Genomic DNA, 115343 nt, shown 5'->3' with positions numbered 1-115343 from the left:
TTGAACCTTGCAAATTTGAAACCATTACTATTGTTGAAGAAAAAAAAGAAAATGGAAAAACAACAAAAGAAAAAACTTTACTTTTTGATAATGGAGATAAAGTAAAAGGACAAAGCCTAAAAAAAGAACCGCTTAATAAAACTATTCTTTTTGAGTTTGATAAATATGAGATAACGTCTGAAGCTAAGACGACACTTGATAATACTTTACAATTTTTACTGGAACACCAATTTTCGAGTATCAAAATTGATGGACATGCCTGCGTAATTGGTAAAGAAGATTATAACCAAACATTATCACAACAACGAAGTGATGCTGTTAAAAAAATATTTGTAGATGGTGGTTTAGATGTAAAACGCATCACCTCTATTGGTCGTGGAGAAGTAAACCCAACAGACAACAAGCAAGGTCGCGACAACATAAAATACAGAGACGAAAAAGAATATGTGGAAAATCGTTGCGTAAATATTTCATTTGATTATTATGGTCATGATGCAAACACAATTGTGTATAAAACTATTACCTCAAGTCATAATAAAAATATTACAATAGATGTTACGGGATATGAAAATAAAGCTTGTTTTAGAGAAAAAGGAAAGCATCAAAAAAACATCAAAATTAACTCTCCGGAATATAGCAAAGCAATAGATCAGGTTACCAATAAATTAGATTTTCCAATAAAATCTAATTTAGCATCATTGAATCCTGCACCTATACAATATATTTGGCCAGCAAGTTCGGCACCAAGCTTATATGATATAAATATTCATTCTTGTCGCTATTTTTCAAATAATAACACCACTACAGTTCAGGTAATGGCTTATCCTGATATAAAGTGGAAATTCAATTTTTATGTCAATTTGAGTAACGCTTTAAGCATAAAATGGCAAAAACTTCACGAGAGTAAACATGCCGAACTTAGAGAAAAAGCGTTAAAACTAGCTAATGAAGAAAAAGGGAAATATACTGAAGTTGATTGTGGTTTTAGTTTAGAAGCAAATTTCGACAAAGATGAAAATGGGAAATATCAAAAAACTCCTGATTTAACTTTTAAATATACTGATAAAATTAAATCTCTTTTTTCTGTGATATCTTCTATAAAAAAGGTATCTCAAGGAATAACGACGACTACAAAAGGAAAATTATCATCAGGAATAGGAAGAAAATTGCCTTTCGATATTACATTAAATGCTCCAGCAGTATTTTTTGGCTCAGAATGGGAAGCTGATTTAAATAATAATCATAGTGAAATAGGTACAAAACTTAAATTTTTCTTAGAAGCTAAACCATTAGTAGAGTTGACTTTAGTTGTTGATCTTTTGAGTTTAGCTGTCCAAGCTGGAGTTGCAGTTGTAACAGCAGGAAGTGGTAACGCATTAGCTCTAGAGGTATTCAATATGGTTAGAAGTTGGGCCAAAAAGGTTATGAAACTGAAAACGTTATCGTGACTTTTAAAATGTACATAGATCTAGAAATTAAAGGCTCTGTATCTGGACTTATAGATACTACATACAGTACTATAAATGATGGTAGTGAAGCAAATTTTAATTTAGATTCCAATATTTCTATTGAATTAAAATCTGGTTTAGAATTAAAAGGAATGATTGTGGTAATAGGAACGGTAAAAAAACCAGAATTAGAAGGTCATGCTGAAGGAACCTTTAAAGCAAGTGCAAAGATGGGACTAACATCTGGTCATTCATTAAAATACAATTCACAAGTTGGAATTTTTTATACTCCGAATTTAAAGGTTGATCCATGTATAGGTCAAGTTATACTTATGATAAAAGTAGGATTTACTTATAAAAAAGTTAGTTCTGACTGGAAACCAGTTAATTATAATAGAACGAGAACTTTTTATGAAGAATTTGATATTATGGAAAACTTAGCAAATCTTACAGGGCATAAAAATCAAATACTTTTGTGGGAAAAGAAAAATTAAAATAAAACATAATGAAGAAAATAACAATTTTAGCGGCCTTAAGCCTTCTCTCGTGTAATGGTCAACAAGAAAAAAAAGAAATAGGGCTCCAAAAGATACAAATGGAAACAAAAAAAAATAGCTCTATGGAAATACTTAATTTAACCGATTTTAAATTTAAAACTAATATAAATGATGTTTTAAAAGGAATCGGTCTAACATTGGATGATAATGTTTTAAATGAATACAATATTTCAGGAGATTATGAGGAATTTAAATTCGCGCCTCAGCAAATAAGTTTATTTGGCAAGAATATTGACGCAAAAAAAAATGAAATTTCATTTTTTTACACCAAAAAAGATAAACTCATTTGGTGTTATGAAATTAATATTTTGAACAATGATGATGCTCTTAAAATAATTAAGGGGTTTGAAAATAAATACAGTCCAAAACCTGCATTTTCAAAAATTTCCTTATCAACAAAAGAACATCCTCTTTTTCTGGATGAAAATGGAGAATTTAAAAAAGATAAAATGGAAGAACGTATTTTAGTGTGGGAATATGATAAAGAAAAAATTACGTTTTTTGTTATATATAAGGTTAATTATGATAAAAATCCGATCGATGGAACTTTGCAAATAATTGCTATAGATAAAGATAGTACAAAATATAAAGATTGGGTTTCATTCAGATCTTTAGATCTTTATTATAAAAATTAGATCTAATTAATGAAAAATTCCATTTTACTTATACTTGTCTGCATCTTACTACAAAGCTGCAACCCGCCAAAAAAAGATTTGGCAAAAATTACTTTTACTGAAAAGTACAATACTTTTTTTGGTGATATTCCTAATGAATTTGATTTGTCTATCTCAGCAAAAACATATACAGGCTATTATGAATCAGAATCTAGCGAAATCCTGAATTTTAATGGAGTCGATTTAAGTGATTATAGAAATGAAAAAGGTGGTTTTGGAACTAATAATGTTCGTTTTGCCTTTACTAAAGATAACCATGTTTTATGCGAGTATGTCATAAATTTAAATACTGAAAAATCAATACAAAAATTAATAAATGCATTAAAATCTAAATTTGGAAAAGCAAAATTTGCTGATAAATTGGATTTATTGGATGACTTTCCCGACGCCTATATTTGGCAAGATAAAGACATCATTTATTTACTATCTGGCACAACTCAAAGTTCAGCTTGGTTGATGGTTTTTAATATTAATTATAAAGAATTGTATGACAATAGAATTTCTGGTCCGTTTATGTATTATTATGATTATTTAGAATATTTGAAAGAAAATAAAAAAACAGACAAACAGATTTCTTACTATCAATATGCAAAAATTCTGGAAAAAGAGGGATCAAATTATAAAATAGACAATTATGTCAAACCATAGATAATTAAAAAACTATTCATTAAAAAAAACGAAATGAAATATACTGTATTAAAACTTACCGCATTTAGCTTACTCATTTTATTAATGATTAGCTGTCAGGAAAAATTTAACGGTAGATCTGAAAAAGAGTTTAACCTTTCACGTAAGAATGTCGAAAAAGAATTAAACGCAAAGGAAAAAATTAATCTGGAAAAAGCTTTTAGAGTAATTGTATTAAAAGCTATGGTTTTAAAATGGGACGAACCAAATAGATACAAAGGCAAATCATTTAATGAAATCTCATTAGAACTTATTGACGGGCAAACATATTCATCAATAACCGATTTAGCTGAAGATTTTTTACAAGAACGTAATAAAAAAGATGTTGAAAGAATAACAACCGAAATTGAAAAATTAGAAAAGAAGAAAACCAAAATATTAGAAATTGAGAGAAAACTAAATCTATTTAAAATTGAATCTCTAGAATTTAATGAAACTAGGTGGTTTGGAGAAACGGTTCCGCAATTAGAAATCAAATATAAATATATTGGAAAAACTGATTTAAAAGCTCCTTTCGAAATATTTCTTGAACTAACGGAGGCAAAAACAAAACACGCAATATCATTACAAGGAAGTGGTTATGAAAAAGAGGACTATATTTTAAAAAATGGAGAATCGATATATCCCACTGTTAACCTTGAAGAAGCTAAAGAGAGAAATCCTGATATCTGGAATAATTTAAAATATCCAATTAAAAACCCTAAACTTTTAGATTACAATTTAGAGTTAAAAATATATGTATCCAGTTTATATTTAAACGGAGAAAAAATTATTAAGCCAAAAATTACAACCCAAGAAATTGATCTTGAGATCGCAGAACAAAATAAAGAGCTCAAACAAATTTTAAGTTCTAAAGGAAGCTTAGATGAACTTGAATTAACGGAGAAATAAATTCTTTCACCAAACCATCCATTTTTACTAATGATGAATATTATAACCCAACCATATTATACACTAGACTTTTCTGTTGCTGCTTGCAATTTTGAAATTTTGGTAAACGACATTCCTGTCATAACGATGGAAAGTGAAGGCCAAATCTCAACCAACATTCCTATTAACTATGCGATTTATAAATCTGGAGAACAGTTTATAACAGCAAATATAAAACCATTAGCTGGCACAGAGAATCTTCATCCTGATGCTTCTTTAAAATTTAATGTAAGATTGTATGACGTTGCAAACAATGATTTTAAACGTATAAATGATTATGAGGAAGTAAAACTTCCTCAAGTTGAAGAAAATCAAAAAGTGCCTTTTCTTACTCAAGAAACAGAATTTGTAGCCGAAATCCCATATTCTCTGATCAATTGGAATAATGGCGAAAACTTAAAAGATGTAGACGATATAAAAGAAAAAGTAATTCAAGCTTATAATAATCTTGCTAATCTTTTGAAAGAAGAAAAATATGCAGAATTTGCAGAAAAAATAAGTGTCCGAGAAAAAAACATGGCAACCTCAATGTATTTAACCAGTTCAGAATCTAAAGCCCGAATTAACAGTTTAATTGACGACGCCAAAAATGGTTTTGATGTAATGCCACTACCAAAATCGATATTTAAATTTTACGGTTATGGCAAATTGGTAACGTTGAAAAAATTAAATGGAGAACCAGCCTTTTATCTATACAACAAAGAAACGAAAGAAGAACTCATGATTGACCAAATGTTATACATGCCAAAGGGCAAAACAGAGCTTGAGATTATTTAATTTTAGAAATAGATTAAGAATGACATGAAGAAAATCAAACTAATTTTATTATTAGCACCTATCTTTTTTTGTTGTAAAGATGAAGAATTAAATAAGTTTTCATCTAAAGAAAAAGCAGAAATCTTAGATACACTAAAATCAAGAATAAAAATTGACATAGATGATTATACATTATTTAAAAAACAGCCTACCAATATCCTGTTTATAAATTCAGGATTTTTATTAGATAAAAAAACTGTCGATATTTATAAAAAGCAAGGTTGGGTAAAAAACAGAGATGAGGATCTAGAAGATTTTGTTAAAGTAATAGTTTTAAAATATAATTTTAAAAGAGAGGATGGTAAAACACTAAAAATAAAAGATGTAAATCAAATTGAAGTCGGGAATTCACCATATTTTGAGGAAAATAAAAAATTATATAGTAATTTCAACATAAGCATTCCATTAGATAATAATTACACAAGACTAAATGGATATATTACACTTGAATTAAAAATAGATAATCAAAACAAGAGGGAATTAACCTTACCTATCAAAATAAATTTAATAGATTTTTTTGAGAAATAATGAACTTAATCATAGCTAAAAACAAATTATAATTACTTTAAAAATTATAATTTTATTCATAAAAAAAGCCCTGAATAATCAGGGCTTTGTTCTTTTTGCATATTCAGTAAACTATCTTCCTTTCAATAATTTTTCCAAATATTCTACTTTATCTTTTTCAGCTTGTACCAATCTTTCATACAACTCAACAACTTTATCAAGCGGATTAAATGTTGGCTGATACTGAATATTTGAATTCATAGATGCATTATCATTATTATTTATTGTATTTCCAATAATATTAAATATAGCTTCTTCCGAAAAATTCTTAATAGCTTCCACACTTACACCAAGTGCTTTTGCAACTTGAATTAATTTTTCTTCATCAACATTTTCACTATTCTCCATAGCTGAGATTGCCTGTTGATTTGTTCCCAAAGCTTGTGCAAGGGCTTCTTGTTTCATGTCTTTTAATTCACGAATACGGCTTATTTTTCGCCCGATATGATTTGGTTTTAGTAATGTACTCATAGCTCAAAGATAATAATTAAGAATAAAAAAATAGAAAATGTATCCTACATTTTGGTGCTGTAAAATACCAAATCACCTTTTTGTCTGACTTAACAAAAATACAATTTTTCAGACAGAAAAAAAGCCCTGATTATTCAGGTCTTTATTCATTTTGCATATTCAGTAAATTATTTTCCTTTTAAAAATTTTTCTAAATATTCTATTTTCTTACGCGAGGGAGGGGAAGCAGATGAAATCTCTGAAACGGTTAAAAAGTGGAAAGAAAATAACGAACTGCAATTGCCTAAGTTTGATCCAAAACGGGTCGAAGAATTAAAGGATAGTATTAAATATCCAGATAAAGGAAGTTTTGATATATTTTGATAAAAAAAACGAGCTTCAATTCTTTTGAAGCTCGTTTTTTTTGCGCAGTATGCTATCATTTGGACTAAGATTATTTTTCTAATACAATAGTCTTGCCTGTAAATTTGATTCTTCCAGTTTGAATGTCAGTAGAACCGTCAGGCTGTTTTCCGCCAACAAAAATAGTAAACCAGCCTGGTTCTACAACGAGTTGTTTTTTCTTGTCGATCATAGAAAGCTGTCTTGGCGTAATAGTAAAAGTAACAGTCTTTGTTTCGCCTTTTTTAAGATGAAGTCGCTCAAAACCTTCTAGTTGAAAGATTGGGCGAGGAGTAGAAGCTTTTTCATCTTTGATATACAATTCGGCTACTTCATCTCCGTCACGATCTCCTGTATTGGTTATATCAACAGAAACTTTAAAATCGGATTCAGAGTTTAAATCTTTTGGAAGCTGTAGATTAGAATATTTGAAATGGGTGTAGCTCAAACCAAATCCGAAAGGATACAAAGGTGTTTTATGAAAATAACGGTAGGTTTTGCCTTCCATGTCATAATTCTCAAATGCAGGAAGCTGATCTACAGATTTATAATACGTAACAGGAAGTCTTCCTGCTGGATTATAATCTCCAAACAAAACATCTGCTATAGCATTTCCACCTTGCTGTCCCGGATATCCTGCTGTTAAAATTGCTGGCAGATTATCATTTGCCCAATTAATAGAAAGCGCACTTCCGTTAATTAAAACCAATATTACAGGTTTTCCTGTAGCTTGAACCGCTTTCATAAGTTCTTCTTGATTGGCAGGAAGATTCAGACTTGTTCGATCACCGCCATTGAAACCATCAGCTTCTACTTTCATTTCTTCGCCTTCTAAGCGTTCATTTAATCCCAAAACTAGAATTACAGCATCGGCTTGATTGGCAGTTTGTACCGCTTCTTGAACTAAGTTTTCTTGCGGTTCTGCCCATAATAGTTGCGCAATAGCATCACCATAATAATTTTGGTATTTAATTTCTATTTTATATTTCTTTCCTGCTTCTAAATCAATCTTCTGAGGACGAAAACGTGGATGATGCGTATTTTTGCCGCCTGAAGTTTCTCCGCCTTCAATTTGAACCGTCATATATGGTTTCGACCATTCCGAAATGTTATAAGTTCCCGATTTAGATACTGTAAGATAACCGGTCCATTTTACACTATAATTTCCCATTTTTAAGCGAGGATCTGGCGTATTAACATCCCAATGAAAATCAACATTGTCATCTATGCGAGTAAAAAGAGGTTTTCCATTCCATTCACGATTATCATAATATTCTCCAATTAAGCCTTGTGTTCCGTTTTCATTTTGAAAATAAATGGATGGGATAATTTTCATAGCAGGAACTCCTTTGGCTAAATCGGTTCCTCTTGCATATAAAACTTTTGCATTGGGTTCCAATTTATTTTGAATTCCCTTTAAAACAGTAATAGGATTGCTTGGAAAACCGTTGTAATTCCCCAACAACGATTGAACATCATTAGCGTTTGGGCCAATTACAGCAACGGTTTTAATATTCTTAGAAAGTGGCAGTGTATTATTTTGGTTTTTCAAAAGAACAATACTTTTCTGCGAAGCTGTTCGAGCAAGATAATCGTGTGCTGCATTATTGTTATTAGAATAAGGAATTTGCGCATAAGGAACCATATCGTCTGGATCAAACATTCCTAGTTTAAATCTTGCAGTAAATAAACGTTTTACAGCGGTTTCAATATCGGCTTCTGTAATTAATTTTCGATCTACAGCTTCTTTTAGGGATTGAAAACTGCTTCCGCATTCTAAATCCAAACCGTTTTTGACCGCTAATGCAGAAGCACTTGCAGCATCTTTGGTTATTTTATGATATTGCCAGATATCAGTCACTGCGCCACAATCAGATACAATATAGCCATTAAATCCCCATACATTTCGAAGAATATTAAAAAGAAACGGACTCGCACTTGCCGATTCCCCTCTAAAACGATTGTAAGCACCCATAACCGAGTAAACGTGGCCTTCTTTGACTAAAGTTCTAAATGCAGGAAGATATGTTTCGTATAAATCAACATCGCTTGTATTAGCATCAAAATAGTGACGGGACGGTTCTGGACCAGAATGAACTGCATAATGTTTGGCAGTTGCAACAACTTTTAAGTATTTGTCATTGGTGCCTTGAAGTCCTTTTACATAATTGAGTCCTAATTGACCCGTAAGAAACGGATCTTCACCATACGTTTCATGTCCGCGACCCCAGCGAGGATCACGAAAGATATTGATATTGGGTGACCAAAATGTCAATCCTTGATAGATGCCATGCTGTCCTCTTCTTAAATATTCATGATGTTTGGCACGAGCTTCATCAGAGATTACATTGGCAACATCCAATACCAGCTGGCGATCCCAAGAAGAAGCAATTGAAATGGATTGCGGAAAAACAGTAGCATATCCTGCACGGGCAACTCCGTGTAGCGATTCGTTCCACCAATTGTATTCAGGAACTCCCAAGCGATCAATTGCGGGAGCAGAATCCATCAATTGATTGATTTTCTCTTCTAATGACATTCTAGCTACCAAGTCATTAACACGCTGTTCGGTTGGTAAATTAGGGTTTTTGTACGGAAAATTTTCTTGCGCAAAGGTGGCTAAAGCAAAAAAATGTAACGCAATAACTATGGATTTTCTTTTCATAGGTTTGGGGTGGTTTGATTTATTTTTATATACTGTTAAATTAAAAAACAGCAATAACAGTTTGGTTTAGTTAGTCTTAAATAAATATACTTAATTCTATTTTAGAAGAAAGCAGAAAAGTCAAAATAAGTTTCACAGACTTTTTCAAAAATATTTTGCAAGTATAGTTTTTAATGATCTAAAACTTATAAGTGTTTAATTATGAAACAAAAAAAGAATCTAATTTAATGGATTTGTTTAAATTAGATTCTTTGAGTTTTAAAATAATTAAGATTCTTTATGAACCTTCAGTATAAGATTCGTTCCATAGCGAATTTGGCTTCAGGTAAACTTTATTTTCCTGAAAATCCAAAATGGTATTAAATCTTTTTAAAATTTCGCTACCAAGAATATGGGTTTTAAATCGTGCCGGATTGTTTGCTGTTAGTAATTGTACGGGAACATCATTTAGACATAAATTGCCTAAGTAAAGTTTTTCGTTTTTCACGGTCAGAACTGGAACTTCTTCGCCTTGACCATTTTTTAAAATTACTTTTTTAAGAACAGGTAAACTTTCTGTTGGATATCGCTGTTCTTTTACCATTTCCTGATCGAGCATTACGGTGCGCTGATAGCCATTGTCAAAAAGAAAACGACCTTTATAAGCTGTATTTTTTATTTGAAGTTGTCCTTGAACGCAAAACAAAGTATGTGTAAATTCCATATCCAATTTTGTGTACTCTTTGTTTCGTTTGGATAGCTTAGAATGAATTATAAAAAGCTTTTTATCATAATCGATTTCTACAATTTTACCATCAAATAGATTCCAGCCAAAGCGCCCTACAGTTCCTTGTCCAGAAAGTTCTACAGGATAAATCTGCTGATCTTTCCAGATTTGATTTCCAAGTTGGAAACGATGCCCTTTTAAACTGCTTAATTTTAGCTGACTGATCATATCATTGGTTAAAAGAAAATCACTAGTTCCCGAATCAAATTTTAAATCGAGTGTTTCTTTGTCGTTTAATTTAACTTTGAAAATGATGTTGTTAAATTCTGAAAGCACAAAAGGAATTGTATCATGTATTTCAGGTTTGAGTTTTGAAAAGTTTTGTAAAGGCGGACATTCAATACGTGTATAACAGCTGTCGGTATTATTTAAAATAACGGCAAAATCAAACTTTTTTCCAGGTTTTAGTTTTATGACGATGGAATCTTCATTGGTGTAAAAAGTTACCGTTTTCTCTTTGGGAGTTTTATTGGTTACGTATAAATCTGGTTTTGCTTTTGAATCTAAATACCATTTCGTTTTTTCTTCATTATCTTCTTTTATATAACAGATTTTAGAAGAAGCTTTTATTACAGGATTTTTTACTTGGGCTTGACAAACCGTTGCGGCAGCCATCATTAAAATAAGATAAATCTTCATTGGTTATAATTTCTATTTTTTGGATTAAAGTTTTGGCGGAACCAAATTGTCTAAATCTGAAAGTTTATAGAATTTAAGATCATTCAGTTTCATGTATTTACAGATAAATTCTAAAGTTTCTATTTTTACCTGATAATTTTCTGTGACCTCTTTTACTGGTTTATGACCGCATAAAAGTAGAATTTTATTGTTCTTTTTGGCATAATCTAATAACTCCAATACATACGGAATGCTAAAATGAATATGGCTGTTATCGATATCAAAGGCAAATACAATTTTAGAATTATTAAAATAACTGTCTTGCTTTTCTGGAATTTCGCCTCCAAATGCTCTTCCTCTAATAATTTTGAAAAGAGGAGATAGTGCTTTGTCCAGCGAATCTGATCTTTCGCCATAAGGATAAGCAAATGAAGTAACGTTGAAGGACTTTTTTTTCATAGAAATAATCATCGGATCGATTTCCTGTTTTAGATATTCTTTGACGCTATATTTTTGAGTGAACTTAACGGCATTGTAATGATGATAGCCATGTCCGGCAATCTCATGACCGTATTTTTGCATTTCGAGCAGTTTTTTAATTTCAGGAGCTCCAATCGAATCAATTCTGCAGACGTTAAAAGTTGCTTTCCAAGAATATTTTCGCAAAACTTGATCGGCTTCTGACCATTCGTCGACATAAGCATCATCAAAAGATAAAATTACACCTGCTTTATAGGCAGGTTTTGCAACTGGTTTTGGTTTTTTATTTTCGCAAGAAAATAAGGTTAAGAAAAGTAAAAGCAATACTGTTTTTGTAAAAAGTATTTTCATAGATTTTTGCTTTCTGGTGAATATGAATTGAACATATAAAGAATCAAATATAAAGAATATTCTGAGCAACTAAAACCTGATTTGTTTGGAATGAAACCACTAGGTGTTTGATAAATTAATTTTGTATCATAATCCTCTTTTCAAAACGCCCATGATGACTAATTGAAATATCTTGAAGCGCATTGGAAGAAATTTTGAAATACGGAATACCGTTTTCGTCTTTTACAATTTCTTTATTTTCAACTTCAATCACATTATTTAGATCTTTAAAATTGGTAACAGCAACCGTATGAATGCTTTCTAGTGATAAAATAGTTTTGGTGTAATAAATATTTTTATCGCAAACTACTTTCCCGCATGAATTATTTATGTCTAATGATTCTATAAAACAAACAAGCTTTTTGGGACTAAACTCACGAATTTTGGTCTGACGATTATAGATTTTATACGCAGCTTCTTTCATGCTCCATAAAAGCCAAACCATGATTTCTGGTTCATCATACTTTTTTATAAGCTGTTGCTCATCGGCCGTGAAAAGCTTTTCTACAAAGCCTTTCCGTTGCCAATTGCTTTCTTTACGTGACTGCGCGAGATCTATAACATCATTGCCAATCATTTTGCAGCGAGTTTGGTTTCGATGATTTCCAAAGCAGTTTTAACATCAAGCATTCGCTCCATATCGGCATTGTCAATTACGATGTCGAAGTCTTCTTCAATATCAAGCACGATATCCACCAAATTAGCCGAGTTTATATTGAGATCTTTAATGAAGTCTGTTTCTTCAGTTAAATTGTCATAAGCTTCTGTATTGGTTGCAAAAGGCTTTATAATTACTTTTAATCTTTCGGTAAGTTCTTGTCTGTCCATTTTAATTTTCGAATTTTTTAAATATTACGCATGCGTTTACATCGCCAAAACCAAAACTGGCTTTTGCAATTATTTTTGGGTTATTTTTAATAGTTTCTAAAAGTGCTTTTGAAGGATCAATCAATGCAGCGATTTCGGGATGAAGATCAGAGCAGTTTTTATTTCCAAATAAAAAACCTTCATGAAGTTGTAATACCGCGGCAACACTTTCAATACTTCCAGAAGCACTTAAACAATGTCCGGTTAAGCTTTTCAGCGAATTAATATACGGAAAATCAAAACCGTTTCGTTCCAAGGCTTTTGTCCAGTTTTCAATCTCCAGACTGTCTTTTGTTGTTGCTGTTAAATGTCCGTTTATGGCGTCAATTTCATTGGGATGGATTCCGGCATTTGCAATAGCAGTTTTAATACATCTTTGCACGGCTATACTGTTTGGAGCAGTCATGCTTCCGCCATCGAGCTGTCCGCCCGAATTAACATTTCCGCCCAAAATTTCGGCATAAATAATGGCGTTGCGTTCTAAAGCGCTTTCCAAATCTTCAACAACAAAAGCACCTGCACCGCTTCCTGGAACAAATCCGGCAGCCGAAGCGCTCATTGGTCTTGAACCTTCTTCGGGATTGTCATTATACTTAGAAGAACAGACACGAAGCGCGTCAAATCCTCCCCAAATATACCGAACCGCTGTCAGAAGTGCTTCCCGCTAATATTCGTTTTGCTTGTCCAGATTGTATGCGGTCGTAAGCCATTAATATGGATTCCGTTCCTGTTGTGCAAGCCGATGAATTGGTCGTTACCTGATTTCCCAATCCGATTTTACCTCCAAGATAAGCGCTAATACCGCTGTTCATCGTTTGTGCAACAACTGTACTTCCTAATCTTCGGACTTGCAGTTCGTCAATTTTATAAATGCTTTCGCGAAATTTATCAATTCCAGAAGTTCCAGCTCCAAAGATGGCACCGCTATCCCAATCTGGATTTTCGTTAATAGGTAATCCTGCGTTGTTCCAAGCTTCCATACCCGCAATAACACCGTATAAAATTCCCGTGCTGTTAAATCCGCGAAGTTCGAGTTCTGTAAAATACTGTGCTTTTAACTCGTCAGATATTTGCGGCTGACCTACAATTTGACAAGAAAATTGCAATTCTTCTAGCTGAGAATCATGACGAATGCCCGAAATGCCATTTTGTAGCGCATGCGTAAACGCAGGAATTCCAACACCATTTGGCGCTGCAATTCCAAGACCTGTTATAACGACTCGTTTTTTCATAATCTCTTTGTTATCATTCCTGCCAGAACACCTCTGCAAACTTCTTGTCCAGCTTCGTTTTTCATGACCGCATTGCATTTTAATTTTCCAAAACGAAAGAACAATTTCTCTGAAGTTACCGTTACTTTTTCATTTGGATAAACGGGTTTCAAAAACTCCATATCGGCAGATGTAAAGGCAATCACGGTATTTTCTCCCAATTCATTTCCCAACAGAAATATTCCTAAGCAAACCATTCCAATCTGAGCCATTGTTTCAGTTAGAATAACGCCTGGAGTAACAGGATTGTCTTTGAAATGGCCTTTGTAAAAATCAAGATTTTCTTTGAAAGTATAAGTTCCAGTTACGCCATTTTCATCTGCGTGAAGCAATTCATCTACAAACAAAAAAGGTTCGCTGTACGGTAGCTGTTTTATAATATCATTTAATTCCATAAGCTTTTAAATTACCATTGCAATAAAACTCTTTGTGCGGAAAATCCTGGGCCAAAACTAAGCATTAAACCTCTTTCTCCCTTTTTCGGATTCCGATTCATAATGTTCTCTAAAACATACAAAACGGTTGCGCTCGACATATTGCCGTATTGTTTGAGAATCTCTTTAGTGTCATCAATATTTTTTTCCAATCCGGCAAAAAGTGATTCAACCGTTGTTACGATTTTTTTTCCGCCAGGATGAAAAATCATGTGGTCAATATCTTTAATTTCAAGATTATTCTGTTTTAGAAAAGGATGAATAATGTCATCAAAATGAGAAGAAATGGTATCTGGAACTTCAATATCGAGAACCATTTGCAGTCCGCCGTTGGTTAATTTGAAGCCCATCATATGTTCTGCATCATAAAAATGATACATCTGTTCGTCGAGAATTTCAGGGCCAGCATCTTCTTCTTTTGAAGACAATAAACAGCAAGCCGCGCCATCTCCAAAAATAGCGGCGCTTACAATATTCGGCATGGAGAAATCATCGAGCTGAAAAGTGGCAGTTGGCGATTCTACTGCTATCACTGCAGCACGTTTTCCAGGATTCGATTTTAGAAAATTCTTAGCGTAAATAATTCCAGAAATTCCTGCTGCGCAGCCCATTTCGGTTACAGGAAGACGAACAATATCTTGTCTTAATTTCATTTTATTAATCAGATAAGCGTCAAGCGAAGGAATCATAATTCCGGTACAGCTTACCGTAATAATATAGTCTAAACTCTGCGGATCCCAGCCTGTTTTTTCTAATGCTTTTTCTAGAACTTGATGTCCTAGAACAATCATTTCGCGGCTATAAATATCATTTTTTTCTTCAAATGAAGTAGCTTTAAAAACTTCCGAAGGTTCCATGATAGAATAGCGCTTGTCTACAGAAGCGCCTTCGAATATCTTTTTTACTTTTTTGATAAAGCGCTCTTCCTGACCTTCAAGCCATACATCTACAAGCGGAAGTATTTCTTCGGTCGTTCGAGAATATTGCGGAAGCTGTTTAACAGCTGTGATTATCTTTACACTCATATTTTAGTAATTATCCACTGGTAGCGAAAGGCCCATTTCCAGTTTATGGAATAGTTTTTTAGATTTAGTTTTTTGGAGAAATGCTCCAATTCGTTTTTTTTGAATCCTTTTAAAATAGAAATCAAACCATCGTTGCGCGACATTGTATTGAGATTGAAAACAACGCTTATGAGCTCAAACAATCGATACGCAATTTTACTTCTATGAAGATCGTTTACCACAATTCCAATCGAAGCATTTTGGTTTAAAGTATCCATTACTTCATCAATTTGACTGGTGGTAAAATGATGCAACGTTAGCGTGCACAAAACAATATCGTATTTTAGCCGATTGAAATCTTCGCTAAAAATATCCATACAGCTATATGCTATGTTCGGGAAATCTTTTGAAAGTTTCGTGGCATACTCAATGGTAAAAGCATTGGCGTCGATTCCAATTAATTGAAACTTTAGATTTCGCTTTTTCCCATATTTGGCAAGCATTCTCAGCATATCTCCATTTCCGCATCCAATATCGGCAATGGTAATGGTTTGAGAAGTATCTGTTTTTTTTAAAAGTTCTTTTATGCCATGAAGCGTGAGTTTATTTCCGCCAAGCAATTGATTAATAGAAGCAATTTGATCTAACGCGCCAATAAGCTCTTCGCTTTGAAGCGAAAAATCATCCATTATTTCAATTTCTTCTGTTCTATATTTTGTATTTAAACCCATTTATTCAATTGTTATTGGTCGGCCGTGCGTTTGTTTTATAATTAACGAAAGTAAAGCAGGAATTGATGCTGCTACGGTTGTCATGATATGAGTCAGGTTTTTGTGTGTCAGCGCTTTGGCTAAAACTCTACCAAAGAATAATCTTTTGCTAAATTTTTTTTTCCATTCTTTAATGTATTTTTTTTCAAATTCGCTTCTCGATTCTATTTTTCCATAATAAAAATCAAGCACAAGCTCAGAAGCTATTTTAGCGCTATGAATTGCCATTGCCATTCCGTTGCCACACATGGGATGAATTAATCCTGCGGTGTCTCCAATCATTAAAATGTGATTTTCTACAGGTTCTTTTTTATCGAATGAAATCTGACTGATTGTTAAGGGTTTTTCGAATAGGGAAGTGCTGTTTTCAAAAATCCCTTTCAATTTTTTATTTTTATAAAGCACCGATTTTTGGTACTCTTCGATGTTTTTGTATTTTTTGAAAGTATCAAAATCGGCTAAATAGCAAATATTGATAACGTCGTTTTCGACTTTTGAAACGCCGCAATAGCCGCCTTGAAAATTGTACAAAGCCACAAGACTTTCGTCAAAATTTCCTTTGTAATGTCCTTTTACGGCTAGCCAAGGTGATTTTTTAGCAATAAAATCTCTTGACAAAATCTGATCTATATTCGATCTTTTGCCGTAAGCGCCTAAAACTATTTTTGATGAAAGAATTTCTTCAGAAGTAGTTACAGTAAAAATGTCATTTTCAAAAGAAATATGAGAGACGTGATCGGTTATAATGGTACAGCCATTTTCGGTTGCTTTTTCAAACAAGAAATTATCCAATGCATAACGGCTGATTCCGAAACCGCCCAGTGGAAGTTTAGTTTTTGCCGTTGTTCCGTTTTGGGCTGTAAATTCAAAATTAGAAATACTGGTTGGGTGAAGTTCCCTAACATCTAATTCTAACCAAAATAAATATGGCAGGATTTCATTTGAGATATATTCTCCGCAGACTTTATGTTTTGGATAGGTGTTTTTTTCGATAAGAATGACCTTCAATCCTTTTTTGGATAAGTGTAAAGCACTTGCCAGGCCAGCAAGACCGCCTCCAATAATAAGTACGTCAGGATTTGTTCTCATACAACCAATTTAATCATAAAAACTTAATTGATCTTACTTAATTCCATAAGAAATTAACAAAATTTCAACTTTTATTTTAAAAGCTTAGAATATGTTTTTATTAGAAAAAAATGAGAGAAAATTGATTTAAAAGATAATTTTTACTTTTGCAAAAAAATAGCGCATTAAATAAATGACAATACAAGATTTAGTAGGCACATATTCCATTTCTGGAAGCAATCAGGACGAAAGTAATGAGATAACATACAAAGGTGTTTTGACACTGACGTTAGATCAAAACAATCGCATAAAGGCAGATTGGATTATCAATTCGCACAAACAAAAAGGAACGGGTTTCTTTAAAGATAATATTCTGGTAATTAATTTCAGTTATAAAGGAGATGACCATAAAACCTATAAAGGAGTTGCGGTTTATAGATGCATCACAAAAGATGTTTTAGACGGATTTTGGTCTGAGAAACATGGAGATCCTTTGTATTTAGGAAGTGAACATTGCTTGAGAATGGAAACTACAGAACGATTAAATTAGAATCTTTTTTACTGGGAATATTTTTTTAAACACATAGAAACATAGATTTTTGTTTGTGAATAAAGAAATTAGAAAGAAACTAGTTTCTAACACATAGAGCTATGTGAATTTATGGAAGTGAAACGCCTTTTTTAAGTTTCTAATAAACTATGTTTCTATGTGTTAAAATAAAAAAACAAAAACTGCGCAAAGCTCAAAGCAATTGCACAGTTTTTTTATATAAACTATTTAAAACTTATTGATTAAGCTGGGTTTACTACAGTTTTATATTTTCTGTTATAAAGAATAATAAAACCAACCCATATTACTAATAAAATTACGATTAAAGTAAGTTCTGTTTCATGCAAGCCATTACGGAAGAAATTGTTTAGCGAATGTACTCCTGCAACTGCCAATAACGATCCTGTAGAAGTATATACTTTTCCGATTCCCCAACTTCCGAAGAAAATGATTCCGAAGAAAATCATATTGCTTGGCGTTATTTCGAAGTTTAAATGCCATGCAAACCATAGAACAGCAATAATCAAGATTGAAGTAAATTTAGGAAGCGATTTTAATTGTTCTTGTAAAAATCCGCGCCAACCGATTTCTTCTAAAAGTCCATAAGCCAAGACCGTAAACATTAATAAAATTGGGAATTTGCCAATTGTAAAGTAATAAACACTTGCAATTAAAACCGCTGGAAGAATCCAATAAACGGCAAACGGAACGAGAGCATTTTTATAAATTCCTTTTAATGACATTGGATTATGAAGCGAGAATATTTTTATTGCAGCCCAAGCTCCTAAAGCAAGCCAACACCGCGCAACAAAATGGCTAAGTACGGATTTTCTATTCCAGATAATAAATTGGTTTTAACAGCTGCATATCTGCAGATTACAGCAATTACATAATAAACTATAATAGCGCCAAAGTTGATTTTATTTTTCATCGTTTTGAATTTGTTTGGTTTATTGAAGCAAACTTAGGGCGTGAAAATGAAAATAAAATTGACTTTGGGTAAGAAATCATTTTTCCATAACTCTTTTTCGAATTCGGCTTAAACTTTCGGCCGTCAATCCCAAATAGGAAGCAATGATTTTAAGTGGCGTTCTTTGAAAAATTTCTGGACGTCCTTCTATAAGTTTTAAATAACGTTCTTGTGGCGAAAGCGTCAATAGATTAATTTGTTCTTGCTGTTTACGCACGTAAAGCATTTCAGAAATAGCTTTTCCGATTCGCAAACCCGTTTCCGATCTTTGGTACAATTCATTTAAATCTTGATGAGAAATCGACCAGAGCGTTACATCTTCTAAAGCTTCGGTCTTAATAACAGACGGCTGCTGATTTAAGAAAGACATATAATCGCTAATAAAACTATTTTCGTAAAGAAGATTAATGCAAATATCTCTTTTGCCATCCCAAACAAATAGTCCAGCCGATCCTTTAATGATGATGTTAAGATATTTTTCGACACCGTGATAATCTTTTATAATTTCAGATTTGTCAAATTCACGGACTCTAATTTTTTCCGAAAATCCCGTCCAAATATTCATATCGGCAGTAAAATAATTTTCGAAAATTCTCTTTACATCTTCTGGAGAAGGACTAGGTGGCATTTTTTAGAATTATCAGTTTGGAATGCCAATATAGGTTTTATCTTTCAAAACAAAAACAGCTTTATTATCCTGTTTACTTATATTTTTTGAGAAGACTGGTAAGACAACTTTGTCAAAGTTCTAAACTTTGACAAAGTTTAAGACGGCAAAAATCTACTTTAAACAAGGCAATTGTAACACATTTGCATTCAATGGCTGTTCTATTTTTCTTTCTAGTTTTTCCGGATTCACTGTGATATAAATTTCCATTGAACCCGTTCCAACTTTCAGTCCAAGAATATGACCTCCGTAAGCATCAAATTTATCATCGGTTGCAACTCCGTGCATGTGTATCGAAGGTTTGTCGCCGCTCCAGGCAATAGATCCCGTAAGGCTCCCCATTTCTACTTTATTGAAAGTTTTGGGATGAAATTTCTTTTGGTTGAAATCATAAAAACCAAAAGTGGCATCCTGCGCAAAACCAATTCCAGTAAAATTTGCTGACGGAATATTTTGCTCTTTGGCTAATTTTTCAATTAGTTCTAAAACATTATCGCCTTCGCGAAGAACCATCAGATAACCTTGAGGCGTTTTGGTATAACGGCATTTTTCAGCATCTTTCTGTTGGGCATTAGCAAAATTAAGACACATTAAAAGCACCAATGCCATGCCGATTTTAAGGAATTGCATATTCATAAGTATTTATATTAGAGAATTGGGTTGTAATTCATTATCATATTTTTCAGGATCAGAAGCTGCGTATTCGTTTTCTGGTTCTGGAATAACGTGAATTTTAGAATTGCTTATTGAAATTACAGCCGAACAAACATAGATTCCCACTTTTCCTTCGTTGTATTTAAAATCCAATAAAGTCAGTTTTACAATGTCATTTATCGAAAGTTCATAGTAATTTCCGTAGCGGATAATTTTGAAGGAAATTTGTTTTTCGTCACTAATTTCAAACTGATTGGTTTGGATGTTTTCAAAGATAAAATTATTCTTCACATCCTTTTCATTGAATCCCCACGCTCTAAACTGCACGAAACCATTCATAAAATCAATCGAAATATAATATCCCGTTCCTTCTTTATCACATTCAATGACAAAGCCTGTTTTTCCCATTCCTTCAACAGACAATGTACCTTCCCAAACAAAATCATTTGATGGCTTTTCAAAACCATAAATTTCATAACCGCTTCGGCATCCAAATCGCCATTTGTTTTCGTTTTCCAAAACAAATTCTGCTGTTGGATTTCCTAAAATAGGCAAGGGAAGAGGCAGGTCTTTTTGAAGTATGGTTTTCTGATACAGTTTTTGCCAATAATAATAGCTTTTCAAAAGAAGTCTTCCGCTTTTATCGACATCCAATTCTTTTGGTGGCGGAATCACACGATGTGTATTGACATTTCCGTCTGCGAAATAGAAATTGTAAACCAAGAAATGTTTTCCATCTTTAACCACTCTTGCAGCATAGTTTCCTTGTGGCATCAGCACATTATTGTGAAATGCAGAATATTCTGCTCTAAATTCTGGCGAAGACCAATAACGGATTTTAATATCTTCTCTGATGGATCCCAAAAGATAATGCGTTCCTTTAATTTCAAACACACACGGGCATTCTACATCATCATACACATACGGAATATGAAGCGGTTTTTGCAGCACATAACCTTCTTTTTCTCTTTTGGCTACACCAATACAGCCTCTGCGATATGTTGGTTCAGAGGCGCTTCGGGCACAGATTAACAAATAATCTTCTCCTTTGTATTGGTATTTAAATGGGTCACGAAAGCTTATCCATTGACGCGGATTATTATTCTTGCCCTCATAATGTGGCGCTTCACTTTTAAAAGGAAGTCCGTATAGATTTTCTTTTTTCCAATTAAGCAAATCGGTAGAAATTGCTCTTCCTACTTTTTGTTCGATTCCTTTATCTTGGCGTTTAAGGCCTGTATAATACATTTCATAACCTTCGCCATCCGATTTTTTGCTAATGTGCATCGTCCACAACATATCGTCGTCCCATTCTCCGGGATCGCCAACAAATAATGCGTTTTTTACTCGTTTCCACGAAAGACCATCTTTTGAAATGGCATGAGCGATATAATCGTGATTGGGAATGATTAAATGAAATAAATGATGGATTCCTTTTTCATCTATAAATACATCAACATCTCCAATTTCCCAGTTGCTAAATCCTGAACCTGAATACATTTTATTATTTATTTTAAACTGTTAGTATATTTTTAATTTTTTAAAACACATAGAAGCATAGCTTTACTTTGAGTAAAAAAGGCATTTTATTTAGTTAAAATGAACATAGATCTTTTAACCGTTAAACTTTGTCAAAGTTTTGAAAGCAAAAGTGTAAGGAACTTTAGTATTGCACAAAGTAACCACAATCTTTGTCATTTCGACCGAAGGAAGACTCGAGCGATAGCGAATTGGCGAAGCAAATCTCCACAAGTAACTCGACAAAGATTGGATTCTCGTAAAACTTTGTCAAAGTTTTGAACTTTGACAAAGTTACTGCTGACTTTATTCTATGTCTTTAAATTTTCATTCTTATAAACTTTAAAAAAGTTGAATTCTAACTTACTATGTGTTAGAAACTAGTTTCTTTTAATACTCTTTTTTAATTCAAAATATAAAACCTATATTTCTATGTGTTTAGAATTTTAAACTCAACAAAGCTTATTTTATAACTTTATAATGTTTTAAACCTTCCAAAATTCCCTCTGAAGCTGAATTTTTAGCAACATAAATATTTTTGGTTGTTTCGTAATCGGCAAGTTCAGAACTTCGATTTCCGACAATAATTCCTTTCACTGCAACCTCTAAACATATCAACATCGTTTCCAGAATCTCCTGCAGCAATTACGTTTCCTAAAGGAATCGACCATTTTCGGCATAAAAATTTAATAGCATTTCCTTTAGAAGCCCTTTTCGGAATAAAATCTAAAAACTGACCGTGACTCGGAATAATATTGACTTTGTACCATCCAGTCCCTAAAATTTGAATTAACTCATCATGATCGTAATGTTCTTTATCATAATAATAAGAGATTTTAAAAGGGTTTTGCGCTTCTTCTTCCTGAAGTTTAATCCATTTGATGCCTTTCAGTTTATTGACAATTTCGTCTCTTTTCCATCTTCCAGAGAGAAACTTAGCCCAACCTTTATCTAGAATATAATCCTTTCCGTTTGTATAATAGATTTCAGTTCCAACCGAACAGATAATAAAATCGGGTAGAGGGAATTCTTCTTCGTCAATTACTTTCTTTACGAGTTCCAAATTGCGTCCAGAAGCCATTGCAAAAGCCATTTTATCGGTACGATTGGTTAAATGAGCTTTTAATTCTTTTAAACCTGGATTTGCTAGTTTGGGTTCTATTAAAGTACCGTCAATATCTGATACCAATAGGTGATCGATTTTTCTTTTCAATCGGTCGATATTGATATTTGGATAATGCTGTTTTTTAATTCCAGTTGAGGAAACAGAAAGGTTTTCATTAATTATCTCGACATAATGATTGACGTGGCTAACCCAGCTGTAATGTTTCTGAATATTGATCGCTCCATTATTCGAATAGTATTTCCATTTATTTTCATCGGTTAGAATATTGCGGAGCGCTTTTTTAATTTGGCTTTCTTCTTGTGGATTTACCAATTCTCCGTTTTGACAAACCGGAATAATTTCTGAAGGCTCACCATTTTTGGTTACCACAACAGGAAGCCCAGAACTAGCCGATTCTATTACGGTCAAGCCGAAGTTTTCATGCAAAGCTAAATTCACAAAAACACCCCTTTTTTCTGCGGCATAACGGTAGATAATTGAAACTTCATTTTCAACATCATGTTTCTTCGGAATGGCCATTTTTCCGTACAAATCGTATTTATCCATTAAAAGAAGCAGATCTGTTAAAACGTTCTTTTCAGATTCTGGCATTTTGGCAATGTCTTTTCGAATACCAGCAAAAATGACCAGATTGGCCATGCTTTGGAGTTCTTTGTCTTTTCCGTAAACTTCAATTAAAGTGTTCAAGTTTTTATGACGGTCAGGTCTTGAAAGTGCCAGAATGATAGGCTTGTGCGGATTGGTTAAAAATTTAGAAATACTTTCGGCAACCCAATATTTTCGTTGCGCTTCTTCCATATGTTTGTCCGAATCGTTTTCTTGATAATAATAAGGAACAAATTTTCGGGTATCAATTCCAGGAGAAATGGCATGGTATTTTCCTAATTCGAAGTTTTTGTATGCTTTGTAGGTTTCAATTTCCTGTTCGGTAGAAGTAACAATAAATTCTGCAAGTTCTAATGTTCTTTCTTCGGCGGCGATTCTGGCTTTAAACTTGTACTTTTTTTCCAGTTCTTCTTCCGTTTCTCCGCTTTCAATTAGTTTTTTCTTTTTGTAGAATCCTAAAGAATGTCCTGTGTGTGCGAAAGGAATGTTTAAAACGGCTGATAATTCGGCTGCGGCATATCCAGCGTCAGCGTAGTGGGAGTGAATCCAATCTGGGAAAATATTGTGTTGTTTGATGTGTTGCATCGCGCCGTTCACAAAAGTATCAAGACCTTCCCAAAGCTGTTCTTTTGCTTTATACTTTTTCCCCAAAAACGGAATTCGCCTTATGTCTAGTTTATCATTTATAATTTCTATAGGTACGGCGTATTCTGGTGAAAGAGCGGGATCATCTATTAATCTGGTAAAAAGATGAACGTGTTCTACATCTTCATGTTGCGATAAAAATTCTGCTAGTTCGTATATGTATTTGGTCTGACCTCCGTTGTCAGCATCTCGACCGATTTCGAGACCAGAACCTTTCAAAAGTCCGTGTATATTGATAAGAGAAATTCGTAATTTTTTCATCATTCTTCATTAATTATTTTAAAAATGCAAGTTACAGCGCTTCTATCGATTAGGAAGAAATAATTACATTTTAAATTTATATATTTCCCATGTTTTTATAAGGATACGAATGTTTTAAGTATAAAAAAAGCCTGATTTTTTTGAATCAGGCTGTAGTTTTTTATTTTAGTTTTTATTGATCAGATTTTCAATGTCAAAAATTGAAATTTCGGGATTTCCACCTGCAGATCCGGCGACTAAAGCACCCGTGGCACAAGCAAAGTTTAAGGCCGCTTGCGGTTCTTTTCCATTTAAAAGTGAAGTGACCAAAGCTCCTAAAAAGGAATCACCTGCGCCAACGGTATCTTCAACTTTTACGGTATAACCTTCGTTTTCGTAAAGGTGTTTATCCCATAAAAGTAAAGCTCCATCTTTTCCTCTTGTCACGCAGATTGCTGTAGCATTGGTTAAAGAACAGATGAAGTTCATGTTTTCTTCTAAAGTATTGTAAGGAGAATCTAAGGCAGCGCTTATTTCCATTAGCTCTTCATCATTAAATTTGATGAAATTTGCTGCCTGCATTAAGTGCTGTAGAGTTTCGTAATCATAATGTGGTTTTCGAAGATTGACATCAAAAACCTTATAAGTATGTGTGTGGAGCAATTCTTCTAATGCTTTTCTAGAAACTTCATCTCTGCAGACCAAACTTCCATAAATTAAAACATCTGAGTTTACGACTAATTCTCTCGTCTCTTCGTTTAGAATAATTTTGTCCCAAGCCGAAGGATAAAGAATCTCATAAGTAGCCGATTTGCTTTCGTCTAAAGTTACATTTACCAATCCTGTCGGGAAATCATCAGATCTCAAAATAGTATTTGTTTCCAGGCCTAGTTTGCTGACCTCGTTTATAATTGCCTCTCCATCTGCATCATTCCCTACGCAGCTAATCATATTAGAATCAACGCCTAGGGCTTTCATGCGAAGCGCTACATTTAATGGCGCTCCACCAATTTTTTTTTCATTGCCAAAAATATCCCAAAGTACTTCTCCGAAAGCGACAGCTTTTAGTTTTTTGTCGTTGCTCATTTTAATTTTCTCTTATTTGTAAATATTAAATCGAGTGATTAGAGTTTCACGCGATTTCATAAAAATAAAAAAGAATAACGGTTTCTGCAACCCAATTCTAAAAATCATAACAATCTGTTCATTTTGAAAATCATAAGGTTTTGATTTCTATTTGTTTACGATATAGTCCTGTTTTGTAAAATTATAATTTAATTGAAGATGAAAAGAATCTGGGGTTTCCTAGATTAGAAATCCCATTAAACTAATAGGCAGATTTTATTTCACTACAAATTTTTCCCAACTCATTACAGAATGTAATTTTTCGTATTTATTTTATAAAAAAAATAAATTTCAATAACCTAAATTTGGTCATAATGCAAAAATCAAGACCATGGAAATCAATTTAATTTCAGATTCATTTTGGGGAAATAAGAAGAAAATCTCTCTCTGGGATCGATTATTCAGAAGAAATAAAACGGTAAGTAAAGCGTTGACTACGCCAGAGATTATTGGCCAAAATTGTCAAGGTTTGTTGCTAAAAAACGAAAATTTAAAATCTTTCCTTTTTTCGACAGATATGGCGCTTATTGAAAATAATGATGCCGATGCTATTTTGGCGGTTTATCCTTTTCCACCATCACCTAAAATAATCAAAACGCTGATAGATTTCTCTGGAAAACCTGTTGTCTGTGGTGTTGGAGGCGGAACAACTAAAGGGAAGAAGTCGGTAGAAATGGCAATTTATGCGGAAGAAGCAGGTGCATCGGGAATTATTGTAAATATTCCGTTTGAAAATAAGGACATCAAAAAAATAAGAGAAAAAATTGCAATACCGATTGTAGCAACTGTTGCTTCATCTGATTATGATTTTTTAAAAGGAAAAATCGATGCAGGAGTAAATATTTTCCATGTTTCTGGAGGATCACATACTGCTAAAATTGTAAAAGAAATTACGACTAAATTTCCCGATTTTCCTGTAATGGCAACTGGAGGGAAAAGTCTAAACAATATTGAAGAATCTATTCATTCGGGCTCAAAAGCAATTGTGCTTTCGCCACCATCCAATAAGGATTTGTTCAAAACCGTGATGGATAAATATCGAAATACGTTTGGCAATTTTTGATTTGATGATAAAGCAGATAAAATAAGAAAGGCAATCTCATACGATTGCCTTTCTTATTTTAAATTGGAAATTAATTAACCATGAGCTTCAACTGAAACGTCATTCCATTTTTCCCAGTTTTCTAATCTCTGCTCATAGCTTTGTTTTACGAATGGTAACGCTACTTTTCCTAGCAACAATCGTAATGGCGGATTTTCTGATTCGACCAAATTCACAACTGCTGGAGCTGTTGCTTGCACTTTACCGAATATGTTTTCTCTTTCAGCTAGAGCTTTTTTGATTTCGTCATAATAAGGTAAACTTTCGCTGGTAATTCCAGTATGCCAGATATTTGATTCGTATCCGTTTGGTTCTAATAAAGTTACGTTGATTCCGAATTGTTTTACTTCAGATGCTAACGTTTCACTTAAACCTTCTACAGCAAATTTAGAAGCGCTGTAAAGTCCCATTGCAGTTGGTAAAGTTGCCAATCCTAAAATTGATGAAACTTGAATAATATGACCGCTTTTTTGCTCTCTCATAATAGGAAGCACGGCTTGGGTTAACCATAATGTCCCAAAGAAATTCGTTTCAAATTGTTCTCTAGCTTCGCTTTCGCTTGCTTCTTCAACTGCGCCTGTAAGTGCGTAACCTGCATTATTGATCAAAACATCGATAGTTCCGAAATGCTGTTTTACTTTTTGAACCACTTCTAGTGATTCTTGACGGTTATTTACATCCAATTTTAAAGGTAAAATTGCATTTCCGTATTTTTCTTTTAAATCGTTTAAGGTTTCAAGGTTTCTAGCAGTTCCTGCTACATTGTATCCTTTAGCTAAAAAAGCTTCTGCCCAAGCTCTTCCAAATCCTTTTGAAGCTCCTGTAATTAAAATTGTTTTTGACATGGTATTTGTTTTTATAATTAATTAATTTTAAAAAAATGACCAATCGGTCATTTTTAGAGTAAAAAAAATTATATCAATTTTTCAGATATAATTTTTTTAAGCGTTTTTTCTATTGTTTTCATATTATCGTTATTGCCTGACACACGAGACATTAAATGGCCTCCTTCAAGCATAGCAAAAAGCGCAATGGCAAATTCTGATGCATTCCATTCAGGATCAAATTCTTTATTAGCGATTCCTTTTTCTATAATCGAAGTTAAAAGTTGCTGTCCACGTTTGATAGCGGTGTTTACTTTTTCTTTCACAATTGGGTTGGTATCGTCGGCTTCGGTTCCAAAGTTTAGCAAAGGACATCCACCAATTACTGGTGGATTGATCGGATTACTAAAAAACTCGATATAGGCAAAAAGCTGGTCTTTGGCGCTTTTTCCTTCTCTAAGTGCCATTTCCAGTTTAGAGCTTAGTATTTTCATATTATGATCTACGGCGGCACAAGCTAAAACATCTTTGTTTTCAAAATGAACATACATACTACCTTTAGACAGTTTGGTTGCCTCCATAATATCGCTCATAGAAGTTGCTGCAATTCCTTTTGTGTTAAAAATAGGAGCGGCTTTTTCTATAATAAATTGTCTGGTTTCTTCACCTTTTGTCATGATAGGTTGTATTTAACGATGTAAATATGTGACCGATTGGTCATATATGCAAATAAATTTTGCTTTTTTTGTTTATCTAGCTGTTTTTAAAATAGATAAAACAGCTTCGTATACTATTAAATAGTAATGTTTAAAGCTGTTTATCATCATTAAAATGATTGAGAAAAATTAATTCGCTCGATTCCTTTCCTCTTCATTTCCAAAATTTCTCTCTTTAGATTTTACACTTTGGTTTCCGAATTTGTAGCTTAAAGCAATTCTAAAAGCTCTTGTATCTCCATAATTTTTCATCGTATTTTTAACTCCGTTTGAATAATAGGAAATTAAAGGCTTTTGTGCATTCAATAAATCTTCTCCCGTTAAAGTAATCGAAAGATTATTTTTTAAAGCTAGAAATTTCACCGAAACATCTAAAACATTTAAAGTCGAAATATTAAAAACCTGATAGCGTCCTGGCAATTGCAAACCATAATTTAACCCCAGAAAAAGAGTTTTAGATGGATTTACCGTAAAATCATTATTGGTGTAAATATAACCATTGTAACCATCTACAGAAGCAATTAAATTGGTTCTCGATTTTACATTTTGATAATTTAGATTGAATCCCATAAAGCTGTTCCACCATGTATATTTATTGAAATTGTAATACGTTGAAAGACCGATTTGGTAAGTGTCGGCGTAATTAACTGGCGTGCTTTTCGTAATGTTGGTTTCAGGATCGATAATTGCTAATTCTTGCCCGAAATTAGAAACTTGAGAGAAATAAACATTATTTACCCATTTTTGATTGCGAATATAAGAGAATTGTAAATTGTCTATAATAGAAGGCTTCAAAAACGGATTTCCTTCAGAATAGTAAAATGGACTGGTTCTAATCACAAACGGATTCAAATAATCAAAATCAGGTCTGCGGATTCTTCGGCTGTAATTGAAAGAATACGAATTGTTATCATTCGCATTGTAAGTTACATAAGCAGTTGGAAACAATTTGATATAGTTGTTTTTGTTAGTTTGATCTAGGTTTTCAGAATAGCCTTCTGTTTGTGTCGCTTCGGTTCTTAAACCAATTTGCGTTTCCCATTTTTCGCTTATTTTTTTATTTGCAGAAAAATAGATTGCCTCGTTGTATTCTTTGTACGTGAATATATTAGAATAATTGGTGTCCAGAATTGGAGTTCCAGTTTCGTTGTCAAAAACCGTTAAATTATTTTTAGTATTCGTATAAAATCCTTTTCCGCCAAAGCTAATATTCGCCCAAGAATAAGGCAGGAAAACATCCATTTTTGCCGAATAATTTTTCAATTGATTCAAGTTAGAATTAATTGCCGCAAAATAAGTTCCAGGAATATTTTCTTTCTGATTATTCATTTCATTTCCCGAAAACACACGTGAATCGTCTTTTTGGTAGTCAAAATAATCCAAATCTACTGTAATGTTTTTGCCTTCATTATTTAAATTAAAAACATTATTCCAGTTAACCGAATTCATTTGCGGTTTGTTCTGTGCATTTACTTGAGACAATAAATAAGAATTGATTTCTCCCGCAGTATTGTAACGACTTGTGAGCGGATTATTTGCTGATGTTCTGTCATTAAAACTTCCTAAATATTTTACTCCAGAAGTCCAGTTTTCAGTCATCTTATAATCGGCACCAAAACCAATGCTTAATAAATTTGTTTTTGATTTGGTTGCAATATCTTGCTTCCAAACTTCATTAGGATAATAAATTCGGCTATCTGAAGTGGTGCGAAATTGCTCTGTTCCTTTATTAATTGAAGCTTGAAGCGAAAGTTTATTGTAATTGTATATAAATAACCCGTTTATGTTTCCGCTTGCATAACTTCTTTGTGTATAAGTAGTTCCAAGATTTGCGGTCCAAGAATTCGCTTTAGCAGTCTTCAGTTTAATATTGATCAAGCCGCTATTTCCTTCCGCTTCATATTTTGCTGGAGGCGTTGTAATTACTTCAATACTTTTAATGTTATCTGCGGGAATCGATCTTAGAAATGCAACAAGATCTTCCTGAGTCATTTTATTCAAACGATCATCAATCATAACCAGAACTTCTCCTTTTCCAACAATAGAAATTGTTTCGTTCTGAACTCTCACTGTTGGGGTAGATTTTAAAGCATCCAAAGCAGTTCCACCAGTTGCAACAACAGAGTTTTCGACATTAAAAACCAAACGATCTACTTTTTGCTCTACCAATTTTTTTCTTGATTTTACAGTTACAGCGTCTAATTGTACCAATTCTTTCACCTCGATTGTTCCGAAATCAAGATCTTGATTTACGATTATTTCTTTATTGCTGAATTCGCTTCCAAATTGTTCTATAATTAATCTATAGTTTCCTTTTTCAGTATTTAAAGTAAAGTTACCTAAACTATCAGTTGAAGTTTGTTTGTACAGGATTTTATCTGATTTTAATAAAGTTGCCGTTGCAAATTCAAGCGGTGTTTTGTTCTGATTGATGATTTTTCCTTTTACTAAATATTGTTGGGCAAATACGTTAATTTGAAATAGAAATAAGACTGATGCTAAAATAATTCTGTTCATGGTTTGGATTTTAATTACAGGGCAAAACTGTTAGAAGTAAAACCCAAAAACCACTTTTATCGACAAACCCCTTCGATTAATCTGCAAACCCGTAAAAATGCTTTTTGTTGAATGTATATCTTTGTTTTAAAAATATACCGAATGTATAAAGGAACCGTTACCAAAAAACTAGAATGTATAATTCATCTTATTTATTGGATTTTAATTTTTTATTTCACTTTCGTGAAAAATCCGATTGGAAGACAATTTTCTTTACCTGACCTTTTTCTTTGTACTTACTTTATCGTTTTTATTATTACATTCTATTTTAATTATTTGATTGTAATGAAAACGGTTTTTAAGACTTTTAAATGGAAAAGGCTTTTTGGTGGAGTTTTTGTTTCGTATCTCGTTTTTACTTTTCTGAGATTCTTTTTTGAGCAAATTGTAACCAAACTTTTATTTGATAAAGTAAATTATACCGATGTTAATTTTCTGAACTATATGCTCGACAATTTGCATTACAGCAGTATGGCGATTATTTTGAGTTCGTTTCTTTGGTTTGTTATTTATTCGATTCGTCTTTTGGAATATAATAAGCTTATTCTAGAAGAAAATAAGAATACCGAGATTAAATTTTTGAAAGCGCAGATTAATCCGCACTTTGTATTTAATACTTTAAATAACATTTACTCCATGGTTTATTTTCAGTCAGATAAGTCATTGGTCGCGATTGATAAATTGAGCAAGATTATGCGTTTTACAACGTATGAATCTCAGAAAGAAAAGATTAAACTTTCAGATGAAGTTGATTATATAAAAGCGTATATTGAACTCGAACAATTGAGACATCAGGACAATGTTCGAGTTGATTTCAATGTTGAAATCAAGAATGAATTTGAAGAAATTCCGCCATATATTTTGTCACCTTTGGTAGAAAACGCTTTAAAGCACGGAGAAGTTTCAGACTCAGAACCCATAGAAATTCAGCTAAAAGTTTCATCTGAAAAATTGATTTTTAAAGTGAAAAATAAAATCGGAACACAGAAAAAAGATAGTTTGGGCGGAATCGGATTGGATAATTTGCAAAAGCGTTTAGAGATTCATTATCCCGAAAAGAACAAAATTAAAATCACCAAAGAGGAAAAACATTTTACGGCTGAATTAGAAATAGATTTAAAATGACTAAAAAAATAAACTGCATTATTCTGGATGACGAGCCGTTTGCTGTCAAATTAATTGCCGATTACGCATCTAAAATTTCAAGATTAAATGTTTTATACGCCGACAGTGATGTCTTTAAAGCGATTGAAGTTTTAAATACAGAATCGGTCGATTTGATTTTTATTGATATCCAGATGCCGCAATTGACTGGAATTGAATTGATGCAGATGTTCAATCAGAAATATAATTTTATCATTATGTCTGCTTATCCGCAATATGCGCTTGAAGCTTTTCAATTTCATGTGATAGATTATTTGCTGAAACCCATTACATTCAATCGTTTTTATCAAAGTGTAGAAAAGTTTATTCGCTGGCAGGAAACTTTTCAAACTACTGAAAAAGCGGGAGATGATTTTCTATTTGTAAAAGCTGACCGAAAGCATTATAAAATTGCTTTAAATGATATTTTATATATTGAAGGATTACGAGATTATATCCGCATCCATACCAATGACGAAAAAATTATGGCATTGGAGAATATGAAAGATATTTTGGAGAAACTTCCGAATCAGTTTATTCGAATTCATCGTTCGTATATTATTCCAAAGGATAAAATTAAGGTTATTGATGGAAATCAGATTCTAATGAAAAGCGGGAATGCTTTGCCAATAGGAGAGACGTATAGGAAGTTGGTTAGTGAGTGGTTGGTGTAAGTTTGGAATGTTTTATAAATAGAGAATTAAACTAAAGTAAAAAGAAATGAAGAAATTCGAATTGTATTGGAGAGACCTTAACATCGGATTGATTGTTGAAGCCAACTGGGATATGAGGAGTTCAGGAGATATTTCGTTTAAATTTGATTATTTGGCTGAACCATCTGAAAATGAACATTTAGCAGACTATATAAAATTCTCTATAAAAGATAGCATTTTATTGGGAGAAGGAGTTGAGGATGATGATTTGGTTTTGGCTCAATCAGAAGAGGAAAAAAAATATCTTGATTTAATAGTTGATACTACTACAGATTGGTACATTATCAATGAGAAAGGAGATAAAAGTATAATTCTTTGTCCCATATTTCATGAAGATAATCAAATAACCTGGATGAAAGATTCGGACTATTTTTAATTTTGTTTTGCTCGTTCGAATCAGAGAATGCTTTTTCGTGGTTAAAAAATTTCGATATATTTACAAAAGAAAAATTCTGTTACTAATTTTAGAAAATAGCTTCTAACTTATTTATTTTTAATACTACCAATGCATATTATTTATCAAAGCCCTAGAATAATTATCCGCGAATTTTTGCCTGAAGAAAAACAGACATTCTTTGATCTTTTTGTAGATAAACAGGTGACGCAATATCTTCCTGATACTTCACCAGAAAGATGTGCCGAAATGTTTAACGAACTTCAAGAAAATTATAAAAACAAAAATCTCAGCCGTTGGGCGATATTTGATACTTTCGATAATAGTTTTATCGGAATGTGTGTTGCCCGTATTTTTGTACACAATACAGATCAGATAGAGATCGGGTATGTACTTAGCAGAGCATATTGGGGAAAAGGTATTGCCACAGAAGTATGCAGGGCTATGACTCAATATAGTTTTGAAAATACAAAGACAAATGAAGTTGTAGCCATAACAGATCTCGAGAACACCGGATTGCAAAATGTGCTGCAAAAAGTTGGGTTTAAAAGATTAAACAATCTGATAAGAAACGAGGAGGAGCTTGCTTATTTTAAGATAGAGAGATTGTAGTTTCATTTATGATTGGTATTGTAAAATTGTCTATTTTGATTTTGGCCGTTGATAGAGTCGAAGAAGGGGATTTAAAAAGTCTCTTTTTTAAAACTTTAGCGGATAGTCTTTTAGCATTTAAGCAAAATATTTTTAAAATTTGGATAAAATCATCCCTACTTTTTTAGACTTTCCCATTTAAATTTTAAATTGCGCCTAAGTTAAAAAACGATGGACAGATATAGCTTTTTGGAAATAGCGGCACTTATAGGAATATTTCTGGTGCTGTTTCTTGCCTTATTTCTGTTTACCGTTAAAACAAAATATAAATTGGCAAATTGCCTTCTTGCCTTTTTTCTTTTTGCATGTGCTGCAGATGCATTGAAATTTTTGATGCGTGATTTCCCTGTTAATTACATCAATCTCGAAGCATTTCGATGGAGCATCAACTATTTGGCTCCGGCCTCTTTTTATCTCTATGTATTGTCGATCTGTTTTTCTGGCTTTCGATTGAAACCGAAGCATTTACTGCACGCCATTCCGTTTGTCGCTTTCAATCTGTATATGATGACGGAGATATATTTTGAAGATAGAGCCGCAAAAGTGAGTTTCATAAACGCTATGAATCAGGCGCCTGTCATGCAGTTTTTTTATTTTCTTTTCGAAATTTTATTTCAAGTTTATTTTATCGCTTCATTTTTGGCGGTTAGAAAAGCTAAAACCGTCTATCTCGAGAATTATACGAATCCGGATATCTCTTTGCTTAATGCACTTTATAGAGTAACAATTCTATATTATGCTTTACATTTTATAGTGCTTTTAAGGTGGCTGGTTACTTTTATCTTTGGTTTGGGAGAAGTAAGAGCTTGGATTGTAACTCTTGACGGGTTTGCGTTTTTATTCTGCACTTGCTGGTATCTGTTTGCTGCGTTAAATAATCCAGAGTTTTTTAGGGGCATCAATTCTCAGTTTAAACCGATTGCAGATGCTGTCTCGAAACAGAAATCGCCTCCTGCAATGGATGAGGAAAAAAATAGACAAATAGAATCCTTGAAAGATTTTATGATTGAAAAGGAACCTTACTTGGATTCTTCATTGACGATTCAGGATTTGGCTGAACAATTGAAAATGCCCGTTAAAGATTTGTCTACGCTGATTAACCTATATATTGATAAGCACTTTTTCGATTTCGTAAATGAGTATAGAATTGAAAAAGCTAAAGAAATTCTAAAAGATCCCCTGCAGAAAGAGCTTACCATTCTTGAAATTCTCTATAAGGTTGGCTTCAACTCCAAATCGTCGTTTAGTTCTTCTTTTAAAAAATATACCGGAAAAACTCCGACTGATTTTAGAAAAGACTCGAATTAATCCATTTTTTTTCAAGAAAAGGGTTCGACTTTTTTTAATCGGTCGCGTATTGAAGCGTTTTAAAGCATATTTGCAGAAAGTTTTAGACAATCAATCAAAATTCTATCTCCGAAAAATTTATTAAAAATGAAGATCAAGTTTTTATTATTGGCAGCCATTCTATCTGCAAATGTGCTTTCTGCCCAAAAATTAAGTGACGTTAAAGAAGCGAAGAAAACACCTCAAAATTCCATCGTACGACAGTCAGCCGTTTTCAGCCAAATTGATTCACTAATGGCAACGTCCTATGAAAGAGGGCTATTTAATGGGAACGTGCTTATCGTTAAAAACAATAAAGTTATCTATCAGAAATCATTCGGTTTTACCGATGAAACCAAGAAGACTCCCCTAAGCGACAATTCAATATTCAATATTGGTTCGATCGCAAAGGAATTTAATGCCGTTTCAATAATGATTTTAGCTGAACGCGGACTTCTTAATCTTGATGACAAGATTTCCAAATTTGATTTGGGACTGCCGAAATGGTCAGAAAAAGTTACGATAAGGCATCTTATCAATTATGCTAGCGGCATTGCCAGAATTGACCCCATAGTGCCTAAAAATGACGAAGAGGCTTGGAAAATCTTGAGAAACAGCGACAGTTTGCTGTTTGAGCCAGGAACTGCCTACAGGTATGACAATAGCAATGTGTTTTTACAGAGACGAATTATTGAAAAGGTATCCGGAATGACATACCAGGAATTTGTTCTTAAAAATATAGTTGGACCACTGAAAATGACAAACTCGGTATTTGATCCGAAATCTGGCTATAAAAATAGAACGTCTTGTTATGATTTGGATAATGCGAGATGTCCAGAATTGGAATTTATTAGCGGATGGCTCTGGACGGATACAAATGATCTTTATAAATGGATTGAAGGAATGAATAGCAACCGTCTGATATCCGAGAAATCCTTTTATACAATCCTAGAAAACCCATATGCAGTCGACGAAGGCGGATCGCTTGGCAGATACTTTGAAAAAGACGAGCTGCAGAGGCACAACGGGGTATCGTATAAATTTGAATCTATTTTCTTAAACGATTTCAAAAATAAGATAACGATAATCCTATTGTCCAATAATCTGAATAGGGTTTGGGATCTAGGCTACAGCATCCACAGCCTAATGTTAGGAAAGGAATACGAAATCCCTAAAAAATCTATTCATTTGGCTATCAGAAAGGAAGCGCTTAATGATACGGAGAAAGGCATCGAGGCATACTATCTGCTCAAAAAAAATTCTGAGAAGGAATACAGCTTTGGAAATCCGAGCGAACTCAATGCATTAGGATATGAACTACTAATGGCCGGAAAAACTAATGGGGCAATAGAGATATTTAAATTGGCAACAAAAGAGTTTTCTGCAAATGCCAATCTGTTTGACAGTTTAGGTGAAGCCTATTATGTTAGTAAGCAGTACGATTTGGCCTTAAACAGCTATGCAAAAGCAATAAAACTTGGCGGAACAAACGGAAACGCAGAAAAAATGATAGAGAAAATCGAGAAGATCAAAGAAAGTAATTAGTCATGGCATAAACTTGGCTTTTATCACAAGAGGGAATTATTGAGTTCCCTCTTGTACTTTTAGTTAGTTATAATTTTTATCTTTTTTATCAGACTTATTTTATTTTTGATTTTAACTGGTGACGGGGGGAATGAGAAGATTATTTAGGGACAATTTATTTCTAAGGATTAAATAAGATTAATAGAATTATTGGTAAGGGTTGTGGTTTCGCTGCTATTTTACGCCCTAATTTGTTGAGGAAATTTAAATCCTAAAATGTCGCTGGACTGAAGTTCAAAATTGATTTATTTCTTTAATATATTATTAGTTTTTCTGGCTGGATAGAATATTGAATTAATTGTGTTTTAAATTTGATTAATTTGATAGAATTAATATATTTACATCGAAATAAAATCTGACAAATTTTTTATTAATGATACCGTGATTATGATTTTAATATACATCTAAATCAATTTGCAAAATTTTATAGAAGACTGTATTATAAAATATATTAACAAGTTAATTAGTATATTATAAGATTAATATGTACAAAATTTATTATATAATTTAAAAAAAATCACAAAAAATCACAAAAATAATTGAGATTAATTAGTAGAAGTTGGATTTTTTTGGACTGCCTCATGGCAACTCACTGTTAGAAATTAATCGTGATTATAGTAACAGTACGGCTTAATTGGAGATATCGATCATGTGAAACAAAGAACAAAAGAGTAAATCTATAGCACATAACTAAAAAAATAAACCAAGTGCACGTGGTAGATTTTAGAGTAATGATCTGCGAAAGATTTTCAATTAATTATTAACTATAACAAACATGAAAATCATGAAAAAAATGAGTTTTAAAGACATGAAAGAAAATGCTCTTAAAAGAGATCAAATGAGAATGATTTCTGGAGGCTGTGACGAGTGCGGAGCTGCAACGAAAGAATGTGGTGAAGAATGCGGAGGCGATGCAGGAGGCTGTGATGGATACTGCGACTACTGCAGAAACGGAAAGTGCGACTGCTAAGATTATCCAATCCTAGTTAACAAAGTAAAGGAATTGCATGCAATTCCTTTACTGATATTAAAAAATAGAAATGCAGGAATTGTCATTCCTGCTTCTTTAAATAGATAAGCCAATGCATTATTTAAAAAAAATCTCCTTGTTAAACTGTTCTGAAATTAGCTGTTTAGAAAACACAAAAAAAATATTCAAAACGGCTCTTCTTCTTTTTTTAGTTTCCATTTCTCTATCTGCCCAGAAATTAGGCAATAGAACTGCATTCGAACTAAGGGGTGCAGGTAAAGGATTAAGTATTGATAAGATCTATCTGGTTTACGAAGTTGGCGACAAAAGAATCTATGACTCGGCTAAAATAGATAATAACAAATTTATTTTGAAAGGAAATATCGATTATCCCACAAGAGCCACTTTATGCAATAATCGAGAGTTTAGTATGAGCAGAAGCAATTCGACAGAATTGTTCCTTGATCCAGCCGTAATGGAAATAAAGTTGGATTTTTATGATTTTTCAACAGCAGAGGTAAAGGGCAGTAAAACACAAGACGAATATTCCCAACTTCAAAAAGTAAAAAACGGCATATATAGTAAAAGAGATTCTATCTCATTGCTTATAAGATCGTATTTTGACAGGATCACTGTCGCCTCAGACCCGCAGATTAAATTGGAACTGGAACATCAATTGGAAATTTTGGAAAAACTGTCAGATCAAAATAAAATCACAGAGATGGAGATGGATTTTAATTTTATCAGGCAGAATCCGTCTTCGTTTATAGCTCCCTCTTTACTTTATTACAGATTGGCTAAGAAAGAAGGGCTTTTAAATTATGAAACTATTATTTCTCTTGCTGATGGACTGTCAAAAGAAGTAAAAGAATCTCCATCGGGAGTGAGGCTTTTTAAAAGGATTTCCGATTTTAGAAACAGTAAGGTGGGAAGCATTGCTCCTGATTTTATATTAAAAGATTATAATGGAGAGGTGATCCCTCTGGCAACCTTTCGGGATAAAAAATATGTTCTGATAGATTTCTGGGCCAGCTGGTGCGAGCCTTGCAGGGATGATCTGCCTTTTCTTAAAGATGCATATGAGAAATATAAAGATAAAGGATTTGAAATTATCAGCATATCCAGAGATAAGAATTTAAATTCATGGAGGAAAGCAATCGCCGATGAAAAAATTGGTTTATGGAAGCATATATCCGTTGCTGAAAATCAGACAAAAATTGAAGATAATTATCTTGTGACAGCAATTCCTGTTAAGATTCTAATTAACAAACGGGGCGAAATAATTGGACGATGGAAAGGCAGTGGAGATGAAAATAAAATGGAATTAAAAAAAATACTTGAAAAAACTTTTGACAAAGAATAAAATTTCTAAAACATTTAGATTAAGAGCTTAATATATGACCGAAAATTTCACTTATCTTTTTCAGTATTTAGAAAAAGAAGAACTACCCATTGATAAATCTGAATTTTCATTTCAGGTGCAGTCGCATCCTGATTACCCTACTTTACTGGCTATATCGGATACTTTAAATTTTTTCTCTATAGAAAATTTTGCTATAAATATTGATTTCGATGATATTGAAATTTTGCCCGATAGATTTATTGCCGTTCTAAAAAATGACAATGGTAAAAAGACGCCCTATTTTATTGAAAGGAAAGAAACTTCCTATTTCACATATAAAGGAAAAAAAATAGTCGAATATGATAGAGAGCTTTTGCAGCAAAGATGGGGCGGGACTGTTTTATTGGCGGAAAAGACTAATGAAATTGAAACAGGATCTAAGAATAATTATCCATTCATTTTGCCCTCTTTATCTTTAATTTTGCTTGGCATCCTATATTTCAATGCTGATGAAAGCCTTACGACAAAGATTTTTGCCATTTTCCCGATAATCGGCTTTTTGTTTTCAATTGCGGCACTAAAAGATCTGTTTGGTACAAAGAGCGCATTAATTGCAAAATTCTGCAATATTTCAAACGACACAAGCTGTGAGGCTATACTTAACTCAGATAAATGGAAATTATTCAAATTTTTAAATTTCAGCAGTTTAAGCATCGTGTTTTTTGCGTCTCAGTTTATAGGCCTCTTTGTATTGATACTTGCTGGAAATTCAAATGATTTTTTTATAATTCAAAAAGCATTACTCTATTGTACTATACCGATCATTGTCCTATCGCTTTATTATCAAAAAATAGTTGAAAAAAAATGGTGCCCGATATGCTTGGCAATAATATTTACTTTATTGGCAGAGCTCTTGTATGTCGAAATATTTCTTGAAAACAGTGTAGGCATTTCGCCCAGATCTATTTTAATATTTGCATTCCTATTTCTGGCTATATCATTTATTTGGTCACTGCTCAAACAGATGTTGGCAAAGCATAATGAGCTGAAAGACATGAATTTTAAAGCGACGAGATTTATACGCAACTATAAAATTTTTAAGATTGTCTTGTTATCTAGATCAAAATTAGATATGCTTCAAAGTCCAATCCAGCTTGGAAATGCAAACAGTAAAGTCCAAATAACCATAATCACAAATCCTTTTTGTGGCTACTGTAAGGATGCCGATGCATTATTGGCTAAAATTTTGAAGCTTCATGGAGAAAAAGTAAAAATCAATGTGCTGATGGGGATTGATATTGGAAAAGAAAGGGATGAGAAAAAACTGCTGTTAAGGAGCCTGATGGCAATTTATCTGGAAAAGGGACAAGAGGCTTATAGCGAAGCATTAGCCAATTGGTTTGAAGAGAAAAATATTGGCGAATGGCTACAGAAATATAAAATAGATTTTGATATTTTGAAAATCGATGAATTATTTGCCAAACAGTTCATCTGGTGCCAAAATAACCATTTCCAATTAACGCCTACACTTTTTATTAATGGATATCATTATCCTAAGGTGTATGATAGGCAAAATTTGGAATATTTCATAAATGAATTGATTGAGGATGATTTTTAAATGAAGATAATTGAGGTCTTGGGAAGGAAATCCAAAAGCAAATACTCCCTCTAATATTTGTAGAAAATCAGATGTTTATGGCGATATCTTATAAAAATTAAAACAGCCTTCGGGCTGTTTTTTATATTGTTTCTAATTCAAGCTGCTTGCCAGTTGGTTTTAGATTTTTTAGTTTTCTGTTTTTTCCAACGAAGATGAAGCCGGCCAGACAGGTTTGTTTATTTGGATGAAAAATTATTTAAGAGTTAGTTTTTATATCCGCCACTTTTATTTTTCTGTTTATTATAATGTGGTTATAATTAATTGCTTGTAAATGATTGAAATATAATGCGTTGCTTTCTTTTTTTAATTAAATTTATATAAAAAAAAGGCAATATGGTTACAGCTATACTTCGAGCACATCCTGAACTGGCACTTTTCTTATGCTTAGCTCTTGGATTCTTAATAGGGCGTATTAAGATAGGTACATTTAAAATTGGTGTCGTATTAGGAACTTTGTTTGCTGGAGTGTTAATTGGCCAGTTGGATATTGAAATTCCAGATATTGTAAAAACTATTTTCTTTGACTTTTTCCTGTTTTCTACAGGATATAAAGTTGGCCTCAATTTTTTCAAGGTTTTAAAAAAAATGCATTTCCGCAATTACTGCTCACCTTGGTAATTTGTTTATCGTGCCTATTAGTGGCATATTCTGTCTCTACTTTTTTAGGATATGATGTTGGAACAGCAGCCGGATTATTAGCAGGAGCGTTCTCTGAATCCACTGTAATTGGTACCGCGTCAGATGCCATTAGCCACTTAAATCTTGCTGATGCAGAAAAAAGCAGATTAATCAATAATATTCCAGTAGCTTATTCTGTAACTTATCTCGTAGGAGCAGCATCTTTTGTTTTTTTTCTAACTGGAATTGCTCCAAAATTGCTTGGTATTGATTTAGTTAAGGAAAGCGATAAATTGGCTGAAACCATTTCAGGAGAAACTGAATATGGTCCAGGAATGAAAAGTGCCTATCAGAGATGGATTATTCGTGCTTACAGAATAACCAATGAGAAATGGACAGGAATCAGTATAAGCGAGTTTGAAAGATTAATTTCTAACAAGAATATTGTGATCCAGAGGATACGCCATAAAGATCAATTGCTAGATCCCAACCCCGATACTATAATTCAAAAAGATGATGTAATGGTTATTATGGCACAGCATGGAATCATTTTGGACAGCCTCTTTTCTATTGCGACAAGAAGTCTTGGACGAAGAATTGCTAAATTTCCCACTAGCACATTTAGATGTTACGATTACGAATAAGGCTGTCGAAGGAATGACAGTAAAGCTTCTTCGAAAAAGCAGTTTTTATCATGGATTAATGCTAAACAAAATAACCAGAGAGAATCATGAGATACCGCTTGAATCGAAGACGGTTTTAAATAGAGGTGATATTTTGAATCTTTCAGGCAGGCCAGCAAAACTAGAAGCAGCAGCAAAAGAAATAGGTTATCTGGATCGTTTAAGCCCCGAGACCGATATTATTTTTGTTGGCTTGGGTATTGTCCTTGGTGGACTTTTAGGTTTGCTTTCGGTAACCTTATTTGGAGTTTCGGTAACGTTAACAACAAGTGGCGGTGCATTGGTAATGGGATTAATTTTTGGTTGGCTGCATTCAAGAACTCCGGTTTTTGGCAGAATTCCAGAACCCGCCTTGTGGATATTTGACAATGTTGGTCTTGCAGCATTTATAGGACTTGTGGGTCTAGCTGCTGGTTCAAGTTTTATTTCAGGTCTTAAAGAAACTGGATTTGGTATTTTATTAGCTGGTGTAGCGGTTGCCTTAATTCCTCATATCATCGGACTGTATTTTGGAAGATATGTATTAAAAATAAACCCATTAATATTACTTGGCGCTCAAACAGGTGCTGGAACCTCAACAATTGGATTAAAAGCGGTTCAAGATGCATCAGGGAGCAAATTTCCCGTTTTAGGTTATACTATTCCTTATGCACTAGCCAATATACTATTGACGGCATTCGGCCTATACTTGTAGGTATGATGTCGTAATAATATGTTATAAAGTAAAAAACGCAATCCCCAAAAATCGAGATTGCGTTTGCATTAAAAATCAGTTAGTTGAGTTAATTAAATTCCGCCATAACGCAGTGTCGATCCTAAAACCAGCATTGCAACTCCTATTGAAGTAACCGTAAGAATAATTATGGCAATTCTATAAATATTGTTTTTATTAAGATTCGGAATAACAAAAAATTGAGCGCAAACGGCACAGATAAAAGTGCAGAAAAGTAAAATCAGTTTTATGGAAACTACTTTTTCAAATCCGCTCGAGAAATGAAACCAGGTTTCGGCTGTTACGCCAAAATCATAGGCCATCCAGATTCCTGTAATAATTAGTAAGGCAAGAGAAGACATTCCGAGTGCTTCAAATTTCTTTTCAAAATTTAAAATAATCTCCAGATCTTTTTTCTTCAACGCTGTTGGAAGATAACAAATAGCCAAAAGTAAATGTCCGCCAACCCAAATTGTCGCCGCCAATAGATGAATTATAAGTACAAAATGATGTAAAGCCATAACGTATTCATTTTGAGTTATTAATCTCTAAAAATAACTTTTATTTTTGGAGTGGAGAAGTTCTTAAGTTGTATTTCTTTACTTGAATCGTCTAGTTTTGAAAGTGTTGGCACATTATTCATAAAATGCTGTATATAATAATTTCCTTCAAAATTCTTTGTTTCTAAATATTCAATCATCTTCACAAAATTATTTTCTTTAATTAAAGAAGAATGAAAAGTGGTACGAATTTCAAACGGAATATTCGATTGAATCAAAAGCTCTAAACTTTCATCAAATTCTGAAAATAAGCCTGATTGCGTTAGTTTTTTAAAGGTATGAGGAAGACTTTTATAATCTAACGCGACATAATCAATTAATTGATCACGAATCAGGCTATTTAATATTTTTGGATTGGAACCGTTGGTATCTATTTTAACCTCAAATCCCATTGCTTTGATTTCTTTTATAAAATCAATTATTTTTTTATGTAAAGTGCATTCGCCACCGCTTAATACAACACCGTCTAACAGTCCTTTTCTAGTTTTTAAAAAAGAAAGAACTTCATTAAAATCAATCTTTCCTTTACCTAAAACAATGTCTGGATTGTAGCAGTACAAACACCGCATGTTACAGCCCGCAAACCACACTATGCAGGCTGTTTTATGCGGATAATCTAATAAAGTAAAAGGCGTGAGGCTAAATATTCCTTTAATAGATAATGCTTTCTTCGAAATGGGTACGTTGTTGGTGTTCACCTTTTTTTCCAATATTAAAACTTTCTACAGGTCTGTGATATCCCATTACACGTGTATAAACCAAACATTTGCTTCTTTGGGATTTTTTTTCTTCTAGAATTTTAAGCGTTTTCGTTTTCATAAGCCAAGTGTTTTTGATTGTTTTTATTGAGTAAAATTTCGTCACATTTTGGACAATATTCATGTTCTCCGTTTAGATAGCCATGAATAGGGCAGATGCTAAAAATTGGTGTTACGGTTATGTATGGCAGTTTAAAGCCAGTTAAAACTTTCTTCACGAAGTTTTTACAAGCTGCAGGACTGCTTATTTTTTCTCTCATATAAAGATGCAAAACTGTACCTCCAGTATATTTGCATTGCAATTCGTCTTGAAGCAATAAAGCTTCAAAAGGATCATCGGTATGATCGACCGGAATTTGTGAACTATTGGTATAGTAAATATTTTCGTTTTGACCCGCTTGTAAAATCTCTGGAAAACGCTTTTTATCTTCTTTTGCAAAACGATATGTTGTTCCTTCGGCTGGTGTTGCCTCTAGATTATAGAGATTTCCAGTTTCTTCTTGAAATTCCTTCATTCGCAAGCGAATATGATCTAGGATTTCTGTAGCGAAATGTATTCCTGAGGTGTCCGTTATATTTTGTTTCCCTTCAGAAAAGTTGAGCACCATTTCGTTCATTCCGTTTACACCAATGGTAGAAAAATGATTTCTAAAATGTTTCAGATAGCGCTGCGTGTAAGGGTAAAGTCCACGGTCGTACATTTGCTGAATAAAGATTCTTTTTTTCTCTAAAGTCGATTTGGCTATTTTAAGCAATTCGTCTAAATGTTCAAATAAACTAAGGATATTTCCTTTATGCAGATATCCTAAACGCGCCATGTTTATAGTTACAACACCAATGCTTCCCGTCATTTCAGCACTACCAAAAAGGCCATTTCCGCGTTTTAACAATTCTCTTAAATCGAGCTGTAATCGGCAGCACATACTTCGTACGGCATTTGGTTTGTAAGCTTCTGGGTTTTCAATTCGGTTTCCATTTTCATCCAAAATATATTGACTTCCAATAAAATTCTGGAAATAAGAGGAACCTATTTTAGCTGTATTTTCAAATAATAAATCGACATTTTCTCCTTGCCAGTCAAAATCTTCTGTAATATTTACGGTTGGAATTGGGAACGTAAACGGCTGTCCGTTTGCATCTCCTTCGGTCATAATGGTATAATAGGCTTTATTAATAAGATTCATTTCCTTCTGAAAATCTCCATATTTTAAGTCTATCAATTTTTGAGCACCTCTGTTTTTGGCTTCCGAAATCAAGTTTTCATCAGTAACCTTCAAAAACAAATGCTGATCATTTCTTGTCGGAATCTGTTCTTTTAAATCTTCTGGAACATTCCAATCCAAAGTAATGTTCGTAAAAGGCGATTGTCCCCAACGTGCAGGCACATTTAGGTTGTAAACAAAACTTCTAATTCCTTTTAAAACTTCTTCATAAGAAAGCTGATCTTTAAAAACATAAGGAGCCAAATAGGTGTCAAAAGAACTGAAAGCCTGAGCGCCTGCCCATTCGCTTTGCAAAATCCCTAAGAAATTTGCCATTTGCCCCAATGCTTCTCTAAAATGAGAAGGAGGTCTGCTCTCGACACGGCCACGCACGCCATTAAAACCTTCATTTAATAGCACACGTAAGCTCCAACCAGCGCAGTATCCGGTAAGACAATCCAAATCATGGATGTGTATGTCGCCATTCCTATGAGCAGAACCTTCTTCTTTATTGTATATTTTATCGAGCCAATAATTGGCAATAACTTTTCCTGCGGTATTGCTGACTAAGCCAGCGTTTGAATACGAAATATTGGCATTGGCATTAATTCTCCAATCGGATTGATTAATGTATTCTTCAACAGTTTGTGTACTGTCTATATAAGTGGTGTCATCGTTTAGACCATTAATATGTTCTCGTTGTAATTTTCTGGTATGACGATAAATGATAAACGAACGCATGGCCTGGAAATATCCATTTTCAAAAAGCGCTCTTTCTATCATGTCCTGAATTTCTTCTACAGGCCACGAAAACTTTACCTCAAGACCAGAAAGAACGTTTTTAAAAATTCTCTTGTCTATAGGCTGATTGACGCTTTGAAAGGCTTTCTGAATGGCATCCTGAATTTTATAAGCTTCAAAAGGCTTATAATCTCCGTTGCGTTTGATTACATATTTTTCCATGGTATTTTTTTAATTTAAGACACTTTTTCAAATGTTTTTTCAAGTTCAATTGCTTTTGGAAACAAGATATTATTCTCCAAATGAATATGCTTTTTTAAATCTTTATCAAATTCTTCCAGCATCAGAAAAGCAACTTTATAAGTATTGCATGAGTCAAGAGGTGGTGTATAATTATTGGTTAATGCCGCAATTCTTTTAAAACGCTGTCCTTCGGTTACATGATCCTCTTTTAATGTTATTATTGGAGTTTCGATAGATAAAAAAGGCGGTGTTTCCAGTTCTTGACCTTTACTGTGTGCGATTTTCATTTTTTTGATAAAAGGAAAAACAACCAACTCTTCTCTTTTCATATGAGCTGTTAGATCCAAATACGTTTTAGAAAAAGTAGTATGGATCTCATGAAGCTCTGGATGAATCGCACCGTGAACACCGCACAATTTATTTAAATACTCCAAAATAACAGGAGATTTTTCTTCTACATATCTATGATGGGTTTTGGTTATATAATCTGCAATCATGTCGGGTGACCAACTTTTGTAATCAAAAGACTGATTGGCAGAACTGCTTCTTGCTTTTTCAATATGTTCAATAAGAACACTTTCTTGTATGTCTCTTTTTTTACAAACTTCTTCGATTGTTCGATATCCTTTGCAGCAAAAGTCGATATGGAATTTTGTAAAAATGGCTGCTGTTTTGAAATCATCTGCTACGATTTCACCAATGGTTGTTTTGCTTGTTAATTTCATAATGGTTAGGGGTATAGATTAATTTTGGTTTCAGCATATTTTTTAGTTCGTTGCAGTTTTACATTGCTTAATTATCAATAAAGAAACAGCAATCATATTTGAAAATTCGATAAACGGAATCGTAATTTCGTGTGCTTCTGTAAGAGAAACGGCATAATTATGAAGCTCTTTTATTTTTTCAAAAGCCAATTCGGCATCGCGTTCTTCGCTTGTATAGAATGCGGTCACCAGTTTTTGCAATTCTTTTTTAAGTATTTCAAAAGCAAGGTAATCGTCGATTTGATGCGCCTTTGGAAACTTCGGAATTAATATTTGGGATGAAAAAAGAAATTCGGCAATAGTTCTGTCTACGTTTTCTGAAGCCTGATGAGCAAAGACTAGACCTTCAAGAAGAGAATTTGATGCCAGACGGTTTTTACCATGAAGACCTGTTCTAGCGCATTCCCCAATGGCGTAAAGGTTTTTTATTGTCGTCACTCCATTTTTGTCTACTCGAATACCGCCACATTGATAATGCGCCGCAGGAACAACGGGAATTAAATCTTTTTCAGGGTAAATTCCCAACTCATTGCAATGTGCTGTGATCACAGGAAATTGATTTGAAAAAGCTTTTGGATCTAAATGTCTACAGTCTAGATAAACATGTTTTTTTCCGCTCGCTTGAAGTTCTTTACTAATGGCAGTTGAAACCATATCTCGTGTAGACAATTCGCCTCGGATATCATATTTAAATAAAAACCTTTTTCCTTCATCATTTACAATGTGAGCGCCAAAGCCCCTAACAGCTTCCGAAATCAAAAACAACGGATTTTCTTTTCCTGTAAATAAAGCGGTTGGATGAAACTGCATGTATTCCATATCTGCAATTTCTGCTCCCGCGCGTGCTGCCATTGCAAGTCCGTCTCCCGTTGCAATTTTCGGATTTGTTGTATTTTCAAAAAGCTGTCCGCATCCGCCTGTACTCATAACAATAGTACGAGTTCTCATGTATTTGATGCGATTGTATTTTTTTTCATAAAAGAAGACTCCGGTACAAGTAGTTTTAGCTTTTTTTGTTTCGGTATTGATATCAATGACCATATGATTCTCTAAGAGTTCAATATTGGGCATCTTCTTAATAATCTTGAGTAGTTTACTCTCAATTTCCTGTCCGGAGCTGTCTTTATGATGTAATATTCTGTGTTGTGAATGTCCTCCTTCTAAACCTAGATTCCATTGGCCTTTTTCATCTTTGTCAAAAGAAGTTCCAATTTCAATTAATTCCTGAAGTCTTTCTGGAGCTTGCGTAATCACCATATTAACAATTTCTTTATCGCACAAACCACCTCCAGAACGAAGCGTATCATGTATGTGTTTGTTGAAACTGTCTTTTAAATGATCTGTAACTACAGCAATACCGCCTTGAGCGAGCTGTGTATTGGTATTTTTGGCTGTTTCTTTCGTCATTATAACAATAGATAAATCTGGACGTTTTTTTGCTATTTTCATGGCAAAAAATAATCCCGAAATACCAGAACCGATTATAAGTATATCTGTTTTAAGCATGTTATTTTGATTTAAGGTTATTGCGTTTTTTATGATAATTCAAGCATTCTTTTGATAGGCTTTAATGCTTCTATTCTCAGCTCATCTTTAATCAGCATTTCTGGTCTTTCATTTTTAAGGCACAAATACAATTTTTCGAGTGTATTCATTTTCATAAAAGCACATTCGCTACAAGCACAGCTGTTGTCTTCTGTGGTAGGAGCCGGAATCAACGTTTTATCAGGTACCGCTTTTGTAAGCTCATGCAAGATACCGGCTTCTGTGGCCACAATGAAAACGGCAGCAGGATCCGTTTTAATGAAATTAATAATTCCCGAAGTTGAGCCAATAAAATGTGCTGCTTTTAAAATATGACTTTCAGATTCCGGGTGAGCTGCAATTTTTGCAGTCGGATTTTTGTTATATATCTCTATTAATTTGTCTAATGAAAAGGCTTCGTGCACAACGCATGAGCCTTTCCATAAGACAAGTTCGCGCTTGGTTTCTTTTTGAAGATATTTGCCTAAATTTTCATCTGGAGCAAATATTATTTTTTGTTCTGCCGGAATAGATTCGATTATCTTTTTGGCATTTGCCGATGTGCAAACTAAATCGCTCATGGCTTTAATTTCTGCAGAACAGTTAATGTAAGTGACCACAATGTGATCGGGATGCTGTTCTTTAAACAATTTAAAATCTTCCGGAGGACAGCCATCTGCAAGAGAGCAGCCAGCATTCCAATCGGGTAGGATTACTTTTTTATTTGGATTTAAAATTTTTGCCGTCTCTGCCATAAAATGAACTCCTGCAAAAACGATAATATCAGCATTTGTGTTTTGAGCTTTTTTAGCCAATTCAAGACTGTCTCCAATAAAATCTGCTATTTCCTGAATATTCTCATCTTGATAATAATGAGCCAGGATAACGGCATTTTTTTCTTTTTTCAATCGGATGATCTCCTGTACTAAAAAATTCTTGTTCATTTTTTATTCTTTGTGTTTTCGGCTTCTCTAACCTATAAAGCTGTTGGGGATTTATTTTTTAAGCTTGTATCAAAATATATTTTAATACATAATTTTAATAGGGTAAATATATTATCATCATTTTTTTCAAAACATGATTCTAATCATACTGTTTAATTTTTGTTTTTATATGTTAACCTTTATAATTTCATTTTTAATGGAAATTGAAAGTAAGATTGATGAAAATGTTGCTGGCCATTCGCGCAATTTTATTCCAGTCGGCATAAGTGGTGTAATATCGATCCAATATATTTTCAATACCACTTTGCAGTTTCAATATGTTTTGATTCCAATGAAAAGCATATCCAGCGTTAAGTCCAAAAATGAGATAGTCTGGCGTTTTGGTTTGTCCGTAAGTTTGGGCAAATTCATTTTGAGCCAGATTTCCTAAAGCACTAATTCCAGCATTAAAATTTTCTTTCTTGAAGTCGATTCCAACGCTGTATTTGATCGGACTTATAAAGGGCAAATTGTTTCCATCATTATCTTTTCCTGTGCTATAAGTAAGTTGTGATTTGAATTGCCAATTTTCTAAAAAGTCGTAAGTCAGATTAAAGTCGGTATTCAATATTTTGGCATTATCTATAGCTTCATATCTTTTTACTCCAGAAGCGCCAATAGTCATAGGAAGCGTATTCGGGTCGATTTTACCTATTATATAATTAGAAAAATAGAAATAAGAACCTGTAATTTTTGCGGTTAATTGCGATGTTTTATAACCAATAGAAAAGTTTCCTTCAAGAGCATTTTCATTTTTTAGATTTGGATTTCCGATATAATCATAAAAATCACTGCTGTTGTAGAGATAAAATCCGTAGCCTTCAGATACAGAAGGTGCTCTTTCGGCGTAAGCCAAACCAAATCCGAACTCAAACATGTTGTTTTTTTTGGTATAATTTGCTGCAAAACTTTTTAAGAAACGGTTTTTTGAAGCATCCATTTCCGGATAAAAAATGCGGAGACTCGCTAATCCGAAATCATTCGCTACGGTATTGTTTTGAAATCCGAGATTAGCACCAATTCTTAGCTGATCATTTTCAGAAATTTTAATATTATCTTCTAAAGACAATCCGTTGTAAAAAGTTCTGACATCGGGCCATGTATACATAAACATCAGATTTTCTTTGGGATCTGAAGGATACATTGTCATCTCGGCAATCGATTTATTGTAAAATCCGTTTAAGTCAGCTAGAAAACTATGCTTTTCAAATTTTCCTTTAATTTTTGAGTAATAGCCGTACGTATCAGACCAGCCTGGCATATCCATATGTATGGGTACGCTAGGTCTTTTGGTGTCATCCATTTTGTGCGTTATAGAATTAAAATATCCTTTTGTTTCCCAATTGGTTACGAAATTAGATTTTGGCAAGTATTTATAAGTTAGAGATACAATTTTAGCTTCAGCCAAAGAAACATCCATAGGAAGTGCTGGATAGCCAACATTATTGGCTTTGTCATAAATTGCAGAGGCTTCTAAAAGGTTTTGTTGGTTTATAAAATAACCTGCACTAGCAGAAATATTGTATTTGGTAAATTGAGAAAAGTTGACTTCTTTATTACCGCCTGCTTTATAATTATCGGCATCACGATGCATAAAATCGATATGGGTGTAAAAACGAGAATTATTGTATCCTAAAGATGCTCCTATAATTTTTTGAAGATTATTACTCTCAAAACCAGAATTTAAACTGCCGTTCCAACCTGTATTTTTATCATTAAAGAGATTACGTTTTAAATCGACCGACCCGCCAATTCCTGCGCCGTGACAGCTTGCCTGCTGTCCAGATGCAACGGCGGCTTCGGCTAAATTTGAAACCTCAACATAAGAAGTAATTGGATCCATTTTGTCGGTACACGCGCCAAATATGCGCATTCCGTCAATCGTAATCACGGTGCGTTCTGTAGCCATGTTATTTATAACTGGTTCCCAAGCATAGGCTCCTCTTTTGATCATATTTACTTTTGATGATTTTGAGAGATATTCTTCTACAGAAGTCAATGATTTTGATTGTTTTAGATGTAAAGAAGGTTTACTTCCAATGACAATTATTTCGTTAAGTTTTACGGTTTCAAGACTGTCATTTGTTTTTTCCTGCGCCCAGCATATTGTTGAAAATACAGCCAAGAAGGTTGCTGTTAGATTTTTCATCATTTCATACTTTAATAGAAAGAGACAAATTGTTTTTTGTCTCTTTCTTGTTGTTTTTTAGATCTAAAACTCAATTTCAAAATAAAGACTGCTTGACGGATTGTCTGTTGTAACCGCTTCTCCTTTTAGAATTTCATGACTAGCATTTAAAACCTGAAGATTTATTTTCCAATATCCTGTCATAGTTAGAGAAAGTGTTCCTGTATAAAGAGCATCATAATCATCACGTTGCATTAAATCAGTATTATTAGGAGAACCATGATTTCCCATACTTGGCATTCTTGGATTGATTTTGATTTTTAAATTATTAGCGAGTGGAAAAGTCATCATATCCTTCATTTTATAAATACCCACTGTCATATCAATCAGTGCCACTTTTGGAGAAGATGGTGCGATATAGGCAATTATATAATTGCTTCCGTCGCTTCCTTTAAAAGAGCTTACAGTTCGTTTTGAAGATGCAGGAACATTTATTTTATCAGTTGCGGTGTAGCTTGCGCCATTAATTTTGTATGTAATGCTTAGTTCCCAATATTCTGTTTCGTTTTGAGCCATTTGGAATATGATATCTCCTTCGAATACTCTTCTTTGGTTCGATTTTTACCACCTCAGATCTAGGGCAAGAATGCTGCATCATAGCCATATGCATTAACGGTGTCCAGCTGATTTCGGCATCTGGAATATAAGTATTGGTTTTCTTGTCTTTTATTCTAAGAGAAACATGATTATAACCTTGAACTAAAGAACCTGTTGAAGAGAATAATTCTATTGTATGAGTGTCATTTGAGATTTCCTGTATTTTATGAAGTCCACTTGTTTCATCAACTGGAGTTGAAGAAGAATCGTCGTCAGAAGAGCAAGAGAAAAAGGTGATTGCTAAAAATAAAATGGCTGTGTATTTTAAAATTTTCATGAGATTATGATTTAAATAATGATAATAAAAGGTCTGCCGAGAAAATTCGGAAGAGAAAAGGAATCAAATAAAATCAAATGAAAATAGGAGGACGGAAGATGTTGACAGCTTCCAAATGTGAATATAAGTTGCTGTAAAATGTATTTACTACGAAATGAGAAATGCAGTTCTCATCAAAATTAAAAACGGGGATTTTTACAATAAATAAAAGTAAAGTTTCTGCTGTTTCACTTTTCTTTTCGTTAGAAGCTGGTGTATCATTTTTATAGTTTTTTGCCAGCTCTTTTTTTAAATGACATTTTCCATTACAGTGTAATTCTGGGGCATTTTTGTTTTCGCATAATTCAGTTGCAATGTAATGGTAGTTGACCACATAATCCAGAAACGGAAATGCTGGACGAAATACCACTGCAAATAAAAATATGTAAATGCAAAACTTCATTATCTGTTTTTTGAGAATACGAAGGTATTATGAACTTTTTTTTGAGGATATGATTGTAATCATACTTTGTGAAAAACAAGTTTTAGAATTTTGATCAAAAGTTTAACAATTAAAAAACAAAGTAATGAACAAATTATTCCTATTAACAATGTTTGGTTTTGCCCTGCTCACATCATGCGGGAAAGAAAAGTCAAACACCGATCAGGATTTTTCTACTCCATCTCCAGCTGAGAAAACAGCTGACGCAGAATCTTATGATCCTAAACGAGGTATCGGGAAATATGAAACCGTTGAATTAGGCGCCTCTTTAGATAAAGCATTAGCTGAAAAAGGACTTAAAACTGCCGAAGTAAAATGTACCTCATGTCATAAACCAACAGATGAAAAATTAGTTGGCCCAGGATGGAAAGGGGTAACAGAAAGAAGAACTCCTCAATGGATCATGAATTTTATTACCAATCCAGATCCAATGATTGATAAAGATCCAGAATTGCAGGCGCAATTAGAGCTTTGCATGATTCGTATGCCTAATCAAGGGTTAACAGAAGATGAAGCAAGATCTATTCTGGAGTATATGCGCCAGAATGATGGCGTGAAATAAATGAAAGGAATCAAAATCAAAATAATAGCCTTATGAAAAATAAATTTTTAAAATCGATTTTCGTTGTTATGTTAGGGTGTGCTTTATTTGTTTCGTGCAAACCAAAAGATTCTACAGATGCTGTTGAAGGCGATGCAGCCCAAAAAGTATATGTAGCACCCGGAAAATATGATGAATTCTACAACTTTGTATCGGGTGGCTTTAGCGGTCAGGTCAGTGTTTACGGACTTCCAAGCGGAAGATTGTTACGAGTGATGCCGGTGTTTTCTGAAGATCCGCAAAGTGGTTACGGGTACAGCGAAGAAACAAAACCTATGTTGAATACTTCGCATGGTTATGTGCCTTGGGATGATCAGCATCACTTGGATTTGTCACAAACCAATGGAGAAGTTGATGGAAGATGGATTTTTGCCAATGCCAATAATACGCCACGTATTGCACGTATTGATTTGAAAACGTTCAAGACAGCAGAAATTATTGAACTTCCAAACTGTGGAGGAAATCACTCTTCTCCTTTTATTACCCAAAACACAGAGTATGTAGTAGGAGCAAGCCGTTTCAGCGTTCCTGCTGATAATGATAATGGAGATGTTCCAATTAATACTTACAAGAAAAATTTTAAAGGATATCTGAGTTTTGTAAAAGTTGGAAAAGAAGGAGAATTGGATCTTGCTTTTCAAATTGTAGCTCCAGGTGTAAATTTTGACCTTAGCCACCCTGGTAAAAAAGAATCTCATGGATGGTTTTTCTTTTCTTGCTATAATACAGAACAAGCTAATACTTTATTGGAGGTTAATGCTTCTAAAAATGATAAAGATTTTATCATGGCGGTAAACTGGAAAAAAGCAGAGGAATATATTAAAGCGGGAAAAGGAAAACGAATTCCTGCAAAATATGCTCACAATACTTGGGATGAAAAAACTCAAACTGCTAAATCTGAGATTAAAAATGAAGTTCTTACTCTTGATGCTTCTGAGCTTAAAGATATCTGTTATATGATTCCTTGTCCGAAATCGCCTCATGGTTGCGATATTGATCCTACAGGTGAATATATTGTAGGTAGTGGAAAATTAGCGGCTTTAATTCCTGTATTCAGTTTTACAAAATTGAAAGATGCTATTGCTAAAAAACAATTTGATGGCAATTATGCTGGAATTCCAGTTGTGAAATACGAAGCTGCTCTTCATGGAGAAGTTCAAAAACCAGGTTTAGGGCCTTTACATACAGAGTTTGACGGAAAAGGAAATGCTTACACTACAATGTTTGTTTCGTCTGAAGTGGTTAAATGGAATATCAAAGATTTAAAAGTTTTAGACAGAAAAGCAACTTATTATTCTCCAGGACACTTAATGATTCCTGGTGGAAATACAGAAAAGCCATTTGGAAAATATATGGTGGTTTACAATAAAATTACGAAAGACCGTTTCTTGCCAACTGGTCCAGAATTGGCACAAAGTGCTCAGTTATTTGATATCAGTGGAGATAAAATGAAATTGCTTCTAGATTATCCAACAATTGGCGAGCCACACTATGCACAAGGTATTCCCGCAGAAAAAGTGATTAATAACGGACAGTTGAAGTATTACAAAATTGCAGAGAATAACCATGCTTATGCTACTAAAGGAGAAAAAGAAACTAAGGTAGTGAGAGAAGGTAATAAAGTACACATTTATATGACTTGTATTCGTTCTCACTTTGCACCAGATAATATCGAAGGAATTCGTGTGGGCGACGAAGTTTATTTCCATGTTACGAATTTAGAACAAGACTGGGACGTGCCTCATGGATTTGCAATTAAAGGAGCTAATACTGCCGAGTTGCTTATTATGCCAGGAGAAACCTTAACATTAAAATGGGTTCCTCAGAAAAAAGGAATTTTCCCATTTTATTGTACCGATTTCTGTAGTGCACTGCACCAAGAAATGCAAGGTTATGTGAGAGTTTCACCAGCAGGAAGTAATGTTCCAATTACTTATAGTGTAGGTACCAATCTACCAAAAGAATAGCCAGTAACCATAAGGGAACAAAGTATTCTTTGTTCCCTTTTATTTTGAATTATTATGAGATATAAAAAAATAACCGCTTTTTCCAAAATTGCGCTCTTCTTGTCTGGACTTCTATTGATTGGGGCTATATTTTTTCCGATCTGGAGAATAGAGCTTACGGCGCCACAATATCCTGAAGGTTTGGCCTTAAAACTTCACGCCTCTAAAATTGCCGGGGATGTTGACATTATCAACGGGTTGAACCATTATATCGGAATGAAAACGTTGCATACAGAAGATTTTATTGAGTTTAAAGTTCTACCATTTATTTTAGCTGGATTAGGCGCTATTTCGATACTATGTGCATGGAAAGCAAATAGAAAAGGACTTTTTGTATTCTTCTTTTCTTTTGTGCTGTTTGGAATATTGTCTGCCTGCGATTTCTATAGATGGAATTATGAATATGGACATAATCTTGATCCGAATGCTGCGATTAGAGTCCCTGGAATGGCCTATCAGCCTCCAATGTTGGGGTATAAGCAATTGTTAAACTTTGGCGCCTATTCAATTCCCGATCTAGGAGGGTGCATGCTTATTGCAGTTGGAATACTGCTTTTTGCTGCTATTGTAAAAGAAAAGTATGCTAAACCATCTGGTCGGCTCTTGGGCATTTTGCTGGTTCCTGTTTTTCTTTTTTCATGCTCTAGCGACAAACCTGTTCCTATTAAACTAAATGTTGACAACTGCGATTTTTGTATGATGGGAATTAGTGATGGAAGACATGGCGCAGAAATTATTACAGAAAAAGGGAGAGTTTACAAGTTTGATGATATTGCGTGTATGTCACATTACTGCAGAGACAATGCAAACACTAAGATTAAGGCATACTACGTGCATGATTATACAAAAAACAACGAATTGATTCCTGCTGAAAGCGCTTTTTTTGTTTGGGGTGGAACGATAAAAAGTCCAATGAATGGTAATACAGCCGCTTTTACAAATAAAAGTGAAGCCAAAGCATTTGAAGCACAATCAAAAGGAGAGGAAAAAGAATGGACAGCAATTTTGAATAAGTAAAATACGGTCTTAAATTAAAATATAAAATCATGAAGCTACATTTTTGTCTTTCACTCTTATTTTTTTTAAACTGTCTTTGGTCTCAGAAGATTGAAGTAGGGCGAGACAAGTCGATTAAAACCATTAAAAAGGCGATCGAACTCGCAAAATCTGGTGATACCATTATAGTAAATAAAGGAGTTTACCGCGAAGGCAATATAATTGTAGATAAAAAAGTAATTCTGCAGGGAAAAGACTGGCCAATTCTAGACGGACAAAGAAAATATGAAGTAGTTTCTATTAAAGCCGATAGCGTAATTTTTTCTGGATTTAAAGTTATCAATTCAGGGTATGCCTCCCTGAATGATCCCTGTGGAATTAAAATATACAACAAAACAGGAGTTGTCGTAGAAGACAATTTTCTAGAGAATAATTTTTTTGGAATTTATGTTCAAAAAGGTATTAACTGCATTGTGAAAAACAATACTATAAAAGCCTACCAAAAGGAAGAACAGCGTATTGGAAACGGAATTCATTGCTGGAAAAGCGAGAGTATGCAGATTATAGGAAATAGAATTTCTGGTCATCGCGACGGAATTTATTTTGAATTTGTTTCTAATTCTGTAATCTGGCGAAATGTTTCTAAAGCCAATATACGTTACGGTCTTCATTTTATGTTTTCTAATGATGATGCCTATATTTCAAATGTCTTTAAAAATAATGGAGCAGGAGTAGCAGTAATGTTTACCAAAAATGTAAAAATGTTCAACAATTATTTCGAGGAGAATTGGGGAGATGCGGCTTACGGCTTGCTGCTTAAAGAAATTTCGGATAGTTATATAAATGGAAATAAATTTATCCGCAACACTTCAGGAATTTATATGGAAGGGACGAGCCGTGTAAAATTGGAACGGAATATTTTTAAGGATAATGGCTGGGGAATGAAAGTTCAGGCAAGTTGTATGGAAAATGTGATCTCGTTTAATAATTTTCTTTCGAATACTTTCGATATCAGCACAAACGGTAGTTTAGTTTTAAATCATTTCAATAATAATTACTGGGATAAATATGAAGGCTATGATTTGAACCGGGATGGTATTGGCGATGTGCCTTTTCATCCGCTAAGCCTTTTTGCTGTAATTACCGAGAATAATCCGTCGGCGATGCTTTTGTTTCGAAGTTTTATGGTTACGCTTTTAGACAAATCAGAGAAAATCCTGCCGAGTATAACGCCTGATAATTTTGTTGATGAATCTCCCGAAATAAAATCTCTTTTATTATGATTACGTTAAAAAATATAAATAAAAAATTTGGAAGACTACAGGTTTTGCAAGATGTAAACCTCGAGTTTAAAGCCGGAGAATGCATCGCTTTAATTGGTCCGAATGGCTGTGGAAAAACCACTTTAATAAAATCTGTTTTAGGAATGGTTTTACCCGACAGTGGCGACATTTTGCTGCATGACGAATCTATTTTAAAGAAGTTTGAATACCGAAAAAGAATTGGTTATATGCCGCAAATTGGCCGTTATCCTGATCATATGACCATTGCTCAGATTATAGAAATGATCAAGCAGATTAGAAATTCTAAAGATCAATTGGATGAAGATTTGATAAAAGCTTTTAAGCTCGATAAAATGAGTGAGAAGCAAATGAGAACGCTTTCTGGAGGAACAACGCAAAAGGTAAGTGCAACATTGGCTTTTCTTTTTAATCCCGATGTTTTAATTCTAGATGAACCCACAGCAGGACTAAATCCGTTGGCGGCAGAAATTCTGAAAGAAAAAATCATAAAAGAGAAAAACAAAGGAAAGCTAATCTTGATTACTTCACATTTGTTGAGTGAATTGGACGATATGATTACCCAGATTATTTTTATGCAGGACGGAAAAGTACATTTTCATAAAACGATTACAGATCTTTTGGAATCAACTGGCGAAACTAAAATTTCGAAATCTATTGCTACTATATTAAAAGAGAAACAGCATGAACAGAATAATTAAAATTATATTATTAGATATTCTTAAAAATAAGATTATTGTGAGTTATGCCTTAATTCTGGCATTGCTTTCTTGGGGATCTTTTATGCTTGAAGATAATACAGCCAAAGGTTTACTAACGATTTTGAATGTAATTTTATTTACAGTTCCGTTGGTATCCATACTTTTTTCGACTATCTATATTTACAATAGCTCAGAATTTATAGAGCTTTTATTGAGTCAGCCTATTAAAAGAAAAAAGATTTGGATTAGTTTGTTTGCTGGACTATCCATTGCAATGTTTTTAGCTTTTTTTCTTGGTGCAGGAATTCCGCTTTTGATTAATGCGCCTGATATGGCAGGATTGATGATGCTTTTGTCGGGAAGTTTAATTTCTATTGTTTTTGTGTCTCTAGCTTTTTTAAGCTGTATTTTAACTCGAGATAAAGCCAAAGGAATAGGGTTGGCCATTTTATTCTGGATGTATTTTGCCATTCTGTTTGATGCATTGGTATTGTTTCTTTTGTTTCAGTTTGCAGAATACCCAATAGAAGAAGCTATGGTAGCTATAACCGCTTCTAGTCCGATAGATTTAGCGAGAATTCAAATATTGCTGCATTTAGATCAATCTGCCATGATGGGATATACAGGAGCTATTTTTAAAGATTTTTTTGGAACAGCTATTGGCTTATTGATTTCTTTTTTACTGCTCATTTTATGGATTGCTGTTCCGTTTGTAATTTCTATTAGAAAATTTGAACGTAAGGATCTTTAAATGTTTTGTTATTTATTCAGAATTAAGAAAATATGAAAACAGATATTAGAAATAAAGAAGATATAGCGGTATTGGTTGATGCTTTTTATTTGCAAGTAAAAACAGACTCAACTATAGGTTATTTGTTTACAGAAATAGCTATGGTAAATTGGGAAAAACATCTTCCGATTATGTATGATTTCTGGGATAACATTCTTTTTCATACCGGAAATTTTGATGGAAACCCGATGTTGAAACATAGAGTGCTAGATCAGAAAAGTACGCTCACAGAAGCTCATTTTAAACATTGGACCAAACTATGGAAAAAAACGGTAGATGATTGGTTTGAAGGAGAAAAAGCGGATGAAATAAAATCAAGAGCAGAAAATATTTCGAATTGGATGATGAACAAAGTTATTTCTTAATACAAAAACGGGAACTTCAAAAAGGTTCCCGTTTTTATTTTTAAAGATATTAGAAGTGAATTAATAATTCTTTTAACCTAAAGCAAAAAAAGAAAAAATCAAGCTTTTTTAGTATGATTCAAATCATAACAGATAAAATTAATAAAATAGCTTATGATCGACAATTTCAATTTTTTTGTTTTTATTCATGAGTGATATGGTGCGTATGACGGTTTCTACTCTAAGGCCGGTAAAATCTGCAATTTCTTGTCTCGTGTACGGAATTTTCATTTTCATGGAAGAGGTAATATTTTGTTGCTTTTTTAAATTATCTAAAAAATACTGAATGCGATATTCGGGTTTCTGATTGACTATATTTTTAGAAAAAACAATTTTGTTATAGATTTTCCATGCAAACAATTTTAGGATTTTAAATTGCATTTCTGGATTTTCTTCAAGAAAAGAAAAAAAGTTTGTTTTGGATAATTTTAGAATAACACAATCGGTTTGCGCAATTGCAGAAGCAGGGTAGGGCTGTCCGATAAAAAGCGGTGGTTCGCCAAAACTATTACCTTCATTAAAAATACCAACCGTTAAATCTTTGCCATCTTCGTTGGTATAGCTCATTTTTACCGTCCCTTCTAAAATTTGATAGTAAGAAATGGCAACATCATTTTCGAAGAAGATAATGGAGTTCTTAGGAATCTTTTTGGCTACAGCTCCCCAAGTATAAAGTAAGTCAGTATCAATGTGCATGACAAAACAATTAATACGTTGTAAACGATTGGTTAAGTAATTGGTATAGTTTTAATTAAGACAAAGAACGTTTTAAAGAGGAGAATAAAATATGATAATTGTTAGCTTTTGAATTTTATCAAAAAAAAAGCATGAAAAGGAAGTTCTTTTCATGCTTTTTAAAATTATAGATTTTCAGAATTTATCTATCTACTAATGTTAGAGTTACTCTTCTATTCAGCGGTCTATTTTCTACTGGAGTATTTGGAACCAAAGGTTCGCTTTCACCTTTCGAAAATAAATGCATGCGATTAGGTTCAATTCCTTTATTCTGTAAATAATCTGAAACTGCTTGCGCTCTTTTCATTCCAATTTCAAGATTGCGTGCTTCCGTTCCTATATCACAAGTATATCCTGTAATATTAAGATCTATGTCTTTATTTGATTTTAGAATTTTTGCAATTTCATCCAATCTTGTAGCCAATTGTGGCGTTACATCGGTGTTTCCGACTTCTTGGAAAGCAAGCGGTTTTTCAACGTATGTGCGCTCTGTTGTAGTAAGTTCCTTTTTAGCTGGTGGAGTTTCAACCACTTTTTGTTGCACAGGCGCTTTTTCTTGAACAGGCGCTTCAGTTTTAGTTACCACTTCTTCTTTTTGTTGTACGGCTACTGGTTCTGGCTTGTTTTTATTTAGCATAAAACCTAATTTCAGTTGAACACCTGCAGAGAAGTAACGGCTTTCTTGAACAATTTTTCTATTGCCACTAGTACCATTTGCTTGAATGTTATCCAATCCATTAGGGTTGTATGCAACAATATTAAGATTTGCATTTTCTTTGGCCATTTCTGTCAAACCATAGTCTACATATACGCCAGTGTAAAGCTGTGTATTCTCTTTTAGTTTGAAAGTAAGACCTGTTTCAACACTTAAAAGAAAAGAAGGATCTAAGCTTACGGTTGCTTTATCCTGCCAATTGGTTACTTTTCCAAATCCGTGAGAAGGCAGATCATCAACCAAAAGATTCATATCAGGATAGTAACCGCTCAATTGCAATTCTGATGCAGAAGCTTTTGCCGTTTGTTTTCCTGGAAACAGAATTTTTCCTCCAAATCCAAAATAAAGTTGTGTTTGAGATGCAATTGATGTTCTGTACTGCATCATAAGCGGAACTGCAACAGAAATGAAATGCTGATCTTCTTTATAGTTTGTTGGCGTTACTTGATACTCAAATGCAGAAGTCTGGTCATCAACTTCGTAAGTCGAAATTGTTGTACCGTTTTTTAGTTCAAAACTATTCTGATTGTACATTGCATCAATTCCTGTCGAAATTCCCCAATGGCTGCTGAAGAAATAGGTGTAACCGACACCTATTCCTCCGCCAAATTTGAGTTTGCCATCTCCAAAAGTGCTATCATAAAGAATTCCTGATGAGCCTCCATTAATCTTGACATTAATTTCCTGCGCTTTTATTGTGACACTACACAGAAGTAGTATGGCTATTGTGGTTTTAATTTTCATTGCTTGTAATTTTAAATTAAATCTCATTTTTATTTCACCAATAAGTTGATTGTTTTTAACTGGCCGTTTGCCAATTTAAGAACGACAACATATAAGGCTGCCTGCGATGGAGCGATGATTTCATTTTTGGCTTTTACATTTGAAATAGTCTGAACTAATTTTCCTGTAATGTCATAAATAACCACCTCAGATCCATTTAATTGAGAATCGCTAAAGTCACACTCTAAAGTAAATTCAGCTCCAGGTTTAACTGGGTTTGGATAGATTTTTATCTTTTTGGTAAAAACTGTTCCTGTAGTCTCAATTGGACAAGATTTAATTGAATTTCCGTTTTTATCTTTTGCAATTACGTAATAGCTTCCGTTTAAAGGTTGAACCTCACTATAATACTGACGAGTTGCACCAGAAACAGCTACTCCGTTTTTATACCATTGCCATGCCACGTAATTGTTCGATTTATTATCAAAGAATAGCACATTTGCCCACTGTTGTGTTACAAGTCCAGAATGGCTAACTTCTATTGGTTTAACAACTGCTGCAGCAGCATTATGATTTTGGTCACCGTTTTGTACAGCTGTAATGGTTGAGCTTCCTGATCCAGTGATGTTTAATGTTGATCCAGAAATTGTTCCTAATGCTGCATTTGCAATAGTGTACGAAATTGGTAATCCGCTGTCTGCTGTTGCAGTTAAGGCTACGTTATTAGAATCTATACATCCAAATTCTAAAGTTTGGTCCCAAGTGATTGTTTGGTCCGCTTTAGTAATTTCAAATTCTGCACCGGTAAAAGCAATTGTATAATCTGCACCAGCGCTAATTGATCCTAACTTAATATTATATTTTCCAACATTTTCGCCAGCATCTCTAGAAAGCAGACCTGTAATTATTGAAGGTGTATCTCCGTTAGCAAAACCTAGTGGTGTGTAATTAAATACAGGATCTTCTGTACCGTATACTTTTGTATGTCCTGCTGTTGCAGTTATAGTAAGAGTATATTTTTGAGTTGTGAAACTAACTTCGTTTCCATAATTCACAAAACCATTACTATTTATCGCATAAGTTCTAACGTAATAAGTTCTATTTCCTCTAAGTCCAGATAAAGAATTTGTGAATGTTCCTAATGCGGCAGAAATATTGATTTTAGTATCTGCTGTAGTTGGGTTTGCGTGCTGTGCATATACAAAACCAACTTCTGTTAAACAAGATCCGCTATCCGTATTTATTCCGTTAGAAGATGCAGTTCCAGATAGAGAAGCACCATTTACTGTTACTTGTGAAATAACAGCAGTATTTAAAGTAACAGGATTTGCAGGCTGCAATATTTCTACAGTTAATGAAGCAGTACAAGAATTGTCGTCTGTTACCGTTACAGTATAAGTTCCTGCTGTAAGACCCGTTGCTGTTGCAGCCGTTCCTCCAGATGGAAACCAAGAGTAGGAGTAAGAACCTGTTCCACCAGTTACGTTTACTGTAGCCGAGCCATTATTTCCATTATAACATGAAACTTCTGCAAGAGTCGATGTTAAATTTAAAGCATTTGGTTCTGTAATTACAATCGTATTGGTAACAGAACATGCGTTTTCATCTGTAACGGTTACCGTATAAGTTCCTGCTGTAAGACCAGTTGCAGTTGCAGCAGTTCCGCCAGAAGGTGCCCATAAATAGCTGTAGTTTCCTGTTCCTCCAGAAGCCACTACAGATGCGGTACCATTATTTCCTCCGTTACAAGATACATTTGTTTGTGTGTTTGTAGCCGAAAGAGCCGTAGGTTCTGTAATTTGTAAAGTTTCTGTTATAAAACATCCATTTGCATCGGTTACGGTAACAGAGTAAGTGTTTGGACTTAATCCAGTTGCTGTTGCAGCAGTTCCTCCTGATGGTGACCAAGAGTACGTATAAGTTCCAGTTCCTCCAGAAGGAATTACCGTTGCAGTACCATTATTTGCCTGATAGCATAAAACATCTGTTTTATCTATTGTCGCAGTAAGTAAAGCAGGTTCAGCAATAGTTACAGTTGCTGTTGTCTCACATAAGTTGCTATCTTTTATAAGAACAGTATAAGTTCCCGCCGATAGGCCTGTTGCAGTTGCAGCAGTTCCTCCAGTAGGTGACCATTGGTAGCTATAAGTACCAGTTCCTCCTGTAACGCTTACAGTTGCAGATCCGTTTGAACCACCTTTACAAGAAACATCTGTTTGAGATACTGATGGAGTAAGTGCGTCAGGTTCTGCTATGGTAAAACTTTGTGTTTTGGAGCATAAATTATCATCTGTAACAGTTACAGTGTAAGTTCCAGCCGAAAGTCCATTTGCAGTTGCTGCAGTTCCTCCAGAAGGAGACCATGCATAGGTATAAGTTCCAGTTCCTCCAGTTACGGTTACAGAAGCAGATCCGTTTGATCCACTGTTGCAGCTAACATTTGTTTGCGATGGAGTTATATTAAGTGCTGAAGGTTCAGTAATTGTAAAGTTTTTCACAATAGAGCATCCGTTTGAAGAAGTAATCGTTACCGAATAGTTTCCTGCGCTAAGATTCACCGCTGTATCAGTAGCGCTGACAGAAGGAGACCAAACATAAGTAAATGGTCCAGGAGCTCCAGAGGGAATTACGCCAGCAGAACCAGTGTTTCCTCCATTACAAAGTAAATCAGTTTTAAAGGTGCTAGCAACGAGCGTATTAGTTGTACCGATAGTAAAGTTCTTGGTAATAGAACATCCGTTTGCATCTGTAATTATACAGCTGTAATTACCTGCTGCTTTACCTGTAATGATAGGTGCTGTTTCACCTCCTGGCGACCAAAGATAGCTATAGCCTGATGTTCCACCAGCTGGTGATACGCCTGCTTGCCCACCTGTTGAACAAGTAGCGTTATTTTGAAAAGTAGTAGCGGTTAAAGGAGCAGCTGGCTGAGTAATAGTGAATGTTTTTGTTATGAAACAACCATTGTTATCTGTTATGGTACAAGTATAAGTGTTAGCGGCTAATCCAGTTGCTGTTGCAGCAATTCCTCCAGAAGGAGACCATGAATAACTATAATTTCCAGATCCTCCAGAAGCAGTAACAGTTGCTGTACCTGTTGCAGAACCGTTGCACAACACTTCTGTTTGTGATTGGGTGGCTGTTAGGACTGTTGGCTGCGTAATATCATAACTCTGTGTAATCTGACAGTTATTAGCGTCTGTAACTGTAACTGTATAGGTTCCAACTTGAAGACCAGTTGCTGATGCAGCATTTCCTCCAGTAGGAGACCAAGAGTAAGTATAAGTTCCAGTTCCTCCACTAACAGATGCCGTAGCCGTACCATTCGTACCTCCATTGCAAGAAACATTAGTTTGGCTAGGAGTTATTGATAGAGCAGGTGGTTGGGATATAGTAAAGTCTCTGATTGCTTCACAGCCAAAAAAATCGGTTACCGTTACCCTATAAGTACCAGCAGAAAGTCCTGATGCGGTAGCAGTTGTTTGAACGGGATTTGTATTCCAAGAGTAAGAATAATTAGGAGTTCCTCCTGATGCTATAACCGTTGCTGTTCCGTTAGCGCCTCCATAACACGAAGTATTGTTTATAGTACCTGCTGTGGTTGTAAGTACCGTTGCGGGCTCTATAAGTGTAAATGATTGAGTATCTTGACAATTATTAGCGTCAGTAACAGTTACGACGTAAGTTCCGGCAGCAAGTCCTGTTGCTGTTGCCGCAGTTCCTCCAGAAGGTGCCCAAGAATAAGTGTAGCTTCCTGCTCCTCCTGTTGCAGTAACAGTAGCAGATCCAGTTAAACCACCACGACAGGCTATATTGGTTTGTGCTGCTGGACTTGCAACTAAAGCCCCTGGTTCTGTAATAGTAAAGGATTGTGTTGCTTGACAACTATTAGCATCAGTAACCGTTACAGTGTAAGTTCCAGCAGTAAGACCTGTTGCTGTTTCAGCAGTTCCTCCTGATGGAGACCATGAATAAGTATAACCTGGTGTTCCTCCTGTTGCACTAACAGTTGCAGATCCTGTGGCATATCCGTTACATAAAATATCGGTCTGTCCAGCTGGAGATGCGCTTAAAGATGTTGCTGGCTGGTTAATCGTAAAGCTTCTAGTTGTTTGACATCCATAAAAATCAGTTACCGTTACCGTATAAGTACCTGCAGCAAGTCCTGTTGCTGTAGCAGTTGTTTGAACAGGAGTAGTATTCCAAGAATAGGTATAACCCGGAGTTCCCCCAGTTGGCGCTACAGTTGCAGTACCATTAGCGCCTCCATTGCAGGATACATCTGTTTTTCCTCCTCCTGTTGCTGCACTTAAAGCTGCTGCAGGCTGATTAATAGTGTAGGAGAATGTTCTTTGACATGAATTAGCATCAGTTATCGTAATGCTGTATGTACCAGCAGTAAGTAGCATTCTGTCTTCGGTAGTAGGTCACATCATCCCATATGTAGGTGTAAGGACCGATTCCTCCACCAGGGGTAACGTTTATTGCTCCTGTATTTCCTCCATAACAAGCAACTTGGGTTGTAGAACCTATCCCTGTAATTGCAGGAGGCTGAATTACGGTAATGCTATTAATCGTTACTTGGCATGAATTAGCATCTGTAATAGTGACAGAGTAGGTACCTGCTGTAAGGCCTGTTCTATCTTCTGTAGTAGTTACTAGATCATTCCATAAGAATGTATAAGGTCCAGTTCCTCCAGTTGGAGTAAGATTTATTGCTCCTGTATTTCCTCCGTTGCAAGCTACATTGGTTACAACAGTTGTTCCGCCAAGTGCCGCTGCTGGCTGGCCAACTGCTATATTACTTACAACCACACTACAATTGTTAGAATCGGTAATGGTAACAGAATATGTGCCTGCAGGAAGACTTGTTCTGTCTTGAGTTGTTATTCCTCCTCCCCAGTTATAAGTATAAGATCCGCTGCCACCTGAAGGAGTAAGGTCTATAGATCCATTATTGCCTCCGTTACAAGATACATTAGTAATATTGGTTGTTCCTTGTATAGCTGAATCTTGTCCTATATTAAAGATTTTGGATATCAAAGTTCCTTCGCCATCTGTTATGTTAACAGAATAATTAGATGGTGATAAACCTGTTATTGTTGCTGTAGTCGAACCATTAGACCATGCAAAAGCATAAGGGGCTTTTCCTCCCGAAGGAACTACTGTTGCTGTCCCGTTATTGGTACCATTACAAGTATTTGTTTGTGATTGTGTAGCAGATAAGGGAGCATTGGTCATAAATGATGCGGTTGTGCCATAAGTAATTCCAGCTGAATTCGATGCATAAGCCGCATAATATATAGTAGTACCCGGAGGGAGTGAAATTGCGTTTATAGTAAATAGGCCTGTGCCTGTACTTGTTGTCAAATTGGTTACGCCCGGGCCATTAATAACAGGATTTGGTGTAAGTGACCAAACAATACCTCTGCTAAGTATTGTAGCACCTCCATCAGTGTTTGTACCTCCTAATGTAGCAGTTAGAGCTCCAATATTTGTAGCAGGAGTCGTTGTCGCTACAGATGGAACAGTTACAGTTGAGATATTAGGAGCAGTATAGTCAGTTGGAAGTATATTCAAAACAGATAAATCGGGAAAGTCATTACTATCATTAACCCAATTTGCAGGATTGTTAATACTTAGCAGTAAGCTAGCCTTGGTTCCAGTTAACGTTCCAGTATATTTAGCATTTGGCTGTTCTAGACCAGTTGCAGGAAATAAAGAAATACAATTTTGACCATTAGTTAAACCTGGAGGTATCACACTCTCTGGACCCTCCTGTAGCTCCAGCTACAGTATTCCAAGTAGTTGTAGGATCATATTTCATTGAATTATAATCTCCGTGTACTCCAGCAATAAAAAAGGGAGCCGCTGGTTCTGGCCCGATAGTGGATTCATAAGCCAATATCTGATCTCCACCAGAAAGGTTAAATCCTCCCCCAGGTACTGGTAAAGTAACAGAACTTTGTGGAGTGCCTGTTACTGTGAATGTATTTGCGGTTGTTGCAGATTCAAGTATTGTAATAATAGTTCCTGCTGGAGTAATAGCGGGTACTGTCCATAATAAATGAGATTCGGTAGTTGAAATCCAAGTTCCATTACCCCATCCTTTATCTGTAAAATAGATGAAGGTATTAGCAGGTATTGGTCTTAAAGTAATAAAAGAGAATCCATCTGTTGCTGTTCCAGTTTGATAACCAATGAAGGCTATATCGCCTCTCTCTACGGTTTGAGCTTTTGCAATTTCATGTACAAATAAGGTACAGAAAAGCATAAAAAATAAGAGTAGTTTTTTTTTCATAAACATTCGATTTAGTTAATGACACAAATATGCATTTTGCCAGCCTCCCAATTTCTCTGGCTTAGTAGATGAGGAAAAAGCCTTAATAAAATGCCCATCATTTGTCAATGTTTCGATTTTTTTAAAGCTTATGTTATTAAGGGAATCTAATTTTAATTTATATATATGATGATCAAATATTGTTCTGTTCGTATCATTATCAAATTTGATAATTCCTCTTGAACCAGTAATATTCAATTGACTAATTTTATCTATCAAAGAATTAAAACTTAAATTATCAGCATTAGAAAGCAGATTTTTTAAGATTAATCCGCTCTCATATCCTAAAATAGAAAATGGAGAAGGATTCTCAGAATATGTATTAGCATATTCAGTATTAAAATTTGTTGAATTTGTATCATCTTGCATCCAAGAACTTGTTACAAAAAGATCAAAAGGATCATTTTTATACTCTTCCAAAATTTTATTGTCGATAAAAAAAGGTGTTACATAAAAGGGATATTTTTGAGTTATTTTATTTTGGCTTACAAATTCAGCATTTTCAGTTGCATATAAACCACTGTAAAATGCAAAAACAGCATCAGGCTTTTGTGCCTCAATAAAATGGTTCATGTACAGAGCTTCATCTTCTCTAGGCATAAAGGGAGTAATATAATGTCCTGAGAAGAAATTTTCGTCATTAAAAGCATATTCAATTGCCGATAACATTCCATAACCACAATCATAAAAAGAAGTCGAAGTTGCTATCTTTTGATATTGTTTGCTTATTAAATAACGGCCAAAATGATAACAGGATTCTGCTAGTCCAAATGAATTTATATAAACGCCCTTTGCTGAAGATATTCCATAAGGCAAATTTGCACCGATGTCTGAAGACAATAATAAGATGTCATTTTGTGAAGCGTATTGATATACCTCATCAACATTATAGTGACCTAAGAAACCAATAATAATAGAAATTTCTTCTTGAAAATGCATTTTTTGAATTTTTTCAATTACAATTTTCTCGTCGGCACCAATGCCAATGCTTTCAACAAAAAACTTTATCTTAAGATTATTTAGTTTTATTCCCCTTATAAAATCTTTATCTAAAGCTGGATATTGTTTAGATTTTGGAATCAGAATCCCTATTTTAATATCGTTATCCATAAATTAAAATTAAAAAACAGAGGGTTTTCACCTCTGTTTTTGTTTTTGTTAGTTTCTTGAAGGGAAAAGACCTTCTAAGCATATACTTGTATAAATCCCTAAATACGGACTTCTTAAGCTAAAAGGAATATTGTTTCCAACTATTGCTGTAGAACCACTTATGGTTGAAGTTATTCCTCCAATTTTTGTTGTAGTTGCAGCAGGTTCACTATAAATACTAGGAACGTCGCCAGCAGCCGCAAAAGAATTTCCTCCATTATCAGTTTCGTTCGAAATGGTTCCTCCAGTAATCGCGTTTGCATTTGTTGCTATATTTACCTGACCAGCAGCTGTACCTTGAATAATTTGGTGTGTATGTGCAGGCATGTTATTGATTGTAAGTGTCATGTTTTCTGTTCCTCCTATTTCACCCCAAGAAATGTTGTTTGTTCCTGGTCCTTGACCTGGATGTACAATAGAACGCCCTCTTAAGTCAGGAAGACCAAATGTACTTTGTCCATTTCCTCCGAAAGTTGTTCCCAACAATGCAAATAGCGCACTATTTTGCGCAATAGATAATATCTGTCCATTACAGAATGCCCATCCTCTTGGCGCATAAGAAAATGCAAATGCCTTTACGGCTCCCATGTATTCGTCCATAATTTTTTAAGTTTTAAAATAGTTAATTTTAGTTTTTGGTAGTATTTTACTACAATGCTAAATTACTTTATAACTAAATTGTGGGTACACGGGTTTTTACCTGTTTTTAGTAAAATGCTATTATTTAACATATTACTATAAAAAGATAGAAAAATTGCAAATTGTATGGCATAAAAAAAGGCGGTAATCAACTACCGCCTTTTTTGTCTTAAATCTAACTTGAGAAAGTTAAGCCTTTGTTTTTAAAACTGATATAAAGTTCCTGTCGTGCCGAACTTATCGTTTCTTCCGTTCGATAAATACTGCACCAAAACTTGATTAAAAGTTTATATTTTCCATCAGAAATTGAGCTGTAATATATTTGTGATGGTTTTGAATTGTTTACCAACGGAAGATTAGCAAGCGTTTCATTTACTACAGTATTAATTTCTTCTGGAATTGTTTCTCCATTAATTTCAAAAGTGATTTCAACCAATTTAAAATTGTCAGTGTACGTCCAGTTAGTGATATTTTGAGATAACAAGTTACCATTCGGAATAATGATTTCAGCGCCGTTTGGAGCATTAATTTTAGTGGTACGAAGTCCCATAGATTTGATTCGGCCAGATTCAGAACTAATTTCTACAACGTCGCCAACCTGAATTGGCTTATCAAAAATCAAAATAATTCCCGAAACAAAATTATTAACCACATTCTGAAGCCCAAGTCCGACACCGACACCTAAAGCTCCCAAAAGAATACTCAATTTATCTAATGGCATTCCAGAAGCTGCAACAGCAAGCAGATAACCGCTTATTAAAACAACCAATCGCGTAATAAGTAATTTAGAGTGCTGTCTTTTATTGATGTTCTCTTCGTTTTCATCGTCAATTTCGCCAAAGAAATAAGCAACATATTTCTGTAGTAAATGCGCCGCCCAAATAATAATAAAAAATAAAACAACATTACCTAATGTAAACGTAATGCTTCCAATGGTATTTGGATGACTTAATAACTTTGCTAAAGCACCGCGAAGTGATTCCCAGATGTTCAAATTTGAAGCAATTACAATCAGCCACATATAACTAATCGCAATAATAAAAGGCTTTTTCAAAGTATCTGATAAACTTTCGTAATCAAACATTTTTTCAATTCCTCTTTTTACTCTAGTCGTGTAGATTTGAAGCAAAATAATTTCCAAAATAATCTTCAAAAGCACACTTAAAGCAACAATTTGAGTAAGCGATATAAAAGCTGTAATGCTTAACATATTAGAGAGAGAAACTCTTCCGAATAAATTGTAAAGAATAGACAAGACATTCAAGCTAATAAAAATGATACTTGCCCATTTAAAAAAGCCTTTTATATAAAGTTCTTCTTTAAGTGTTTTAATCTGAACCAAACCGTAACGAATGCCTAAAACATTAATCGCTACAAAAGCAAAGCGCTGCAATAATCCGATTGTGATAAACAAGTCTAGGAAACAAAGGGCAAAGAATAATCCTAAAAGGAAAAGCCAATTTCTCATGGCAACTCCAGACCATTGATTCTTGAAAAGGAAGATTAAAACCCCAAGCAAGAAAAGTTGAATTAATTCTAAAAATAGGGCAGGAGCGTATAAATTGGTCACTACAGCAATGTTTAGTGCAATGACTAAAACAGGCAATAAAACCCCTCGATTTAAATATTTAAAGTTTAAAAGCTGTAGGTTTTCAGCATAACCGTTTGTATTAAGGTATTTGATATTTCGAGAAATGTACCAAAATAAAAGACCCATAAAGAAAAATAGCGTAATAAGTCCGCCAGCTTTGTAGCCTAAGTAATACGCAGCAACATTTTCTTCAATTATGATTTTTGCTTTTATATTGTGTGTTACTTTTTTCTTTGCTGCAGAATCGTTAATCTGCCATAAAGAAGGATATTCTTTATTGAAAATACTGATTCCAGATTTCTCCAGTTTTCCTTCAACGGCCACCAAAGCATTAGAGACAGAAATTTTTCGCTGTACAGTAAGTCGTTTTTTATTGTTTAAAGTAGTCTGGTTACTCGTCATTAAACTATCAGTGGCAAGATATCTTTTTCTAAGACTTCCGAATTCCTTCTGAAACTGTTTGCGACGAATAGTATCTTTTAATAAACTAATTAAAGTTTTGTCTTTACGTAGATCAATTACACGTTTTTTGATGTTCTCAAGATCCAGATTTTTAGCATTAATCGCTTTGTTCTGTTCTTCTAATTCTTGTTGGATTTCTTGTAGAACCAATCGGTACATTTGTTGATTGCGCACATTCGGATTTGCTCCTTTTAAACTAGCTAAGATTAAATCCAGCTTGCTTTCTGTACGTTTCATTTCGCCAAAAAGATGACGCGTATCTCCTGCAAAATCAATATCATTGTAGGCAGATTCTAATACTTCACTGGCTTTTTCAATGGCCATTAAATAATCGCTGTCTGTGGCTGTAGAGTCGTTAAATAGTCTTCCGCGGCTTTCTTTTTTAACGGTTTGTTGCTGTTGCGCGTAGTTAAACTGCGAAAATAATAGAAGTAAAAATAGAGCGGAAAAATAAAAAGTCTTTTTGCTAATAATCATAATTTAAGGGCTTATTTAGGGAGCCCAAATGTAATTTTTTTTGCAAGACTTTCAGTTAAGAAAAATGAAATTTAAATAAAGAAACCAATTTCATTTTGTGATGCTATTCTAGGTTTCGTGTAGCGATTTCTTCTTGAATTTCTTTAAGAAAATTAGAATTGACAATAAGAAAAGCCATAGATAAAGGAAAGACCATTAAAGAGAGAAATCCTTTTTTGAGGAAAATAAATACAATAAGGAGAAGTAATAAGATGGCAATTAGAATCAAAAGCTTAATGGTTGTTTTAATTTTCTTTTGCGTTTTTAATAACTCTTCGACACTCATTTCGCTTGGTTTCTTTGCTTTCATTTTATATTTTTACTTAGAATTAAAGCAAATTTTAATTAAAAAACGTTCGAAAACAAGAGGTCAATTTTTTTTGACTACCCACAATAATTATGGAAGAAATAGAAACTTGTCCAGCACAAAGACTCCTAAAAATGCTGTCGGGCAAATGGAAGGCAGAAATTTTTCGTTTGGCTACAGAATCGCCTTTACGTTTTAATAATTTGCTTCGCCAAATTCAGGGCTCAAATAAGCAATCTTTGGCTACAGCTTTAAAAGAATTGGAAGAAGAAGGTCTTTTAGAAAAGATAACGATCAAACTGAAACCGCTTCATATCGAGTATAATTTAACAGAAAAAGGAAAAGCTTTAATTCCTGTTTTTCAGCAATTGGAAGGGTTGGCATAAAATTTTTGTTTTTGTTTTAAAAGTAGAAAGATCCTCAAATACTACTCAGTGCTACCATAGCCAATGAAGTTCTCTGAGAATCATCTCCTACATCCAAAAAATAAAAACGTCAGCTAAAAAAAGCAAGACCGATTAGTCAATAAAGCTGAATTTATCTTCAAAAACTTGTCCAACTAACGGAATTGGTTTCTTTTGTTCGTTAGCTGCATTTATGATTCCGAAAATCCATAAAATAAAAATAACGTATCCAATGTAGCTCAAAAAGTAAAGCGCTGGAACGATCGTTACAATAATAGACAAAACAACATTTACGACTAAAGAAACCAGAAAAATTCCGAATCCTTGTTTTAAATGGTATCTCACCAAATCACTTTTAGGTGTTAAATCTTTACTTTTAACAAAAGCTATAATCCAACCAATAATAGTGACATAGCTAAGAATAGAAAGGGTTTTATTATTCATAGTTTAAGTTATTTATTGGGTCAAAAATAGAAACTAGGAATAGGCCTGAAATAGTTACTTTGTCTACTGTGCTTTTTGGTTGGTATTGGTTGTATTTAAATCGGTAAGAGGTAAAATGTGTTTTTTAAAAGATTAAATTTCCTCTTTCATTAATTTGAAAAATTGCTCCTTTTTTCCTCGCGAAATAGGCACAACCGATTTGTCATTCATATGAACCATTCCTTCGCGAGAATAACTTATAATGGAATTTACATTGATCAAATGCGACTGATGAATGCGAAAAAACATTGGAGGTTCCAGCAAATCTTCATAATTTTTTAAAGGTTTAGAAACCATAATTTTTCGGCCATCGGTCAAAAAGAAAGTGGTATAAGAACCCGAAGTTTCGCATCTTGTAATTTGTTCTAATTTAACTACATACATAGCCTCTTGCGTGGGCAATATAAGGCGGTCGGGAGTTTTGGTAAGGTTATTTTGCAATTCGCTTAATTGCTGTTTTTCTAAAACTCTTTCTTGCAAAAGCGAAATCCTTTCAATTGCAGTTCTAAGTTCGTCTGGATCAATTGGTTTTAGCAGATAATCTATAGCGCTGTATTTGAAAGCATTAATGGCGTGCTGTTCGTAAGCAGTTGTAAAAATAAGATGAAAAGAGTTGAAGGAAATTTGTTTTAGAACATCAAATCCAGTTCCGTTTTGAAGCATTATATCCATAAAAACCAAATCGGGCTGCATGCGGTCAATTAATTTTACAGCTTCTTCGACACTTTCCGCGTAAGCAATAATCTGAATTTCTTCTGGAGCAACCATTTCCAACATAATGGATAAAGCTTCGCGAATGCGTTGTTCGTCTTCTATAATGATTGTTTTGTACATTTTTTACAATATTGGAATATTAATAATAACAATGCAGCCCGTTTCTCCGTTGTCTGCATTGCGCTCTAAAACCTGAAAACCAGCATGCGGATGATCTTTTTGCATTTTTGCTAATCTTTCGTCAGTAATTGTTGTAGAAAGAGATTTATGATTTTCGTTTGTTTTCAATTTTCTCGAAGCTGTAAGTCCGATTCCGTTGTCTTTTATGGTGCAGATTAGATTTTTTTGTTCGGTCTGCTGTGAGAAATTAATCTGCAATAGACCTTTTTCTTCTTTTGGTTTTGGTTTTAATCCGTGTTCAACAGCATTTTCAATAAAAGGCTGAATCAAAAGTGGCGGAATAAGAATATCCTCTTCAACCGATTCGTCGCAAACAATCGCATATTCAAAACTATTATTCAGACGCAACTGCTGCAATTCGATGTAATTTTTTAAAGTACCAATTTCTTCTTCTAACGAAATGGTTTCCTTTCTCGATTGTTCTAGAATCTGGCGTGTGAGTTTGGCAAATTTATTCAAATAAGAAACCGCCGGAATCGTATCTTTCTGCAAAATCATACTCTGGATATTTCCCAAAGCATTAAAAATAAAATGCGGATCCATTTGAGAGCGCAATAATCTTCTTTCCAACGAGAGTCTGGTTGCAAGGTTTTCAATGGTTTCTTTTTCCATTAATTGCAGTTTCAACTCACTATTGGTTTGTTCTTGCTTTAAAATTTCCTCACGCTTTAAATAATAACGCTGTCTGAAATAGTAGGAACGAAACATAAAAACAAGTCCAAGCAAAAGAACTCCAGCAATTCCGTAGCCTAAAAGTTTATTTTGCTGCTCCAATTCATTTTCCAATTCAAGCTGTTTTATACGCTCCATTTTTTTGGAAGACTCAAATCTGGCATCTGCATTTTGCAAAAGCTTCTGAGTGGTTTCATTATACTTTAACTGATTGTATTTCGTAAACAAGGTATCGTAAGCATAATACGCTTCAAAATCATGACGTTTTGCCGAAACTTCTTTTAAGCAATTGTAAAAAGTAGCCAATAAATAATTATCGGTGTAAGGTAGGCTAAGCTGGTATTTTATGCCTTCAATAAAAAGCATTTCCGCTTTTACATAATTTCCTTTTTCGGTATAGTAGAAACCTTGAAGACCTATGGCGCTTCTGTAGATGATTTTAATATTGTATTTTTTGGCAATTGCAGTAGCTTTTTCAAGGTTGTCAAACAAGGCAGTTTCATTAATTGGTTTCGGCACCTTTAGAATATAGATCTGCCAGATTGATGTAAGCAATTCCGATATTGCTTTTGCTAATGATATCAAAAGATTCTTTTTCGGCAAGTGCCACTGTAGTTTTTAAAAAATCCAGAGTCTTTTGCCAATCTTTCTCTGTTCCAGATTCGAGTTTATCGGTCAAATATCCTCCGTAAGCCAATCTTGCATACAGTTTACTTTCTGGATCTTTTGCTTTATAAGCATGTTCGAGAGCCTCTTGCGCATATTTATGAACCTTTTCTGGCGATGCTGGAGAAAATAGATACGATATGTCGGACGCAATTTTAGCACACTGATCATGAGCATTTATTTTTGAGAAAAGCGTATACGAATGCAATAAATGATCGATGGCCTGAGGTTTGTCGTCTATATAAGACTTTAAATTTCCCATTGCCAGAGAAGCAAAAGCTTTAACTCTTATTTTGTTGCTTTTTTGAGCTAAAATATAAGCAGTATCTGCATAACGAGTAAATTCTTTTAAATGCAATAAACGTCTTTGTGTAAGAGCGAGATACGAATAACAAATAACTTCATCGTCGATATTCTTTTTTTTCTTGGCTAAAGTAAGAGCTTGCTGCTGAATTTTTTTACTGGCAGATGAATCAGAAAAACGTTTGGAATAGCCATAGGATGCAATCTTTTCGACAGCCGAAATTTGTGCATTTATAGGGGCAATGAAAACCAAAAAAAGAAACGAGAACAACCATTTCGTTTTCCTGTTTTTGATCTGATTTAAAGTAGTTTTTTCGTGCATATATTGTGGTAATTAAGGCCAAAGTACAAATTGAAAATAGACTGACCAAAAAAATCACCCCTCAAATTTGACAAGAAATTCCCTTGTAAAGTCTCTGTGTAGAAGTGGTTAAAGAGCGCTTTTTCTCGATACTGGTATAGAATTACCAAATAAAAATCTAAAGCATCCATTTGCCAATTTCGAATTGTGGCAAGTTGATCTTCGTAGTAATCTTGCTGTTATAAATTATTTTTAAAACTATAAAATTATGAATAAGAATTTTTTTACATTATTAGTAGTAGCTTGCCTTTTTATATCATCATTAAGTTATGGGCAAGAAGACAGACGCATTAAAATAGAAATCGCTTTGAAAGATGGTAACAAAACGACAAAAGCGGTATTGCGATCTGCTACATTTTCTTTTACAAAATCTACTGTCAGCGGAACAGAATCGGAGGTAAAAAACAATTATTATTTTTCTCTTGATTTTGAAAAACAAGATATTGCTTTGCTGGCAGTTTTAATGAAAAATAAAGCAGGAGTTGATGGTCAAATTACCATGACCGATATATTTGGAAAGCTTCCTACGAGAAAATTTGATTTTACAAAAGGAAGAGTAGATTCTTTAAGCGATCAATTAACGGCCGACTATACGAGCGCTTACATCTCACTTCTTTGTGATTCTCTGATTATTGATGGCGTTAAAATTGAGTAGAGAAATGAATGAACTGAAGAAATTCACAAAAGAAGGAAATCTGTATGTCATGAAAAGGCAATACGGCTTTGGACTAATTGTGGTACTCGGAATGATTGCTTTTACTATTGGAGGCATTTATTATAAAAATAATGCAGTAATTGGCATTTTTGGAGTCTTGGCTGTTTTATGCTTTATTTCGGTTTGGCAGGAAGGATTTAGTATTGATCTGGACAGAAAGGAGTTTAGAATAAAAAACGGATTGGTTAATAAACCCGTTCTGATTCCGATTGCTGATTTTCTCAATTTTGAAGTGGTCAAAGTCAGACATAATTTTATCACAACAAACGTTTGCTTAAATCTTTATTACAGAAAAGATAACAAGGAGAAATGCACTGGAATTGCACAAGGTTTTACAGCTAGATCCATGCAGAATTTGATTAATGAAATTAATGAAATTTTAGATGAACATTCGAGAAAGATATAACATCGAAGAAACGCTGTATTCTTTTTCATTTAATCCGCAAAAACCATCAGTAAATCAATCATGGTGGTTTTTGGCTGGAATAACGACAGGAGTAATAGCTTTACTATTGTTTTTTAATGATCTAGGAGAAGAAATGCGTTGGGTGATTGGTACATTCTTAGCATACTTTTTGATTCATTTTTTATATGATATTCAAATAGCTTCTAAAATTCGGTTTACGTTGGATGCTCGTAGTAATGCCGTTTATAAAACAAGTCCGTTACTTTCAAAAAAGAAAATAATGAATCTGGATGAAGCCATAACTTTTGTTCAATCAGAAATGGGAAGCTGGCATTATGCTTTAGGAGCAAAGAAAAGCCAGTTTATTAAGAGTTATAGAATTAGTGAAGGATTTAGTTCAGGGAGAAAAAGCGACGAAAGGCAAGATGCGTACGAGAATTTTATTCTAGTAAAAATCGGTAAGCTTCAAGAAAATGTAAATTCCAATCGCAATAATTAATTAGATAAGACGTGACTTTTTTTTCACGCAGACTAAAAGGTTAGGGCAGATGCTAATGCTGCAGACTAAAAATATCTATTAAATTATCTCTAGTGAGAGCTATAGATAATTCAATAGATACTTTAGATTTTCTTTTTTATAATACTGTAAATAAATTAAATAGATTGTTTCAATTGTTTTTGTTTATCAAAATAATTTCATCTCCAGCAATAGCAAAAACGGTATGTTCGGGTTCAGGTTTCATGATAAATTTCCCAGTAAATTCTCCAAAAGCAGGCAGTATCATTTGATTGCTTTTTTGAAAAAAACAACGTAGTTTCAAGCTTTGAAGCCCCAATCCGCGGAGGATTATTCCAGGATGTATATGTCCTGAGAAATTGAAAAAATTTTCTTTTTCTTTAGGATGATGGGTGAAGAGAAAATGATCAATCTCAAGAGAATCTATGACAAGAATTCCAATTTGGTAATAATGTTTTTGGTCTATTATATCATGATTTCCTGCAATCAAATAAGTTTCTTGATTATGATTGGAAATCCATTCTTCAAATAAATCCCATTCAGCATTTTTTGCGCTGTGAAATAGATCTCCCAAAAAAATGATTTTTTCAGGTAGAAAATAATCCAAAACTTCTGTGATTTTTCTAAAATTTTCAGAAATGGCATTTTGCGGAATAGCAATTCCGTGTTTTCTAAAATGTGTTACTTTTCCCAAATGCACATCAGAAATAATGACTGTTTTTTGCTTTTCCCAAAAAACAGCACCGCTTGAATGAAGTGTAAAGGTTTCGTTTTGTATTTGAATATTCATAAAGATCTATTTCATATAAGATGCAGTCATTTTCTGAATTCTTTCAGCCAAAGTTTCGCTCGAAAGTTTTTCTCTCAATCGATCAGTAATTAAAGGAAAACTAAAAGGCGTTGGTTTCAAACATTGCTTCCAGATTATTTTTTGATTTGCAATTCGTTCCAAAGCCAGAATCAAACGTCCTTCTTCCAATTGATGTTCAAAGGTTTCACGATACGCTTGATGCAATAATAAATTATCAGGTTCAAAGTCTCTAAATACTTCAAAAAGCAGTTGCGAACCGCTTTGCAAATGTTTAGTCTTAACCATTTTTCCTGGAAAACCGGTAAAGACTAATCCAGAAATTACGGCAATATCTCTAAACTTTCTTCGCGCCATTTCGGTCGAATTTAAACTTTTCTGCAAATCGTGATGCACATATTCGGTTGAAAATAGATTATTGTCTAAAACGGCTTCGATGTCAATTTCCTGATCCGAAAGCAATTCAAAACCATAATCATTATAAGCCAAAGAAAATGTGATCGACTGCAATAAACTTATTCTAAACGCCAACAAACTGGCTAAAGCTTCATGAACAAAACGTCCTTCAAAAGGATAAAAAATCGCATGAAATCCTTCTCGAGTTTTGAAGGTTTCAATTAAAAATTCATCTGAACTGGGCACGATTGATTCTTTGCGCTGTCTTTTAAATAAAGGCTGTAAAGCTTTTAATTCTGGCGAAAGATTATCGGTATTGGCGCGATATAATTCCTGACGAAGCAATTCACTCATTTGAGAAGAAAGAGCCAAACGTCCACCCATCCAACTAGCAATTTTAGATTCTTTCTTCGGACTCGCTTTTTTTACCAAAACCTGCATATTTCTGATTTTGAATAATTCCAGTTTTTTTCCTGCGAAAATAAAAGTGTCGCCAGGTTTTAATTTCGAAATAAACCATTCTTCAATCGTGCCGATATAACCGCCGCTGAGATATTTTACATTCATAACGGCATCGCCAACAATTGTTCCAATCTGCATTCTGTGATGCATGGCAATCATTCTGCTGTTTATTTTGTAACAGCCGTTTTCGTCAATTTCCACTTTTTTAAATTCGTCATAAGCATGAAGACTTTGGCTTCCTTGCGTAATGAAATTTAAAATCCAGTTCCAATTTTCAGTCGTAACGGTTTGATAACTAAAAGTTCCCTGAATTTCTTTAAAAATTTCGTTTGGATAAAATCCGTCAGAAACTGCCAACGTATTAAGATATTGAACCAAAACATCCCAGCTGTTTAAATACGGAACACGATCTTCAATAACACTATTTTCAACTGCTTTTTTTAGTGCCGAAGCCTCGATTAATTCAATGGCATGAGTGGCAAGAAAATAAATAACACTTTCTTTTCCAGGCTGATGTCCGCTTCGTCCGGCACGCTGCATAAAACGGGCAACGCCTTTTGGCACCTCCAACCTGAATAATTGATTCGACAGGAGCAAAGTCAACTCCTAAATCTAAACTAGAAGTGCAGACTACGACTTTTAATTCTTCATTCCGAATAGCATTTTCTACCCAAAGTCTGGTTTCTCTGTCAATGCTTCCATGATGCATCGCCATTTCGCCAGCAAATTCAGGATATTTTTCTAATAATCTCTGATACCATATTTCGCAAGCCGAACGAACATTGGTAAAAATAAGGGTCGTTTTACTGGCTTTTATAATTTTTGCCGCTTCATCAATCAGATGCAAACCCATATGTCCGCGCCACGGATACGTGTCCATTTTCTCTGGAATTATGGAAATGACTTTTATTTTCTTGTTAATTACCGCTTTGATTAAAACAGAATTATTATACGCTTCAGAATCTACTCCAAGCAAAACTTCCTGCGCTTGCTGTAGATTACCAATTGTGGCTGAGATTCCCCAAATACGAATATTTTTCGCGATAGTTTTCAATCTTGACAAACCTAATTCTATTTGCACGCCACGTTTGGTTCCGAGTAATTCGTGCCATTCGTCAATTACGATTGAACTGCAATTTTTAAAAATATTAGCATACCCTTTTGTTGCTAAAAGTAGTTGCAGACTTTCGGGAGTTGTAATGAGCAAATCGGGCATTTTGTTTTTTTGCTTGGCACGTTCTGCAGAAGACGTATCTCCGGAACGAATTCCAACTGTCATTGGAATATCTAAATCTGTAAGCACTCTTTCTGCCGCTTGTTTAATTTCAACAGATAAAGACCGTAGAGGCGTAATCCAAATTGCTTTTAATCCTGAGTTATGTTTATTTTTGTAATTCGGATTTTCTTTGATGTAGTTTAAAATGATGGGAAGCCAAAGCGCATAGGTTTTTCCGCTTCCTGTTGGAGCATTTAGCAAGCCATTTTTGCCCTGTAAAAAAGCAGTCCAAGTCTGGGTCTGAAACGGAAAAGGTTTCCATCCCTGACTTTCAAACCATTCGCTGGCGATCTTAAATAACTGCTCTCTATTCATCTATAAAATCATATTTTTTAAATCTTCGATTGAATTGGCTTCTTCAATTTTTTTATCGTGTCGCCATCTTAAAATTCGTGGAAAACGGGTTGCCACTCCGCTTTTATGTCTTTTGGAAAGTGCAATTCCTTCAAAACCAATCTCAAAAACCAATTTTGGCGTAACGCTTCTTACGGGACCAAATCTTTCTAAAGTATTTTTTTTGATGAAATCATCGACCATTCTAAATTCCGCATCAGTTAAACCGGAATACGCTTTCGCGAAAGTGACGAGTTCACGTTTGTTGTTTTCATTTTCGTGCCAAAGGGCAAAAGTATAATCGGTAAATAGATTGGATCGTCTTCCGTGACCGCGCATAGCGTAGGTGAGAACAGCATCAATCGTTAAAGGTTCAATTTTCCATTTCCACCAATCTCCTTTTTTTCTTCCAACTAAATAGGGAGAATCTTTTCGTTTCAGCATTAAACCTTCGCTTTTCATTTCGCGCGATTTTAATCTTTCATTTGTGACCTCTTCCCAAGTCGAAAAATGAATTCTTTCTGAAAGCTGTAGCGGAATCTCTTTTCCAATCAAAGTCGTAAATAATTCTTCTAATATGGTTCGGCGTTCTTCGTAAGGAAGATTGCGAATATCTTTTCCCTGCCATTCCAATAAATCGTAAGCTTTAATGATAACAGGCGTATTTTTTAAAACAGAAGCCGATACATTTTTACGGCCAATTCGGGTTTGCAGATCATTAAATGTCCCAATTTGATTGTCTATGAAAGGAAGAATTTCGCCGTCTATAACTGTTCCGTCGGGAATATTGCCAATGAAAGATTGAAATTCAGGATATTTATCGGTTACCAATTCTTCGCCACGACTCCAGACATAAATTTCGTTATCGCGAATAATAGTTTGAGATCGAATTCCGTCCCATTTATGTTCGGCGCTCCAATCTTCAGGATTGCCAAGATTTTCAAGTTCGCCTTCAATTGGATAAGCCAAATAAAACGGATAAGGTTTTGATAAATAATCGCTGCTTCTTTCGTCCAAAATCAATTCTTGAAACGTAATCGTATTTGGATTCCAGTCGCCCATTAATTTATAAGCAAGTGTGTCTTCATCAATATTTTCGGCTTTAGAAAGTGCTCGAGTCATTAACTTTTGACTTAAACCAATTCTGAAACTTCCTGTGATTAATTTAGTGAAAACGAATCGTTCATAGTAATTTAAATTCAGCCAATTGGTTTGCAGATATTCTTTTTTCTCTAAATCTGTTTTCTTTTTTAAAGCAATGATTTCTTGTAGAAATTCAGTCAAACTTTTATCAGAATGTTCTTTTGTGGTTGGAATAACCAAAGCAATCGTTTCGGCCAAATCACCCACAATATGATAGCTTTCTTCAAACAACCAAAGCGGAATATTAGCCAATTCGTTTGCCCATAAACGCAATAAAGTCGTATTAACGGGACGGGGAGGGCGACGATGCGAAAGAATAGCGATTGTCCACACTTTATCTTCGTCGTTTGCTTTTAGGAAATAATTCGTCAGCGCATCAACTTTTACCGATGTTTTATTAGAACTGTCTAAGGTTTTTATAAGTTCGGCAAAGTTTTTCATTTAATTATAAATTTTGAGTTATGGGTTATAGGTTATAGGTTATAGGTTATAGGTTATAGGTTATAGGTTATAGGTTATAGGTTGGAGTTAGACATCGAATAACATTTAACTCTTAACGTTTAACTCCTAACTCTTAACCTATCTAACTTTCCTCTGTGTCATTTGTTTCTCCTTCGTATTGTGTGTTGGCTGTTCGGGCATCGTAACCTAATTCTCTTAGATATCTTGAGAAAATATCTGAATAGCCATGAGTGCAGATGACTCTTTCTGCGCCTGTTGCTTTTATGCTTTCCAATAAACCGGTCCAATCGCAGTGATCGCTTAAGACAAATCCGCGGTCAACGGCACGTCTGCGTCTTGCACCTCGAAAAGCCATCCAACCGCTAGCTGTTCCTGTTACAAAAGGAGTCATTTTTCTAATCCACGTGCTTCCATGTGCGCTTGGCGGAGCAATTACAATATTGCCTAATAAATCTTCTTTTTTAGTTTCGGCAGTTACTCGTATAGTTGGGGGCAAATCAATCATAGGGCGCACGATATTGGTCATATTTTCTATTGCGCCATGCGTGTAGATCTGTCCAATACTTGTGTCAAGATTTTTTAATAATCGTTGTGCTTTTCCTAAAGAATATCCAAAGAGGACAGAGGTTTTTCCTTCTGCACGATTCTCCGCCCACCAATTATTAATTTCAGTCATAACATCTGCTTGCGGTTCCCATTTAAAAGCGGGTAGTCCGAAAGTACATTCGGTTATAAAGGAATGGCATTTGACGACTTCGTATGGAACTGAAATTCCGTCGTCTTCTGTTTTATAATCGCCTGTAAAAACCCAGATTTCGCCTTTGTATTCCACTCTAATTTGTGCTGAACCAATAATATGTCCTGCTGGATGAAAAGAGAATTTTACGCCATTTATAGTAAAAGTTTCATTCCAGTTTTTGCCCGAAACATTAATGTCTCCCAAACGATGTTTTATAATTGGAATATTAGAATAGTGTGTAATATAATTTTGGTGTCCCCATCTTGCATGATCAGAGTGGCCATGTGTAATAATAGCATTGGTTACCGGCCGCCACGGATTGAGATAAACATCGGCCTGCTGGCAGTAGATTCCTTTGTCGTTAAATTGTAATAATGGCGGATTCATTTTTTTGACTAGATCATTAGAAAATTTGATAATTAGATAATTGTTTTTTAGGAGCTTGCTGCTATTATTAGATAGGCGATAAGCGAAATGCTCAATACAAACAGCATCATTGTAATAAAGGTAAGCATTGCGGTCGAATATTGATACTTTCCTTTTTTTAATAGTTTGATAGTGTGAATGTAGCGTAAGTATGATAGCAAAATAGTCAATGCTCCAGCAATTAATAAACCAATACCTAAATAGATGGTAAAGTTACTATTGGGCGGGACAGTTTCTGCTAAATGTTTAGCGGGAACATGTTTTAGAAATAAGGAAAATTTTACTGCTACAAATCCGAAAACCATGATCCCAATTCCAGTGCGAAGCCATGCTAATAAAGTTCTTTCATTAGACAAATATTCATTCATAGCTTCCTGATCATTTTTTGGCGACATATCTGTTTTAAGATTTTTTAGTATTCAAAATTTGTATAAGGTGGACAGTTATATTTGTCATCCTCATTATCTAGATTGTAGCTGTCATAAGGATTTGATTCGTTATAGGAAGGAAAAGTATTGTCCTCAGCCAGATTTAGTCCGCTCTCTACGATTTCGTAACAACCATCAGAAAAATGATCGCATTGATTTCTATAATTGGTATCATGATTTTGCCCTGAAGTAAACTCTTCATCCAAAGCTTCATTTTCATGTGCAGTATCAATATGATCAGGTTTTCTGCACTTAAGATTGTTTAATCTTGCAATTTTTAGGTTGTCAGTATCTGTTCTCATAACTACTATTTTTAAGTTGTAATTTTCGACTTTTGATATATACAAATTTGAAAATTAGCTACTTGAAAAAATTATAAGATTTGAATTTAATTTTACATGATTCGTTTCTGTAAAATTTTGCCTTAATTTTTATTTTATAAAATTCAATTATAATTCTGTAAAATAAGCACTTAGGTATTTCGCAACTTTGTATATATTAATAATTTTAAAAATTATAACATTATGGAAACTTCAAGAAAAGATTCGAAATCTGGAATGAAAGATTCTGGAAAAACTCAAAAATCAACATCTGGTTCTAGAGCAAAAAGCACTACAACAAAATCAACAGATTCAAAAGGTAGAGCTGGACATTAATTTTTTTAGTTTTCTAAGTAGAACTAAATAATAAAAGCGTGCTGTTTAAATATAGACAGCACGCTTTTACGTTTTATTAAGCATAAAGTTTTATTTTAAAACTTCCTGAATTGTTTTTACAAAAGTCTCAATAGGCTGAGCGCCCGAAACGGCATATTTGCGATCAAATACAAAGAAAGGAACTCCTTGAACTCCAATTTCGGCTGCTTCTTTAATATCTGATTGTACCTCTTTAACAAATAAATCTTCGCTTTCTAGAACTTCTCTAATTTCATTTTCTTCTAAACCGGCCTGCATTCCTAATTTAATCAAGGTTTGACCATTGTTTAAATCTTCTCCATCAGTAAAATAAGCCTTAAAGAATATTTCTTCCATTCGATCGCCCATATTTTTGGTTTTGGCCAATTGAATGATTCTATGAGCATTTAAGGAATTAGAGATTACCGCTTTGTCGAAATTATAATCTAAACCAACACTTTTAGCACGTTCTGCGACACCTTTGTGCATTTCTTTAGATTGTTCAATAGACATGCCTTTTCTTTCTGCTAAGAACGTGTAAACATCCATGTCTGGTTGTGATGTGATTGTTGGATCAAGCTGAAAACTTTTCCATTCAATTTCAAATTCGTCATTAGGAAATACTGCAAGCGCAGTTTCCAACTGTCTTTTTCCGATATAACAAAACGGACACATGATGTCCGACCAAATTTCTATTTTCATTTTACAAAGATATAGAAAATTGTTGTTTCAGGTTTCATGTCTTAGGTTTCATGTTGATATGCTATGCGTTTTTCTAACCGCAAAGTGCGCTAACATTTTACGCAAAGTTCGCTAAGGTTTTTGTTTAGGATTGTTTTGGAACGCAAAGTGCACAAAGGTTTTACGCAAAGTTCGCTAAGGTTTTTGTTTAGGATTGTTTTAGAACGCAGAGTACACAAAGATTTTACGCAAAGTTTGCTAAGTTTTATGTTTATTTTTTTTTAGAATGCTAAGCACACAAAGCTTTGCGAACTTTTATTCTTTATAAAGACCTAGAGAAAAGAAAACTTAGCAAACTTTGCGTAAAATCTTAGCGCACTTTGCGGTAAAAATTAAAGACAAAGCATATCAACTTGAAACCTGAGACTTGAAACCTGAAACAAAATAAAAAACCGCAACTCTTTATAGGAATTGCGGTTTCTAGGTATAAAAAATGGTTGGTTAATAGCGATATCTTTTTTTTTACAATGATAGATCTTTTATTTAAAACTAAAAAATATCCCTGTAACAGAAAGAAACTTTAATGTTAACTATTTAACATTACAGGCATTACAAGCATTGTTACTGTTTCTCCTTCTTCTAAACCATCAACTGGTGTTAAAATACCAGCTCTGTTTGGTAAAGACATTTCAAGCATGATCATGTCAGACTGCAGGTTTGTTAGCATTTCTGTTAAGAAACGAGAGTTGAAACCAATTTGTAAATCATCACCTTGATAATCACAAGTCAATCTTTCTTCTGCTTTGTTTGAATAATCGATGTCTTCTGCAGATACGTTTAATTCTGCTCCAGCAATTTTCAAACGAATCTGGTGTGTAGTTTTGTTAGAGAAAATCGCAACACGACGAACAGAGCTTAAGAATAAAGAACGGTCAATCATTAATTTGTTTGGATTCTCTTTCGGAATTACCGCTTCGTAGTTTGGATATTTCCCGTCGATTAAACGACACATTAAGATATAATTGTCAAATGAGAAAGTCGCATTTGAATCGTTGTATTCAATTTTTACTTCAGCATCAGAAGTTCCTAAAATACTTTTTAAAATGTTTAAAGGTTTTTTAGGCATGATAAAATCTGCAACTTGAGACGCTTTAACGTCTGTACGAGAGTATTTTACCAATTTGTGAGCATCTGTTGCTACGAAGATTAATCCTTCTGGTGAAAACTGAAAGAATACTCCAGACATTACCGGACGTAAATCATCGTTTCCTGCTGCGAAGATAGTTTTGCTTACCGCAGTTGCTAAAACCTCTGCAGGAACAAGTGTTACAGATGGATCTTCAAGACTTACTGCTTTAGGGAATTCTTCTCCTGCAGCATAAGCCAAGGCATATTTACCAGAATTAGAGCTAATCTCAACTGTGTTATTGTCTTCAACAGTAAAAGTTAACGGCTGCTCAGGGAAAGTTTTTAAAATTTCAAGCAAAAGTTTCGCTGGAACAGCTACACTTCCTTTGCTTGTAGAATCGATTGATAATGTAGCCGACATAGTCGTTTCAAGATCTGAAGCTGAAACGGTCAACTCATTATTGTTTAGTTCAAACAAAAAGTTGTCTAAAATTGGCAACGTATTGTTGCTATTGATTACACTACCTAAAACTTGTAATTGTTTTAATAAGTACGAACTCGATACTATAAATTTCATCTGTTTTATTTTATTTTTTGATGGATGCTTTAGCAAATAAAGGGCTAAATATACGGATTACAAATATATCTTAAACTATCTAAAGTATTACATTTTTTTATTAACATCTATTTGCTGTATTTTCTTTTTCTTACAAAAGTAAATACAAGTCCGAAAACCAATAAAATTAGAATTGGAACTCCGATAGTTATGAATTGAGTAAAGGTATAGTTTTCGTAAACTTTTTCTTTGTCTAATAAAGGCAGTTCTACATCTTTACTTCTAATGTTAATAAGTCCAGTATCGTCTAAAAGATAATTGATACAATTCATTACGAAGTCTTTATTATCATATAGATTTCCTGTTCTCTGGTCGTAACCTAACTCAACTGGCATCATGTTTTTGTCCAATTGATTTCTGGCAATATCTCCGTCAGCAACAACAATCATTTTATTTGGTTTTCCTTGTGCTGTAAAAGAATTGTCTTTAAAAGGCAATACTCTGTTTTCAAAAGCAGAATGAAAAGAGCCTTCTAATAAAACAGCAAGGGGTTTATTTCCTTTATTCAAATAATCCTGCGGAGTTGTTTTTTCGGTAACCATGTTCAGGTTAACTTCTACAGGAGAACCAATTGTTTTAGAATATTGAGAAGATTGCAATAAAACGGTTTTCTTGATTCCGTTTTTCAAAGTGTCAATCGGATTTGCGAAATCGAATTTAATTCCGCCCAGATTTTTAACGATAGGATGTTGGCTCATTGGAAAAACCTGTGGAGCAAATTTCCAGATAAAATCCTGATATTGTGTAGCGCTTCCTTGTTCGCCAGTAGCCAATTTTATCGGAGTTCCTTGTTCGTCTTTAATTAAATCAGGATTAATTCTGAATCCGTATTTAAAGAACATATCGTTTAGATTTAAATCTCTTGGATAGGCCAGAGTTGCGCCCATATCATTATACAAACTATCCATATCGGCAGCCACTTGGTCAATTAGCCAAAGCGTTTTTCCGCCGTTCATGATAAACTGATCCAGAACCTCTTTTTCTTCGTCAGAGAATTTTTCTGTTGGTTTAGAAATAATGGCTAAATCGTATTTTTTAAGTTCTCTTAAAGTTCCATTCGGATTTTTAGCAACTGAATCTAATGTGAAAGCTGCCTATAAGATAACTTTCGTGAATCTGCTTCAACATGTTGGCAATATGCCTTTCTTTCAATTCGCCATTTCCTTTTATGATCGCAACTTTTTTCTGTTTGTCTTTTGTGATTTTATTGATAGCATCAGCAATAGAATATTCTAAATGCTGAATTGATCCGATTACTTTCTGAGTAGTAGAAGCTCCCATTATATTTTTCAATAAAGGAATATTAACTTCTTTGTTATTATAAACTGCAACTGCCCAAGGAAAAACCATTGCTTGAGATTGTTTTCCTTTGTCGTCAACTGTAATGTTTATTGGAGTTAATCCTTTTTGGAAAAGCGATTTTGTCAATTCATCACTTTCTTCTTCATTTTCTAGCGGATCAACAAATTCAAAAACAATATTGCTGTTATAGGCTTGAAATTCTTCTAATAGCTGTTTGGTTTCTTGCTGCAAACGTCTAAAATCTGCAGGAAGATCGCCAGCCATATAAATTTTTATAGAAAGCGGATTTTTAACTTGTTTTACAATCCCTAACGAAGTTGGTGATAAGGTATAACGTTGGTCTTTTGTTAAATCAAAACGATGAAAAAAGATTGTTCCGAGAACATTTAGAACAACTAAAATAAAAATAGTGATGCCTAATGTCTTTAAATTTTGCTTTGTAGATAGTTTCATTAGGCTTTAAAAGATTTTAATTGGTAAACAGTAAAAGACAAGAAAGCAATAGCAATGCTTAAGAAATAAATAATATCTCGAGTATCGATAACGCCACGGCTCATACTTTTAAAATGATTCTGCATTCCTAAAACCGAAATAAAATTGTTTGAACCAGGTATTAAAGTGGCCAGCCCTTCGAAACCAAAATAAAAGAAAAAGCATAGGAAAACGGCAACAATAAAAGCCACAATCTGATTTTCGGAAAGGGTAGAAGTGAAGATTCCGATTGCGGAATAAGAAGCAATTAGAAACAACAGTCCGAAGTAAGAACCAATTGTACTTCCCATATCAATATTGCCTTCTGGCGAACCTAAATCTGAAATTACTTTTACGTAAATTAAGGTTGGAATAATCGCTAAAATGATCAACAAAAATGAACCAAAGAATTTACCATTTACAACTTCCCAAATTGATAAAGGTTTTGTCAAAAGTAATTCTAAAGTTCCTTGTTTTTTTTCGTCAGAGAAACTTCTCATGGTCACGGCTGGAATCAAGAAAATTAAAATCCATGGCGCCAAAGTGAAAAACGGAGTTAAATCGGCATAACCAGTATTTAGAATATTGTAATCTCCTTCAAATACCCATAAAAAGAGTCCGTTGCTGATTAAGAAAATCGCAATGACCAAGTAGCCAATAGGAGAACCAAAAAAGGATTTTATTTCTCTTAGAATTATAGACTTCATATATTTTGTTTCAAGTTTTTTCTAACCGCAAAGAACGCAAAGTTTTACGCAATGTTCGCAAAGTTTTTGCTGAAAGCTTTGCGAACTTAGCGTTTTTATAAAGCTTGTTAAGAAAAAAACTTGCGTTCTTTGCGGTTAGATATCATTTTAATTTAAACTCACCAATTTATCAACGCTCCATGCTTCTGGTTTAGCATTGAATAGTTTTTTTTGTAAAATCCCAAACGGTATTAAATAGTTCAGAGTTTCTGTAATTTTCTAAATCTTCTTCGGTTTCCCAATAACTGTAGGTAAAAAAGACGCATTTATCATTTTTGTCCTGATACAATTCTAAAAAACGATTTCCTTCTGCGTTTCGTATTTTCTCTTTCACCGATTCAAAATTCTCGAGAAAATCTGGGATTTTTTCTTCGTGAAAACTCATTTTTACTATTCGAACAAACATGTATTCAATTTTAGATTTTAGACTGTTGATTTTAGATTTTTTGAATTGCCTAAAGTCTTACAGGTGCGCAAAAATACCAAATTTGATTGTTGTTTTAAATAAAAATTGAAATATTATAAATGTCGATTTTTAAATTCTATTTTGACAGTATTTTCAAACATAGCCCGTGGTTTCAACCACGGGAAACGTTGAGTGATATGCGTTGTGTCCCCGTGGTTGAAACCACGGGCTATATTTAATATTAAAAACAATAAAAAATCTGCTCAATCAGCAAAATCTGCGAGAGAATTAATCTAAAATCTGAATTCTAAAATCTAAAAATTAGTTTACGAGAATTTAATCGTAATCACATCACGATAATTTAATCCAAGGAGACTATTTGCAGAACCTACTTTAGAAGGATTGCTTCTAAAAATAGCAATTTCAAGAAAACCTGCTTCATTAAAAATCGCCAGTTTTTCTCCTTCATACGTTTTAATCGGATATTTATCTGAAGTTGCGATAGCCGAATAATTGGGCAGAATGGTTTTGATGCTTTTTGGACTCATCACAATTTCGTACGGACGTCCGCGTGAAATTTCTAAGAATTGTTTTTTAGAAATATTCGTTACCACGTTTCCAAAATGATCAATATAAATAATGTTTCCTTTTATAGAATTTCCGTCGTCGGCTACAAGAGCCTGTAATTCGGTAGCTTCTTTAATAGCCGAAATTTCTTTTCCTATAACATTCAATAAACCGCCTCTAGATAAGTGAGAAGCCACTTGAATAAAAATATCCAAATCGGTAGCTTCAATTGGGAAGCGATCATGGATATTAATTGCCACAATTTTCTGCGGAACGATTTTTTGCGTCAGCATGCTCAAGATTCCGTTATCGGCACAAATAAAATAATGATCGTTCCACTGCATAGCAATGTGCTGGTTTTCTTTATTGCGCTCAATATCAACGCCAATAAGGTGAACCGTTCCTTTTGGAAAGCTCAAATAAGCGGCTCCAATAATATAACTTGCTTCGGCAGTATTAAAGGGATCAATGTCATGAGAAATGTCAATGATTTGAACTTCTGGATTTTCAGAAAGTATTTTACCCTTCAGCGACCCCACAAAGTGATCTTTCAAGCCGTAGTCTGTAGTAAGGGTAATTATTGACATAATTTTGTTTATAACTATTGATAGTATTTAAATCTAAATTTCATTAAATTTGAGAAATGCAAAGCTAATAATAGTAAACACAAATTGAAAGAAAGAAAAGACAATTTGTAATTTTTAAAGCATTTGCAAGTTACAATATTCAGTAACACGGATTTAAGTTTATTTTGATAAAACTGAAAACCGCCACTGAATACGGTGATTAAAAAAAGACCCGACAACCACTAAATATTAAAAGGAATTTTTAATTTAAAACTACTTCATTTGAACGAAAGAATAATCGAGCTAGTAGATATTGCACCAAAAGAATTTTGGGGCGCACAGGACAGCCATTTAGAAATCATTAAAAAGTATTACCCGAAGCTTAAAATCGTAGCACGAGGGACAACTTTAAAGGCATTTGGCGAAAAAGAAGTTTTAGACGAATTCGAAAAAAGATTTCAAAGATTAATGCTTCATTTTACGCGTTATAATAATATTGATGACAATGTAATTGAACGTGTAATAATGAGTGATGGTCAAGAAGAAAAAAGAGCTTATGATCATGATAAAATCTTAGTTCATGGTGTTGGCGGTAAGATTATCAAAGCAATGACACCAAATCAGCAATTGCTGGTTGATACGATTAAGAAAAACGATATGGTCTTTGCTATTGGTCCTGCTGGAACCGGAAAAACATATACCGGTGTCGCTATGGCGGTTAAAATGCTAAAAGATAAAGAGGTAAAAAGGATCATTCTGACGCGTCCAGCGGTTGAAGCGGGAGAAAATCTCGGATTTCTTCCTGGGGATATGAAAGAAAAACTAAATCCTTACATGCAACCATTATATGATGCATTGCGTGACATGCTTCCAAATGAAAAATTAGAGGATTATATTTTGAAAGGAATAATTCAGATTGCGCCACTTGCGTTTATGCGCGGACGTACGCTTGACAATGCCTTTGTAATCCTTGACGAAGCACAAAACACCACACATTCACAGATGAAAATGTTTTTAACCCGTATGGGAAAAAACGCCAAATTTATGATTACGGGTGATCCAGGACAGGTCGATTTACCAAGAAGAACTATTTCTGGTCTTAAAGAAGCTATTTTGGTTCTAAAAGACATAGAGGGTATCGGAATTATTTATTTGGATGATAAAGATATCGTTCGCCACAGATTGGTTAAAAAGGTGATTGACGCTTATAAACAAATCGAAAATCACGATTAATAATTATTGTAGTGAAATGTTAAATGTAAATCGTGAATTGTGTTTTAACATTTATTAATATTCGTTTTGTATGTTCCATTCGGAGAAATACAAAACGAATATTTTTTTTAAAAATAAAAACGAATTGTTTATTCTAATTAATGGAAAGTAAAATTATTTTGGTAGTGGGATTACTATTTGCCGCATTTAGATTATATGCTCAAAAAAGTGAAAATAAAAACTCCGATAATTATATAAAGAAATTATCAGGAAAAGAAATTGTTTCAGAACTAAATAGATTAAATTTTTTCAATCTCACTGACAAAAAAGATTTAAAAATTGTGAAAGATGATTTTGAAAAATCTTATGATGAATTAAGTTTTTTTGAAGGTCACATGAGAGATGATTTAAGTTTTACCGATAATAGATTCTATTTTATTGATTCAGAAACATTATTTGAAGGAGAGGGATTAATTCAATATTTAGAAACTATAAAAGTTTTGTTTAATAAATTAAATTTAAAACTTTTGATATCAGATGAATTCGAAGATCAGACTGATAAACATTTACTTCATAAGATAAAATTAAACGGAAAAGAACATATAGCTTTCAATAATAATTTTGGCAATTATGATTGGACTATAGCGTATTTGAATTTTATTGAAATGTTAAATGATCAGCTTAGAATGCAAGGAAGTAAGGAACAGTTTTATCCAATAAGTTGTGGTAATGATGGAAGAATTGTATTGCTAACTAAAGAACAATTTGAGTTTGTCAAAGCGAATTATCCAAATGATTATAATCATCCAAAAGAAATTATAGATTGGAAAGACGGATTTGATTATTAAATTTAATTTAAAAAATGAAACAACTAGATGATTTCTACCTAAACCAAGAAGAACCTATAAAAGGATTATTCTTGGCATTAAAAGAAATCATTCTAAAACAAGATTCAGATATTACAAATACTTTAAAATACGGAATGCCATTTTTCTGTTATAGAGAAAAGATGTTCTGCTATTTATGGATTCATAAAAAAATCAAAAAGCCTTATATCGGAATTGTAGAAGGAAAACATTTTGATGAGCCTTTTTTGGTTCAGGAAAATCGTTCTCGAATGAAGATTATGATGTTTGATAGTAATGAAGATTTACCTTTGGATCAGATTGAAACGATAATTCAAAAAGCAATAAATTTATATAAAATAGGAGTTGTGAAGATTTAAAATGTTTAGACAGCAATATTTAACGGAATAGTTAAATAAATAATAAACTTACCTCAATTTTAGCCTTCAGAGCTTGTAATCTTTGTCTAGCCGAGCTTAAAACCGTAAATTTGCACATCATCGAATTTGATAATTAATATGACAAAACTTAAAAATATAAAAGTTGTAGTAAGTGACCTTGACGGAACTTTACTCAACCCACAACACAGAATTTCAGATTACACCAAATCAATTTTTCAAGAACTTCACAATCAAGGTTATTTGATTGTTGTAGCTACAGGCCGTCATCATCTTGATGCCATGGCTATTATCGAAACACTTGCAGTACCAGTTTATCTGGTAAGTTCTAACGGAGGAAGAATTCATTCGCCAGATAAAGAAGAACTTTTCGCTTTTAATTTGGACAGCGATGTGGTTAAAGCGGCATTAAATATCGAAATCGATCCAGATGTTACGGTTGTGTTATTTAAGGAAAACGTGTGGCAGACCAATAAATGGAATGAAAGATTGAATTCTTTTCAAGCCGAATTAAAATACCGTCCAGAATTAGTAGATTACAAAACGATAGAGGATTTCAAAGCAATTAAAATCTTCTTTTCATGCGATAGTCACGAGAAGTTGGTAAAAGTGAGAGATGCTGTTTTAGCTAACTCTTCAGAGCATTTGCATCATGCTTTTAGTTTGCCAACTTGTCTAGAATTTATGGACAAATCGGTAGATAAAGCGGTTGCCATTGCAAAAGTGTTAGAAAAAGAAGGATTTATGATGGAACAAGCGGTTTCGTTTGGCGATGGTTTTAACGATTTGCAAATGTTGTCAGCAACTGGAAAAGGATTGATTATGGGAAATGCTCCTTCAATTTTAAAAGATGCTTTGCCTAATTTAGAAGTAATTCAAACCAATGCAGAAGACGGAGTTGCAAGATATATTGCATCTAAAATTTTAGATAAAGAGTTTGCAACAACTTAATTCAGAATGTTTTGTGTTCACTTTGTTGCTGAATATTAAATAATAAGTTATTTTTATAAGAGCTAATTCGCAAAGAGTTAGCTCTTATTTTTTTAACCTTAATTTGTTTTAACAATGAAAAGATTTTTACTTCAAGTTGAACGAAATTGTATTTCGGGAGCATTGGTTTTATTACCGCTTTTAGTTTTTTTTATTTTGTTAGAAAAAGTTTGGAAGTTCTTTCAGAATTATGGAGAAAAATTTGCGCACTTTCTTCGTTTAGATCTGGTATTAGGGAAATATGCAACTGATATTGCTGGCGGAATTATTCTGTTGGCACTAATTTATTTCAGCGGTTTTCTAATGCGATTATCTCTCTTAAAAAGATTTACAAAGTGGGTAGACGAGAAATTAATGATCTTTTTACCAGGTTACGAAAAGAATAAAAAAGAAGCAGAAGAAAAGTTATTAAAGCGAAATAGTAAACCAAAACCAGTTACAGACTTGCCAGTTTTGTTTAAAAATGGAAATTTTTGGCAACCTGCCCATTTAATTGAGGAAGATGAAATGGGAAATGCCGTAATTTTTTTGCCCAATGCACCAACGCATAACGAAGGGCAAATTTTAATTGTACAATCAGGAGATTTTAAAAAGTTGCCACAAACGACAATTTCTAGTTTAGACGAGTCAATAAAATCTTTTGGTAAAGGAATTTTAAGCTTTAAATAGATCAGTTAAAATTGAAGTAATATTTTCTTTGTTTGCTCTGTCAAATAGTTTTAAATTTGCATTCATTAAAAACAACACAACCAAAAGGATAATGAGTAACACAATCACAACTACAGATTTTAATTTCCCGAATCAGAAATCAGTTTACCGCGGAAAAGTTAGAGAAGTTTATAATATTAATGATGAACTTTTAGTAATGGTGGCAACAGATAGACTTTCGGCTTTTGATGTAGTTTTGCCAAAAGGAATTCCGTACAAAGGACAAATCCTAAATCAGATTGCAACAAAATTTATGGAATTGACGCAAGATATCGTTCCAAACTGGCTGATTGCAACTCCAGATCCAAACGTTGCTGTTGGACATTTATGTGAGCCTTTTAAAGTTGAAATGGTAATTCGTGGCTATTTATCTGGTCATGCAGCTCGTGAATATGCTGCAGGCAGAAAACAAATCTGCGGTGTTACTATGGCTGAAGGCTTAAAAGAAAACGATAAATTCCCAGAACCAATTATTACACCAACTACAAAAGCAGATAATGGTTCTCATGACGAAGATATTTCTCGTGAAGATATTTTAGCGAAAGGAATTGTTTCTGAAGAAGATTATTTAGTTTTAGAAAAATATACTCGCGCTTTATTTCAAAGAGGAACTGAAATCGCAGCAAAACGCGGATTGATTTTAGTGGATACCAAATATGAGTTCGGAAAAACAAGAGACGGTGTTATTGTTTTAATTGACGAAATTCATACTCCAGATTCTTCTCGTTATTTCTACGCTGACGGATATGCTGAAAGACAGGCTAATGGAGAGGAGCAGAAACAATTATCTAAAGAATTTGTTCGCCGTTGGTTGATCGAAAATGGTTTTCAAGGCCAGGAAGGACAGCAAATTCCAAATATGACAGACGAATATATCGAGTCTGTTTCTGAAAGATACATCGAATTATTTGAGAATATTTTAGGAGAAAAATTTGTAAAAGCTGATATTGACAATATTGATCAACGTATTGAAAAAAACGTATTAGATTACCTTTCTTCAAAATAGTAATTTCGGGTTTAAACTAACGATTTAAACCATGAAATTTATAACCCAAAAAAATGCCCTGCTATTTGTATGTTTTACAGCAGGGCATTTTCTTTTTGCGCAGATTGATAAAAATGCGACAAAGGAAACTAAAAACTTATATCAGAATCTTAAAACTATTTCCAAAAAGCATATTCTTTTCGGGCATCAGCATGCGCTTGAATACGGGCACGGATGGAGTAATGAGCCTAATCGATCGGATGTAAAATCGGTTACGGGTTCGCATCCTGCCATTGTTGGGATTGATTTTAGTGATTTTTCTGGTCGTTCCAAAGACCAAATTGAAAAGGCTAAAGATTTATTGCGAAAAAATGTAATCGATACTTATGAAAGAGGCGGAATTACAACTATTTCTTGGCATTTTAATAATCCAGCTTCTGAAGGAGGATTTTATTGGAAAGACGGAATTTCAGCTGCTTCCATGTCTTTTATAAAGCCCGGAGGTTCTCATCACGAGGAATACAAAGAGATTTTAAAAACTATTGCCGATTTTGCGCATTCTGTTAAAGCAAAAGATGGAAAACTTTCCCCGATGATTTTCATGCCTTTTCATGAATTTGATGGCGATTGGTTTTGGTGGGGGAGAACGCATACTTCTCGAGAAGATTTTATTGCGGTTTGGCAGTTTACGGTTTCTTATTTAAAAGATACTTTAGGGGTTCATAATTTTATTTATGCTTTTTCTCCTGATAATAAATTTAATTCTGAAGCAGAATATTTAGAACGTTATCCAGGTGATGAATTTGTTGATATGCTTGGTATGGATGATTATGGAGATTTTGGAAGAGATGGTAAATACGATCTAGATGCTGGGCTAAAAAAACTTAAAATATTTTCTGATTTGGCTATAAAAAAGAAAAAATTAGCTGCATTTACAGAAACTGGACTGGAGTCAATTCCTAATGAAAAGTGGTGGACAGAAGTTTTACTTAAAACTTTAAAATCCCAAAATCTGCAATTGGCTTATGTTTTAGTTTGGAGAAACGATGTTACAAGTCCAACGCATTATTATTCGCCTTTTCCGGGACAAGTAAGCGAAAAAGACTTTATAAAATTCTATGATGATCCTTTTACTTTATTTGAAAAGGATTTGAAGAATATTTACAGCAAAAAATTTAAGATATAGTGTATTCTTCTACAAATTAAGAACGCAATTTAGGTCAAACTAAATTGCGTTTTTTTATTTTTTTGAAGTAATCATGCAACCTTCTCGAGTTTTAAGTCGTCTAACTAGTAAATCATCATCATCAATCATTTAACAAACAATCATCATGAAAAAATCAGTAGTTATTTTAGGATTATTTTTCCTTTTTGGAAATGTTTCAATTGCATCAAATTCGGCATTTGCAGCTAAAAGTCAAGTAGAATTTTCAGTTTATGGAAAATCTCCATTACATCTCGCCATTAGCAAAGGCGATTTTGAAGCCGTTAAGAAGTTCGTTTTGTATGGTACCAATGTCAATAAAATGGAAAATAATATGACGCCATTAATGGTTGCTGCAAGATTTAACCATTGTGATATTATTAAATTATTACTTGCGAATGGAGCAGATTCCTCAATCGAAAATTCACAAGGTTTTACCGCTTTACATTATGCAGAGTACGCAAAATCAGCAGATTCGATTACTATTTTGAAGACGCTAAAAGAGAATCGTAAGAATAAATAGTAAATAGAAAAAGAAAAGTGCAATTCAAAAAAACGGAATTGCACTTTTTTATTTTAGAAATATAAAATGTTATTCCATTTTCTCTTTTAAATTTTCTAGGCCTTTTTGCAGATCATTTCCAATCATTTGGTCCATTTTTAGCATCGGAAGCATAATATTTGTTGGATAAGGAATTACACCGCTGATTCCCCATCTTACTTTTGTCTGATTTTCTGAAACACGTTCAGTAGACATAAATCCAACTGCAGTATCTTCCATAGGTTTTTTAAAACGAAGAGCAAAATCCAGACGTCTATTTTCTGTTATTTTTGTGATCTGTTGTTCGCCAACTCCAACTTCTTTTACCTTACTTTCCCAAGAAGAAACAGAACCTACTTCGCCATCAGTACCTTTATAACTAATATTTATTTTTGGATCCCTTTTGGCCTAAACACTAAACTCATTTTGGTTTTTTAATGATCTGACATATTTAAAAATACTATCAGCAGGCTTGTTGACTGTAATTTCTCTTTCGACCGAATATTCCTTGGGCATAAAATAAGCAACAATTAAAACAATCGAAATAAATAAAATTAAAATGACGAGTAATCTTTTAATGAAAATCATGGCTTTTTGTTTTTAAGGTTAATGGTTTTTGGATAGATTTTTTTTGCTAGACAAAGATCTATAGGGCTTTTAGATTAAAATGTTATCTATTTGATTTTTAATTCTATAGTAAATTTAAAAAATTATTTGAGAGTTTGAAATGACTGAGGTTGCAAAAAAGATTAAAAATAAATAAGATTTATTGTAACATTTTCTTTTTTATGTAGTCTATTATAGTAAAACCATTAATTTGGTAACGTTTGGGTTCTTTAATTATCGTATTATTAAGTAACTGTTAAGAATTGGTTAAAACATGGTACTTTGTAATACATAATACGATAAAATAAATTACTTTTACATCAGAAATTAAAATCATCAATAATCAATTAATAAACAATCAATCATTATGAAAAAATCAGTTATTTATTTAGGACTAGCCTTAGTAACATTTGGAAATGTAGCTATGGCTTCAAACGGAGTTTCAACTGTTAAAAATCCAATTGCACGTACAGGTTATACAGCAAACCCTTTAAATGTTGCTATTAGCAAAGGAGATATTGAAACAGTTAAGAAATTTATTGAGTATGGAGCAGATGTAAATTTAATCTCAGAAGATCTTACTCCATTAATGACAGCAGCACGTTATAATAAATTTGAAATCATTAAAGTTTTATTGGCAAATGGAGCAAAAGCTAGTGCAAAAAATGAAAATGGTTTTACTGCATTGAAATATGCAGAATTATCAAATGCTTCAGAATCTATTGCAATTTTGAAAGATTTGAAATAACAGTATAAAAAGTTTTGAGTTAGTAAAAAAAAGACCTTTGTGAGCAGAAGGTCTTTTTTTTGTTTTAGAATGAACTCTAAAATAAAAAAGCATCATTATAAAAATGATGCTTCTTCTTTTTTAAATCCCAACAAATTGATTTAAAACTAAATATTTTGATTGCTATTCTATTGGTACATCTTTTTTTCTATTGAATACCCAGAATAAAATTGGGAATACTAATAAAGTTAAGACTGTAGCGGTCATTAATCCACCGATAATCACAATAGCAAGTGGTTTTTGAGATTCTGAACCAATTCCCGTAGAAATTGCAGCAGGCATAAGACCTATAGAAGCCATTAAGGCAGTCATAACAACAGCTCTTGTTCTAGCTTTTACCCCTCTAAAAATAGATTCTTCTAGAGAGAATTTTGCTTTGAGATTGTGGTGAAATTCAGAGATCAGAATAACTCCATTTTGAATACAAATTCCTAACAGGGCAATAAATCCAACCCCAGCAGAAATTCCGAAATTCATTCCTGTAATATGAAGCGCAATGATTCCGCCAATAATGGCAAATGGAACGTTGGCAAGAACAAGAAGAGAATCCTTAAAGTTTCCAAACAAAATAAATAAAAGAACAAAAATTCCAATTAAGCTGATGGGCACAACTTGTGCTAAACGAGCACTAGCACGAACTTGATTTTCAAATTCTCCTGTCCAGCCTGTTGTGTAACCTGCAGGAAGTTTCAATTTATTTACTTTTGATTGTGCTTCAGCAATGGTACTTCCTAAATCTCGATCTCGAACAGAAAATTTAACGCCAATAAAACGCTTGGTATTATCTCTGTAAATAAACGCACTGACCTGTAATGGTTTTGATGTCGCAAATTTCTTTTAAAGGAATTTTGATTCCGCTGATTGTTGGAACTTTAATTTCTTCCAAATCTTTTTCGTCTTTTCTATATTCTTTTGAAAAACGAACACGAACATCAAATTTTTTCTCATCCTCGTATTTTTCAGTTGCTGTTTTTCCTCCAAAAGCTAATTCTAAAACGGCTTGAGCATCACTTAAAGTTACTCCGTAAGCAGCCATTTTTTCTCTATCAAGAATAACGCTTATTTCTGGCTGACCAACATTTCTTAAAATACCTGCGTCTTTAATACCTGGAATATTTTTAATCTGTGCCAAAACTTCATTTGCGAGCTGATCCAATTTATTCAAATCATCGCCATAAATCTTAACCGCATTTGATGCTTTAAATCCCGCTACCGATTCGGCAACGTTATCAATTACTGGTTGCGAGTAATTATAGGTTATCCCTTGGTGAACTTTTAGTTTTTCATCCATTTCATTAATCAATTCATCCATAGAAATTTTACGTTTCCATTCTTTTTGCGGAATTAAGTCTACTTGCAGCTGAATAAATCCAAAACCATTTGGATCGGTTCCGTCATTGCTTCGTCCAGTTTGCGATAATACCTTTTTTACCTCTGGAAAACTTTCTAAGTCTTTTCTAATTATTGCCGCTGTTTTAACACTTTCAGGAAGAGAAGTACTCATTGGTAATTCGGCAGTAACCCATAATGCTCCTTCATTTAATTGAGGTAAAAATTCTGTTCCTAAGAAACCTGCTGAAAAGAAAACACCAACCAGTAGCGCCGTCGAAGCAATTAGAGTTTGTACTTTGTGCTTGAATGTCCATGCAAAACCTTTAGAAACAATTCGATCCCAAAAATTAACAAACGGATTGTGTTTTTCTTTTACATTTTTATTCAATAAAATATGCGAAAGAACAGGTACTAGAGTTAATGTAAATATAAGCGCTCCCAACAATGCAAAACCTAATGTGAAGGCTAGAGGAGAGAACATTTTTCCTTCTACTTTCTGGAATGAGAAAATAGGAAGCAAAGCCGTGATAATGATTAACTTTGAAAAGAAAATGGCTTTACCCATTTCAGTTCCTGTTCTTTTGATCAAGCTTCCTTTGGCAATTTTATTAAATTTCTCCATGCCCAGTTGATGCGCTCGATGGTCTAAAACTACAAACAAGCCTTCAACCATTACAACGGCTCCATCAATGATAATTCCGAAATCGACAGCACCTAAACTTAATAAGTTGGCGCTCATTCCCATCATTTTAAGACACAAAAAAGCAAATAATAAAGAAAGCGGAATTACAATTGAAACTGTAAAAGTAGTTCTCCAGTCTGCCATAAATAAGAATACCACAACAGTAACCAGAATAATACCTTCAAATAAGTTGTGCATTACCGTTTCGGTCGTAAAATTCATTAGATTATCACGATCGTAGAAAGTCTCAATTTTAATATCTTTTGGCAAGACATTATCATTTAGATCTTTGATTTTTGCTTTTATAAGGGCAAGTGTTTCTTGAGGGTTTTCACCTTTTCTCATTACTACAATTCCTTCAACGGCATCGTCATTATCTCCAAGACCGGTCTGACCAACTCTTGGCATGGAACTTTCATAAACTTCTGCTAGATTTTTAACTAAAATTGGATTTCCGCCGGCATCATCAACAATAATATTTCCAATATCGGCCTTTGATTTTAATAAACCAACACCGCGAACAACAAAAGCTTGTCCGTTTTTCTCAATAACATCACCTCCCACGTTTAAGTTTCCTGCATTTACTGCATTATAAACTTGTAGTGGTGTGATATTATATTTGGCTAGTTTAATTGGATCAACTCCAACTTCGTATGTTTTAGTTTGTCCGCCAAATACATTTAGATCGGCAACACCAGGAAGAGAACGAAGTTGTTTGTCGATAACCCAGTTTTGATACGTCAATAATTCTCTACTGTCTCTGCTGTCACTTTTTACAATATACCTAAAAATCTCGCCTGTTGGCCCGTAAGGCGGCTGAACATCTGGTTCTACATCATCGGGAAGTGAAACATTCTTTAATAAATTGTTTACTTGAAAACGGGCAAAGGTATCGTCAACACCATCGTCAAAAATAATTTTTATAACTGATAAGCCAAACATCGTAATGCTTCGAACGCTTGTTTTCTTTTGAACAGAGTTCATCGCAATTTCAATTGGAGAGGTTACAAAACGCTCTACCTCTTCAGCACTTTTTCCGTTCCATTGCGTGATGATGATAATCTGTGTATTGGTAACATCTGGGAAAGCATCGATAGGCATATTTTTGAATGAAATAAATCCAGCAACAGCCAATAATCCTACCCAAAAGAAGGTGAATGCTTTATTCTTTAAAGAGAAAGCAATAATGTTTTTTATGAATTTGTTCATGTTCTTAGTTGTTTAAAGCACCATAAATAAATAGCTGATTGTTTGTGATTACTTTTTCATTCTCCTTTAATCCGCTTGAAATGTAAGTAGTATCACCAACAACTCTGTAAACTTCTACTTGTCTTGTTTCTATATTATTACGGTCTTTAAATACCACAACAAAGTTTTTACTTTTATCAAAAACAATTGCTTTACTCGGCACGGCTATCATAGATTGATTTTCATTGAAAGACAATTTAATATTAGCATTCATATCTGGCTTAAGCATATAATCTGGATTGCTTAATTTGATTCTAGCCTGCATTGCTTTAGTTTCTGGATCAATTACATTGTAGATTTTGTCTACTTTTCCTTGAAATACTCTATCTGGGTAGCTTAAAGTAGTTACGGCAGCAGAAGTTCCTAACTTTACTTTATTAATGTCTATTTCATTAATATTGGCCATTGCCCAAACTTCACTAATTTCTGCAATATCAAATATGTTTTCAGAACGATCGTTACGCAAAAGCATATCTTGATTAATGCTTTTTTGAATTATAAAACCGCTTATAGGTGCCGTTACTTCGTAAATAGATCCTGCTTTGATATTGTAAATTTTATATGTTTCTTGAATCTTGCTTAATTGCGATTGCGCTTTATTTACTTCCGATTTCGCTTGGAGGACATCGCTTTCAGAATTTAATTTACCATCAAACAATTCTTGAGCAACTTTTAAATTATTCTTAGCAACAAGCAAATCACTTTTAGCATCTATAGCTTGTTTTTCAAAATCGGCGACATCGGTACTTTTTATCGTTGCCAGAACTTGTCCTTTTTTTACATAATCCCCAAGTTCAACATTTACCTTCATAACATTTCCACCAACTAGCGGGTAAACATCAATCATTTTATTGTTGTCAGCAGTAATTTTTCCGTAAAAACTAAGTTCATTTTTTAACGGCTGAGTTTTAGCTTCGGCGGTTGTAGTGCTTTTTAGCATAGTATTACTTAAAACAAAAGACGTATTTGTTTCAGGATTCTCTACTTGTTTTTTGCAGGCTGTTAGGGATAGACTTGCAATTGCGATTCCTATGAATAATGTATGTTTCATTTCGTTACTGTTTTAAAATAAATCTTTGTTAATGGTACTATTTAATTCTTCGCCGGCTATTACTACTTTTTTCTTTAATTCGTTTAATTGAATTATTGCCTGATTGTAGCTTTCCATAAAATCGGTAAATTCTAAAAGGCTTACATTTCGTTTCTGAAAATTGGTTAGCATTCCATTGTAAACGGCTTCAAAGTCTGAGTTTACCGTTGGCTTAATCACACTGTAGTTTTGTCTCGATTCATCCCATTTTGTCCAAGCCGAAGTAATTTCAGTTTGAAGTTGTAGTTCAAAATTCTGTTTTTCAACCTTAGATTGTTCTAAAATAGTTTGGGCATACTTAATGTTTCCTTTGTTTTTATTCCACAACGGCAACGGAATTCCCACGCTAACATTGGCTTCGTTGTTGAAAGCCCCGCTTCGCTGATCGTAATTGGCTCCTAAAGTAAGATCTGGAATCGCAAGTGATTTCTGCCATTTTACATTCAATTCATTGGCTTCAATCTCTTTTTGTTTTGCTAAATAATCAGGTCGATTTGCAATGGCTTGTTCTTTAAAGCTTTTAAGATCAAAAGCAATAACTTTTAAATATTTATTCGAATCGTCTTTGCTAACAGAAGGAATTACATTTTCAGTTTCATTCAATAGCAGTTTCAAATTAGCTTGTTCATCTATATTATTGTTTATTACTTCCAATCGTTCATTTTTGAAGTTGAGATACAACGATTGCAAACGAACAACATCCTTTAAAGGAATATTCCCTTTTTGAGCTTGAACGGAATAGGAATTGATCAAATTTTCGATATGAGCTAACTGTTTATCCGTGTTTTCAAGGTTTTTGGTATTGTAATAAACGGTGTAAAAGCTTTTACGCAACTGTAGTTTTAAAGTGCGAAGTAAATCATTGAATGAAAGTTCTGCCAATTGCGCATTGGTTTGCGCAAGTTTGATTTCATTGCGCTTTTTACCGCCAAGATAAATAAGTTGCTCAATGCCAAATACTTTTTGTCCCTCTTTGCCTATGTCAAAAAACTTATCTCTTTCGGGGTTATACGCATTCAGTTCGGCTGTTATTACGGGATTTTCCCAAATGCGCGCCTGAATGGCTAGAGCTTTTGAAGCATCGATGTTGTATTGCGATGCCAGCAAGAATAAATTCTTTTTTAAAAATTGGCTTTCACAGTCCTGAAGAGTGACTGTTTTTTGCGCTATTGCAGTCTGATTCAAAACTGCAAATAACAGCAATGCGAATAACTTTTTCATTGTATTGATTTTGAGTTATACAAATATGCTATCAACAGGCTTTAGGGGAGCTTAAAATCTACCTTAAAAATAGCTTAAAAAAGTTTACAATTCGAAAAATAATTGAAATAAATTCGTGTTAATATTTGGAGTTGAGTAGGTTATGTTGGCTTTGTGAACCGTAAGAATGCGCTGAACAATTCGTAACCCAAGTCCAAAGCCAGAAGTTCTTTTTGAATTTTGTCCACGCATAAAAGGCTCAAAAAGATTTTTTTGTTCTTCTTCGTTTAAAGTGTCTCCAGTATTCGAAACGGAAATGATAAGATGGTAATGGTCAGTGCTTATTTTTACTTTTGCCTGTTTATTGTCCGAATAGATGTAGGCATTTTTTAAGATATTAGTTAAAGCAATTTCCAAAAGATTTTTGTTTCCTTTTATTTCCAAAGCAGTATCCAGATCATCACTTTCCTCCATTTCAAAAAGAATAACAAAATCGGGAAATGTTTTGTTGATTTTTTCTATTGAAGAAAATAAAATTTCATCTAGACGTTGAACTTCTATGTTTTCTGTGTTCCTATTGTCGATTTTTGAAAGAATAAGCAGCGAATTAATTAGTTCGCCCAAATGATTAACATCAGCCAATATATTTTTAAGGAAAGAATTATTCTTCGGTTTTAGATCTGGATCAGCAATAGCGTTTTCAATCTGAGAAGTCATTCTAGAAAGCGGTGTTCTTAATTCATGTGAGGCATGAGCAGTAAATTCCTTCTGTTTTTGATACGAAACTTCAATTCGATCCATCATAAAATTAAACTCATCGGCAAGCAAATCGACTTCATTTTTGGTGCTGTTGGATGCAATTCTGGTATCGAGATTATTTTCGTTAATGTTTTTTATTTTTTGATGAAAAGCCAGAAGCGGATTCATCGCTTTTCTAACCATAAAAGAGGTTAATAACCAGCAGATCGTAGTAAAGAAAATATACGAAACAACTAATGTGTATCTTAAAAAAAGTAATTTCTTTTTGCCATAATCATCAGTTGCTGATATCAAAGCATAAAAGTCCTTGTCGTTTGTATCATAAAAAACGCCATAGACTTCATAATCTCCTTGTTGCTTAAAAAAAGTTTTATTCTTTTTTAAATATTTCAAGTCTTCAACCGACCAATTAATTTTGGCATCGTCAATACTGCTATAGATTAGCTTATAATTAGAATCGAAAACTAACGTCTTCTCGTCATATAATTTATTGATAGAATTTTGATCTATTATTTTTAAAAGCTGGTTATCGATCTGTTTGACATTCACCAATAATTTGATGTTCGATAAAGCTTTAATTTCTAATCGATCACGGAACTCTTCTTTTCTATAATTAGAATACAAAATGAATATCACTGTAGATGCCAGCCCGAAAAGGATGGTAAACAGTAAACTTACTAAAAGTGATATTCTATTTTTTAATGTCATTCCTGATCGCTTAGATAATAGCCGTAGCCAACCTTGGTACGGATAAGTTTTATTTCGTGATCCTTGTCTATTTTCTTTCTCAAAAAGTTAATATAAACTTCAATAGTATTTTGATTGGTTTCAATATGGTAGTCCCAAAGTTTTTCAGCAATAAATTGTTTCGAAAGCACTTTTCCTTTGGCATGAGCCAAAATTAAAATCAACTTAAATTCTTTCGGAGTAAGTTTAATTTCTTCATTAGATCTAAAGACCTTCATATCTTCTTCAAAAATTTCTAAATCTTTGATTGCAATTTTACTTTCTATCTGCTGCGGGACTTCTTTTCGTCTTAAAAGAGATTGTACTCTAGCGTATAATTCTTCAAAATGAAATGGTTTAACCAAATAATCATCTGCGCCGCTATCAAAAGAAGATAGCTTGTCTTCGATTTCACTAAAAGCAGTCAGCATGATTATTGGCGTTTTATTATCAATTTTGCGAATGCCTTTGCAAACTTCTATTCCGTTTAATCCAGGAACATTGATGTCAAGAATAATCAAATCGTATTCGTAAGGAAAATATTTCTTCAGCAATAACGAACCATCATAATAAGGAACACACTCGAACTTCTTAGAGGTAAAGAATGCTGAGATTTCTTTAGACAAAGTAAAATCGTCTTCGAGTAGTAGTATTTTCATTCTTGAAGGAAATTTATAAATTCGGCCATTTTGAGAAACAGCCGAATTTAATATAAGGTATTGTTTTAATTGAAATAAGAGAACGTCTCATTGTTCTCAATCTTCTGTAATGACTCATAAATCAATTGAATAACATTTTCAACATCCTCTCTATGAACCATTTCTACAGTTGTATGCATGTAACGCAATGGAAGCGAAATCAATGCAGAAGGAACACCTCCATTGCTATAAGCAAAAGCATCAGTATCTGTCCCTGTAGCACGAGAAGTAGCATGTCTCTGAAAAGGAATTTTGTTTTCTTCGGCAGTATCTACAATCAAATCGCGAAGTTTATTCTGAATAGCAGGAGAGTACCCAATAACAGGCAGCTTTCCCCATTTTAAGGTCGCCTTCCACTTTTTTATCAATCATTGGAGTAGTGGTGTCATGGCAAACATCGGTTACAATCGCAACATTTGGTTTTATTCTATGTGCGATCATTTCGGCACCGCGAAGACCAATTTCCTCCTGAACAGAATTTACAATATATAAACCAAAAGGAAGGGTTTTATTGTTTTCTTTTAATAAACGAGCAACTTCAGCAATCATAAAACCGCCCATTCTATTGTCGATCGCACGGCAGACAAATTTGTTTTCGTTCAAAATCATAAATTCATCCGGATAAGTAATAACACATCCAACATGAACGCCTAAAGCTTCAACTTGCTCTTTGTTTTCGCAACCTAAATCAATAAAAATATTGCTTAGTTTAGGAATCTCTTCCTTGTCGCGCAAACGAGTATGAATTGCAGGCCATCCAAAAACGCCTTTAACAATTCCGTTTTTAGTATGAATATTGACTCTTTTAGAAGGAGCAATCTGATGATCAGAACCACCATTTCTAATAACATATATTAAACCATCTTCCGTAATATAATTTACATACCACGAAATTTCATCAGCATGCCCCTCAATAACCACTTTATAGGGCGCGTCAGGATTGATTACTCCCACAGCAGTTCCGTAAGTATCCGTTATAAAAGTGTCAACATAAGGTTTTAAATACTCCATCCAAAGTTTTTGGCCTTCACTTTCGTAACCAGTAGGAGAAGCGTTATTTAGGTAGCTTTCTAAGAATGCTATAGAAGTATCATTTAAGATAGAATTTGTGCTCATAAAAATATTTTTCTGCTAAAATATAAATTTGGTATTAGAGTTGTGTATAAATATATAATTTTACACTTAAATTATGATTCAATGAGATTAACCACCTTTTTATTTATACTCTTAGTTTGTTTTTCTTCTAAAGCCCAAGTTACTCCCAAAGAGAACGAACAAATGGGATATATATTAACAGAGAAAGATTCTATTTTAGGCGACACCATTCAATTGCCAGAAATAATTATTTCAAAAGGACAGAAGATGAGTCCAGAAGAAATGAAACAATTTCAAATTCTTCAAAATAGAGTTTATAAAGTTTATCCTTATGCAAAATTGGCTGCAGAACGATTAACGGCATTGAATAACGGAATGGCGCGTTTGAAAACCAACCGTGAAAAAAAGAAGTATTTCAAAATTGTAGAAGATTATCTAAATAATGAATTTGAAGAAAGGCTTAAAAAACTTTCTAGAAAACAAGGACAGATATTAGTAAAACTAGTCCACCGCCAAACAGGAATTACAACGTACGAACTCATAAAAACACTAAAAAGCGGATTCAAAGCCTTCGTTTCGAATACCACCGCCAATTTGTTTGATATTAGTTTAAAGGAAGAATACAAACCCTACGATGTAAATGAAGACTATTTGATAGAAACCATTTTGGTAAGAGCATTTGAATCTGGCCGATTGACAAATCAAAAGCCAGCCAATCCTCTGAATTATGAAGATCTAGCCGAAAAGTGGCAGCAAAAAGCAAAAGATCTAAATAAGAAATAAGTATACATATATATAAGGTATATAAACCCGACAGTTTTTTAAAATCTGTCGGGTTTGTTTTTGTACATATATATAAGTAGAAAACTTAGATTGTATGGCTGAGCGAAGTCGAAGCCTTTTATACAATATATAATAAGGAGCTTAGTCCCGCTATCCGTTCCAATCTTTTGTGCCGAACCCCGGCACAAAAGGATTTCCACTTCTATCGGGCTAGGGCACCGGTTTCCAGAAGAAAAACCAGCACCAAAAAGAAACTTTGCGTCTCTGTGCCTTTGCGAGATTAAATAAAATCCAGCTTTGAGCCCTAGCGCCTTTGTGGCGGAATACCCCAAAGAGAAGCAAAACGAAGAAAAAACGTACAGGAAAATGAAAAAAGTTAAAATGTAAACCACCCGTTATTAGAATGTTAAGAAAAACATCGAAAAAATATCAAAAAAACTCTTTGAAAAAGCTTGTTTAACTGGAAAAAGGTTCTACTTTTGCACCCGCAACAGCGAATGCGTTCATCGAAATACTGGCAGGAAAGGAGAATCAGGCGAAAAGAAATTTTCAAAAAAAAGATTCGAAAAAGCTTGCGAGATTTGAAAATGCTTTCTACATTTGCACCCCGCAAAACACGGAAAGTTCATTGATAGATTGGAAGGGAAATTAAAGAAAACGGGATTGAAAAAATCTCAAAAAAACTTTAAATTTTTCTTGCAGGAAACAAAAAGAAGTTTTAGTTTTGCACCCGCTTTGAAACACAGGCGAAACACAAAAAGAAGACACGTTCGTAGACATATTGAATTGACAGCCGTTTTAAGAGAGATCTTAAAACAAAAAGAATAAGAGCAGTAGAGTCGGAAGATTCGAAAAGAACCGATAGGAAAAGCATCGATTATATAATATTAAAATATACGATGAAGAGTTTGATCCTGGCTCAGGATGAACGCTAGCGGCAGGCTTAACACATGCAAGTCGAGGGGTATAAGTCTTCGGATTTAGAGACCGGCGCACGGGTGCGTAACGCGTATGCAATCTGCCTTTCACAGAGGGATAGCCCAGAGAAATTTGGATTAATACCTCATAGCATTATAAGATGGCATCATTTTATAATTAAAGTCACAACGGTGAAAGATGAGCATGCGTCCCATTAGCTAGTTGGTAAGGTAACGGCTTACCAAGGCAACGATGGGTAGGGCCTGAGAGGGAGATCCCCCACACTGGTACTGAGACACGGACCAGACTCCTACGGGAGGCAGCAGTGAGGAATATTGGTCAATGGGCGCAAGCCTGAACCAGCCATGCCGCGTGCAGGATGACGGTCGCTATGGATTGTAAACTGCTTTTGCACAGGAAGAAACACTCCGACGTGTCGGAGCTTGACGGTACTGTGAGAATAAGGATCGGCTAACTCCGTGCCAGCAGCCGCGGTAATACGGAGGATCCAAGCGTTATCCGGAATCATTGGGTTTAAAGCGGCCCGTAGGCGGTCTTGTAAGTCAGTGGTGAAAGCCCATCGCTCAACGGTGGAACGGCCATTGATACTGCAGGACTTGAATTATTGGGAAGTAACTAGAATATGTAGTGTAGCGGTGAAATGCTTAGAGATTACATGGAATACCAATTGCGAAGGCAGGTTACTACCAATGGATTGACGCTGATGGACGAAAGCGTGGGTAGCGAACAGGATTAGATACCCTGGTAGTCCACGCCGTAAACGATGGATACTAGCTGTTGGGAGCGATCTCAGTGGCTAAGCGAAAGTGATAAGTATCCCACCTGGGGAGTACGAACGCAAGTTTGAAACTCAAAGGAATTGACGGGCGGCACAAGCGGTGGAGCATGTGGTTTAATTCGATGATACGCGAGGAACCTTACCAAGGCTTAAATGCAGACTGACCGATTTGGAAACAGATCTTTCGCAAGACAGTTTACAAGGTGCTGCATGGTTGTCGTCAGCTCGTGCCGTGAGGTGTCAGGTTAAGTCCTATAACGAGCGCAACCCCTGTTGTTAGTTGCCAGCGAGTCAAGTCGGGAACTCTAACAAGACTGCCAGTGCAAACTGTGAGGAAGGTGGGGATGACGTCAAATCATCACGGCCCTTACGCCTTGGGCTACACACGTGCTACAATGGCCGGTACAGAGAGCAGCCACCTCGCGAGGGGGAGCGAATCTATAAAGCCGGTCACAGTTCGGATCGGAGTCTGCAACTCGACTCCGTGAAGCTGGAATCGCTAGTAATCGGATATCAGCCATGATCCGGTGAATACGTTCCCGGGCCTTGTACACACCGCCCGTCAAGCCATGGAAGCTGGGGGTGCCTGAAGTCGGTGACCGCAAGGAGCTGCCTAGGGTAAAACTGGTAACTAGGGCTAAGTCGTAACAAGGTAGCCGTACCGGAAGGTGCGGCTGGAACACCTCCTTTCTAGAGCCCCAAGTGTTAGCTGAAAAGCACGCTGGGGAAATAAGATGCCGGACTAGAGGTTTGGAATCTGAGATTGTATTGCTCTTGCTGTTAATTTAAAAAAATGATAAAAATTAAGTAAAACAGAGTCTCGTAGCTCAGCTGGTTAGAGTACTACACTGATAATGTAGGGGTCGGCAGTTCGAGTCTGCCCGGGACTACTATTTGACTTAAAAAAAGGAAATTTTAGAGGTTGAGGCCTTATGAGAAATAATTCATAACTCATAACTAATAACTCATCACTAAAAAATGGGGGATTAGCTCAGCTGGCTAGAGCGCCTGCCTTGCACGCAGGAGGTCAACGGTTCGACTCCGTTATTCTCCACAAAAAAGTACAAAGATGATAGTACAAAGTATCAAGACAGTAGTCTTAATACTTCATACAAAAATCTTAATACTTATTAAAGTTCATTGACATATTGAGATAAGAAAATAATAAGAAAGTAGAAAGCGTTTTTTGCAATTTATTGCAAAAGACAAAACAAAAACGGTCTTGTTTTAATTGGCAAGATTGGTGCAATAAGCAAAATAAGGGCGCATGGGGAATGCCTAGGCTCTCAGAGGCGATGAAGGACGTGATAAGCTGCGAAAAGCTGCGGGGACTGGCACACACAGATTGATCCGCAGATATCCGAATGGGGCAACCCGCTATGTTGAAGACATAGCACACCGATAGGTGGGCAAACCCGCTGAACTGAAACATCTAAGTAGGCGGAGGAGAAGAAAACAAAAGTGATTCCGTAAGTAGTGGCGAGCGAACGCGGATTAGCCCAAACCATTTATGTTACGGCATAGGTGGGGTTGTACGGACCGCGACATTTCATGTGCAAGGAACCGGAAGCTTCTGGAAAGGAGCGCCACAGAGGGTGACAGCCCCGTATGGGTAACGAGCATAATGGATAGCGGTATCCTGAGTAGGGCGGGGCACGTGAAACCCTGTCTGAATTTGGCGGGACCATCCGCTAAGGCTAAATACTCCTGAGAGACCGATAGTGAACCAGTACCGTGAGGGAAAGGTGAAAAGAACCGTGAATAACGGAGTGAAATAGATCCTGAAACCATGCGCTTACAAGCGGTCGGAGCCCTTTCGTGGGGTGACGGCGTGCCTTTTGCATAATGAGCCTACGAGTTAACGCTGCTGGCAAGGATAAGTGGTTAAGCCATGGATCCGCAGCGAAAGCGAGTCTGAATAGGGCGCTTTAGTCAGTAGTGTTAGACGCGAAACCGTGTGATCTACCCATGGGCAGGTTGAAGCTGTGGTAACACACAGTGGATGAGCCGAACCGGTTGACGTTGAAAAGTCTTCGGATGACCTGTGGGTAGGGGTGAAAGGCCAATCAAACTCGGAAATAGCTCGTACTCCCCGAAATGCATTTAGGTGCAGCGTTATTTTAGTTATATAGAGGTAGAGCTACTGATTGGATGCGGGGGCTTCACCGCCTACCAATTCCTGACAAACTCCGAATGCTATATAATGATTGATAACAGTGAGGGCTTGGGTGCTAAGCTGCAAGTCCGAGAGGGAAAGAACCCAGACCATCAGCTAAGGTCCCCAAATATATGCTAAGTTGAAAGAACGAGGTTTGTCTGCCCAGACAGCTAGGATGTTGGCTTGGAAGCAGCCATTCATTTAAAGAGTGCGTAACAGCTCACTAGTCGAGCGGACGAGCATGGATAATAATCGGGCATAAGCATATTACCGAAGCTATGGATTTGCAAGCAATTGCAAGTGGTAGGGGAGCATTCTGACAGGGCTGAAGGTGTTTCGTAAGGGATGCTGAACCGGTCAGAAAAGAAAATGTAGGCATAAGTAACGATAATGCGGGCGAGAAACCCGCACACCGAAAAACTAAGGTTTCCACAGCTATGCTAATCAGCTGTGGGTTAGTCTGAACCTAAGGCGAACCCGAAAGGGACAGTCGATGGCCAACGGGTTAATATTCCCGTACTTCTTATTGCTGTGATGGGGTGACGGAGTGATGAAAGCGCCGCGAACTGACGGAATAGTTCGTTAAAGCACCTAGCTATAGGGTCTCTAGGCAAATCCGGAGATCTTGGTGAAATGCGATAGTACTCGGAGTCTTCGGACAAAGAGATAGTGCGCCTAAGGGCTTCCAAGAAAAACCTCTAAACTTCAGGCAGTAAGAACCAGTACCGTAAACCGACACAGGTAGTTGAGGAGAGAATCCTAAGGTGCTCGAGAGATTCATGGCTAAGGAATTAGGCAAAATAGACCTGTAACTTCGGGAGAAAGGTCGCCCCGAGCAATCGGGGCCGCAGTGAAGAGCTGCCCAGGCGACTGTTTATCAAAAACACAGGGCTCTGCAAAATCGTAAGATGAAGTATAGGGCCTGACACCTGCCCGGTGCTGGAAGGTTAAGAGGAGATGTTATCTTCGGAGAAGCATTGAATTGAAGCCCCAGTAAACGGCGGCCGTAACTATAACGGTCCTAAGGTAGCGAAATTCCTTGTCGGGTAAGTTCCGACCTGCACGAATGGTGTAACGATCTGGACACTGTCTCAGCCATGAGCTCGGTGAAATTGTAGTAACGGTGAAGATGCCGTTTACCCGCAGTGGGACGAAAAGACCCTGTGCACCTTTACTATAGCTTAGTATTGACCTTGGATAAATGATGTGTAGGATAGGTTGGAGACTATGAAGCGGCGTCGCCAGGCGTTGTGGAGTCATTGTTGAAATACAACCCTTTGTTTATCTGAGGCCTAACCCCGCAATGTGGGGGACAGTGCTTGGTGGGTAGTTTGACTGGGGTGGTCGCCTCCAAAAGAGTAACGGAGGCTTCTAAAGGTTCCCTCAGTACGCTTGGTAACCGTGCGTAGAGTGCAATGGCATAAGGGAGCTTGACTGAGAGACATACAGGTCGATCAGGTACGAAAGTAGAGCATAGTGATCCGGTGGTTCCGCATGGAAAGGCCATCGCTCAAAGGATAAAAGGTACGCCGGGGATAACAGGCTGATCTCCCCCAAGAGCTCATATCGACGGGGGGGTTTGGCACCTCGATGTCGGCTCGTCACATCCTGGGGCTGGAGAAAGTGCCCAAGGGTTGGGCTGTTCGCCCATTAAAGTGGCACGCGAGCTGGGTTCAGAACGTCGTGAGACAGTTCGGTCTCTATCTACTGCGGGCGTTAGAAATTTGAGTGGATCTGCTTCTGAGTACGAGAGGCCGAATTGGACAAACCTCTAGTGTATCTGTTGTCCCGCCAGGGGCACCGCAGAGTAGCTACGTTTGGAAGGGATAAGCGCTGAAAGCATATAAGCGCGAAACCCACCACAAGATGAGATTTCTTTTAAGGATCGTGGAAGATGACCACGTTGATAGGCTACAGATGTAAAGGCAGTAATGTCATAGTCGAGTAGTACTAATAATCCGTAAGCTTATGCACAAACTTTTCCCCCCGAGCAATCGGGAGGAAACTTTCTAAAAAATCATATTTGTTTCTTTATCTCAGTATGTTAAAATATTATTCTAATTATTAATTGCAGATTGCCACCCGAGGCGATAGCCGAACGGAGCGAAGCTAATTATTAATTGGAAAGATTGCCCAAAGCAATTGCAACTTCTTAAGGTGGTTATTGCGGCGGGGCTCACCTCTTCCCATCCCGAACAGAGAAGTTAAGCCCGCCTGCGCAGATGGTACTGCAGTTTTGTGGGAGAGTATGTCGTCGCCTTTCTTTTGAAAACCC

Annotated in this window: 101 protein-coding genes, 2 tRNA genes, 3 rRNA genes and 7 pseudogenes (1 of these 113 running past the window's edge); 48 read left to right on the top strand and 65 right to left on the bottom strand. The window is 34.5% G+C overall.

Going from position 1 to position 115343, the window contains the following annotated elements; all coding sequences use genetic code 11:
- The 7 genes in view from ACPWTF_RS00565 to ACPWTF_RS00535 are tightly spaced (at most 33 nt apart) and all read left to right on the top strand, a layout consistent with a single transcriptional unit that may run on beyond the window.
- Positions 1–1448 carry the 3' portion of an OmpA family protein gene (locus ACPWTF_RS00565; RefSeq protein WP_427873954.1) on the top strand. The gene continues 814 nt to the left of window position 1, outside the view, so the window shows 1448 of its 2262 coding nt (coding positions 815–2262); its start codon lies beyond the left edge, outside the window; its stop codon occupies positions 1446–1448.
- 8 nt (positions 1449–1456) lie between these two features.
- Complete coding sequence (locus ACPWTF_RS00560) at positions 1457–1942, top strand: hypothetical protein (protein ID WP_427873953.1); 486 nt, start codon at positions 1457–1459, stop codon at positions 1940–1942.
- An 11-nt stretch (positions 1943–1953) separates the two neighbouring features.
- On the top strand, positions 1954–2640 hold the full coding sequence (locus tag ACPWTF_RS00555; protein ID WP_427873952.1) for a hypothetical protein: 687 nt from the start codon (positions 1954–1956) through the stop codon (positions 2638–2640).
- A gap of 9 nt (positions 2641–2649) precedes the next feature.
- The gene (locus ACPWTF_RS00550; protein ID WP_427873951.1) at positions 2650–3327 is read left to right on the top strand and encodes a hypothetical protein; all 678 of its coding nucleotides are present in this window, start codon (positions 2650–2652) and stop codon (positions 3325–3327) included.
- A 33-nt stretch (positions 3328–3360) separates the two neighbouring features.
- Complete coding sequence (locus ACPWTF_RS00545) at positions 3361–4257, top strand: hypothetical protein (RefSeq protein ID WP_427873950.1); 897 nt, start codon at positions 3361–3363, stop codon at positions 4255–4257.
- 30 nt (positions 4258–4287) lie between these two features.
- Complete coding sequence (locus ACPWTF_RS00540) at positions 4288–5073, top strand: hypothetical protein (protein ID WP_427873949.1); 786 nt, start codon at positions 4288–4290, stop codon at positions 5071–5073.
- Between the two features lie 24 nt (positions 5074–5097).
- Positions 5098–5640: a hypothetical protein gene (locus tag ACPWTF_RS00535; RefSeq protein WP_427873948.1), complete on the top strand. Its 543-nt coding sequence runs from the start codon at positions 5098–5100 to the stop codon at positions 5638–5640.
- Between the two features lie 111 nt (positions 5641–5751).
- Here the strand turns inward: ACPWTF_RS00535 and ACPWTF_RS00530 are convergent, their stop codons facing one another.
- The 11 genes and pseudogenes from ACPWTF_RS00530 to ACPWTF_RS00480 form a co-directional block, all read right to left on the bottom strand.
- Complete coding sequence (locus ACPWTF_RS00530; RefSeq protein WP_427873947.1) at positions 5752–6150, bottom strand: helix-turn-helix domain-containing protein; 399 nt, start codon at positions 6148–6150, stop codon at positions 5752–5754.
- Positions 6151–6583: 433 nt separating this feature from the next.
- A complete protein-coding gene (locus ACPWTF_RS00525; RefSeq protein ID WP_427873946.1) occupies positions 6584–9196 on the bottom strand; it encodes a glycoside hydrolase family 3 C-terminal domain-containing protein in 2613 nt (870 codons plus the stop codon).
- A gap of 277 nt (positions 9197–9473) precedes the next feature.
- The gene (locus ACPWTF_RS00520) at positions 9474–10601 is read right to left on the bottom strand and encodes a hypothetical protein (RefSeq protein ID WP_427873945.1); all 1128 of its coding nucleotides are present in this window, start codon (positions 10599–10601) and stop codon (positions 9474–9476) included.
- Between the two features lie 24 nt (positions 10602–10625).
- A complete protein-coding gene (locus tag ACPWTF_RS00515; RefSeq protein WP_427873944.1) occupies positions 10626–11411 on the bottom strand; it encodes a polysaccharide deacetylase family protein in 786 nt (261 codons plus the stop codon).
- Between the two features lie 115 nt (positions 11412–11526).
- Entirely contained in the window at positions 11527–12027 is a 501-nt protein-coding gene (locus ACPWTF_RS00510; RefSeq protein WP_427873943.1) for a 4'-phosphopantetheinyl transferase superfamily protein, read from the bottom strand.
- Complete coding sequence (locus ACPWTF_RS00505; protein ID WP_427873942.1) at positions 12024–12278, bottom strand: acyl carrier protein; 255 nt, start codon at positions 12276–12278, stop codon at positions 12024–12026. The genes ACPWTF_RS00510 and ACPWTF_RS00505 overlap by 4 nt, the downstream gene beginning before the upstream one ends.
- Position 12279: 1 nt before the next feature.
- Positions 12280–13549 (bottom strand): annotated as a pseudogene (locus tag ACPWTF_RS00500) (beta-ketoacyl-[acyl-carrier-protein] synthase family protein).
- Positions 13546–13983, bottom strand: a complete 438-nt coding sequence (locus ACPWTF_RS00495) for a 3-hydroxyacyl-ACP dehydratase FabZ family protein (RefSeq protein WP_320494909.1) — start codon at positions 13981–13983, stop codon at positions 13546–13548. The pseudogene ACPWTF_RS00500 and the gene ACPWTF_RS00495 overlap by 4 nt, the downstream one beginning before the upstream one ends.
- Before the next feature lie 11 nt (positions 13984–13994).
- Complete coding sequence (locus ACPWTF_RS00490) at positions 13995–15047, bottom strand: type III polyketide synthase (protein ID WP_427873941.1); 1053 nt, start codon at positions 15045–15047, stop codon at positions 13995–13997.
- On the bottom strand, positions 15044–15757 hold the full coding sequence (locus tag ACPWTF_RS00485; RefSeq protein ID WP_427873940.1) for a methyltransferase domain-containing protein: 714 nt from the start codon (positions 15755–15757) through the stop codon (positions 15044–15046). Before ACPWTF_RS00485 ends, ACPWTF_RS00490 begins: the two co-directional genes overlap by 4 nt.
- Entirely contained in the window at positions 15758–16885 is a 1128-nt protein-coding gene (locus tag ACPWTF_RS00480; RefSeq protein WP_427873939.1) for an NAD(P)/FAD-dependent oxidoreductase, read from the bottom strand.
- A 172-nt stretch (positions 16886–17057) separates the two neighbouring features.
- On the opposite strand from ACPWTF_RS00480, the gene ACPWTF_RS00475 reads away from it, so the two are divergent.
- A complete protein-coding gene (locus ACPWTF_RS00475; protein WP_320494913.1) occupies positions 17058–17414 on the top strand; it encodes a hypothetical protein in 357 nt (118 codons plus the stop codon).
- 242 nt (positions 17415–17656) lie between these two features.
- Here ACPWTF_RS00475 and ACPWTF_RS00470 read toward each other — a convergent pair whose 3' ends face one another.
- The 8 genes from ACPWTF_RS00470 to ACPWTF_RS00435 all read right to left on the bottom strand — a co-directional run bounded on the left by ACPWTF_RS00470 (position 17657) and on the right by ACPWTF_RS00435 (position 24926).
- Positions 17657–18157 (bottom strand): CPBP family intramembrane glutamic endopeptidase, encoded by a 501-nt coding sequence (locus ACPWTF_RS00470; RefSeq protein ID WP_427873938.1) that lies wholly within the window; start codon positions 18155–18157, stop codon positions 17657–17659.
- A 41-nt stretch (positions 18158–18198) separates the two neighbouring features.
- On the bottom strand, positions 18199–18345 hold the full coding sequence (locus ACPWTF_RS00465) for a hypothetical protein (protein ID WP_427873937.1): 147 nt from the start codon (positions 18343–18345) through the stop codon (positions 18199–18201).
- A 76-nt stretch (positions 18346–18421) separates the two neighbouring features.
- Positions 18422–19012, bottom strand: a complete 591-nt coding sequence (locus ACPWTF_RS00460) for a Crp/Fnr family transcriptional regulator (RefSeq protein WP_427873936.1) — start codon at positions 19010–19012, stop codon at positions 18422–18424.
- A gap of 153 nt (positions 19013–19165) precedes the next feature.
- Positions 19166–19687, bottom strand: a complete 522-nt coding sequence (locus ACPWTF_RS00455; RefSeq protein WP_427873935.1) for a PPC domain-containing DNA-binding protein — start codon at positions 19685–19687, stop codon at positions 19166–19168.
- Positions 19688–19693: 6 nt separating this feature from the next.
- Positions 19694–21205, bottom strand: a complete 1512-nt coding sequence (locus ACPWTF_RS00450; protein ID WP_427873934.1) for a glycosyl hydrolase family 32 — start codon at positions 21203–21205, stop codon at positions 19694–19696.
- 480 nt (positions 21206–21685) lie between these two features.
- Positions 21686–21844: an HAD family hydrolase gene (locus ACPWTF_RS00445; protein ID WP_427873933.1), complete on the bottom strand. Its 159-nt coding sequence runs from the start codon at positions 21842–21844 to the stop codon at positions 21686–21688.
- Positions 21786–23864 (bottom strand): HAD-IIB family hydrolase, encoded by a 2079-nt coding sequence (locus ACPWTF_RS00440; protein WP_427873932.1) that lies wholly within the window; start codon positions 23862–23864, stop codon positions 21786–21788. Before ACPWTF_RS00440 ends, ACPWTF_RS00445 begins: the two co-directional genes overlap by 59 nt.
- 162 nt (positions 23865–24026) lie before the next feature.
- Entirely contained in the window at positions 24027–24926 is a 900-nt protein-coding gene (locus ACPWTF_RS00435) for a carbohydrate kinase family protein (RefSeq protein ID WP_427873931.1), read from the bottom strand.
- A gap of 370 nt (positions 24927–25296) precedes the next feature.
- Here ACPWTF_RS00435 and ACPWTF_RS00430 point away from each other — a divergent pair, with 370 nt between their 5' ends.
- The gene (locus ACPWTF_RS00430) at positions 25297–26028 is read left to right on the top strand and encodes a hypothetical protein (protein WP_427873930.1); all 732 of its coding nucleotides are present in this window, start codon (positions 25297–25299) and stop codon (positions 26026–26028) included.
- A 74-nt stretch (positions 26029–26102) separates the two neighbouring features.
- Here the strand turns inward: ACPWTF_RS00430 and ACPWTF_RS00425 are convergent, their stop codons facing one another.
- The 3 genes from ACPWTF_RS00425 to ACPWTF_RS00415 form a co-directional block, all read right to left on the bottom strand.
- Positions 26103–26912, bottom strand: a complete 810-nt coding sequence (locus ACPWTF_RS00425) for an SDR family NAD(P)-dependent oxidoreductase (RefSeq protein ID WP_427873929.1) — start codon at positions 26910–26912, stop codon at positions 26103–26105.
- Between the two features lie 68 nt (positions 26913–26980).
- Entirely contained in the window at positions 26981–27568 is a 588-nt protein-coding gene (locus tag ACPWTF_RS00420; protein ID WP_427873928.1) for a TetR/AcrR family transcriptional regulator, read from the bottom strand.
- Positions 27569–27736: 168 nt separating this feature from the next.
- Positions 27737–30124, bottom strand: coding sequence for a TonB-dependent receptor domain-containing protein (locus ACPWTF_RS00415; RefSeq protein WP_427873927.1), 2388 nt, complete (start codon positions 30122–30124; stop codon positions 27737–27739).
- A gap of 141 nt (positions 30125–30265) precedes the next feature.
- Between ACPWTF_RS00415 and ACPWTF_RS00410 the strand changes: the two genes are divergently transcribed.
- From ACPWTF_RS00410 to ACPWTF_RS00355, 12 genes and pseudogenes are all read left to right on the top strand, one after another.
- Positions 30266–31288 carry a sensor histidine kinase gene (locus ACPWTF_RS00410; protein WP_427873926.1) on the top strand — a complete coding sequence of 341 codons (1023 nt, stop codon included), beginning with the start codon at positions 30266–30268 and terminating at the stop codon, positions 31286–31288.
- A complete protein-coding gene (locus tag ACPWTF_RS00405; RefSeq protein ID WP_427873925.1) occupies positions 31285–31980 on the top strand; it encodes a LytR/AlgR family response regulator transcription factor in 696 nt (231 codons plus the stop codon). Before ACPWTF_RS00410 ends, ACPWTF_RS00405 begins: the two co-directional genes overlap by 4 nt.
- 46 nt (positions 31981–32026) lie before the next feature.
- Positions 32027–32395, top strand: coding sequence for a hypothetical protein (locus ACPWTF_RS00400; protein WP_427873924.1), 369 nt, complete (start codon positions 32027–32029; stop codon positions 32393–32395).
- Positions 32396–32524: 129 nt separating this feature from the next.
- The gene (locus ACPWTF_RS00395; RefSeq protein WP_427873923.1) at positions 32525–33025 is read left to right on the top strand and encodes a GNAT family N-acetyltransferase; all 501 of its coding nucleotides are present in this window, start codon (positions 32525–32527) and stop codon (positions 33023–33025) included.
- Between the two features lie 210 nt (positions 33026–33235).
- Positions 33236–34372 carry a helix-turn-helix domain-containing protein gene (locus tag ACPWTF_RS00390; RefSeq protein ID WP_427873922.1) on the top strand — a complete coding sequence of 379 codons (1137 nt, stop codon included), beginning with the start codon at positions 33236–33238 and terminating at the stop codon, positions 34370–34372.
- 126 nt (positions 34373–34498) lie between these two features.
- On the top strand, positions 34499–35935 hold the full coding sequence (locus tag ACPWTF_RS00385) for a serine hydrolase (RefSeq protein WP_427873921.1): 1437 nt from the start codon (positions 34499–34501) through the stop codon (positions 35933–35935).
- A gap of 823 nt (positions 35936–36758) precedes the next feature.
- Complete coding sequence (locus tag ACPWTF_RS00380) at positions 36759–36944, top strand: hypothetical protein (protein WP_141248145.1); 186 nt, start codon at positions 36759–36761, stop codon at positions 36942–36944.
- A gap of 112 nt (positions 36945–37056) precedes the next feature.
- Positions 37057–38307 (top strand): thioredoxin-like domain-containing protein, encoded by a 1251-nt coding sequence (locus tag ACPWTF_RS00375; RefSeq protein ID WP_427873920.1) that lies wholly within the window; start codon positions 37057–37059, stop codon positions 38305–38307.
- 34 nt (positions 38308–38341) lie between these two features.
- Complete coding sequence (locus ACPWTF_RS00370) at positions 38342–39904, top strand: vitamin K epoxide reductase family protein (RefSeq protein ID WP_427873919.1); 1563 nt, start codon at positions 38342–38344, stop codon at positions 39902–39904.
- Between the two features lie 375 nt (positions 39905–40279).
- Positions 40280–40746 (top strand): annotated as a pseudogene (locus tag ACPWTF_RS00365) (aspartate-alanine antiporter); the annotation flags it as partial.
- A gap of 153 nt (positions 40747–40899) precedes the next feature.
- Positions 40900–41208: a TrkA C-terminal domain-containing protein gene (locus tag ACPWTF_RS00360; protein WP_427875720.1), complete on the top strand. Its 309-nt coding sequence runs from the start codon at positions 40900–40902 to the stop codon at positions 41206–41208.
- Positions 41105–41941 (top strand): hypothetical protein, encoded by an 837-nt coding sequence (locus ACPWTF_RS00355; RefSeq protein WP_427873918.1) that lies wholly within the window; start codon positions 41105–41107, stop codon positions 41939–41941. Before ACPWTF_RS00360 ends, ACPWTF_RS00355 begins: the two co-directional genes overlap by 104 nt.
- A gap of 92 nt (positions 41942–42033) precedes the next feature.
- Here the strand turns inward: ACPWTF_RS00355 and ACPWTF_RS00350 are convergent, their stop codons facing one another.
- The 11 genes from ACPWTF_RS00350 to ACPWTF_RS00300 form a co-directional block, all read right to left on the bottom strand.
- Positions 42034–42480: a copper resistance protein CopD gene (locus ACPWTF_RS00350; RefSeq protein ID WP_427873917.1), complete on the bottom strand. Its 447-nt coding sequence runs from the start codon at positions 42478–42480 to the stop codon at positions 42034–42036.
- 20 nt (positions 42481–42500) lie between these two features.
- Positions 42501–43229: an anaerobic ribonucleoside-triphosphate reductase activating protein gene (locus ACPWTF_RS00345; RefSeq protein WP_427873916.1), complete on the bottom strand. Its 729-nt coding sequence runs from the start codon at positions 43227–43229 to the stop codon at positions 42501–42503.
- Positions 43171–43338 carry an anaerobic ribonucleoside-triphosphate reductase gene (gene nrdD / locus ACPWTF_RS00340; protein WP_172426906.1) on the bottom strand — a complete coding sequence of 56 codons (168 nt, stop codon included), beginning with the start codon at positions 43336–43338 and terminating at the stop codon, positions 43171–43173. The genes ACPWTF_RS00345 and nrdD overlap by 59 nt, the downstream gene beginning before the upstream one ends.
- On the bottom strand, positions 43319–45442 hold the full coding sequence (locus tag ACPWTF_RS00335) for a ribonucleoside triphosphate reductase (protein WP_427873915.1): 2124 nt from the start codon (positions 45440–45442) through the stop codon (positions 43319–43321). Before ACPWTF_RS00335 ends, nrdD begins: the two co-directional genes overlap by 20 nt.
- A 14-nt stretch (positions 45443–45456) precedes the next feature.
- Positions 45457–46188, bottom strand: a complete 732-nt coding sequence (gene ric, locus ACPWTF_RS00330; RefSeq protein WP_427873914.1) for an iron-sulfur cluster repair di-iron protein — start codon at positions 46186–46188, stop codon at positions 45457–45459.
- Between the two features lie 42 nt (positions 46189–46230).
- Positions 46231–47733, bottom strand: coding sequence for an L-aspartate oxidase (gene nadB, locus ACPWTF_RS00325; RefSeq protein ID WP_427873913.1), 1503 nt, complete (start codon positions 47731–47733; stop codon positions 46231–46233).
- Between the two features lie 29 nt (positions 47734–47762).
- Positions 47763–48695, bottom strand: a complete 933-nt coding sequence (gene nadA / locus ACPWTF_RS00320) for a quinolinate synthase NadA (RefSeq protein WP_427873912.1) — start codon at positions 48693–48695, stop codon at positions 47763–47765.
- A 193-nt stretch (positions 48696–48888) separates the two neighbouring features.
- Positions 48889–50886: a TonB-dependent receptor gene (locus tag ACPWTF_RS00315; protein WP_427873911.1), complete on the bottom strand. Its 1998-nt coding sequence runs from the start codon at positions 50884–50886 to the stop codon at positions 48889–48891.
- A 60-nt stretch (positions 50887–50946) separates the two neighbouring features.
- A complete protein-coding gene (locus tag ACPWTF_RS00310; RefSeq protein WP_427873910.1) occupies positions 50947–51438 on the bottom strand; it encodes a hypothetical protein in 492 nt (163 codons plus the stop codon).
- Positions 51386–51796 (bottom strand): hypothetical protein, encoded by a 411-nt coding sequence (locus ACPWTF_RS00305; RefSeq protein ID WP_427873909.1) that lies wholly within the window; start codon positions 51794–51796, stop codon positions 51386–51388. Before ACPWTF_RS00305 ends, ACPWTF_RS00310 begins: the two co-directional genes overlap by 53 nt.
- A 73-nt stretch (positions 51797–51869) precedes the next feature.
- Positions 51870–52238: a hypothetical protein gene (locus ACPWTF_RS00300; RefSeq protein WP_427873908.1), complete on the bottom strand. Its 369-nt coding sequence runs from the start codon at positions 52236–52238 to the stop codon at positions 51870–51872.
- 124 nt (positions 52239–52362) lie between these two features.
- On the opposite strand from ACPWTF_RS00300, the gene ACPWTF_RS00295 reads away from it, so the two are divergent.
- From ACPWTF_RS00295 to ACPWTF_RS00265, 7 genes are read left to right on the top strand one after another with little or no spacing between them, the layout of a single operon-like run.
- On the top strand, positions 52363–52839 hold the full coding sequence (locus tag ACPWTF_RS00295) for a c-type cytochrome (RefSeq protein WP_427873907.1): 477 nt from the start codon (positions 52363–52365) through the stop codon (positions 52837–52839).
- 32 nt (positions 52840–52871) lie between these two features.
- Positions 52872–54845, top strand: a complete 1974-nt coding sequence (gene nosZ, locus ACPWTF_RS00290) for a Sec-dependent nitrous-oxide reductase (RefSeq protein ID WP_427873906.1) — start codon at positions 52872–52874, stop codon at positions 54843–54845.
- Between the two features lie 54 nt (positions 54846–54899).
- A complete protein-coding gene (locus ACPWTF_RS00285; protein WP_427873905.1) occupies positions 54900–55901 on the top strand; it encodes a nitrous oxide reductase accessory protein NosL in 1002 nt (333 codons plus the stop codon).
- 29 nt (positions 55902–55930) lie between these two features.
- Positions 55931–57163, top strand: coding sequence for a nitrous oxide reductase family maturation protein NosD (locus tag ACPWTF_RS00280; protein ID WP_427873904.1), 1233 nt, complete (start codon positions 55931–55933; stop codon positions 57161–57163).
- Complete coding sequence (locus ACPWTF_RS00275) at positions 57160–57882, top strand: ABC transporter ATP-binding protein (protein ID WP_427873903.1); 723 nt, start codon at positions 57160–57162, stop codon at positions 57880–57882. The genes ACPWTF_RS00280 and ACPWTF_RS00275 overlap by 4 nt, the downstream gene beginning before the upstream one ends.
- Positions 57866–58633 (top strand): ABC transporter permease subunit, encoded by a 768-nt coding sequence (locus tag ACPWTF_RS00270; RefSeq protein ID WP_427873902.1) that lies wholly within the window; start codon positions 57866–57868, stop codon positions 58631–58633. Before ACPWTF_RS00275 ends, ACPWTF_RS00270 begins: the two co-directional genes overlap by 17 nt.
- Before the next feature lie 32 nt (positions 58634–58665).
- Entirely contained in the window at positions 58666–59037 is a 372-nt protein-coding gene (locus ACPWTF_RS00265; RefSeq protein WP_379800725.1) for a group III truncated hemoglobin, read from the top strand.
- A gap of 138 nt (positions 59038–59175) precedes the next feature.
- On the opposite strand, the gene ACPWTF_RS00260 is transcribed toward ACPWTF_RS00265, so the two are convergent.
- The 9 genes from ACPWTF_RS00260 to ACPWTF_RS00220 all read right to left on the bottom strand — a co-directional run bounded on the left by ACPWTF_RS00260 (position 59176) and on the right by ACPWTF_RS00220 (position 72256).
- Positions 59176–59772 carry a Crp/Fnr family transcriptional regulator gene (locus ACPWTF_RS00260; protein WP_427873901.1) on the bottom strand — a complete coding sequence of 199 codons (597 nt, stop codon included), beginning with the start codon at positions 59770–59772 and terminating at the stop codon, positions 59176–59178.
- 181 nt (positions 59773–59953) lie between these two features.
- Positions 59954–61270: an OmpA family protein gene (locus tag ACPWTF_RS00255; protein WP_427873900.1), complete on the bottom strand. Its 1317-nt coding sequence runs from the start codon at positions 61268–61270 to the stop codon at positions 59954–59956.
- A 29-nt stretch (positions 61271–61299) separates the two neighbouring features.
- On the bottom strand, positions 61300–65658 hold the full coding sequence (locus ACPWTF_RS00250; RefSeq protein WP_427873899.1) for an MBG domain-containing protein: 4359 nt from the start codon (positions 65656–65658) through the stop codon (positions 61300–61302).
- On the bottom strand, positions 65618–67012 hold the full coding sequence (locus tag ACPWTF_RS00245; protein WP_427873898.1) for a SprB repeat-containing protein: 1395 nt from the start codon (positions 67010–67012) through the stop codon (positions 65618–65620). The genes ACPWTF_RS00250 and ACPWTF_RS00245 overlap by 41 nt, the downstream gene beginning before the upstream one ends.
- Positions 66990–67550: a hypothetical protein gene (locus ACPWTF_RS00240; RefSeq protein ID WP_427873897.1), complete on the bottom strand. Its 561-nt coding sequence runs from the start codon at positions 67548–67550 to the stop codon at positions 66990–66992. Before ACPWTF_RS00240 ends, ACPWTF_RS00245 begins: the two co-directional genes overlap by 23 nt.
- Positions 67551–67565: 15 nt before the next feature.
- Positions 67566–68699, bottom strand: a complete 1134-nt coding sequence (locus tag ACPWTF_RS00235; RefSeq protein ID WP_427873896.1) for an ABC transporter substrate-binding protein — start codon at positions 68697–68699, stop codon at positions 67566–67568.
- Between the two features lie 48 nt (positions 68700–68747).
- Positions 68748–69338, bottom strand: coding sequence for a phage tail protein (locus ACPWTF_RS00230; protein WP_427873895.1), 591 nt, complete (start codon positions 69336–69338; stop codon positions 68748–68750).
- 214 nt (positions 69339–69552) lie between these two features.
- Complete coding sequence (locus ACPWTF_RS00225; protein WP_427873894.1) at positions 69553–71907, bottom strand: mechanosensitive ion channel family protein; 2355 nt, start codon at positions 71905–71907, stop codon at positions 69553–69555.
- Between the two features lie 103 nt (positions 71908–72010).
- Positions 72011–72256: a hypothetical protein gene (locus tag ACPWTF_RS00220; protein ID WP_427873892.1), complete on the bottom strand. Its 246-nt coding sequence runs from the start codon at positions 72254–72256 to the stop codon at positions 72011–72013.
- Positions 72257–72345: 89 nt separating this feature from the next.
- Here ACPWTF_RS00220 and ACPWTF_RS00215 point away from each other — a divergent pair, with 89 nt between their 5' ends.
- On the top strand, positions 72346–72639 hold the full coding sequence (locus ACPWTF_RS00215; protein WP_250837557.1) for a winged helix-turn-helix transcriptional regulator: 294 nt from the start codon (positions 72346–72348) through the stop codon (positions 72637–72639).
- Between the two features lie 132 nt (positions 72640–72771).
- Here the strand turns inward: ACPWTF_RS00215 and ACPWTF_RS00210 are convergent, their stop codons facing one another.
- The 4 genes from ACPWTF_RS00210 to ACPWTF_RS00195 all read right to left on the bottom strand — a co-directional run bounded on the left by ACPWTF_RS00210 (position 72772) and on the right by ACPWTF_RS00195 (position 75997).
- Entirely contained in the window at positions 72772–73101 is a 330-nt protein-coding gene (locus ACPWTF_RS00210) for a DUF4870 domain-containing protein (RefSeq protein WP_427873891.1), read from the bottom strand.
- Between the two features lie 132 nt (positions 73102–73233).
- On the bottom strand, positions 73234–73974 hold the full coding sequence (locus ACPWTF_RS00205) for a LytR/AlgR family response regulator transcription factor (protein WP_427873890.1): 741 nt from the start codon (positions 73972–73974) through the stop codon (positions 73234–73236).
- A gap of 3 nt (positions 73975–73977) precedes the next feature.
- Positions 73978–75291 (bottom strand): sensor histidine kinase, encoded by a 1314-nt coding sequence (locus tag ACPWTF_RS00200; protein ID WP_427873889.1) that lies wholly within the window; start codon positions 75289–75291, stop codon positions 73978–73980.
- A complete protein-coding gene (locus ACPWTF_RS00195; RefSeq protein WP_427873888.1) occupies positions 75209–75997 on the bottom strand; it encodes a hypothetical protein in 789 nt (262 codons plus the stop codon). Before ACPWTF_RS00195 ends, ACPWTF_RS00200 begins: the two co-directional genes overlap by 83 nt.
- 247 nt (positions 75998–76244) lie before the next feature.
- Between ACPWTF_RS00195 and ACPWTF_RS00190 the strand changes: the two genes are divergently transcribed.
- Genes ACPWTF_RS00190 through ACPWTF_RS00180 form a run of 3 tightly spaced genes read left to right on the top strand, consistent with a single transcriptional unit; the run spans position 76245 to position 77656 of the window.
- The gene (locus tag ACPWTF_RS00190; RefSeq protein ID WP_427873887.1) at positions 76245–76691 is read left to right on the top strand and encodes a hypothetical protein; all 447 of its coding nucleotides are present in this window, start codon (positions 76245–76247) and stop codon (positions 76689–76691) included.
- Between the two features lie 4 nt (positions 76692–76695).
- Positions 76696–77157 (top strand): hypothetical protein, encoded by a 462-nt coding sequence (locus tag ACPWTF_RS00185; protein ID WP_427873886.1) that lies wholly within the window; start codon positions 76696–76698, stop codon positions 77155–77157.
- Entirely contained in the window at positions 77135–77656 is a 522-nt protein-coding gene (locus tag ACPWTF_RS00180) for a hypothetical protein (RefSeq protein WP_427873885.1), read from the top strand. Before ACPWTF_RS00185 ends, ACPWTF_RS00180 begins: the two co-directional genes overlap by 23 nt.
- 169 nt (positions 77657–77825) lie before the next feature.
- On the opposite strand, the gene pdeM is transcribed toward ACPWTF_RS00180, so the two are convergent.
- The 6 genes and pseudogenes from pdeM to ACPWTF_RS00150 form a co-directional block, all read right to left on the bottom strand.
- The gene (gene pdeM / locus ACPWTF_RS00175; protein WP_427873884.1) at positions 77826–78464 is read right to left on the bottom strand and encodes a ligase-associated DNA damage response endonuclease PdeM; all 639 of its coding nucleotides are present in this window, start codon (positions 78462–78464) and stop codon (positions 77826–77828) included.
- Between the two features lie 6 nt (positions 78465–78470).
- Positions 78471–80931, bottom strand: a pseudogene (locus ACPWTF_RS00170) (ligase-associated DNA damage response DEXH box helicase).
- Positions 80932–82533 carry an ATP-dependent DNA ligase gene (locus tag ACPWTF_RS00165; RefSeq protein WP_427873883.1) on the bottom strand — a complete coding sequence of 534 codons (1602 nt, stop codon included), beginning with the start codon at positions 82531–82533 and terminating at the stop codon, positions 80932–80934.
- A 142-nt stretch (positions 82534–82675) separates the two neighbouring features.
- On the bottom strand, positions 82676–83680 hold the full coding sequence (locus ACPWTF_RS00160) for a ligase-associated DNA damage response exonuclease (protein ID WP_427873882.1): 1005 nt from the start codon (positions 83678–83680) through the stop codon (positions 82676–82678).
- Between the two features lie 47 nt (positions 83681–83727).
- Entirely contained in the window at positions 83728–84114 is a 387-nt protein-coding gene (locus ACPWTF_RS00155) for a YidH family protein (protein WP_379800706.1), read from the bottom strand.
- Positions 84115–84131: 17 nt separating this feature from the next.
- A complete protein-coding gene (locus tag ACPWTF_RS00150; protein ID WP_427873881.1) occupies positions 84132–84449 on the bottom strand; it encodes a hypothetical protein in 318 nt (105 codons plus the stop codon).
- Positions 84450–84671: 222 nt separating this feature from the next.
- Between ACPWTF_RS00150 and ACPWTF_RS00145 the strand changes: the two genes are divergently transcribed.
- On the top strand, positions 84672–84803 hold the full coding sequence (locus ACPWTF_RS00145; RefSeq protein ID WP_256469706.1) for a hypothetical protein: 132 nt from the start codon (positions 84672–84674) through the stop codon (positions 84801–84803).
- A gap of 90 nt (positions 84804–84893) precedes the next feature.
- On the opposite strand, the gene ACPWTF_RS00140 is transcribed toward ACPWTF_RS00145, so the two are convergent.
- The 6 genes and pseudogenes from ACPWTF_RS00140 to ACPWTF_RS00115 all read right to left on the bottom strand — a co-directional run bounded on the left by ACPWTF_RS00140 (position 84894) and on the right by ACPWTF_RS00115 (position 91325).
- Positions 84894–85523: a DsbA family oxidoreductase gene (locus ACPWTF_RS00140; protein ID WP_427873880.1), complete on the bottom strand. Its 630-nt coding sequence runs from the start codon at positions 85521–85523 to the stop codon at positions 84894–84896.
- Between the two features lie 565 nt (positions 85524–86088).
- Positions 86089–87207 (bottom strand): DNA polymerase III subunit beta, encoded by a 1119-nt coding sequence (gene dnaN / locus ACPWTF_RS00135; protein WP_095930019.1) that lies wholly within the window; start codon positions 87205–87207, stop codon positions 86089–86091.
- A gap of 107 nt (positions 87208–87314) precedes the next feature.
- Positions 87315–89001: pseudogene (gene gldG, locus ACPWTF_RS00130) on the bottom strand (gliding motility-associated ABC transporter substrate-binding protein GldG).
- Positions 89001–89726, bottom strand: a complete 726-nt coding sequence (gene gldF / locus ACPWTF_RS00125; protein WP_427873879.1) for a gliding motility-associated ABC transporter permease subunit GldF — start codon at positions 89724–89726, stop codon at positions 89001–89003. The pseudogene gldG and the gene gldF overlap by 1 nt, the downstream one beginning before the upstream one ends.
- Before the next feature lie 147 nt (positions 89727–89873).
- Positions 89874–90171: pseudogene (locus ACPWTF_RS00120) on the bottom strand (putative quinol monooxygenase).
- A gap of 326 nt (positions 90172–90497) precedes the next feature.
- On the bottom strand, positions 90498–91325 hold the full coding sequence (locus tag ACPWTF_RS00115) for an SAM hydrolase/SAM-dependent halogenase family protein (RefSeq protein ID WP_427873878.1): 828 nt from the start codon (positions 91323–91325) through the stop codon (positions 90498–90500).
- Positions 91326–91586: 261 nt separating this feature from the next.
- Between ACPWTF_RS00115 and ACPWTF_RS00110 the strand changes: the two genes are divergently transcribed.
- From ACPWTF_RS00110 to ACPWTF_RS00075, 8 genes are all read left to right on the top strand, one after another.
- The gene (locus ACPWTF_RS00110; protein ID WP_427873877.1) at positions 91587–92537 is read left to right on the top strand and encodes a PhoH family protein; all 951 of its coding nucleotides are present in this window, start codon (positions 91587–91589) and stop codon (positions 92535–92537) included.
- A 140-nt stretch (positions 92538–92677) separates the two neighbouring features.
- Positions 92678–93364 (top strand): hypothetical protein, encoded by a 687-nt coding sequence (locus tag ACPWTF_RS00105; RefSeq protein ID WP_427873876.1) that lies wholly within the window; start codon positions 92678–92680, stop codon positions 93362–93364.
- A 14-nt stretch (positions 93365–93378) separates the two neighbouring features.
- The gene (locus ACPWTF_RS00100) at positions 93379–93741 is read left to right on the top strand and encodes a DUF1801 domain-containing protein (protein WP_427873875.1); all 363 of its coding nucleotides are present in this window, start codon (positions 93379–93381) and stop codon (positions 93739–93741) included.
- Between the two features lie 138 nt (positions 93742–93879).
- A complete protein-coding gene (locus ACPWTF_RS00095) occupies positions 93880–94710 on the top strand; it encodes a Cof-type HAD-IIB family hydrolase (protein ID WP_427873874.1) in 831 nt (276 codons plus the stop codon).
- 114 nt (positions 94711–94824) lie between these two features.
- Positions 94825–95418 carry a hypothetical protein gene (locus ACPWTF_RS00090; RefSeq protein WP_427873873.1) on the top strand — a complete coding sequence of 198 codons (594 nt, stop codon included), beginning with the start codon at positions 94825–94827 and terminating at the stop codon, positions 95416–95418.
- Between the two features lie 91 nt (positions 95419–95509).
- Entirely contained in the window at positions 95510–96463 is a 954-nt protein-coding gene (locus tag ACPWTF_RS00085; protein ID WP_427873872.1) for a phosphoribosylaminoimidazolesuccinocarboxamide synthase, read from the top strand.
- 31 nt (positions 96464–96494) lie between these two features.
- Positions 96495–97628 carry a glycoside hydrolase family 26 protein gene (locus tag ACPWTF_RS00080; protein ID WP_427873871.1) on the top strand — a complete coding sequence of 378 codons (1134 nt, stop codon included), beginning with the start codon at positions 96495–96497 and terminating at the stop codon, positions 97626–97628.
- A 145-nt stretch (positions 97629–97773) separates the two neighbouring features.
- Positions 97774–98169, top strand: coding sequence for an ankyrin repeat domain-containing protein (locus ACPWTF_RS00075; RefSeq protein WP_427873870.1), 396 nt, complete (start codon positions 97774–97776; stop codon positions 98167–98169).
- Positions 98170–98238: 69 nt separating this feature from the next.
- Here the strand turns inward: ACPWTF_RS00075 and ACPWTF_RS00070 are convergent, their stop codons facing one another.
- The gene (locus tag ACPWTF_RS00070; RefSeq protein ID WP_427873869.1) at positions 98239–98427 is read right to left on the bottom strand and encodes a hypothetical protein; all 189 of its coding nucleotides are present in this window, start codon (positions 98425–98427) and stop codon (positions 98239–98241) included.
- Positions 98428–99160: 733 nt separating this feature from the next.
- Between ACPWTF_RS00070 and ACPWTF_RS00065 the strand changes: the two genes are divergently transcribed.
- Entirely contained in the window at positions 99161–99541 is a 381-nt protein-coding gene (locus ACPWTF_RS00065) for an ankyrin repeat domain-containing protein (RefSeq protein ID WP_427873868.1), read from the top strand.
- A gap of 162 nt (positions 99542–99703) precedes the next feature.
- Here ACPWTF_RS00065 and ACPWTF_RS00060 read toward each other — a convergent pair.
- The 6 genes and pseudogenes from ACPWTF_RS00060 to ACPWTF_RS00035 all read right to left on the bottom strand — a co-directional run bounded on the left by ACPWTF_RS00060 (position 99704) and on the right by ACPWTF_RS00035 (position 108431).
- Positions 99704–102803: pseudogene (locus ACPWTF_RS00060) on the bottom strand (efflux RND transporter permease subunit).
- A gap of 4 nt (positions 102804–102807) precedes the next feature.
- A complete protein-coding gene (locus ACPWTF_RS00055; protein WP_379800689.1) occupies positions 102808–103893 on the bottom strand; it encodes an efflux RND transporter periplasmic adaptor subunit in 1086 nt (361 codons plus the stop codon).
- 12 nt (positions 103894–103905) lie between these two features.
- Positions 103906–105153: a TolC family protein gene (locus ACPWTF_RS00050; protein ID WP_427873867.1), complete on the bottom strand. Its 1248-nt coding sequence runs from the start codon at positions 105151–105153 to the stop codon at positions 103906–103908.
- 84 nt (positions 105154–105237) lie between these two features.
- Positions 105238–106599, bottom strand: a complete 1362-nt coding sequence (locus ACPWTF_RS00045) for an ATP-binding protein (protein WP_427873866.1) — start codon at positions 106597–106599, stop codon at positions 105238–105240.
- Positions 106596–107276, bottom strand: coding sequence for a response regulator transcription factor (locus ACPWTF_RS00040; RefSeq protein ID WP_320495001.1), 681 nt, complete (start codon positions 107274–107276; stop codon positions 106596–106598). Before ACPWTF_RS00040 ends, ACPWTF_RS00045 begins: the two co-directional genes overlap by 4 nt.
- A gap of 65 nt (positions 107277–107341) precedes the next feature.
- Positions 107342–108431 (bottom strand): annotated as a pseudogene (locus ACPWTF_RS00035) (M42 family metallopeptidase).
- Between the two features lie 81 nt (positions 108432–108512).
- Between ACPWTF_RS00035 and ACPWTF_RS00030 the strand changes: the two are divergent.
- The 6 genes from ACPWTF_RS00030 to rrf all read left to right on the top strand — a co-directional run bounded on the left by ACPWTF_RS00030 (position 108513) and on the right by rrf (position 115331).
- On the top strand, positions 108513–109193 hold the full coding sequence (locus ACPWTF_RS00030) for a DUF4294 domain-containing protein (protein ID WP_248726940.1): 681 nt from the start codon (positions 108513–108515) through the stop codon (positions 109191–109193).
- 896 nt (positions 109194–110089) lie between these two features.
- Positions 110090–111600 (top strand): 16S ribosomal RNA (locus tag ACPWTF_RS00025).
- 126 nt (positions 111601–111726) lie between these two features.
- A tRNA-Ile gene (locus tag ACPWTF_RS00020) sits at positions 111727–111800 on the top strand.
- 90 nt (positions 111801–111890) lie between these two features.
- Positions 111891–111964: transfer RNA gene (locus tag ACPWTF_RS00015), tRNA-Ala, on the top strand.
- Positions 111965–112155: 191 nt separating this feature from the next.
- A 23S ribosomal RNA gene (locus tag ACPWTF_RS00010) occupies positions 112156–115042 on the top strand.
- A 179-nt stretch (positions 115043–115221) separates the two neighbouring features.
- Positions 115222–115331: ribosomal RNA gene (gene rrf, locus ACPWTF_RS00005) — 5S ribosomal RNA — on the top strand.
- Together the 16S, 23S and 5S rRNA genes with 2 tRNA genes alongside form the textbook arrangement of a ribosomal RNA operon.
- Positions 115332–115343: the final 12 nt, after the last annotated feature.

The sequence above is a fragment of the Flavobacterium sp. MMS24-S5 genome, from assembly GCF_050320125.1.
GTDB lineage: Bacteria > Bacteroidota > Bacteroidia > Flavobacteriales > Flavobacteriaceae > Flavobacterium > Flavobacterium tyrosinilyticum.
The sequence above is the reverse complement of the archived record's forward strand: the minus strand, read 5'-3'. Positions and strand labels throughout refer to the sequence as shown.

What these genes read in the sequence shown, in the direction of transcription:
- ACPWTF_RS00560 (WP_427873953.1), top strand. Translation starts at nt 1,457, where the DNA reads ATGTACATAGATCTAGAAATTAAAGGCTCTGTATCTGGACTTATAGAT.
- ACPWTF_RS00555 (WP_427873952.1), top strand. Translation starts at nt 1,954, where the DNA reads ATGAAGAAAATAACAATTTTAGCGGCCTTAAGCCTTCTCTCGTGTAAT.
- ACPWTF_RS00550 (WP_427873951.1), top strand. Translation starts at nt 2,650, where the DNA reads ATGAAAAATTCCATTTTACTTATACTTGTCTGCATCTTACTACAAAGC.
- ACPWTF_RS00545 (WP_427873950.1), top strand. Translation starts at nt 3,361, where the DNA reads ATGAAATATACTGTATTAAAACTTACCGCATTTAGCTTACTCATTTTA.
- ACPWTF_RS00540 (WP_427873949.1), top strand. Translation starts at nt 4,288, where the DNA reads ATGATGAATATTATAACCCAACCATATTATACACTAGACTTTTCTGTT.
- ACPWTF_RS00535 (WP_427873948.1), top strand. Translation starts at nt 5,098, where the DNA reads ATGAAGAAAATCAAACTAATTTTATTATTAGCACCTATCTTTTTTTGT.
- ACPWTF_RS00530 (WP_427873947.1), bottom strand. Translation starts at nt 6,150, where the DNA reads ATGAGTACATTACTAAAACCAAATCATATCGGGCGAAAAATAAGCCGT.
- ACPWTF_RS00525 (WP_427873946.1), bottom strand. Translation starts at nt 9,196, where the DNA reads ATGAAAAGAAAATCCATAGTTATTGCGTTACATTTTTTTGCTTTAGCC.
- ACPWTF_RS00520 (WP_427873945.1), bottom strand. Translation starts at nt 10,601, where the DNA reads ATGAAGATTTATCTTATTTTAATGATGGCTGCCGCAACGGTTTGTCAA.
- ACPWTF_RS00515 (WP_427873944.1), bottom strand. Translation starts at nt 11,411, where the DNA reads ATGAAAATACTTTTTACAAAAACAGTATTGCTTTTACTTTTCTTAACC.
- ACPWTF_RS00510 (WP_427873943.1), bottom strand. Translation starts at nt 12,027, where the DNA reads ATGATTGGCAATGATGTTATAGATCTCGCGCAGTCACGTAAAGAAAGC.
- ACPWTF_RS00505 (WP_427873942.1), bottom strand. Translation starts at nt 12,278, where the DNA reads ATGGACAGACAAGAACTTACCGAAAGATTAAAAGTAATTATAAAGCCT.
- ACPWTF_RS00495 (WP_320494909.1), bottom strand. Translation starts at nt 13,983, where the DNA reads ATGGAATTAAATGATATTATAAAACAGCTACCGTACAGCGAACCTTTT.
- ACPWTF_RS00490 (WP_427873941.1), bottom strand. Translation starts at nt 15,047, where the DNA reads ATGAGTGTAAAGATAATCACAGCTGTTAAACAGCTTCCGCAATATTCT.
- ACPWTF_RS00485 (WP_427873940.1), bottom strand. Translation starts at nt 15,757, where the DNA reads ATGGGTTTAAATACAAAATATAGAACAGAAGAAATTGAAATAATGGAT.
- ACPWTF_RS00480 (WP_427873939.1), bottom strand. Translation starts at nt 16,885, where the DNA reads ATGAGAACAAATCCTGACGTACTTATTATTGGAGGCGGTCTTGCTGGC.
- ACPWTF_RS00475 (WP_320494913.1), top strand. Translation starts at nt 17,058, where the DNA reads ATGACAATACAAGATTTAGTAGGCACATATTCCATTTCTGGAAGCAAT.
- ACPWTF_RS00470 (WP_427873938.1), bottom strand. Translation starts at nt 18,157, where the DNA reads ATGTCATTAAAAGGAATTTATAAAAATGCTCTCGTTCCGTTTGCCGTT.
- ACPWTF_RS00465 (WP_427873937.1), bottom strand. Translation starts at nt 18,345, where the DNA reads ATGAAAAATAAAATCAACTTTGGCGCTATTATAGTTTATTATGTAATT.
- ACPWTF_RS00460 (WP_427873936.1), bottom strand. Translation starts at nt 19,012, where the DNA reads ATGCCACCTAGTCCTTCTCCAGAAGATGTAAAGAGAATTTTCGAAAAT.
- ACPWTF_RS00455 (WP_427873935.1), bottom strand. Translation starts at nt 19,687, where the DNA reads ATGAATATGCAATTCCTTAAAATCGGCATGGCATTGGTGCTTTTAATG.
- ACPWTF_RS00450 (WP_427873934.1), bottom strand. Translation starts at nt 21,205, where the DNA reads ATGTATTCAGGTTCAGGATTTAGCAACTGGGAAATTGGAGATGTTGAT.
- ACPWTF_RS00445 (WP_427873933.1), bottom strand. Translation starts at nt 21,844, where the DNA reads ATGTTGATATGTTTAGAGGTTGCAGTGAAAGGAATTATTGTCGGAAAT.
- ACPWTF_RS00440 (WP_427873932.1), bottom strand. Translation starts at nt 23,864, where the DNA reads ATGATGAAAAAATTACGAATTTCTCTTATCAATATACACGGACTTTTG.
- ACPWTF_RS00435 (WP_427873931.1), bottom strand. Translation starts at nt 24,926, where the DNA reads ATGAGCAACGACAAAAAACTAAAAGCTGTCGCTTTCGGAGAAGTACTT.
- ACPWTF_RS00430 (WP_427873930.1), top strand. Translation starts at nt 25,297, where the DNA reads ATGGAAATCAATTTAATTTCAGATTCATTTTGGGGAAATAAGAAGAAA.
- ACPWTF_RS00425 (WP_427873929.1), bottom strand. Translation starts at nt 26,912, where the DNA reads ATGTCAAAAACAATTTTAATTACAGGAGCTTCAAAAGGATTTGGAAGA.
- ACPWTF_RS00420 (WP_427873928.1), bottom strand. Translation starts at nt 27,568, where the DNA reads ATGACAAAAGGTGAAGAAACCAGACAATTTATTATAGAAAAAGCCGCT.
- ACPWTF_RS00415 (WP_427873927.1), bottom strand. Translation starts at nt 30,124, where the DNA reads ATGAACAGAATTATTTTAGCATCAGTCTTATTTCTATTTCAAATTAAC.
- ACPWTF_RS00410 (WP_427873926.1), top strand. Translation starts at nt 30,266, where the DNA reads ATGTATAAAGGAACCGTTACCAAAAAACTAGAATGTATAATTCATCTT.
- ACPWTF_RS00405 (WP_427873925.1), top strand. Translation starts at nt 31,285, where the DNA reads ATGACTAAAAAAATAAACTGCATTATTCTGGATGACGAGCCGTTTGCT.
- ACPWTF_RS00400 (WP_427873924.1), top strand. Translation starts at nt 32,027, where the DNA reads ATGAAGAAATTCGAATTGTATTGGAGAGACCTTAACATCGGATTGATT.
- ACPWTF_RS00395 (WP_427873923.1), top strand. Translation starts at nt 32,525, where the DNA reads ATGCATATTATTTATCAAAGCCCTAGAATAATTATCCGCGAATTTTTG.
- ACPWTF_RS00390 (WP_427873922.1), top strand. Translation starts at nt 33,236, where the DNA reads ATGGACAGATATAGCTTTTTGGAAATAGCGGCACTTATAGGAATATTT.
- ACPWTF_RS00385 (WP_427873921.1), top strand. Translation starts at nt 34,499, where the DNA reads ATGAAGATCAAGTTTTTATTATTGGCAGCCATTCTATCTGCAAATGTG.
- ACPWTF_RS00380 (WP_141248145.1), top strand. Translation starts at nt 36,759, where the DNA reads ATGAAAAAAATGAGTTTTAAAGACATGAAAGAAAATGCTCTTAAAAGA.
- ACPWTF_RS00375 (WP_427873920.1), top strand. Translation starts at nt 37,057, where the DNA reads ATGCATTATTTAAAAAAAATCTCCTTGTTAAACTGTTCTGAAATTAGC.
- ACPWTF_RS00370 (WP_427873919.1), top strand. Translation starts at nt 38,342, where the DNA reads ATGACCGAAAATTTCACTTATCTTTTTCAGTATTTAGAAAAAGAAGAA.
- ACPWTF_RS00360 (WP_427875720.1), top strand. Translation starts at nt 40,900, where the DNA reads ATGAAAAGTGCCTATCAGAGATGGATTATTCGTGCTTACAGAATAACC.
- ACPWTF_RS00355 (WP_427873918.1), top strand. Translation starts at nt 41,105, where the DNA reads ATGGAATCATTTTGGACAGCCTCTTTTCTATTGCGACAAGAAGTCTTG.
- ACPWTF_RS00350 (WP_427873917.1), bottom strand. Translation starts at nt 42,480, where the DNA reads ATGGCTTTACATCATTTTGTACTTATAATTCATCTATTGGCGGCGACA.
- nrdD (WP_172426906.1), bottom strand. Translation starts at nt 43,338, where the DNA reads ATGAAAACGAAAACGCTTAAAATTCTAGAAGAAAAAAAATCCCAAAGA.
- ACPWTF_RS00335 (WP_427873915.1), bottom strand. Translation starts at nt 45,442, where the DNA reads ATGGAAAAATATGTAATCAAACGCAACGGAGATTATAAGCCTTTTGAA.
- ric (WP_427873914.1), bottom strand. Translation starts at nt 46,188, where the DNA reads ATGAAATTAACAAGCAAAACAACCATTGGTGAAATCGTAGCAGATGAT.
- nadB (WP_427873913.1), bottom strand. Translation starts at nt 47,733, where the DNA reads ATGCTTAAAACAGATATACTTATAATCGGTTCTGGTATTTCGGGATTA.
- nadA (WP_427873912.1), bottom strand. Translation starts at nt 48,695, where the DNA reads ATGAACAAGAATTTTTTAGTACAGGAGATCATCCGATTGAAAAAAGAA.
- ACPWTF_RS00315 (WP_427873911.1), bottom strand. Translation starts at nt 50,886, where the DNA reads ATGATGAAAAATCTAACAGCAACCTTCTTGGCTGTATTTTCAACAATA.
- ACPWTF_RS00310 (WP_427873910.1), bottom strand. Translation starts at nt 51,438, where the DNA reads ATGGCTCAAAACGAAACAGAATATTGGGAACTAAGCATTACATACAAA.
- ACPWTF_RS00305 (WP_427873909.1), bottom strand. Translation starts at nt 51,796, where the DNA reads ATGAAAATTTTAAAATACACAGCCATTTTATTTTTAGCAATCACCTTT.
- ACPWTF_RS00300 (WP_427873908.1), bottom strand. Translation starts at nt 52,238, where the DNA reads ATGAAGTTTTGCATTTACATATTTTTATTTGCAGTGGTATTTCGTCCA.
- ACPWTF_RS00295 (WP_427873907.1), top strand. Translation starts at nt 52,363, where the DNA reads ATGAACAAATTATTCCTATTAACAATGTTTGGTTTTGCCCTGCTCACA.
- nosZ (WP_427873906.1), top strand. Translation starts at nt 52,872, where the DNA reads ATGAAAAATAAATTTTTAAAATCGATTTTCGTTGTTATGTTAGGGTGT.
- ACPWTF_RS00285 (WP_427873905.1), top strand. Translation starts at nt 54,900, where the DNA reads ATGAGATATAAAAAAATAACCGCTTTTTCCAAAATTGCGCTCTTCTTG.
- ACPWTF_RS00280 (WP_427873904.1), top strand. Translation starts at nt 55,931, where the DNA reads ATGAAGCTACATTTTTGTCTTTCACTCTTATTTTTTTTAAACTGTCTT.
- ACPWTF_RS00275 (WP_427873903.1), top strand. Translation starts at nt 57,160, where the DNA reads ATGATTACGTTAAAAAATATAAATAAAAAATTTGGAAGACTACAGGTT.
- ACPWTF_RS00270 (WP_427873902.1), top strand. Translation starts at nt 57,866, where the DNA reads ATGAACAGAATAATTAAAATTATATTATTAGATATTCTTAAAAATAAG.
- ACPWTF_RS00265 (WP_379800725.1), top strand. Translation starts at nt 58,666, where the DNA reads ATGAAAACAGATATTAGAAATAAAGAAGATATAGCGGTATTGGTTGAT.
- ACPWTF_RS00260 (WP_427873901.1), bottom strand. Translation starts at nt 59,772, where the DNA reads ATGCACATTGATACTGACTTACTTTATACTTGGGGAGCTGTAGCCAAA.
- ACPWTF_RS00255 (WP_427873900.1), bottom strand. Translation starts at nt 61,270, where the DNA reads ATGAAAATTAAAACCACAATAGCCATACTACTTCTGTGTAGTGTCACA.
- ACPWTF_RS00250 (WP_427873899.1), bottom strand. Translation starts at nt 65,658, where the DNA reads ATGCTACTTACTGCTGGTACATACAGCATTACGATAACTGATGCTAAT.
- ACPWTF_RS00240 (WP_427873897.1), bottom strand. Translation starts at nt 67,550, where the DNA reads ATGAAAAAAAAACTACTCTTATTTTTTATGCTTTTCTGTACCTTATTT.
- ACPWTF_RS00235 (WP_427873896.1), bottom strand. Translation starts at nt 68,699, where the DNA reads ATGGATAACGATATTAAAATAGGGATTCTGATTCCAAAATCTAAACAA.
- ACPWTF_RS00230 (WP_427873895.1), bottom strand. Translation starts at nt 69,338, where the DNA reads ATGGACGAATACATGGGAGCCGTAAAGGCATTTGCATTTTCTTATGCG.
- ACPWTF_RS00225 (WP_427873894.1), bottom strand. Translation starts at nt 71,907, where the DNA reads ATGATTATTAGCAAAAAGACTTTTTATTTTTCCGCTCTATTTTTACTT.
- ACPWTF_RS00220 (WP_427873892.1), bottom strand. Translation starts at nt 72,256, where the DNA reads ATGAAAGCAAAGAAACCAAGCGAAATGAGTGTCGAAGAGTTATTAAAA.
- ACPWTF_RS00215 (WP_250837557.1), top strand. Translation starts at nt 72,346, where the DNA reads ATGGAAGAAATAGAAACTTGTCCAGCACAAAGACTCCTAAAAATGCTG.
- ACPWTF_RS00210 (WP_427873891.1), bottom strand. Translation starts at nt 73,101, where the DNA reads ATGAATAATAAAACCCTTTCTATTCTTAGCTATGTCACTATTATTGGT.
- ACPWTF_RS00205 (WP_427873890.1), bottom strand. Translation starts at nt 73,974, where the DNA reads ATGTACAAAACAATCATTATAGAAGACGAACAACGCATTCGCGAAGCT.
- ACPWTF_RS00195 (WP_427873888.1), bottom strand. Translation starts at nt 75,997, where the DNA reads ATGCACGAAAAAACTACTTTAAATCAGATCAAAAACAGGAAAACGAAA.
- ACPWTF_RS00190 (WP_427873887.1), top strand. Translation starts at nt 76,245, where the DNA reads ATGAATAAGAATTTTTTTACATTATTAGTAGTAGCTTGCCTTTTTATA.
- ACPWTF_RS00185 (WP_427873886.1), top strand. Translation starts at nt 76,696, where the DNA reads ATGAATGAACTGAAGAAATTCACAAAAGAAGGAAATCTGTATGTCATG.
- ACPWTF_RS00180 (WP_427873885.1), top strand. Translation starts at nt 77,135, where the DNA reads ATGAACATTCGAGAAAGATATAACATCGAAGAAACGCTGTATTCTTTT.
- pdeM (WP_427873884.1), bottom strand. Translation starts at nt 78,464, where the DNA reads ATGAATATTCAAATACAAAACGAAACCTTTACACTTCATTCAAGCGGT.
- ACPWTF_RS00165 (WP_427873883.1), bottom strand. Translation starts at nt 82,533, where the DNA reads ATGAAAAACTTTGCCGAACTTATAAAAACCTTAGACAGTTCTAATAAA.
- ACPWTF_RS00160 (WP_427873882.1), bottom strand. Translation starts at nt 83,680, where the DNA reads ATGAATCCGCCATTATTACAATTTAACGACAAAGGAATCTACTGCCAG.
- ACPWTF_RS00155 (WP_379800706.1), bottom strand. Translation starts at nt 84,114, where the DNA reads ATGTCGCCAAAAAATGATCAGGAAGCTATGAATGAATATTTGTCTAAT.
- ACPWTF_RS00150 (WP_427873881.1), bottom strand. Translation starts at nt 84,449, where the DNA reads ATGAGAACAGATACTGACAACCTAAAAATTGCAAGATTAAACAATCTT.
- ACPWTF_RS00145 (WP_256469706.1), top strand. Translation starts at nt 84,672, where the DNA reads ATGGAAACTTCAAGAAAAGATTCGAAATCTGGAATGAAAGATTCTGGA.
- ACPWTF_RS00140 (WP_427873880.1), bottom strand. Translation starts at nt 85,523, where the DNA reads ATGAAAATAGAAATTTGGTCGGACATCATGTGTCCGTTTTGTTATATC.
- dnaN (WP_095930019.1), bottom strand. Translation starts at nt 87,207, where the DNA reads ATGAAATTTATAGTATCGAGTTCGTACTTATTAAAACAATTACAAGTT.
- gldF (WP_427873879.1), bottom strand. Translation starts at nt 89,726, where the DNA reads ATGAAGTCTATAATTCTAAGAGAAATAAAATCCTTTTTTGGTTCTCCT.
- ACPWTF_RS00115 (WP_427873878.1), bottom strand. Translation starts at nt 91,325, where the DNA reads ATGTCAATAATTACCCTTACTACAGACTACGGCTTGAAAGATCACTTT.
- ACPWTF_RS00105 (WP_427873876.1), top strand. Translation starts at nt 92,678, where the DNA reads ATGGAAAGTAAAATTATTTTGGTAGTGGGATTACTATTTGCCGCATTT.
- ACPWTF_RS00100 (WP_427873875.1), top strand. Translation starts at nt 93,379, where the DNA reads ATGAAACAACTAGATGATTTCTACCTAAACCAAGAAGAACCTATAAAA.
- ACPWTF_RS00095 (WP_427873874.1), top strand. Translation starts at nt 93,880, where the DNA reads ATGACAAAACTTAAAAATATAAAAGTTGTAGTAAGTGACCTTGACGGA.
- ACPWTF_RS00090 (WP_427873873.1), top strand. Translation starts at nt 94,825, where the DNA reads ATGAAAAGATTTTTACTTCAAGTTGAACGAAATTGTATTTCGGGAGCA.
- ACPWTF_RS00085 (WP_427873872.1), top strand. Translation starts at nt 95,510, where the DNA reads ATGAGTAACACAATCACAACTACAGATTTTAATTTCCCGAATCAGAAA.
- ACPWTF_RS00080 (WP_427873871.1), top strand. Translation starts at nt 96,495, where the DNA reads ATGAAATTTATAACCCAAAAAAATGCCCTGCTATTTGTATGTTTTACA.
- ACPWTF_RS00075 (WP_427873870.1), top strand. Translation starts at nt 97,774, where the DNA reads ATGAAAAAATCAGTAGTTATTTTAGGATTATTTTTCCTTTTTGGAAAT.
- ACPWTF_RS00070 (WP_427873869.1), bottom strand. Translation starts at nt 98,427, where the DNA reads ATGGAAGATACTGCAGTTGGATTTATGTCTACTGAACGTGTTTCAGAA.
- ACPWTF_RS00065 (WP_427873868.1), top strand. Translation starts at nt 99,161, where the DNA reads ATGAAAAAATCAGTTATTTATTTAGGACTAGCCTTAGTAACATTTGGA.
- ACPWTF_RS00055 (WP_379800689.1), bottom strand. Translation starts at nt 103,893, where the DNA reads ATGAAACATACATTATTCATAGGAATCGCAATTGCAAGTCTATCCCTA.
- ACPWTF_RS00050 (WP_427873867.1), bottom strand. Translation starts at nt 105,153, where the DNA reads ATGAAAAAGTTATTCGCATTGCTGTTATTTGCAGTTTTGAATCAGACT.
- ACPWTF_RS00045 (WP_427873866.1), bottom strand. Translation starts at nt 106,599, where the DNA reads ATGACATTAAAAAATAGAATATCACTTTTAGTAAGTTTACTGTTTACC.
- ACPWTF_RS00040 (WP_320495001.1), bottom strand. Translation starts at nt 107,276, where the DNA reads ATGAAAATACTACTACTCGAAGACGATTTTACTTTGTCTAAAGAAATC.
- ACPWTF_RS00030 (WP_248726940.1), top strand. Translation starts at nt 108,513, where the DNA reads ATGAGATTAACCACCTTTTTATTTATACTCTTAGTTTGTTTTTCTTCT.